At 45.2% G+C, this 115,343-nt stretch carries 94 protein-coding genes, 1 pseudogene and 1 riboswitch (1 of these 96 running past the window's edge); of the genes and pseudogenes, 69 read left to right on the forward strand and 26 right to left on the reverse strand.

Annotated features, from left to right (window positions below; all coding sequences use genetic code 11):
• Positions 1 to 45 precede the first annotated feature (45 nt).
• Complete coding sequence (locus tag GDZ68_RS08935; protein ID WP_153721946.1) at positions 46 to 615, forward strand: transposase; 570 nt, start codon at positions 46 to 48, stop codon at positions 613 to 615.
• A 95-nt stretch (positions 616 to 710) separates the two neighbouring features.
• Here the strand turns inward: GDZ68_RS08935 and GDZ68_RS08940 are convergent, their stop codons facing one another.
• Both GDZ68_RS08940 and GDZ68_RS08945 read right to left on the reverse strand, forming a co-directional pair.
• Positions 711 to 2,945 (reverse strand): DEAD/DEAH box helicase, encoded by a 2,235-nt coding sequence (locus GDZ68_RS08940; RefSeq protein WP_153721947.1) that lies wholly within the window; start codon positions 2,943 to 2,945, stop codon positions 711 to 713.
• Between the two features lie 279 nt (positions 2,946 to 3,224).
• Positions 3,225 to 4,163, reverse strand: coding sequence for a magnesium transporter CorA family protein (locus GDZ68_RS08945; protein ID WP_153721948.1), 939 nt, complete (start codon positions 4,161 to 4,163; stop codon positions 3,225 to 3,227).
• Positions 4,164 to 4,255: 92 nt separating this feature from the next.
• Here GDZ68_RS08945 and GDZ68_RS08950 point away from each other — a divergent pair, with 92 nt between their 5' ends.
• Positions 4,256 to 4,945 carry a hypothetical protein gene (locus GDZ68_RS08950; protein WP_153721949.1) on the forward strand — a complete coding sequence of 230 codons (690 nt, stop codon included), beginning with the start codon at positions 4,256 to 4,258 and terminating at the stop codon, positions 4,943 to 4,945.
• A 65-nt stretch (positions 4,946 to 5,010) separates the two neighbouring features.
• On the opposite strand, the gene GDZ68_RS08955 is transcribed toward GDZ68_RS08950, so the two are convergent.
• Positions 5,011 to 7,224, reverse strand: coding sequence for an EAL domain-containing protein (locus tag GDZ68_RS08955; protein ID WP_153721950.1), 2,214 nt, complete (start codon positions 7,222 to 7,224; stop codon positions 5,011 to 5,013).
• A gap of 332 nt (positions 7,225 to 7,556) precedes the next feature.
• A complete protein-coding gene (locus tag GDZ68_RS08960; RefSeq protein WP_153721951.1) occupies positions 7,557 to 8,066 on the reverse strand; it encodes a sigma-70 family RNA polymerase sigma factor in 510 nt (169 codons plus the stop codon).
• A 596-nt stretch (positions 8,067 to 8,662) separates the two neighbouring features.
• On the opposite strand from GDZ68_RS08960, the gene GDZ68_RS08965 reads away from it, so the two are divergent.
• The 3 genes from GDZ68_RS08965 to GDZ68_RS08975 all read left to right on the forward strand — a co-directional run bounded on the left by GDZ68_RS08965 (position 8,663) and on the right by GDZ68_RS08975 (position 11,550).
• The gene (locus GDZ68_RS08965) at positions 8,663 to 9,220 is read left to right on the forward strand and encodes a competence protein ComK (RefSeq protein ID WP_153721952.1); all 558 of its coding nucleotides are present in this window, start codon (positions 8,663 to 8,665) and stop codon (positions 9,218 to 9,220) included.
• A gap of 140 nt (positions 9,221 to 9,360) precedes the next feature.
• Positions 9,361 to 9,624: an excalibur calcium-binding domain-containing protein gene (locus GDZ68_RS08970; protein ID WP_153721953.1), complete on the forward strand. Its 264-nt coding sequence runs from the start codon at positions 9,361 to 9,363 to the stop codon at positions 9,622 to 9,624.
• A 255-nt stretch (positions 9,625 to 9,879) separates the two neighbouring features.
• Positions 9,880 to 11,550, forward strand: a complete 1,671-nt coding sequence (locus GDZ68_RS08975; RefSeq protein WP_153721954.1) for an N-acetylglucosaminidase — start codon at positions 9,880 to 9,882, stop codon at positions 11,548 to 11,550.
• A 202-nt stretch (positions 11,551 to 11,752) separates the two neighbouring features.
• Here the strand turns inward: GDZ68_RS08975 and GDZ68_RS08980 are convergent, their stop codons facing one another.
• Positions 11,753 to 11,908 (reverse strand): hypothetical protein, encoded by a 156-nt coding sequence (locus tag GDZ68_RS08980; RefSeq protein WP_153721955.1) that lies wholly within the window; start codon positions 11,906 to 11,908, stop codon positions 11,753 to 11,755.
• 127 nt (positions 11,909 to 12,035) lie between these two features.
• On the opposite strand from GDZ68_RS08980, the gene GDZ68_RS08985 reads away from it, so the two are divergent.
• The 9 genes from GDZ68_RS08985 to GDZ68_RS09025 all read left to right on the forward strand — a co-directional run bounded on the left by GDZ68_RS08985 (position 12,036) and on the right by GDZ68_RS09025 (position 22,610).
• On the forward strand, positions 12,036 to 13,826 hold the full coding sequence (locus GDZ68_RS08985; RefSeq protein WP_153721956.1) for a transglutaminase domain-containing protein: 1,791 nt from the start codon (positions 12,036 to 12,038) through the stop codon (positions 13,824 to 13,826).
• 149 nt (positions 13,827 to 13,975) lie between these two features.
• Complete coding sequence (locus GDZ68_RS08990; protein WP_153721957.1) at positions 13,976 to 15,895, forward strand: FUSC family protein; 1,920 nt, start codon at positions 13,976 to 13,978, stop codon at positions 15,893 to 15,895.
• 164 nt (positions 15,896 to 16,059) lie between these two features.
• Positions 16,060 to 17,754, forward strand: a complete 1,695-nt coding sequence (locus GDZ68_RS08995) for a methyl-accepting chemotaxis protein (RefSeq protein ID WP_153721958.1) — start codon at positions 16,060 to 16,062, stop codon at positions 17,752 to 17,754.
• Between the two features lie 154 nt (positions 17,755 to 17,908).
• Positions 17,909 to 18,334: a hypothetical protein gene (locus GDZ68_RS09000; RefSeq protein WP_153721959.1), complete on the forward strand. Its 426-nt coding sequence runs from the start codon at positions 17,909 to 17,911 to the stop codon at positions 18,332 to 18,334.
• Positions 18,335 to 18,897: 563 nt separating this feature from the next.
• Positions 18,898 to 19,890 carry an ABC transporter substrate-binding protein gene (locus GDZ68_RS09005; RefSeq protein ID WP_153721960.1) on the forward strand — a complete coding sequence of 331 codons (993 nt, stop codon included), beginning with the start codon at positions 18,898 to 18,900 and terminating at the stop codon, positions 19,888 to 19,890.
• Between the two features lie 18 nt (positions 19,891 to 19,908).
• The gene (locus GDZ68_RS09010) at positions 19,909 to 20,895 is read left to right on the forward strand and encodes a FecCD family ABC transporter permease (protein WP_309296368.1); all 987 of its coding nucleotides are present in this window, start codon (positions 19,909 to 19,911) and stop codon (positions 20,893 to 20,895) included.
• A complete protein-coding gene (locus GDZ68_RS09015; RefSeq protein WP_153721962.1) occupies positions 20,896 to 21,675 on the forward strand; it encodes an ABC transporter ATP-binding protein in 780 nt (259 codons plus the stop codon).
• Positions 21,676 to 21,693: 18 nt separating this feature from the next.
• Positions 21,694 to 22,209 carry a HugZ family pyridoxamine 5'-phosphate oxidase gene (locus GDZ68_RS09020; protein ID WP_153721963.1) on the forward strand — a complete coding sequence of 172 codons (516 nt, stop codon included), beginning with the start codon at positions 21,694 to 21,696 and terminating at the stop codon, positions 22,207 to 22,209.
• A complete protein-coding gene (locus GDZ68_RS09025; RefSeq protein WP_153721964.1) occupies positions 22,206 to 22,610 on the forward strand; it encodes a DinB family protein in 405 nt (134 codons plus the stop codon). Before GDZ68_RS09020 ends, GDZ68_RS09025 begins: the two co-directional genes overlap by 4 nt.
• 372 nt (positions 22,611 to 22,982) lie before the next feature.
• On the opposite strand, the gene GDZ68_RS09030 is transcribed toward GDZ68_RS09025, so the two are convergent.
• On the reverse strand, positions 22,983 to 23,909 hold the full coding sequence (locus GDZ68_RS09030; RefSeq protein ID WP_153721965.1) for a glycine betaine ABC transporter substrate-binding protein: 927 nt from the start codon (positions 23,907 to 23,909) through the stop codon (positions 22,983 to 22,985).
• Between the two features lie 263 nt (positions 23,910 to 24,172).
• Positions 24,173 to 25,075, reverse strand: coding sequence for an NAD(P)/FAD-dependent oxidoreductase (locus GDZ68_RS09035; RefSeq protein WP_153721966.1), 903 nt, complete (start codon positions 25,073 to 25,075; stop codon positions 24,173 to 24,175).
• 206 nt (positions 25,076 to 25,281) lie between these two features.
• On the opposite strand from GDZ68_RS09035, the gene GDZ68_RS09040 reads away from it, so the two are divergent.
• Positions 25,282 to 26,010: a DUF6612 family protein gene (locus tag GDZ68_RS09040; RefSeq protein ID WP_153721967.1), complete on the forward strand. Its 729-nt coding sequence runs from the start codon at positions 25,282 to 25,284 to the stop codon at positions 26,008 to 26,010.
• A gap of 267 nt (positions 26,011 to 26,277) precedes the next feature.
• Here the strand turns inward: GDZ68_RS09040 and GDZ68_RS09045 are convergent, their stop codons facing one another.
• A complete protein-coding gene (locus GDZ68_RS09045) occupies positions 26,278 to 26,835 on the reverse strand; it encodes a GbsR/MarR family transcriptional regulator (RefSeq protein ID WP_153721968.1) in 558 nt (185 codons plus the stop codon).
• Positions 26,836 to 27,045: 210 nt separating this feature from the next.
• On the opposite strand from GDZ68_RS09045, the gene GDZ68_RS09050 reads away from it, so the two are divergent.
• From GDZ68_RS09050 to GDZ68_RS09080, 7 genes are all read left to right on the forward strand, one after another.
• Positions 27,046 to 28,296 carry a quaternary amine ABC transporter ATP-binding protein gene (locus tag GDZ68_RS09050; RefSeq protein WP_153721969.1) on the forward strand — a complete coding sequence of 417 codons (1,251 nt, stop codon included), beginning with the start codon at positions 27,046 to 27,048 and terminating at the stop codon, positions 28,294 to 28,296.
• Positions 28,289 to 29,134 carry an ABC transporter permease gene (locus GDZ68_RS09055; protein ID WP_153721970.1) on the forward strand — a complete coding sequence of 282 codons (846 nt, stop codon included), beginning with the start codon at positions 28,289 to 28,291 and terminating at the stop codon, positions 29,132 to 29,134. Before GDZ68_RS09050 ends, GDZ68_RS09055 begins: the two co-directional genes overlap by 8 nt.
• Positions 29,135 to 29,433: 299 nt before the next feature.
• Positions 29,434 to 30,642: an acyl-CoA dehydrogenase family protein gene (locus tag GDZ68_RS09060; protein WP_153721971.1), complete on the forward strand. Its 1,209-nt coding sequence runs from the start codon at positions 29,434 to 29,436 to the stop codon at positions 30,640 to 30,642.
• Positions 30,643 to 30,797: 155 nt separating this feature from the next.
• Positions 30,798 to 31,364 carry a TetR/AcrR family transcriptional regulator gene (locus GDZ68_RS09065; RefSeq protein WP_153721972.1) on the forward strand — a complete coding sequence of 189 codons (567 nt, stop codon included), beginning with the start codon at positions 30,798 to 30,800 and terminating at the stop codon, positions 31,362 to 31,364.
• A gap of 58 nt (positions 31,365 to 31,422) precedes the next feature.
• Complete coding sequence (locus tag GDZ68_RS09070) at positions 31,423 to 32,481, forward strand: phosphotransferase family protein (RefSeq protein ID WP_153721973.1); 1,059 nt, start codon at positions 31,423 to 31,425, stop codon at positions 32,479 to 32,481.
• A 12-nt stretch (positions 32,482 to 32,493) separates the two neighbouring features.
• Positions 32,494 to 33,240 (forward strand): 2-phosphosulfolactate phosphatase, encoded by a 747-nt coding sequence (locus GDZ68_RS09075; protein WP_153721974.1) that lies wholly within the window; start codon positions 32,494 to 32,496, stop codon positions 33,238 to 33,240.
• 12 nt (positions 33,241 to 33,252) lie between these two features.
• Positions 33,253 to 34,902 carry a long-chain-fatty-acid--CoA ligase gene (locus GDZ68_RS09080; RefSeq protein WP_153721975.1) on the forward strand — a complete coding sequence of 550 codons (1,650 nt, stop codon included), beginning with the start codon at positions 33,253 to 33,255 and terminating at the stop codon, positions 34,900 to 34,902.
• 57 nt (positions 34,903 to 34,959) lie between these two features.
• Here the strand turns inward: GDZ68_RS09080 and GDZ68_RS09085 are convergent, their stop codons facing one another.
• Complete coding sequence (locus GDZ68_RS09085) at positions 34,960 to 36,645, reverse strand: methyl-accepting chemotaxis protein (RefSeq protein ID WP_153721976.1); 1,686 nt, start codon at positions 36,643 to 36,645, stop codon at positions 34,960 to 34,962.
• A gap of 290 nt (positions 36,646 to 36,935) precedes the next feature.
• Between GDZ68_RS09085 and GDZ68_RS09090 the strand changes: the two genes are divergently transcribed.
• Positions 36,936 to 37,376 carry a CoxG family protein gene (locus GDZ68_RS09090; RefSeq protein WP_153721977.1) on the forward strand — a complete coding sequence of 147 codons (441 nt, stop codon included), beginning with the start codon at positions 36,936 to 36,938 and terminating at the stop codon, positions 37,374 to 37,376.
• 342 nt (positions 37,377 to 37,718) lie between these two features.
• Positions 37,719 to 37,925, forward strand: a pseudogene (locus GDZ68_RS09095) (2Fe-2S iron-sulfur cluster-binding protein); the annotation flags it as partial.
• 88 nt (positions 37,926 to 38,013) lie between these two features.
• Here the strand turns inward: GDZ68_RS09095 and GDZ68_RS09100 are convergent.
• The 5 genes from GDZ68_RS09100 to GDZ68_RS09120 are packed head-to-tail and all read right to left on the reverse strand — an operon-like array spanning position 38,014 to position 42,977.
• Positions 38,014 to 38,769 carry a glycerophosphodiester phosphodiesterase gene (locus tag GDZ68_RS09100; protein WP_153721979.1) on the reverse strand — a complete coding sequence of 252 codons (756 nt, stop codon included), beginning with the start codon at positions 38,767 to 38,769 and terminating at the stop codon, positions 38,014 to 38,016.
• A 25-nt stretch (positions 38,770 to 38,794) separates the two neighbouring features.
• Positions 38,795 to 40,132, reverse strand: a complete 1,338-nt coding sequence (locus tag GDZ68_RS09105; RefSeq protein ID WP_153721980.1) for an ABC transporter substrate-binding protein — start codon at positions 40,130 to 40,132, stop codon at positions 38,795 to 38,797.
• 21 nt (positions 40,133 to 40,153) lie between these two features.
• The gene (locus tag GDZ68_RS09110) at positions 40,154 to 40,966 is read right to left on the reverse strand and encodes a carbohydrate ABC transporter permease (protein WP_153721981.1); all 813 of its coding nucleotides are present in this window, start codon (positions 40,964 to 40,966) and stop codon (positions 40,154 to 40,156) included.
• Entirely contained in the window at positions 40,963 to 41,880 is a 918-nt protein-coding gene (locus tag GDZ68_RS09115; RefSeq protein WP_153721982.1) for a carbohydrate ABC transporter permease, read from the reverse strand. The genes GDZ68_RS09110 and GDZ68_RS09115 overlap by 4 nt, the downstream gene beginning before the upstream one ends.
• Positions 41,877 to 42,977, reverse strand: coding sequence for an ABC transporter ATP-binding protein (locus GDZ68_RS09120; RefSeq protein WP_153721983.1), 1,101 nt, complete (start codon positions 42,975 to 42,977; stop codon positions 41,877 to 41,879). Before GDZ68_RS09120 ends, GDZ68_RS09115 begins: the two co-directional genes overlap by 4 nt.
• Before the next feature lie 299 nt (positions 42,978 to 43,276).
• Here GDZ68_RS09120 and GDZ68_RS09125 point away from each other — a divergent pair, with 299 nt between their 5' ends.
• Genes GDZ68_RS09125 through GDZ68_RS09135 form a run of 3 tightly spaced genes read left to right on the forward strand, consistent with a single transcriptional unit; the run spans position 43,277 to position 46,831 of the window.
• The gene (locus GDZ68_RS09125; RefSeq protein ID WP_228551061.1) at positions 43,277 to 43,654 is read left to right on the forward strand and encodes a MerR family transcriptional regulator; all 378 of its coding nucleotides are present in this window, start codon (positions 43,277 to 43,279) and stop codon (positions 43,652 to 43,654) included.
• A 4-nt stretch (positions 43,655 to 43,658) separates the two neighbouring features.
• Positions 43,659 to 45,164 carry a class I adenylate-forming enzyme family protein gene (locus tag GDZ68_RS09130; protein WP_153721984.1) on the forward strand — a complete coding sequence of 502 codons (1,506 nt, stop codon included), beginning with the start codon at positions 43,659 to 43,661 and terminating at the stop codon, positions 45,162 to 45,164.
• Complete coding sequence (locus GDZ68_RS09135) at positions 45,161 to 46,831, forward strand: acyl-CoA dehydrogenase family protein (RefSeq protein WP_153721985.1); 1,671 nt, start codon at positions 45,161 to 45,163, stop codon at positions 46,829 to 46,831. Before GDZ68_RS09130 ends, GDZ68_RS09135 begins: the two co-directional genes overlap by 4 nt.
• Before the next feature lie 58 nt (positions 46,832 to 46,889).
• Here the strand turns inward: GDZ68_RS09135 and GDZ68_RS09140 are convergent, their stop codons facing one another.
• The 5 genes from GDZ68_RS09140 to GDZ68_RS09160 form a co-directional block, all read right to left on the reverse strand.
• Positions 46,890 to 47,174, reverse strand: a complete 285-nt coding sequence (locus GDZ68_RS09140) for a hypothetical protein (RefSeq protein ID WP_153721986.1) — start codon at positions 47,172 to 47,174, stop codon at positions 46,890 to 46,892.
• A 545-nt stretch (positions 47,175 to 47,719) separates the two neighbouring features.
• Positions 47,720 to 48,484, reverse strand: coding sequence for a 3-oxoacyl-ACP reductase (locus GDZ68_RS09145; protein WP_153722091.1), 765 nt, complete (start codon positions 48,482 to 48,484; stop codon positions 47,720 to 47,722).
• 58 nt (positions 48,485 to 48,542) lie between these two features.
• Positions 48,543 to 48,641, reverse strand: a riboswitch (TPP riboswitch).
• A gap of 59 nt (positions 48,642 to 48,700) precedes the next feature.
• Positions 48,701 to 50,017, reverse strand: coding sequence for a CitMHS family transporter (locus GDZ68_RS09150; protein ID WP_153721987.1), 1,317 nt, complete (start codon positions 50,015 to 50,017; stop codon positions 48,701 to 48,703).
• 189 nt (positions 50,018 to 50,206) lie between these two features.
• Complete coding sequence (locus GDZ68_RS09155; RefSeq protein WP_153721988.1) at positions 50,207 to 50,908, reverse strand: response regulator; 702 nt, start codon at positions 50,906 to 50,908, stop codon at positions 50,207 to 50,209.
• A 13-nt stretch (positions 50,909 to 50,921) separates the two neighbouring features.
• The gene (locus GDZ68_RS09160; RefSeq protein ID WP_153721989.1) at positions 50,922 to 52,565 is read right to left on the reverse strand and encodes an ATP-binding protein; all 1,644 of its coding nucleotides are present in this window, start codon (positions 52,563 to 52,565) and stop codon (positions 50,922 to 50,924) included.
• A 130-nt stretch (positions 52,566 to 52,695) separates the two neighbouring features.
• Here GDZ68_RS09160 and GDZ68_RS09165 point away from each other — a divergent pair, with 130 nt between their 5' ends.
• The 17 genes from GDZ68_RS09165 to GDZ68_RS09245 all read left to right on the forward strand — a co-directional run bounded on the left by GDZ68_RS09165 (position 52,696) and on the right by GDZ68_RS09245 (position 72,388).
• On the forward strand, positions 52,696 to 53,400 hold the full coding sequence (locus GDZ68_RS09165; protein WP_153721990.1) for a CoA transferase subunit A: 705 nt from the start codon (positions 52,696 to 52,698) through the stop codon (positions 53,398 to 53,400).
• Positions 53,397 to 54,041: a 3-oxoacid CoA-transferase subunit B gene (locus tag GDZ68_RS09170; protein ID WP_153721991.1), complete on the forward strand. Its 645-nt coding sequence runs from the start codon at positions 53,397 to 53,399 to the stop codon at positions 54,039 to 54,041. The genes GDZ68_RS09165 and GDZ68_RS09170 overlap by 4 nt, the downstream gene beginning before the upstream one ends.
• A gap of 472 nt (positions 54,042 to 54,513) precedes the next feature.
• A complete protein-coding gene (locus GDZ68_RS09175) occupies positions 54,514 to 55,944 on the forward strand; it encodes a helix-turn-helix transcriptional regulator (protein ID WP_153721992.1) in 1,431 nt (476 codons plus the stop codon).
• Positions 55,945 to 56,113: 169 nt separating this feature from the next.
• A complete protein-coding gene (gene hutU, locus GDZ68_RS09180; RefSeq protein ID WP_153721993.1) occupies positions 56,114 to 57,796 on the forward strand; it encodes a urocanate hydratase in 1,683 nt (560 codons plus the stop codon).
• The gene (hutI, locus tag GDZ68_RS09185; RefSeq protein WP_153721994.1) at positions 57,797 to 59,050 is read left to right on the forward strand and encodes an imidazolonepropionase; all 1,254 of its coding nucleotides are present in this window, start codon (positions 57,797 to 57,799) and stop codon (positions 59,048 to 59,050) included.
• A gap of 91 nt (positions 59,051 to 59,141) precedes the next feature.
• Entirely contained in the window at positions 59,142 to 60,461 is a 1,320-nt protein-coding gene (locus GDZ68_RS09190) for a YjiH family protein (RefSeq protein ID WP_153721995.1), read from the forward strand.
• A gap of 310 nt (positions 60,462 to 60,771) precedes the next feature.
• The gene (locus tag GDZ68_RS09195; protein WP_153721996.1) at positions 60,772 to 62,454 is read left to right on the forward strand and encodes a hypothetical protein; all 1,683 of its coding nucleotides are present in this window, start codon (positions 60,772 to 60,774) and stop codon (positions 62,452 to 62,454) included.
• Positions 62,455 to 62,478: 24 nt separating this feature from the next.
• Positions 62,479 to 64,617 carry a hypothetical protein gene (locus tag GDZ68_RS09200; RefSeq protein WP_153721997.1) on the forward strand — a complete coding sequence of 713 codons (2,139 nt, stop codon included), beginning with the start codon at positions 62,479 to 62,481 and terminating at the stop codon, positions 64,615 to 64,617.
• Positions 64,610 to 65,230: a class D sortase gene (locus GDZ68_RS09205; RefSeq protein WP_153721998.1), complete on the forward strand. Its 621-nt coding sequence runs from the start codon at positions 64,610 to 64,612 to the stop codon at positions 65,228 to 65,230. The genes GDZ68_RS09200 and GDZ68_RS09205 overlap by 8 nt, the downstream gene beginning before the upstream one ends.
• Before the next feature lie 147 nt (positions 65,231 to 65,377).
• A complete protein-coding gene (locus GDZ68_RS09210; protein WP_194841113.1) occupies positions 65,378 to 66,079 on the forward strand; it encodes a CBS domain-containing protein in 702 nt (233 codons plus the stop codon).
• A 19-nt stretch (positions 66,080 to 66,098) separates the two neighbouring features.
• Positions 66,099 to 66,842 (forward strand): ABC transporter ATP-binding protein, encoded by a 744-nt coding sequence (locus tag GDZ68_RS09215; protein WP_153722000.1) that lies wholly within the window; start codon positions 66,099 to 66,101, stop codon positions 66,840 to 66,842.
• On the forward strand, positions 66,842 to 67,606 hold the full coding sequence (locus GDZ68_RS09220; protein WP_153722001.1) for an ABC transporter permease: 765 nt from the start codon (positions 66,842 to 66,844) through the stop codon (positions 67,604 to 67,606). The genes GDZ68_RS09215 and GDZ68_RS09220 overlap by 1 nt, the downstream gene beginning before the upstream one ends.
• 1,246 nt (positions 67,607 to 68,852) lie before the next feature.
• Positions 68,853 to 69,824 (forward strand): ABC transporter substrate-binding protein, encoded by a 972-nt coding sequence (locus GDZ68_RS09225; RefSeq protein ID WP_153722002.1) that lies wholly within the window; start codon positions 68,853 to 68,855, stop codon positions 69,822 to 69,824.
• Between the two features lies 1 nt (position 69,825).
• Complete coding sequence (locus GDZ68_RS09230; RefSeq protein ID WP_153722003.1) at positions 69,826 to 70,860, forward strand: FecCD family ABC transporter permease; 1,035 nt, start codon at positions 69,826 to 69,828, stop codon at positions 70,858 to 70,860.
• Positions 70,847 to 71,638, forward strand: a complete 792-nt coding sequence (locus GDZ68_RS09235) for an ABC transporter ATP-binding protein (RefSeq protein ID WP_153722004.1) — start codon at positions 70,847 to 70,849, stop codon at positions 71,636 to 71,638. Before GDZ68_RS09230 ends, GDZ68_RS09235 begins: the two co-directional genes overlap by 14 nt.
• Positions 71,628 to 72,047 (forward strand): ankyrin repeat domain-containing protein, encoded by a 420-nt coding sequence (locus GDZ68_RS09240; RefSeq protein WP_153722005.1) that lies wholly within the window; start codon positions 71,628 to 71,630, stop codon positions 72,045 to 72,047. Before GDZ68_RS09235 ends, GDZ68_RS09240 begins: the two co-directional genes overlap by 11 nt.
• Positions 72,047 to 72,388, forward strand: coding sequence for an antibiotic biosynthesis monooxygenase (locus tag GDZ68_RS09245; protein WP_228551062.1), 342 nt, complete (start codon positions 72,047 to 72,049; stop codon positions 72,386 to 72,388). The genes GDZ68_RS09240 and GDZ68_RS09245 overlap by 1 nt, the downstream gene beginning before the upstream one ends.
• Before the next feature lie 277 nt (positions 72,389 to 72,665).
• Here GDZ68_RS09245 and GDZ68_RS09250 read toward each other — a convergent pair whose 3' ends face one another.
• Positions 72,666 to 74,036: a YjiH family protein gene (locus tag GDZ68_RS09250; protein WP_153722007.1), complete on the reverse strand. Its 1,371-nt coding sequence runs from the start codon at positions 74,034 to 74,036 to the stop codon at positions 72,666 to 72,668.
• Between the two features lie 178 nt (positions 74,037 to 74,214).
• Here GDZ68_RS09250 and rbsK point away from each other — a divergent pair, with 178 nt between their 5' ends.
• The 5 genes from rbsK (at position 74,215) to GDZ68_RS09275 (ending at position 81,294) form a co-directional block, all read left to right on the forward strand.
• Positions 74,215 to 75,111, forward strand: a complete 897-nt coding sequence (rbsK, locus tag GDZ68_RS09255; RefSeq protein WP_153722008.1) for a ribokinase — start codon at positions 74,215 to 74,217, stop codon at positions 75,109 to 75,111.
• 287 nt (positions 75,112 to 75,398) lie between these two features.
• Positions 75,399 to 77,009: an MFS transporter gene (locus GDZ68_RS09260; protein ID WP_153722009.1), complete on the forward strand. Its 1,611-nt coding sequence runs from the start codon at positions 75,399 to 75,401 to the stop codon at positions 77,007 to 77,009.
• Positions 77,010 to 77,200: 191 nt separating this feature from the next.
• Positions 77,201 to 77,731, forward strand: coding sequence for a DinB family protein (locus GDZ68_RS09265; RefSeq protein ID WP_228551063.1), 531 nt, complete (start codon positions 77,201 to 77,203; stop codon positions 77,729 to 77,731).
• A gap of 550 nt (positions 77,732 to 78,281) precedes the next feature.
• Positions 78,282 to 80,156, forward strand: a complete 1,875-nt coding sequence (locus tag GDZ68_RS09270) for an ABC-F family ATP-binding cassette domain-containing protein (protein WP_153722011.1) — start codon at positions 78,282 to 78,284, stop codon at positions 80,154 to 80,156.
• 19 nt (positions 80,157 to 80,175) lie between these two features.
• Positions 80,176 to 81,294, forward strand: a complete 1,119-nt coding sequence (locus GDZ68_RS09275; RefSeq protein ID WP_153722012.1) for a virulence factor — start codon at positions 80,176 to 80,178, stop codon at positions 81,292 to 81,294.
• On the opposite strand, the gene GDZ68_RS09280 is transcribed toward GDZ68_RS09275, so the two are convergent.
• A complete protein-coding gene (locus GDZ68_RS09280) occupies positions 81,291 to 81,698 on the reverse strand; it encodes a hypothetical protein (RefSeq protein ID WP_153722013.1) in 408 nt (135 codons plus the stop codon). The two genes, GDZ68_RS09275 and GDZ68_RS09280, sit on opposite strands and share 4 nt — an antisense overlap.
• Positions 81,699 to 81,809: 111 nt before the next feature.
• On the opposite strand from GDZ68_RS09280, the gene GDZ68_RS09285 reads away from it, so the two are divergent.
• The 3 genes from GDZ68_RS09285 to GDZ68_RS09295 all read left to right on the forward strand — a co-directional run bounded on the left by GDZ68_RS09285 (position 81,810) and on the right by GDZ68_RS09295 (position 87,264).
• Positions 81,810 to 83,912, forward strand: a complete 2,103-nt coding sequence (locus tag GDZ68_RS09285) for a methyl-accepting chemotaxis protein (protein WP_153722014.1) — start codon at positions 81,810 to 81,812, stop codon at positions 83,910 to 83,912.
• Between the two features lie 140 nt (positions 83,913 to 84,052).
• Complete coding sequence (locus GDZ68_RS09290; RefSeq protein WP_194841115.1) at positions 84,053 to 85,360, forward strand: globin-coupled sensor protein; 1,308 nt, start codon at positions 84,053 to 84,055, stop codon at positions 85,358 to 85,360.
• A gap of 86 nt (positions 85,361 to 85,446) precedes the next feature.
• Positions 85,447 to 87,264 carry a cation:proton antiporter gene (locus GDZ68_RS09295; protein WP_153722016.1) on the forward strand — a complete coding sequence of 606 codons (1,818 nt, stop codon included), beginning with the start codon at positions 85,447 to 85,449 and terminating at the stop codon, positions 87,262 to 87,264.
• A gap of 15 nt (positions 87,265 to 87,279) precedes the next feature.
• Here the strand turns inward: GDZ68_RS09295 and GDZ68_RS09300 are convergent, their stop codons facing one another.
• Positions 87,280 to 88,203, reverse strand: a complete 924-nt coding sequence (locus GDZ68_RS09300) for a LysR family transcriptional regulator (protein WP_153722017.1) — start codon at positions 88,201 to 88,203, stop codon at positions 87,280 to 87,282.
• A 110-nt stretch (positions 88,204 to 88,313) separates the two neighbouring features.
• On the opposite strand from GDZ68_RS09300, the gene GDZ68_RS09305 reads away from it, so the two are divergent.
• Positions 88,314 to 89,351, forward strand: coding sequence for a YeiH family protein (locus GDZ68_RS09305; protein WP_228551064.1), 1,038 nt, complete (start codon positions 88,314 to 88,316; stop codon positions 89,349 to 89,351).
• 194 nt (positions 89,352 to 89,545) lie between these two features.
• Here GDZ68_RS09305 and GDZ68_RS09310 read toward each other — a convergent pair whose 3' ends face one another.
• The 3 genes from GDZ68_RS09310 to GDZ68_RS09320 all read right to left on the reverse strand — a co-directional run bounded on the left by GDZ68_RS09310 (position 89,546) and on the right by GDZ68_RS09320 (position 92,520).
• Positions 89,546 to 89,752 carry a tautomerase family protein gene (locus tag GDZ68_RS09310; protein ID WP_153722019.1) on the reverse strand — a complete coding sequence of 69 codons (207 nt, stop codon included), beginning with the start codon at positions 89,750 to 89,752 and terminating at the stop codon, positions 89,546 to 89,548.
• Between the two features lie 101 nt (positions 89,753 to 89,853).
• The gene (locus GDZ68_RS09315) at positions 89,854 to 91,197 is read right to left on the reverse strand and encodes a helix-turn-helix domain-containing protein (protein ID WP_153722020.1); all 1,344 of its coding nucleotides are present in this window, start codon (positions 91,195 to 91,197) and stop codon (positions 89,854 to 89,856) included.
• 21 nt (positions 91,198 to 91,218) lie between these two features.
• Positions 91,219 to 92,520 (reverse strand): amidohydrolase, encoded by a 1,302-nt coding sequence (locus tag GDZ68_RS09320; protein ID WP_153722021.1) that lies wholly within the window; start codon positions 92,518 to 92,520, stop codon positions 91,219 to 91,221.
• Between the two features lie 463 nt (positions 92,521 to 92,983).
• Here GDZ68_RS09320 and GDZ68_RS09325 point away from each other — a divergent pair, with 463 nt between their 5' ends.
• The 15 genes from GDZ68_RS09325 (at position 92,984) to GDZ68_RS09395 (ending at position 113,043) form a co-directional block, all read left to right on the forward strand.
• Entirely contained in the window at positions 92,984 to 94,360 is a 1,377-nt protein-coding gene (locus GDZ68_RS09325) for an aminotransferase family protein (RefSeq protein ID WP_153722022.1), read from the forward strand.
• 101 nt (positions 94,361 to 94,461) lie between these two features.
• Positions 94,462 to 95,943: an aldehyde dehydrogenase family protein gene (locus tag GDZ68_RS09330; protein WP_153722023.1), complete on the forward strand. Its 1,482-nt coding sequence runs from the start codon at positions 94,462 to 94,464 to the stop codon at positions 95,941 to 95,943.
• Between the two features lie 117 nt (positions 95,944 to 96,060).
• On the forward strand, positions 96,061 to 97,449 hold the full coding sequence (locus tag GDZ68_RS09335) for a purine-cytosine permease family protein (RefSeq protein WP_153722024.1): 1,389 nt from the start codon (positions 96,061 to 96,063) through the stop codon (positions 97,447 to 97,449).
• A 116-nt stretch (positions 97,450 to 97,565) separates the two neighbouring features.
• Complete coding sequence (gene ald / locus GDZ68_RS09340) at positions 97,566 to 98,702, forward strand: alanine dehydrogenase (protein ID WP_153722025.1); 1,137 nt, start codon at positions 97,566 to 97,568, stop codon at positions 98,700 to 98,702.
• Between the two features lie 181 nt (positions 98,703 to 98,883).
• Positions 98,884 to 100,326, forward strand: a complete 1,443-nt coding sequence (locus GDZ68_RS09345) for an APC family permease (RefSeq protein ID WP_194841116.1) — start codon at positions 98,884 to 98,886, stop codon at positions 100,324 to 100,326.
• A gap of 182 nt (positions 100,327 to 100,508) precedes the next feature.
• Positions 100,509 to 101,684: a flavin reductase gene (locus tag GDZ68_RS09350; RefSeq protein ID WP_153722027.1), complete on the forward strand. Its 1,176-nt coding sequence runs from the start codon at positions 100,509 to 100,511 to the stop codon at positions 101,682 to 101,684.
• Between the two features lie 38 nt (positions 101,685 to 101,722).
• Positions 101,723 to 103,183 carry a 4-hydroxyphenylacetate 3-hydroxylase family protein gene (locus tag GDZ68_RS09355; protein WP_153722028.1) on the forward strand — a complete coding sequence of 487 codons (1,461 nt, stop codon included), beginning with the start codon at positions 101,723 to 101,725 and terminating at the stop codon, positions 103,181 to 103,183.
• Positions 103,184 to 103,256: 73 nt separating this feature from the next.
• The gene (locus tag GDZ68_RS09360) at positions 103,257 to 103,832 is read left to right on the forward strand and encodes an adenylyltransferase/cytidyltransferase family protein (RefSeq protein ID WP_153722029.1); all 576 of its coding nucleotides are present in this window, start codon (positions 103,257 to 103,259) and stop codon (positions 103,830 to 103,832) included.
• 33 nt (positions 103,833 to 103,865) lie between these two features.
• The gene (locus GDZ68_RS09365) at positions 103,866 to 104,318 is read left to right on the forward strand and encodes a RidA family protein (RefSeq protein ID WP_228551065.1); all 453 of its coding nucleotides are present in this window, start codon (positions 103,866 to 103,868) and stop codon (positions 104,316 to 104,318) included.
• 45 nt (positions 104,319 to 104,363) lie between these two features.
• Positions 104,364 to 105,047 carry a DUF1028 domain-containing protein gene (locus GDZ68_RS09370; protein WP_153722031.1) on the forward strand — a complete coding sequence of 228 codons (684 nt, stop codon included), beginning with the start codon at positions 104,364 to 104,366 and terminating at the stop codon, positions 105,045 to 105,047.
• Between the two features lie 443 nt (positions 105,048 to 105,490).
• Positions 105,491 to 107,017 carry a sodium:solute symporter family protein gene (locus GDZ68_RS09375; protein ID WP_153722032.1) on the forward strand — a complete coding sequence of 509 codons (1,527 nt, stop codon included), beginning with the start codon at positions 105,491 to 105,493 and terminating at the stop codon, positions 107,015 to 107,017.
• Between the two features lie 17 nt (positions 107,018 to 107,034).
• Positions 107,035 to 108,279 carry a Zn-dependent hydrolase gene (locus GDZ68_RS09380; RefSeq protein ID WP_228551066.1) on the forward strand — a complete coding sequence of 415 codons (1,245 nt, stop codon included), beginning with the start codon at positions 107,035 to 107,037 and terminating at the stop codon, positions 108,277 to 108,279.
• Positions 108,280 to 108,332: 53 nt separating this feature from the next.
• The gene (locus GDZ68_RS09385) at positions 108,333 to 109,751 is read left to right on the forward strand and encodes an aspartate ammonia-lyase (protein ID WP_153722034.1); all 1,419 of its coding nucleotides are present in this window, start codon (positions 108,333 to 108,335) and stop codon (positions 109,749 to 109,751) included.
• A gap of 196 nt (positions 109,752 to 109,947) precedes the next feature.
• Positions 109,948 to 110,394 carry a MarR family winged helix-turn-helix transcriptional regulator gene (locus GDZ68_RS09390; RefSeq protein WP_153722035.1) on the forward strand — a complete coding sequence of 149 codons (447 nt, stop codon included), beginning with the start codon at positions 109,948 to 109,950 and terminating at the stop codon, positions 110,392 to 110,394.
• Positions 110,395 to 110,397: 3 nt separating this feature from the next.
• Positions 110,398 to 113,043 carry an MMPL family transporter gene (locus GDZ68_RS09395; protein ID WP_153722036.1) on the forward strand — a complete coding sequence of 882 codons (2,646 nt, stop codon included), beginning with the start codon at positions 110,398 to 110,400 and terminating at the stop codon, positions 113,041 to 113,043.
• A gap of 52 nt (positions 113,044 to 113,095) precedes the next feature.
• Here GDZ68_RS09395 and ku read toward each other — a convergent pair whose 3' ends face one another.
• Positions 113,096 to 113,917: a non-homologous end joining protein Ku gene (gene ku, locus GDZ68_RS09400; protein WP_153722037.1), complete on the reverse strand. Its 822-nt coding sequence runs from the start codon at positions 113,915 to 113,917 to the stop codon at positions 113,096 to 113,098.
• 91 nt (positions 113,918 to 114,008) lie between these two features.
• On the opposite strand from ku, the gene GDZ68_RS09405 reads away from it, so the two are divergent.
• On the forward strand, positions 114,009 to 115,343 hold the 5' portion of the coding sequence (locus GDZ68_RS09405; protein ID WP_330583162.1) for a DNA ligase D. 495 nt of this gene lie beyond the right edge of the window; 1,335 of the gene's 1,830 nt are visible here — the first part of the coding sequence; the start codon lies at positions 114,009 to 114,011; its stop codon lies beyond the right edge, outside the window.

A 115,343-nucleotide genomic window follows, 5' to 3' on the forward strand; every position in this document is an offset into this window, starting at 1 on the left:
TGTTTGGGGGGGGGAGGGGGGGGGGGGGTGAGGGGGTGAAGCTTTTTGGGTAGAAAACGAAACTGGAGGCCGAATGTGTATTATCATGTGATTATGCGGGGCAATAACCGTGAGAATATTTTTAAAACGCCGGAGGATATGTATCATATGCTGCGGATTATCAGTCATGCGCACCAGAAGTTTCGCTTTTCTATGGCTGCTTTTTGCATTATGACGAACCATCATCATCTCTTGATCAAGACGGAGGATGAGCTGTCTCGTATTATGAGTCATGTTAACCGGAGATACAGCGATTATTATTCAAGGCATTACAACCATGTTGGCAGAATTTATCAACAGCGCTATCACCCCATCCTGATTGAAAGCCCTCAGGGTGCCCTGGCCGTCAGCCGTTATATTCATCGAAATCCAATTAAAACGCAGACGCCGATGGTCAATGATCTCATAGATTATCCATTCAGCTCCTTTCCTGTCTACGCCGGCCGTCAAGTTGTGGGGTGGGACTTTCTGGACACGGAAACATTGCTGTCATATATGTACCCGCCGGCAGTAGCATCTCTGCAAGAATACACTGATTACTGCCTGGCAGAACTGGAGGAGGAAGTAGAAGTGTGAAATGACTGAATAGTGTTCAAATTGTGTGGCGCACAGGCACCGAGAAAAAGGCGGATAATGCACTCGAAAAGCACCAAATAACAACTCCCAGTGACTTAAAATAGCTTCATTTGCATAGATACTCCGCTTTGTTCGTCCTCTTTCCTTATATAACCCATCTTTTTGAAACCCTTCATTCGTTTTTTGGACATTGTTAACAAAGTGGGAACTTTTCGGTCTATATAATCGTAGACGCGTACCTCCTGTTTATTCTCGTGTTCACGGTGCAATCTGCCAACGTATTGGGTGAGACGGCTTTGCGCAGCAAATGGTGCGGCCAGGAATAATGCATCCAGTCTTGGAAAGTCAAAACCTTCTCCGATAAATTTGCTTGTTGCGATGATTAGCAGCTCTTCATGTTCCCCCAACTCCTGAATCAATTTCAAGGACTGTTGTTGTTCTTTTTTCTTCAGGGCTCCGTTCAAGGTGATGATATTCTTGGCGAAACCTTGGAACATATCCGTCATGATATTCACATGGTTTACCCGTTCGGTCATAATAAGCGGGGTCATTCCGTCTTCGAGCGCCAGCAGGACATCGTTGAAAATCAGTTGATTGCGCTTTGGATCTACTGCTAATTCATCATAAATTTGCTGAATGTTTTCATTTGCGGTCTGATAATTAGTGAATCTTTCTTTCACAATGTGATGAAACGGGCGTAGAAGTGACTGGTCTGCTGTGTCAGTTTTAAAGAGAATCGGTCCACATTGCATAGTAAGAATCGGATGGAGCCCATCTTGTCGTTGGGGTGTTGCGGTAAGTCCGTAAACATATTTTGCGCGGAGCATTTTCATTAGTTGCTCGGCAGTAAAGGCGGGCACAAGATGGCATTCGTCGACGATTACCTGGCCGTATTGTGTGATCGATGGATGGATACCATTAGCAGTCAGTGTTTGTATCATCGCTATATCGATTTTCCCCGTTGCCGTCTGCCTGCCGCCTCCTATCATTCCGATTTCCTTTTTAGGAACATCCAGAAATGTGGATAGTCGCTCCACCCATTGGCTCTGCAGCTGTTTTCGATTGACGATGATCAACGTATTAACCTTTCTTTCGGCAATTAGAGCAGCAGCCGTTACCGTTTTGCCGAAACCGGCAGAGGCAGCCAGAACTCCGCAGTCATGACTCATTAATTGATCGAGTGCATCTTGTTGCTGAGGTGTCAGTGTACCATGGAACTCTGAATTAATTACCGAACCGGTATATCTTTCATCCTGCCAATCAAGTTTTAAACCCATAGAGACCGCTAGCTCCCTGACCGCTTGTTCGCTGCCTCTTGGAAGAATCAAATGTCCGGTATTCTGATCGAAACATTCTATCCGCGCCGGGATGTGATAAGTCGCGCGGCGCTTTGCCTTTGCTTTATAATATTCGGGATTTGCGAATGAAGCCAGACCTTTCAGCTTTTCCATCAAGTGTTCAGACAGTTCGTCCAGTGCAAAATGAATACCATTCTTTTGGACTGCTGTTATGCGGTCTGAATGTGTTTCTGTATATGTATAAATGGGGGCAGATAAAAGAAACAGTGCTCTTTCCACTGTGATTCTGTCCATTTTGACTGCTGCAGACAGATATGCCCATTGATCTTTGAATGGCTGGAAATTCTCTGCAATGAATTCGCTATTTTGATTTGCACGAGCATGGGGCTGAAGTGGCAGAGCGATCAAGTTTCCCATACTATTGGCGCTGGCCAGAAAGTCTTGGCTTGGAAACAACCGGTCAAAAGACGACAGTCTGCTGGATGTCCGGATACGTGTCTGTTCGATTAAAGACTTGCCCAGTTTACGCGCCAGGGAAGCAGACAGCGCTTCGGAAAAGAATATCCATACGTGAGCGCCGTTGCCCGATCGCGAGCGTTCGATGCTGTAAGGAACAAGCGCTTTCCTGCAAGTAATCGCAAAAGAAAGAACATCCTCCTGCCAGTTCCCTTTATCAAAATCAACAGCTAAAAAGCGACAGGAATGATCTTTTAGCAAAGGATACACACCCACCGTGTATTTTCCGCTCAAATGATCATATACTGCTTGATCCGACAAAGGAAGATAGGTCTGGTTTTCGAGAGCTGGCCTGTAACCGGGAGTGCCGTCATCCGAAACAAAACGCTTTGCAAAAACATCCGGCCGACCTTGGAAAAATTCGCGGAACAGACGGACCTTTTCAAGCCTATCCGATTCATTTGTCACTAATTCAGCAGAATTTTTTATTTGGAAATCATGCTGAAGATTGATAATCGTTTGTTTTAAATAATCAATCTCAGGATGGTCATTGCACTTTTGTTGGTAAAAGTCCAAGGCGAGCCACTCCTTTAAATAAAGTGAAAAGCATTCTGTATATTGTGGTCAGTATACCTAAAATTGTCTCTCAATATCAATCAACAGCCGTTTATCACTAGAAAGCTAAAAGTGTTAAAGAGGTCAAAAAGCCCCTTCGCCATTTTTTTGGCAAGAGGATTTTTGAGTGAGTTGTCTGAATAGTGTATGAATTGTGTGGCGCACAGGCACCATCAAAAAAGGCACCAAGAAAAAACACCGCCAAAAAGGAGCGGGGGGAAAAAACATCAAAAAAGGCCTTCAAAACTTCTCATCCTTCGGGCTTTTCAACACACTGCCGATCCAGTTTTTCTTCTTCAGGTAAAAATAAAGACCCCAGGTGGAGAGGAAGATGATGAGGAGGGAGGCGATGTAGCCGTATTTCCATTTGAGTTCGGGCATGATTTTAAAGTTCATTCCCCATAAGGCTCCCCAGGCGGCGACGGGGGTGAAAAGCATGGTGATGACGGTCAGTGTTTTGACGATTTCGTTGCCGCGGTGGGAGGAGATGACGGATTCCAGGTCGATGAGTTTGCCGATTTCTTCGTCGTATTCCCGGATGGTCTGGCGGCATCGCTGCAGACGCCGGCATGTGCGCTGGTAATGGATCCCATTCTGTACGCTGCTGCCGAATGCTTCTTGTGCTGCCTCCCGGATGGCGATTACCGGGATGAGGAGATTTTTCCAGACGAGAATTTCGTGGCGGTTGTCCAGGATTTGTGCGAAGACCGGTTCGTCATTTTTCATTTTGATCCGCCAGAGCAAGTCATGCATACGGTCTTCAAATAACTCGATTCCCTGCAGGAAGGAGGCGGTGATTTCACCGAGCAGGACCATAAAACCTTCGATGGCATTTTCAGCGTTCTTCATTTGTTTCTTGAGATTTTGCTGTGAAAGACGCGGAAGGGCAGCTATGTCGATACCGCATGTCAAAAGCGTGTCCGCCGCGACAAAGTAGTGGAGGATTGTCTGCTCGTTACGGATTTCGGTGTTCTGAGAATAAATGAAGGAGCCCCACATCGACTCGCAACCGATTTCGGAAGTATCCATCTCCAAATTACTGTTTAATTGAGAATGAATTGATTTTGCCCAGCGTTCTCCTGCTGACGGCATGTCACGGCATGCGGCAATTTCCTGTGGAGAGGCCGTGTCCAGACTGATCCATTTCCAATGTGCATGTTGAAATACAGGCTCAAGCATCGGTGCGCCTCCCTTTTCTTTTTACCTTGTCTCATTTAATAGGAATTTATACGTGACGGCTTGGGAAGAATATCGGAAAAGGGGGAATGGCTGTGAAGGATTTTCTGTTCATGATTTTATATGGCGTGATTGTCTGGCTGGTCATTGAGATGGCGGTAGTGCTGTTTATGAGTACAGGGCTGAAGAAGACGATTGCGAGGTTCCAGGTGATTTCGATGCTGACAGGAACGGGCTTTACGACAGACGAATCATCGCTGATCATCGACCATCCGATTCGACGCCGGCTCAGTGCCGCAGTGATACTGTTCGGTTATTTCTCCCTTGCAGTCATTATTTCGTCGATTGCTGCACTGCTTGTAAACGATCTAAAAGTCCGGCTGCTGGCCATTGTGATCATCTTGCTGGTTTTCATGATTTTGGTATTGCGGACACGTATCGTATTCCGATTTCTCGAAAGAAAGTTCGAGCATGGAATGGACGAGCAGTTTGAACTCGAAGACTGGCCTCTGAAAAATGCGCTTGAGCTTGGAGAACAAGACGGTGTAGCGCTGTTGCTGATCGAGAAGGATTGCGAGTTCATTGGAGAACCTTGCCGCCGGCTAATAAAGAAAGAAGATGACGTGCATGCGCTATTCATCCGAAGGGGAGACAAGGTGCTCCGGAAAGGATTGTTTGAGGAAATACTGCAGACGGGAGACCAGATACTTGTTTTTGGGGACAGCGCACTGATTGAAAAAAAGTTTTCAAAGTTGCTGACGAAAGACAATGGATTTACTGAGTAAGAAGGGTCGAATAAAAACAACCCTCTATCAGTTGAGCAGAGGGTCGCGAATTTATTGTTGGTGAATCAAATAATATAAATCTTCTCTACTTCCTCTTTCGGCAATGGCTTATTGAAAAAATAGCCTTGCGAGACATCGCAATTGCGGCTTTTTAAGAAATCCAGCTGTTCCTGAGTTTCTACTCCTTCAGCAATAACTTCTTTGTTTAAATTATGTGCCAGCGTAATAATGGCATTGACAATAATAGTGCCGCTGTCATCTTTCAGAATTTCACTGACAAAGGACTTGTCAATTTTGATGTAGTCGATCGGGAAGTTTTTCAAGTAGTTCAGAGAGCTGTAGCCAGTCCCGAAATCATCGATGCTGAGCCCGACGCCGAGTGATTTCAACTGTTTTAGCACCTGGATAGAATAGTCATATTCCATTGCCATATTTTCCGTAATTTCAATCACAAGATATTCCGGGCTGAGCATGGTCCGCTCCAGCACATCTTCAACAAAAGTTACAAGATTCGGTGTAAGAAATTGCTGGGTAGACAAATTTACTGAAATCTTGACAGGCGACATACCGTTATCTTGCCATTTCTTGTTTTGTATCGTCGCTTCTTTGATTACCCATTCCCCGATTTGTGTAATCAAACCGGTCTCTTCTGCTAGTTTGATAAACCGCGCGGGAGATAGTAATCCCAATTTTGGGTGCTGCCAGCGAATCAGTGCTTCAAAACCAATCAGCAGACCCGTCTTATTGTGAATCTGCGGTTGGTAATACAGCACAAATTCTTCTCTGTCAATGGCATCCCGCAAGTCCATTTCAAGTGCGGAGTTTGAAATCATTTCATCCGATAAATCGTCCGTGTGTATGATAAATTGATTTTTCCCCTGTTTCTTTGCCCGGTACATCGCATTGTCTGCATACACTAACAGTTTCTCCATAGATACGGGGGGATCAGGGGACAGGACGACTCCGATACTGGCAGTTGTAAACAATTCCTTATTCTCGACCAGAAAGGGAGAATCAAATACGTGCAATATTTCTTGTGCTTTTCTAATGCTGTAGTCGGGATGGTCAAAATCAGTCAGCAGAAAAATAAATTCATCCCCGCCCATCCGGGCAAGCAGATCGTTTTCTCCTAGACATTTTGAAAGTTTCTCGCTGACTTTAAAAAGTAATGCGTCACCATAGGAATGACCGAAATTATCGTTGATGATTTTAAAGCGGTCTAAGTCAATGAATAAAAGAGCCATCTGCCGCTGTTTGCCGCTGTTGATTTCTTCTATTATTTTATTGATTTCATTTTTGATGAAACGTCTGTTGGGCAGCGTGGTTAATTCATCATGGAATGCCAAATAGTTGTATTCTTGCTGTAAATGATACCTGGCAGTTATATCACGCAGCTGGCCAAACGCGCCAATCATCTTCTCCTCTTCAAAAATTGGCTGTGCATCAAATAAGCAAATGAATTGATTGCCGTCTGCATCTTCAAATGAAATTTCTTCGTTGTTAATCACCATTCTTTTCTCCAGCACCTCTTTGAAATACTTGCCTAATCTTTTAGAGTGAGTAATATTTATGCCCATCAGAGACTCGCGGCTTTTATCTGAAAGCTTTTCCGCAAACTCATTAAATTCCGTGACTATACCATTTGGATTTGTAATGATAATTCCTTTGCCTGTACGATTCAGCATTATCTGATTCATGGTATCAAGTTTTCTGTTCTGCTTGCGCAGCAGCAGCTCACGTTCGATGGAATCTACTACTTGAAGCAGCATGGAAAGATAGAGTGGATTTTGAAAAGACAGAGGCATCATCAATGAAATACTTCCAAGCAAGTTATTTTCCTCTGTATTGTGAAAAGCAGTGCCGTAACATGCGATGTTATGAAAGGGATAGTGATAGTGCTGATCTCCGATGAGACTGACAGGATGGAGCTGCTGAAGCGCTAAACTTATTACGTTTGTTCCGGTGTCTTCAATTGTAAATTGTGCACCGAGTTTAATACCGAATTGGTCGCTCATGGACTTAATCGATTCATCTCCTTCTATTGAAAGAAGATAGCCATCTGCATCAGAAACAACTACGAGGATAGGGGTGCCTTTTAATGTGTTGAGCAGTTTGTTTGAGAAGTAGTTGATGACAGACAGTATTTCGCTGTAAAATTTCTGTTTGTCCGTGAGTCCTTTTTCCTCTAAAAAGTGTATGGGAGATGAAATTGTATTAGGATCCATCCCAGACTTTCTGCACAGTTCATTGGATGCGGCAATATAATGTGGGTTCTTCATATACAGATGGACCTCCTTTGCCCTTTATTAAGAAGTATATGTGCAATTCCTCACTTGATATTACTTGTCGTGTATAGTATGAAAGTTTTGTATGATTAGTTTATCATATATGTTACTAATGTATGTAGTGAAATACGCTGTTTTTTGATACGAATTTGACTTTTTTTGTTGTTGAATACATTGAATGTCTCTATTATCAATAATCTGAAATTTAAAGCCATGTGAAATCAAGGTTCTGGCAACTTGATTTCACGCGGCTTTTCATTTTATTCAGTTATTATTCACGTTTCATTTCTTTATTCGTGCAGCAAAAAAGCGTCGGGAAAGTGGAGTCATTCATCTGAAAGATTATCGTCCTGCTTTACTTCTGTCAGCCTCTCCCGCAGTTTCTTCAGCAAACGCTCCCGCCGCTTCTTGACGCCTGCTACGGAGATGCCGAAGAAATCCGCGCAGAATGTCTGCGATTTTTTCTCAGTGTAGAGCATCGATAATAACTGTTTTTCCTCTGCGTAGAGCGTCTTCAATACGCTGTCCAATTCGGGAAACCTGTCTTCTTCCATTGAATAACTCTCCATTAGTTCTAGTGTCTGATCGTCAACAGGGGCCTGCCGTTCACTATAGCGGTTTTCTTTTTTCATTTCATCCAGCATGGCGCCGTAAATCGAACGGTAAGCAAAGGGCGTGAAATTTCCTTTGTCTTTGTCGAACCGGCTCCACGCCTGCCATAATGCAATATATCCAGCCTGACGAAAATCTTCAAAATCACGATAAATATTCAGTTTTCTAATCACTGCAGAAATCATTGGCTCATACTGTGCGGATACATCGTCAAAATTCTCCATAAATGCGACCTCTTCAGGCCGTGCACGACGCGTTTGTATTCCCTGGGTGACTTCATCATAGAGAGAGCGGATAGAAAAAACGAATGTCTGTATTCTAATTTTGAGGTACGTAAAATTGTTGGGGGTACCGGCTGAATTCAGTTTTCTGTCGAAGTTAAATTTTAGAAAGAACACAATCATAGCAGTTGATTTCGCAGGTCATTTCCAGCTGTCGGAACCGGCTTGTCTGAAAGCAAGGAAGAAAACTCTATATCTAAAAAATATTTCACAAAATAGATAGACTATTTAATTTATTTAGGATATGATAGGTAAAATAGAAGGTTAAAAGTCATAGTTCAAATTATGTGTATAAATGAAATGAAAATAGTAAAGGTGGGCGGAGTTGATCATAAAGTGCTTTCATTTGTGGTCGGCTTTCTTGTTGTGGCTGTAAAGGAGGTGAGGTAATTTGTATGTAAGCGCAGAAAAAATCCCCGAGTGTTGACAGTCCTCGAAGACCCACTCGGAGAAAATCGATTGGAGTATACCAATCTTGTTTTAGTATACTCCTTTTTTATTGAATTCCAAAGCTTTTCAAACAAAAGGAGGAAATTAAAATGAAAATGTCAAAGAATTTTATTATTTCAAAGGGAACGGCTGTTATCTACCCAGAGTATACGGAGGACGGGGTATTGCAGTCAGTTGCGATGGAAGGCAATGACTTGCACCGTGTTCAGCAAAAGCCTACTGATGTCATAGATAGAAATCTCCGCTATTATGGTTCCAGCCTGCGTGGTGCGAAAGACAGCGCCAAAGTCATCCTGGGTGAAGTGTTTATGTCGCCTGCATTGATCAATGAAATACTGAACATCTATTTCTTTCCAAGCAAGTCACCGCATAAGCCGGACTGTATCTGGTTTGCGCTCTATCACATCCAAAGCTACATAGAAATCGACGCGAAACGAACTTGCGTCACCTTCATCAACGGAGCTAAATTTAAGGTAGATGTCAGTTATTATTCATTCAACAGCCGTTACCAGACTGCCTGTAAGTTCAAAAATTTAATAGATGGAAGAACCAATCAACTGATGATTAATGAGATGAATCATTCCGCTACGTATCTGATTATGAAGGACAGGTCGAATCGGAATTTTGGCGTAAAAGAAGAAGAGTAAGAAGTTTATAGCAGCGGATGTGGAATGCGTGGGTTGTCGTAAGTAAATGGTAAAGGCTATTTACTTTCATTGGATAATATTGTATATTTAAAACGATCAATATGAGTGACACATTTTAAATAAATCCGAGGAGACTATTTATGAAGAAAATTATTAAATCCATGACCATTTCCGCATTCGCTGTAACTCTTTTAGTAGCGCCTATCCAATCAACAGAAGCGGCCACGGCTAAATATAAAAATTGTACAGAGTTGAACAAAGCTTATCCGGGCGGTGTCGCGATGAATGCAAAAGTTCGGAACAAAGGCGGTAAAACGAAGTACAAGCCAACTGTATCGCCTAGTCTTTATAATCTTCATATAAAGATGGACCGCGATAAAGACGGGATTGCTTGTGAACGGTAATTCGATTAAGCAGGATTTTTTATTCAATAATTTATAAAGGCACAAATCATATCGCGGAAGGTCGTATTTCGGACTTTCTGCGATATTTTTGATTTAAGAAGATGTTTGGTTCATTGGATGCACCTCTTAGACCTGAGATTATATAGTCGAAACCCCATTCGCGAAACATTCAATACACTATGTAAATACATAACAATCAGTCTGGCATTTATAGTGAAAACCTGTATAATCGACAGCAAAAGGAGGTAATTGACTATGAAGTTTATAAAACAACTTATTCCGGCTGGTTTAGCTATCATTATAGTAATGATCGGCTTTTCACTGAATGTCAGTGCTGCGCCGGTATGGCCGCATGCAGATGATGTGAAGCCCGATAAGACATGGAAAATTTCATTTAACAAGCCTGCGGATCGATCAACTGTCAGTAAGGATTCTATTTATATTACCGATTCGAAAGGGGCATCGATTTCGAATGTAATTACCTTCATTAATTCTGATGAAACTGTACAGATTTCGCCGCCTTCGGGAAATTACCGGGCAGGAGAGACGTACACGATACATATTACGCAGGCCGTCAAAAACCGTAACGGGAAAGCATTGAAGGAAGGCATTACTAAGACATTTACGATTGAGAAGATTACATATGATTTGGTGAATGTGCAGACGGACGGGACAACAGCTGTTGTGCGGAAGTTCAATAGTTTCGAAGAGGCAGCCGGCCAAATGGCATCAAATCAGGCGGTATTAAAATCGGGGACTATCATCTATATGCCGTCGGGATTAGTGTCGACGAAGTCCGCGAATGGAAGCTCGCTGACGATTCTTTATTCGGACAAATCATTGAAAAGGGAAGTTACTTATGTGCCTGCAGATACGGAGCTGCTGTACGTGGACTCAACGGATGGGTATGTCGAGGTTGAGCTGGCGGGAATCCGTTATTATATTAAGCATGATAACAGCCGGTTGCTTCCTGGCCAAACGATCAAAAATCGTTCGCACTATTATACTGCGAACGGCTCGCTCTATCACTCGATTTATTCGCATAATGCGGGGACTTCAGGTGTCTATGAAGCCGGCTTGGCACCGCGTTTCATGCGAGACGGTGTAGATTATTACAGCACAGACGGCAGTCACTTTACAAATGCTGCGGGTCAGCAAGTCGGCATCGCGCATCAATATTTCCAATACTTGCCGATGCGCAGTGAAACGATTTACACGGCTGAGGAACTGGACGCTTATATTCTGGAGAAACTGCAGCAATTGGAGAATACTTCAGCCGCCATCTACAAAAACGCTTCTGTGAAAAGTAAGTTGATCGGGTTAGGTTCCGAATTAAAACAATATGAGAAAGAATATCATGTCAATGCGCTGCATATTTTAGCCCTCGCGCAGAATGAAAGTCAATACGGCATGAGCAACTATGCACAGAAGTATAATAATCTATTCGGATTGTATGTGAGCGATGACAATCCGGTTAAAAAGGAATTTAATACGGTCGGTGATAATATCGAAGAGTTGATCAACGCTTTTTTGAACCGAAACTATTTGCCGCCGGCCGGCAGATATGCAAACGGGACAAACTTTGGCAATAAAGCGGTTGGCATGAATGTGAAATATGCTTCCGATCCCTATTGGGGAGCTAAGAATGCCGGACATATGTATCGGATTGATCGGGCGCTGGGCGGTAGAGAGCTGGCCAATCAAGCCAAAATCGGATTAACAAAAATTGATGATATTCCATTGAAATTCCGCCGTGATCCAAGTACGAGTCAGCCATATGTCTACAGTTATCCTAAATCCGGCATGCCTGTAATTATCCTGGATGATCAATTGGCAGAAGCTCCGTGGATAAAAGTGCGTTCAGATTATGTGCCATATGATGAGCTGTTCGTACATGGGAGTTATGTCGTTCGTTTGGAATGGTGAGTGGGGTATAGAATTTATGTCGAGCGAAGATAGTAAAGTCACGACGGGGAAAGCCTTAGCCAGCCGGGCGTGAAATAGAAATGAAGTATGATTAACGGAGTTGTCAGCAGACGTCAGAAATGATGTTTACTGACAGCTCTTTTTTTATTTCAACAAGGCTGGCAGCGAAAGCGCGCGAAAGTGCCGCTGAACCGAGCGTAAGTTAGGATTGAACGAACCAAAACCCCGCAGCACCGCTCGTAACGATAGCATTCCCGCTCCAAAGCAGCCGGCGCACGAACCAAAGTAGTTGCTCACCGCTCCAATCGTTCTCGCTTGTCGGGTAAAATGTATGTATCATTTTTCTCCAAATTGACATCTATTACTCTCCCGTCATATTGACAGAAAGTAAAGATTTGGATAATATTAAGTAAGCACATGTGCCTAACGAATCATTTGAATAATGACAACTAAAGATAGATATTTATATAAGGGGGTTGGACTAAATGAGGAAGCTGCTACTGTTGGCTGTTTTATTGGGAAGTACATTATGTACGGGGAATATGGCGGTGTTTGCGGCGGATGACTGGCAGCAGGCAGGTGCGCTTGCAGTTGAGATGGATGACCGGACAGGTGCGGTTGTTGAGGGAAGTTTCATTGCAAAGTCACCTCTTGCTGCTGCAGAAGACGTCGTTCAGCTGGATCGGTTTGAGGATTTGGCAACATACGTTAAGACGCAAACAGAACAGTTCAAAGATACTGTACAAGTCAGCTATACAGTTGCCAGTCCTAGTGGCTTCGACGCCGCCTCCCATTCAGAAGAGCTGAAACAGCTTTTACATGACGTGTTTAATGATGGATCTTACATGAGCGGGACCATTGCGGGCTGGGGTACGCAATATAGATATTCTTCCGGTCAACAGACGCAGGTGAAGCTTGTGCTTACATTTACTTACCGTCACACATCAGCACAGGAGAAAGAACTTACCCGGCAAGTGATAGAAATTGCATCGGATATCAGTATAGCTGCGAAAACGGATTTTGATAAAGTGATTGCGGTAAATGATTTTATCACGCGAAATTATTCGTATTCATTCGATACGAAACTGACTCCGCACAGTGCTCATACCATGATCACTGAACAGCAGGGGGTCTGTCAGGCATATGCTTTGCTCGCGCAGCGTTTGCTGCAGGAACTGGGTGTAGAGGCTTATTATCAGACGGGTGAAATTATTGGCGGCGAGCTGCATGCCTGGAATAAAGTCAAAGTGGACGGAAAGTGGTATAACCTGGATACGACCTGGAATGATCCTCTCGCTGATCGCAAGGGCCAGACGCGGTATGAATATTTATTGGTTTCCGATAAAGTGATGAATGAATCCCGCACGGCCGATGACTTGGGACTGCCTGCCGCAACGAGTACGAAGTATGATGTGCTGCATACCGGGAGTCCTTACACGACATTTGGTGCGTATGACAAGGAACTTGTATATGTTTCGGTATGGAAATCTACTGTAGAGGGCCAAATCATAAAAGCGTACAACAAGCAGACGATGCAGCAAGTAAATAGTCCGTTTAAGATAGGACGTAATCTCGTCGCGCATAACGGTGATATTTATCACTTTGGTCCTTATAAACAGACGAATTTGTACATGTGGAACGGGAACAGGCAGCAAGTCGAGCTAGTGGATGAAGGGACGTTTGATCAGCTGTACAAGCAAGGAAATACTCTTTATTACCGTGAAGCAGAGACAAAGAACATGCGGGAGCTGCAAATGTCAGCGGAAGATGGGACGCAAACGGATCAGATCGCAGCCACAGACAGTTTAATAGGAGAGCTGAATGAATTCTCACCTGATTTTGAAAAAGCACTCGCAGCTGCTGAAAATCGATTTAACCAGCTGAGTGCGGAAGACAAATTGCTGGTGAAAAATAGCGCTTATTTGCAGCAGATGAAGAGTCTACTGGCACAAAAAGCGGCAGTGTCAGTGACTTATCAGGAGTATAAAATATGGATGGCAAATCTTACAGCAGATCAGCCATTGAAAGAATGGGTCATTACATTCAGCGGCGCACTGGGCGATACGGCAAATGCGCCTGTCAGTGTAATTGACCAATTCGGCCGGACAGTTGATGGAATTACTAACAGAACAGCCGACAATAAAATGTATGTGACGCCGAGCCGGCCTTATCATACTGGGCATACGTATTATATTGTTATTGATGAAAATCTGCACAGCGCCAATCAAGTAAAATTGAAGCAGGGTGTGCTGGCATCGTTCGTCATTACCAATTGAAACTCACTAAAGGATTCCTTTGAGAAGTTGTGAAAACAGCTTTTTAGGGGATCCTTTTTTTAATGAGGCCAATTGAATAGCAAATCTTTTACTAAAAACTATTTTAATGTTAAAGTACTATACAGAAAAAAACGGAAAGCAGTGAAAGTATGAAATTGACTAAGAAAACGATTGTGACGAACACTGTGCTATTTGTATTCATTATAGGTTTTGTTGTAGGTTTCGGTGCAGCATTCGGCAATGAAAATATTTTGATCGGTGTGTCGACGATCACCGCGATGCTGATGCTGCTGGAACGGGACTTGACGAGCCACCCTGCTGGCAACACGATGAAATTTATTGTGCTGAATCTGTTCATTGGAGTGGCGGCGTTTCTGACTGGTTTCAATGTCTGGCTGGCAATTCCTATTAACTTTGTCGCGATGTTCATCATCAGTTATTCCCTGTTATTTAATTTGAAAAATCCTATTTATTTACCATTCTCCCTGCAGTATGTATTCCTGTTAGCCATGCCGGTGGCTGCTGATCAAATGCCGCTGCGTCTGGCTTCGCTTGTATTCGGTGCACTTGCGATTATGGGGGTGCAAATGCTTGCGAATAAAAATCGCGTGACGAAGAGCGGAGATAAAAAAATTCAGGTAATCTGTACATCGTTGATTGAGAAAGTAGAATTGCTGAAAAAATCGGAGCCCCATGAAGAAGTGTCCACCCAGATAGCCAGTGAAATCAGCGGCTTGCGCAGTATGATCTATGATAAGCGTGAAGAGAATTATTATTTAACGGAAGAGGGAAGTTTGAAGCTGAATATCTCCGTTGCGCTTGAGAAAATTAATCTGCTGCTTGACGCGGCGGCTGCGGAATATGCACACCATCCCGTTTTAACAGATACGGTTCAGTGCATTCATCTGGCGCAAAACAGTTTGCAGGACAAAGAAATGATGGTGGCATTTGATGAGTTATACGATCAGGTGCTGAAAAAATATAAAGCAGAGCATACTCATGATTTATTTATCCTGGAGATGCTGAATCAGATTGGATTCCTGAGGACCAATATGCATGAATTACAGGCTCTTGGCAAAGAGCATTACTATGTCGTCAAGAAGCTTGAACAGATTCCGAAGAAATTTCAGAAATTGTCGATTACTGAAAAACCGGGCCATACGAATTCCATTAAGCTGTCATATGCGATCCGGATGGCATTGGCGATTACGATTTCAGGATTTATCATCGACTACTTCGACATGCCGGAGAGCCGCTGGATGCTGTTTACCGTTCTGTCTGTCATCATTCCGCTGTATGAACAGTCCCGCAAGAAAATGCGTGACCGAATTTTTGCGACGATCATCGGCGCGGCGGCAGTTACGGTGTCGTTCCTGATAGTTCAAAACCATACAGCCCGCTCTGTTTTACTGATGACAGCCGGTTATTTGATGACTTATGTGAAAGTATATCGCTACAATACGATTCTTGTGACATATTCCGCCATCGGTTCCGTGGCGCTCGTAACGGGAGCGGTGCAGGTGCTGACGGTCGAACGTGTGCTGTTTGTAGCTGCGGGAGTGGTGCTCGCCTTGCTGATCAACAAGTTCGTGCTTCCTTATAAACTGGAAGATGCGAATGAAGACCTGTGGGCAATGTATGAAGACACCGTGCAGGAGATGGCGGTTGAAGTGCAAGACAAAGCAGCGGGCGGGGGAAATGCCCATGCCATCAAAAACCTGCTGCTCATTTCCAATATGATCGAGGAACGCCTGAAGATGAATAATCAGGCAGCGCCGGAACGTGCCGGAGTTGCCTGGCTTCAGCATCAACGCCGGATAGCTGTTACGCTTTATGAATTATACGGCTGGATTGACCGCCACGATCTGCAGGATTCAAGTATTCCTGTAGTTACTTCGAGTCTGGAAGTTTTATTGAATAAAAATGCAGGGGAAGAAAGCTCGTCGGCGGCAATTAATAAGCTTCATGCTGCAATCCAGGCAACACCGCGAATGGAAGAACGCATGATGCTGACGATGATTTTAGAAGCGATGGAGGAAATGAAGAGTTTGAGAGTGCTTTTGCAGTGATTTTCTTCATTCAACCTGTATTCAAACCATTCGGAATTAACTTACTTAGTACTAAAGGTCCTCTTAATTAGTGACTTTATCTCCTGTTTTAGGTATACTCCTTTATGATTATAAAGTTCGATTAAGCATAAAAAACAGTACTTAGGTAAGAGAGAAGGATAAGAATGAAGCGGAAATATCAATTTAAAAGTGTGAAAGGCAGATTGCTGACAGCATTTGCAATTATTATCTGGTTAGTAGTAGGGCTGGGTGTTTATATTGGAATATCCATTAACACTGTCAACAACAAAACCGAGGATGCTATTGAGCGGGACTCACGTTTGATGGCGATTGACATGAAACTTTCCAATACGATGACGGCTCGGGTTTCAGAGATCAGGGCTTATTTATTGTTCGGGGATGAAATGCATAAAGACAACTTTTACAAGCTCACTGATTTGGGCATTCAACTACAGGGACAGGCAGAGGAAATTGGATCATCAAAGGAATTTAACGAGTTAATCACTCGGACAGTAGCATGGAGAAATGAGCTGCAGAAAGTAGTGATAGATGTATATGAAGCAGGCGATCAGGAGCTTGCTGTTAAAAACCTGAAAGTCCTGTCGACAGAAAGTATGGAATTGATTCGACTCTATGATGAAATTGCGGCAGACCGAGAGAAGAAAATGGAAGAAGGCGGAGCTGATGTCATCGCTACCGGACAGAAAACACTTCTCTGGAGTCTGATTGTGACAATTGCTGTAGCAGTCGTCGGTGTGATGGCATCCATGATCACAAGTTCAATTATTACAAAACCAATTAAAATTGTCACGAATCGAATGAAGCAAATTGCAGCTGGCGATATTAGTCAGGAGCCTTTGGATATGAATGGACGAGATGAAATTGGACAGTTAGGAACAGCGATAAATGATATGAATGAAAATGTCCGGCAAATGTTAAGTGAAATTGACAATGTCTCCAGTTCTGTTTCAAGTCACAGTGAAGAGCTTACTCAATCTTCATCCGAAGTAAATACGGCATCTGCGCAAATCGCTGCAACGATGCAGGAACTGACTGTGGGCATCGAAAGCGAAGCGAATACTGCAGGAGAGCTTGCTATGCAGATGGAGCAGTTTACCGCCAAGATTGAAGAAGCGAACCGTAAAGGCGAAGCGATTCAGCAGTCATCTGAAACGGTACTGACACAGACCATGACGGGTGCTGAATTAATGAAAACTTCTTCCGAACAAATGGGCATGATCGATGCGATTGTCCAGGAGGCCGTTGTGAAAATTAAAGGACTGGACACGCAGACCCAGGAAATATCCAAGCTGGTTGTGGTCATTAAAAATATCGCCGATCAGACCAATTTATTGGCGCTGAATGCGGCAATTGAAGCGGCACGGGCAGGCGAGCATGGCAAAGGATTCGCGGTTGTCGCCGATGAAGTCCGAAGTTTGGCTGAGCAGGTGGCAGTGTCTGTCAAAGATATTACCGATATTGTAGGGAATATTCAGCTGGAATCAAGCAGTGTGGCGACATCGCTTGAAAAGGGATATGAGGAAGTGGAAAAAGGAACGGCTCAGCTGCAGACGACGAGTCAGACTTTTGCTGAAATCAGCGATTCGGTGAATGAAGTCGGCGAAAATATTACCGTTATGTCAGCAAATCTCGCGGAAATTGCTTCCAGCAGTGAGAAAATGAGCGAGGCGATTGAAGAAATCGCAGCGATTGCGGAAGAATCTGCAGCCGGCGTGGAACAGACATCCGCTGCTTCCCAACAGACAAGCAGCTCGATGGAGGAAGTCGCGGGAAGTTCTGCTCATCTGGCAAAGCTTGCAGAAGATTTAAGCGGACTGGTCCGTCAATTTAAGTTGTAACATAAATGATTTACAAGCCTTGTTAACGTGCATAGTTAACGGGCTTTTTTTGCCTTCTCTTTCCTTCCGTACCAGTTATAACATGCGCCAATAAGTAACCATATTTTGTAGTAAACGTCTATAATAAATGAAGGAAAGGAGGCCTCTTGTTATTTTGAAAATTATTAAAATTCTACTCACCACAATTGTCATACTTGCAGCGGTCGGTTACGGTATTTTTTATTTCGGCAGCAAACTGGCGGCGGATGAAGTGATGGGGCAAGTGGAGGCAGAGCTGGAGAGCAATGGCCAGCTGGATGCAATCAGGCAAGAAGTGAAAAATGATCCTGAACTGCAGGCGTTTATTGCAGAGGGAAGCACCATAGATGACCGGGATCTGCCTTTTAAAACAAAGGACCAGGCAGTTCGGGTATTGATTAAGAAATTCAGCGTCAGCGAACTGGCTGAGCTGCAAAGTAAGATGAAAAGCGGGATGTCTTCGGATGAGAAGCAGGCGCTGCTTGCGAAGTATGAAAGCAGATTGTCGGAAGATGAGCTGCTGGCGTTGAAAGTGCTCGCTTATAAAGAGTTTGGCAATTAATGAATTCCTTGACGTTCTGACGCGTCGAGGATTTTTTTGTTTGCGGCTGTGGTGAATGAGCGCGCGGTGTGGAGGGATGATCACGAGGCTGGGATAAATGAGCGCTTGGCGAGTGGGTATGATCACACGGCTGGGTGAAATGATCACGAAGCGTGACTGAATGAGCGCGTGCCAGGGGTCAATGATCACGCAGCTGTTTTTGCGTAGGCCAGATTGGTTCGGTCGAAGCCGCGTTTGGCGCGCGGGAGGGGTGGTTTGGCTCGTTCGGCAGCGGGTTACGCGCGGCGTGGTCGGTGTTTGGTGCGGTGACGGGGGCATTTTGGTTCGCCTGCCGGGCGTTTTCTCGTGTTCGCAGCTTTCTATGCGAATAAAAAAGCTATACCGCGAATTAAATGGGCTTCGGGTGCAACTTCATCGTTCATTTCGATGAGTGTGAAACAATGTAATTGAAAATTTAAGTTGACAATTGAGAATGAGAATGGTTATCATTATTAACGAGATTGAAAATCATTCTCAATAAATATATTATAAGAGCGATAATACGTATTCAGGGGGAAATAGAATTGAAGAAAGTTTGGGTAGGAATATTAGTAGGGGTGCTGTCTGTCATGACGGCCTGTTCGTCAGATACGGAAGAGAGTGCGCCTGATAAAGCAGCGAAAGAAACAGCGGCAGAGGCAGAGGTGAAAGGGGAGGAGCAGCTGACTGCTGAAGAAGGTGACGGAGTGGATGAGAAAGAACTGGAAGAACTGATCGCACAGTTTCCTGAAACCGTTCCTGAACGTCTGATTACCACCTCTGTGCCGCTGGCAGAAATGCTGCAGCTGCTCGATGTGACGCCCGTTGGAGTTCCGACTTCCACAAATCCGCTGCCTGCAGAGTTTGATTCGGTGGAGCGGATTGGTTCGCCGATGCAACCGGATCTGGAAGTGGTGACGAATCTTAGGCCCGACGTAATTTTGGGTGCCGAATCGCTTCGTACGACGCTGGATAAAGCGATTGAAGGCATGGATTTGCCGGCTGCCTATCTGCCGACGGATTCATTTGAAGATTTAAAGTTGAGTTTTAAAGCATTGGGCACGTACTTTGGCAAAGAAGATAAAATGCATACAGTACTTGATCAGCTGACGGCGAAAGAGCATGAGCTGGTAAAGCAGGGAGAAGGCAAGGAACTTCCGAGTGTCATGCTGATGATCGGCACGTCGGATTCATTCATGGTGATGAATGATAAATCTTATGTAGGCAGTCTGATTGAACGGCTGGGTGCGGAAAACATTGCAACTACGGTGTTAAAGGCGAAGGAAACGTATTCACCGATCAATATGGAAGAAGTTGTCGTGGCAGATCCGGATATTATTTTAGTATTGGCGTCCGGGGATCACGGAGCGTCTGAAGACATGTTCAAAAAAGAAGTAGAGAAGAATGAGACGTGGAAACAGCTGTCTGCCTATAAGAATGACAACGTCCATATTTTAGATTATGAAGTATTCGGTGTAACGTCGATCAAAAATGCGGAGAAGGCATTAACGGAGATTTCTACTTACTTTTATGAGTAACAGAAGGGAGTAATGGCGATGACAAACTCCCGGAGCGGATTTACGGTAGGCGTTACGTTTACGCTGGCTGTGATTGCAGGAATTGTGGCAATCGGCTTAGGCAGTGTGACAGTGGCAGTTCCTGAAATTTTACAGACACTATTTAAAACTGCAGAGAGTGCGGTAAACGATACGATCATCTGGAATATCCGCCTGCCGCGTGTGCTGCTGGCGATGGTGATCGGTGCGAATATTGCGGTGTCAGGCGCGATATTGCAGGCAGTAATGGGTAATCCGCTCGCAGATCCCGGATTGACGGGTGTGACGAGCGGTGCGGCAGTCTGTGTGCTGGCGATTATGCTCGCGATGCCGGAGTTCACGCAGTTCATACCGCTTGCAGCTTTCATTGGCGGCATGCTTGCGGCGACGGCGGTTTATGCCCTGGCATGGCGGCGCAGCGGAATGTCGCCGATTACGATAATTCTGGCGGGTGTGGCAGTGAATGCGCTGTGCGGCGGAGTGGTCGGCTATCTGTCGATTATGTACAGTGACCGCCTTCCATCTGCTGTGCAGTGGATGAACGGCAGTCTGGCGGCGAAAGGGAATTCTGCTTTGGCGATGGTGCTGCCATATTCGATTGTCGGCTGGATTTTATCATTCTTTGCTATACGGAAAGCGAACGTCATCCGGATGGGTGATCAGGTCGCAATGAATTTAGGCGAGAATGTCAACCGGATTCGCATCCTGCTGTCGATTCTGGCGGTTTTCCTGGCGGCTGTGTCTGTTGCGGCAATCGGAATGATCGGTTTTGTCGGTCTGATTGTGCCCCATATGGCGCGTTTCCTAGTCGGTTCGAATTATAAGTTTCTGCTGCCGATGAGTATGGCGCTCGGCGCACTGGTGCTATTGCTTGCCGACACAGGAGGACGGACACTGTTTGCACCGATGGATATTCCGGCGGGTATTTTGATGGCGGTCATCGGCGGCCCGTACTTTCTGTATTTAATGAGAAGGAGCGTGTTTTAAATGTTTACAGTCGATTCGATATCCATTCGCTACGATCAGAAAATTATTATCCGCGACTTTTCATTTCAGGTGAAGGAAGGGGAAATCCTGTCGATTATCGGCCCGAACGGTTCCGGTAAATCTACCTTATTGAAAGCGGTAGCACGCCAGCTTCCTTATTTTGCGGGGAAGGTGGAGCTCGACGGCGTGAATTTGAAGTCGATGAGTGCGAAGCAGATTGCGTGTAAAATGTGCATGCTCAGCCAGAAGAATCAGGCGCCTGCCGATATGACGGTGTTTGATCTCGTATCGTACGGCCGTTATCCGCATAAGAAATGGTTTGAGAAGCTTCGGGCGGACGACCATGAAATTATCGAGTGGGCGATTGAGAAGACACATTTGATGGAATATAAGGAGCGGACAGTCGCTTCATTATCGGGCGGTGAGTCGCAGCGCGCGTGGATTGCAATGGCGCTTGCCCAGCGTCCAAAAATTTTATTGCTTGATGAACCGACGACTTATCTTGATATTTCGCATCAGCATGAAGTTTTGGAACTGGTGCGCGAATTGAACAGCGAGATGGGCATGACAGTGATGATGGTGCTGCATGATTTGAATCAGGCGTCTTATTACAGCGACCGGGTTGTTGTGGTGCAGGATGGAGAAAAGGCGATGTACGGAACGCCCGGCCAAGTAATGACATCGGATATGATTCGGCAGGTGTACCGGATGAATTCAGAAGTACAGTTTAGTGCGGCGGAACAAAAGCCGCGGATTCATTTGCTTCATACGGCAAAATAAATTAGAGGAGGAATAGATATGACAAAAGAAATCGATTTGCAGAAACATAAAGAAGGCTATTTGAAGTTTGTGGAAGAGCACAAGAACATGGTGCTGAATATGGTCAATGAAGAGGGACGGCCCTTTGCAAGCTGTGCGCCGTTCGTCAAGAAAGACGGTAAGTTTTATATTTATATCAGCCAGGTTGCCGAGCATTATCGTCACCTTGAAAACAGCGAGTGGATTGATGCGATGATCATTGCGGATGAATCTGCCACACCGAATCCGTTTGGAACAGAGCGTGCACGCTGGGGCTGCCAGCCAAAAAATATTGGCAATGACGGACATGACGAAATATTTGAACTGTTTAACGCACGTTTTAATCCGAAACTATTGGAAGTTTTGCGCGGCCTGGACTTTTCATTATTCGAATTAACGCCAGTGCAGGGGCGTTATGTGGTAGGATTCGGACTGGCGTTTGATGTGGATATCAATGGAAATGTGTTTGAGCATGTCGTGGTGGATAAAAAGAACAAGCCCGGTGTAACGGCATGACTTATGAAACAGTAGTGCCGATGTGGAATGCGCTGCGCGGGCGGTTTACGAAGATGGCATCCGGTTTACAGGAGCAGGAATTGAAGCTGAGCATCGGGGAATCTTCTATTGAATCGCTGCTGTATCATACGGCGGAAGTGGAGTATATGTTTGCGGACTGGTATCTTGGAAAGCCGATGATTATTGAACTGCCGAAAGCTTCTTCATTAGTGGAGATTCTGGAGATCCTTGAGGCATCGGATGCGAATTTGAAGGCGGCGATGAAAGAGCTGACCGAAGAACAGTGGCATACGCCGGTTGAATCGAAAATGGGCGCATCGACTCCTTTGGAAGCGGTCGGCAGATTGATGTACCACGCGGGGATTCACGCAGGGCAGATTGCGTTGATTCGGAAGCAGTAATGAAGATGGTGAAGTGTGAGCTGTTCGGCTGATTGTTTGCCGGATGGTTTTTTTTGTGGCGTATTGGCGGAGATGACTTGGCTAATGAGCATGCGGGAGGTGGGAATGAGCGCGTGGCGCGTGGGTATGATCACACGGCTGCTTTTGCTTCAGGCCAGATTGGTTCGCTCGGAGCCGTGTTTGGCGCGCGGGAAGGCTGGTTTGGCTCGTTCGGCAGCGGGTTACGCGCGGCAAGTACAGCGTTTGGCGCGGTGAAGGTGCGTTTTGGTTCGACTGCCGGGTGTTTTCGCGCGTGAACGGCTTTCTATGCGAATAAAAAAGCTGTACCGGAAGTCAAATTGACTTTCGGTACAGCTTCAGATTTCATTCGAATTACTCTTTCAAGTCTTCAATTGAATCAATATCCATATAAGTTGGTACGACCAGACCGATTTTCACGTCTTCCATACTAACGCCGATATCGTCCAGTTTGTCGCCGAATTTCTCCATGTATGTTGCGTGCGTGATCGGCAACCAGCCTGCAAGCAATACGTCTGCACTGCCGTCTGCAACTGCTGTGTACATAGGTCCTGCTTCAACCTGTGACATTTCTACTTTATAGCCCAGGTCTTCCAGTACGTTCGCGATCATGTTTGTGCTGGCAACTGTAGAGTCCCAAGCTACATAAACGAATTTGATTTTGTCTCCGTCGACTTTTTCTACTCCGTCTGTCCACTCAGAAACTTTATCTTCATTCGCATCGATCCAGTTTTGTGCTGCTACTTTTGGATCTTCACCGTCGATGATTTCGACCATGATTTCAGCCATATCTTCTTCTGTCCAGTGGAAGTTGCTCAGAACTTGGTAAGCCTCTGGAAGATCTTCTTCTAATCCAAGACGTCCGATTGTGTGGATTTCTTCCGCACCGCCGTATGAACCTTCTGGATCGTCAAGATATTTCAGGTCATATTTCGCGAATTTCCAGTGTGGAGACCAGCCAGTTACGATAATCGGCTCTTCTTTGTCATACGCTTTTTTCAGTGCTGCTGTCATCGCTGCGCCTGAACCTGTTGTGACGTCCCACTTTTCAAGATTGTAGTCCTCAAGTGCGCGGTCTGTTGCTTCCATGATGCCTGCACCTGGGTCAATCCCTGTGATTTTGTAGTCTACTGCTTTACCGATGGATTCCGTTGATGCTGCTTTGTCTCCATCTCCGTCAGTTTTTGAAGTATCTTCGTCTTTGTCGCCGCCGCAAGCTGCAAGACCTACTGCTAATAAAGCGACTGAGCTGAATCCTAGAAATTTCTTCTTAAATGACACGATTTGTTTCCCCCTAATTTTTTGGCTGCATAAAATGAACGATTTTGCGTTCATCATGTTACATACGTACAACCGGTTAAATTTGTCGCTGTCGAAGCGAACCTTTATTAGTATAACTGTAATATGATTGTAATACAACCGTTTTCTCCATATTCATTGTTCGTACAGTTTTTTCTGTACAAATTATAGTAGACGGACTATTGAAAATGATCGTAGAAAAACAGTCTGCCGTTTTGTCGCAGACTGCATGATTTTCTATCCAATTATTCGAAAAATTCGTTGGTCAGATCGCCGTTAATGCCGATGGCCGCGGCGCTTCCTGTGCCGGCTGCTATGATGAGCTGGGAAGGGACGATGTGGGCTGCATCACCTGCTGCGTAGACATTCCAGACTGTTGTGCGTCCATATTCATCAGTGAGGATGCCGCCGTATTGATTCGGTTCACAGCCGAGGTCTTCGGCAAAATGATTCGGATGACTCCAAAGGGGCGAAGCGAATGCACCGGTCCGGTCGACGAGTGTGCCGTCTTCCAGTTGTATGCTTTTGAGCTGGCCATTTTCTCCTTCGAGACCCGCAATGATATCGTCGACAATTCGGATGTCTTTGGCATTCAATTTTCTGCGCTCTTCGTCAGTCAGCTGGCCTTCGCCGTTTGTGAAGACGATCAGATCGCGGCTCCATGTATACACTTCGGCTGCCAGTCTGAAGACGTTTTTATCTGCAATGACAGCGAGAGGCTGATCCCGTAATTCCCAGCCATCGCAGTAGGGACAGCTGAATATGGATGTGCCGTAAAAACGTTCTATGCCCGGAATGTTCGGCTGCTCGTCCTGCAAGCCCGCTGCCAATAAAATTTTAATAGTGCGGATGATTTTTCCGCTGGCTGTCATTAATTCATAATGTGACGGACCTGCACTTTCAATAGAGACAATGCATTCATTGCGGAACTCTACAGAAGGATACTTTGCGATTTCTTCACGTCCTAATCGTCTTAATTCATCAGGCCGGATGCCGTCTCTGGTCAAAAATCCATGAGCTTCCCGAGTGACTCGATTTCGTGCATGGTCGTTGTCGAACACTGCTATTCTGCGCCTTGCCCGTCCAAGCACCAGTGCTGCGCTCAATCCGGCTGGTCCGCCGCCGATGATTACACATTCGTAGAGCATATTGCTACTCATTCCTTTATATTGTCATTTTAGTTTTATAACTTCCCGATTTTGAATTCTGCAAACAACTCAGAAGGTTATTTTCTGCTAAAAGACTTCAATTTAAACGTTTATCGGGATATTATATTTCAAGTAAGGTAGAGTAAAAAAGAGAGAAGTGGAATAATACTCGAATGGCAGAGAAAGCAAATTTAGGAGGAGATCGGATGAAAAAGTACAGTAAGGGATTGCTGTTACTGCTTTCTGTCGTGCTGCTTGCCGCATGCTCAGAGTCTGCGGATCAGCTGACGATGGACGAAGTTGAAAACAGAATGGATCAATCTGTCGAAGAAATGGATAACTATGAAATTGATTTGGCGTTGAAAGTACTGGCGAAAGATATAGAAAAGGGAGAACAGAAACAGGTCAACCGGGGCAAGATTCAGTATATCGACAAGGAATCACCCGAATTTCATGCGTCATACGTGACAACAACTGATGGACAGTCGAATGATTTTACATCGGAAGTCTATAGGAAAGGCAACATTGTGCTGACCAATGAAAACGGGGGCGACTGGCAGGACGTGTCGGGTAAGTATTCAGAAGAGGAATTGATGAATGCGCAGTATGATAAATTGGTCGCTAGTCTTAGGGAAGTTTCAGATGAATTGTCCATGAAGGAGAAGGATGAAGAGTATATTTTGACGTATGCCGGCAATGATCAAGAATTGTATAAAGTATTTCAGAAACAATTTAATATTTCATTCAGCGGTGTCGATTCATCCAATATTCATTCAACGCTGGAAGCGAAAATAACGAAAGACCATATGCGTCTGAAGGAGTTTCAGTATGAGGCGGAGGGCAAGAATCCCATGCAGTCTGTGACCATTACAGTGAATTTGGAATATGGAAAAGTCGGGGAAGTTGAGGAGATTGTGCTGCCGAATTACCAGTAATTATCGGATGAATTTTCATTAAGACTGATTGTGACGCCTCAAAGCAGCTAGATGCTCTGAGGTTTTTTTGCAGAGTTGCAAGCAGTGTACCGCCAAACGCGCCAAAGTATCCTTTCTCCGAGCGAAAAACCGCCCAAAACGAACCAAAACAGGATCTTTCCGCACCATGCGCGGACGGCCGCGCACAAAAAGCCCCTGCCAGCGAACCAAAACAGCTGCCATTCGCACATTACCCTTCCATATAAAAAACCGCAAAAGCCAGGGCTCTTACGGTCGTCTCTCTTCCTGCCTATTTTCTTTTCGAGGAACTAAATCGAAAATGTCGTGATCTTCGAATGCATCGACGAGTCGGTCGAGCCATTCATAATAGTCCTGCATATAGCGGAGCTTTTCAATGTCGGATTCAACGAGCTGCTTTAATTCCTCTGTGATGGAGGGGTCTTGCAGCAATTTATTCAAGTCATTCAACGATTTGCGGATTGATGTCGTATAGAGGGTCACAGATTGGCGCCACTTAATCGAAAATAAATCGATAAAGCTTTGATACCAGTCGTCTTTCACTTTATATAAATCTTTGCGGACGCCCCGTTTCCAGGCGCGCTCCACTAATTTTAAGTCGGATAGTGAGCGGACAGACGTACTCATGCTCGTTTTGCTCATGCCGAGTTCTTCTGTCATTTCATCAAGTGTCAGCGGTTCGTCATGAAAAAACATCGTGCCGAATTGTCTGCCTGCTGAAGGTGTCAGCCCATATAAATGTATATTTTGCGCGATGATTTCAATGATTCGTTCGCGCGTTTTTTCAAGTTGCTCTTTACCTTCCATAGAGGGTACCTCCGTCATCATAATGGGGATAAACTCCGCCCCGATTGCTTATATAGCGTATTATATTTGATGAAAAAAAGCAATTACTAAGTGAAAGTTTATACAGTTTTTACTGTACAAACAATTAATTTCGATTAAACTGTTGTGTTACAAAAATGTTACGTCTATAATAATAACGTTGAACTTTTACGAAACTAGGGAGTTGTACATATGAATGATGGAGAGATGATAAAGAAAATCGAAGTCCACGGCACAACGAAGATTTTCGGAAAGAACAGTAAACGTGCTGCTCAATTATTGAATGAAGGCAAGTCGAAAAAAGAAATATTGCAGGCTACGGGCGCTACAGTCGGTGTGAAGAACGCTTCATTCGACGTATATGATGGAGAGATTTTCGTCATCATGGGCTTATCAGGCAGCGGAAAGTCAACGCTGGTCCGTATGCTAAACCGACTGATTGACCCGACGATTGGGCAGATCCTGATTGACGGGAAAGATATTGTCCAAATGAATAAAGAGCAATTACGTGAAGTGCGCCGGAAGAAAATCGGTATGGTGTTCCAGAACTTCGCATTGTTCCCGCATAAGACGATCCAGGAAAATACGGAATACGGCTTGGAAATCCAAGGCATCGAGAAAACGACTCGCCAGGAAAAAGCAAAAGAGTCATTGCGGTTAGTCGGGCTTGCCGGTTACGAAGAGCAATATCCGAACCAGCTGAGCGGCGGCATGCAGCAGCGTGTGGGACTGGCCCGTGCGCTTGCGAATGACCCGGACGTGCTGCTGATGGACGAAGCATTCAGTGCGCTCGATCCGTTAATTCGGAAAGATATGCAGGACGAATTGCTGCAGCTGCATCACGATATGGGCAAGACGATTATTTTCATTACACATGATCTCGACGAAGCATTGCGTATCGGAGATCGGATTGCGCTGATGAAAGACGGCGATATCGTACAGATCGGAACGCCGGAAGAAATCTTGATGAGTCCTTCCAATGAATACGTCGAGCGTTTTGTTGAAGATGTGGATTTGTCGAAGGTACTGACGGCAGGACATATAATGAAGCAAGCCGATTCGGTTCAGATTGACCGCGGTGCGCGTGTGGCCCTGCGTCTAATGAAAAAATTGAGCATTTCATCGATTTACGTAGTAGATAAAGGGAACCGTCTGCTTGGGGCAGTGACAGCACAAGATGCGGTCGCGGCAACAGAAGAAGGAAAGACACTTGAAGATGTACTCATTCGGGATATTACGAAAGTGTCTCATGATACGGTGCTGACCGACCTGTTTGACGCGGTTTCAACTGCTGCTGTTCCAGTGGCGGTTGTGGATGAACGCGATCATCTGCAGGGAATCATCATTCGCGGTGCGTTAATTGGCGCGCTTGCAGGAGATGGACAGTTTATCAATAATGATCCTGTCCCGGCAGAAACAGAAGAGGTGATCACATATGAGTAAATTGCCAAGATTACCATTCGCAGACTGGATTGATGAGGGAGTAGACTGGCTCGTTGTGACATTTGGTACACTGTTTGACGGCATTTCCGCTTTCTTAAAAGGAATTGTCGAAGGACTGGTTACCGGGATGGACTTCGTTCCGTCAATTTTGCTCGCGATTATTTTCGCTGTTATTGCTTATGTATTATCCACAAGAGGAATCGCGTTGTTTACATTGATTGGTTTATTGTTTATTGATTATCTGGGCTATTGGTATCCCATGCTGCAGATGCTTGCACTCGTTCTGGCATCCGTCGCGATTGCATTGATCATCGGGATTCCTTTGGGGATTTTAGGTTCACAGTCACCGACATCGAAGAAAATCATTAATCCGGTACTCGATTTGATGCAGACAATGCCGGCGTTTGTCTACTTGCTGCCGGCGATTTTCTTCTTCAATATCGGTGTCGTACCGGGAGTTGTCGCGTCCGTTATCTTCTCGATGCCGCCGACAATCCGTTTGACGATGCTCGGCATTGAGCAGGTGCCGAAAGATTTAATTGAAGCTACAGAAGCATTCGGTTCAAAGACTTCTCAGCGCTTGCTGAAAGTGCAGATTCCTTTAGCAAAATCAACGATCATGGCGGGTGTCAACCAAAGTATCATGCTGTCGCTTTCGATGGTGGTTATCGCCTCAATGGTCGGTGCGCCGGGACTGGGTGAAGAAGTATACCGTTCCGTTACCCAGCTGAAAACGGGTAAAGGTTTCGAAACTGGGTTATCAATCGTAATCGTAGCGATTATCCTGGACCGTATTACACAATATGCGGGTAAACGTAAGAGAAAAACAGCGAAGTGAAATGAAGACTGCCCGGGAAATCGAATTTTTTGATTTCCCGGGCAGTTCTTTTTTATAGGTATGATCGTAAAACCTGTGCAGGCGCTCATACCGCATGGCCAAGCGATCATATGGTATCTTCAGGCGCTCATGCGTGCCTGCCGGGTGATCATAGTGAACTCACGCGTGATCATAGAGTCCGGCTGTGTGCTCATACAGAAAATAAATCATACTTGCCAGCCATCTATTTATCTAGTATAGTAAGTCTAATATTCTGAACATACCAACTGGTTAGTATAGCAGAAAGGGAGTCGGGGATTATGAATTTTTCATATTCAGAGAAAGTAGAGAAATTGCAGCAACAAGTGACAGAGTTTATGGAGGAATATATTTATCCGAATGAAAGTGTCTTCCGCAAACAGCAGGATGAGCAGGGAGACCGCTGGAATAAAATCCCGCCCATCGTAGAGGAACTGAAAAAGAAAGCGAAAGAGAAAGGGCTCTGGAATTTATTCCTTCCTGACGACAGCGGCGGCGCCGGGCTGACAAATCTGGAATATGCGCCGCTCTGTGAAATTATGGGCCGGTCGTTTATGGCGCCGGAAATCTTTAATTGTAACGCGCCGGATACGGGCAACATGGAAGTGCTGGCAAGGTACGGTACGGATGAGCAGAAAAAGCAGTGGCTGGAGCCTTTATTGGCAGGAGAAATTCGTTCAGCATTTGCGATGACAGAAAAGGATGTCGCTTCGAGTGACGCGACGAATATTGAATCCAGTATTCGGCGTGATGGTGATGAGTATATTCTGAACGGCCGCAAATGGTGGACGTCAGGCGCCGGGGATCCGCGCTGTAAAATTATGATTTTCATGGGGAAGAGTGATCCCAATGCGGCGAAGCATGAACAGCAGTCGATGATTCTGGTGCCGATGGATGCAGAAGGCGTTCATGTCGAGCGGATGCTGCCGGTGTTCGGCTATGATGATGCGCCGCATGGCCACGCGGAAATTTTATTTGAAAACGTACGTGTGCCTGCAGAAAATATGCTGTGGGGCGAAGGAAAAGGGTTTGCAATTGCACAGGGAAGACTCGGGCCCGGCCGCATTCACCATTGTATGCGTTTGATAGGAGCGGCTGAACGGTCACTGGAATTGATGTGCAGACGAGTGCAGGAACGCGAAGCATTCGGCAAGAAAGTTTCTGAACAGGGAGTCGTGCAGCAGTGGATCGCGGAATCACGCATGGATATTGAACAGGCGCGTCTACTGACATTAAAAGCAGCGTATATGATGGACACTGCCGGCAATAAAGCAGCAAAAACAGAGATCGCGATGATCAAAGTGGTTGCGCCGAATATGGCATTGCGAGTAATCGACCGTGCCATTCAGGCATTCGGCGGAGCGGGTGTCAGCGATGATTTCCCGATCGCCTATATGTATGCAGGCGCACGCACTTTACGGATTGCAGACGGTCCGGATGAAGTGCATTCACGGCAGATTGCCAGGCTGGAATTAAAAAAATACAGATAAATGGTGATGTGCCGCTTGAAGCAGGAAATAAAGTAAGAGGAGCAATGCTGGTTTGCTAGTCGTTCATTCAGAATTTTTCGAGAAGCAGGATTCGATCCGCTAAAAATGTGATATAGTATGGGATAAATAACACGAAGAGGATCGGGGACTTTAACATGAAAGATAAAATTACCAAAGCCAGTATTTTATTGTTTGAAGAAAAAGGATTCAGCGAAACTTCCATCCAAGACATAGTCGAGGCGCTCGGTGTCACGAAGGGAACGTACTATTACTACTTCACCAGCAAAGAGCAGTTATTGATGGAAATTCATCTGGATTATATTTCAGACCTGCTGAAACGGCAGCAGACTATTTTGGAATCAGCCAATCTCTCCTGCCGTAAAAAGCTGGAAGAAATCATTGCGCTTCTCATCCATGACATTCAGGAAAAAGGTCCGAGCGGGCGTGTGTTTTTTAGGGAAATGCGTCATCTCATTGAAGAGAATGTGAAATCGATTGAAAAGCAGCGCGACCTGTTTCGTCTGAATATCGAACAGCTGATTACAGACGGGATAGATGCCGGTGAATTCCGCAAAGATCTGCGTGCGGACATCGCGGCGTTCGGTGTATTAGGCATTGCGAATTACAGTTATAACTGGTTTAATCCAATGGGCGAAATGTCCGCTGATAAATTAAGTGAGCTGTTTTCCGGCATGTTACTCGAAGGAATCGTTCCGCGGTAAGCTGAGTATTCAGCTTATCGGTAACATACCTACCAGTTAGTATAAAGGAGGACTCCACATGAAAGATGTGACTACAATTGAAGTAAGAACCGGGGAAGAGCTCAATAAAGAGAAGCTTCAGCAGTTTATTCGCGAGCAGATTTCTGAGGTGCCAGACGGAGAATTGCGAATCCGGCAGTTCAGTGCGGGGCATTCCAATTTGACTTATTTACTGCAAATCGGGAAATGGGAAGCAGTTTTGCGCAGACCGCCTCTCGGGCCGGTCGCACCGAAAGCGCACGATATGGAGAGGGAGTACACTATTTTATCGAGTCTTCATTCCTATTTTAATCCGGCTCCTAAACCGTATGTATTTTCCGATGATGAAGACATTGTCGGAAGTCCGTTTTTTATTATGGAGCGGAGAAACGGGATGGTACTTGATACGGAGTTTCCGGACGGGGTGACCTATACGCCGGAGCTCGGACGCAAGATTTCCGAGCTGATGGTTGAACAGCTTGTGTGCCTGCATCAAGTAGATTATAAGAAAACGAAGCTTGCCTGCATGGTGAAACCGGAAGGCTTTATGGAGAGGCAGGTTGCCGGCTGGATCGGGCGCTATGAACGGTCGAAAACAGATGACGTAAAAGGCGTTGAGGAACTGACCGGTTACTTGAAGAATCATGTGCCGGTGTCCGTTGAACCGACGATTATTCATTATGATTATAAGCTGAACAACGCGATGTTTTCAGAAGACTTTTCTGAAATGACCGGGCTGTTTGATTGGGAAATGACTACCGTTGGAGATCCATTAGCAGACGTAGGGGCTGCGATGAGTTACTGGATTCAAGCAGATGATCCGGAAATTCTGAAGAAAGGTCTCGGCAAACCGCCTGTGACAGTGATGGACGGATTTTTTACAAGAGATGAATTTATCCAGCTGTATGCAGAGAAAAGCGGACGTGATGTCAGCTCAATCGATTATTATGTGACATTTGCTTATTTTAAATTGGCGGTCATTTGCCAGCAAATTTATTATCGCTATAAAAAGGGACAGACACAGGATAAACGCTTTGCCCATTTCAATATTTTTGTAGAGAATCTAGTTCAATACGCATTAATCAGTGCCAGGAAGTAGGGGGGTGCCAGGATGAAAATTCACTTGCTTTTCAAGAAAGAAGAGCTGGATGAGACGAAGCTCGATTATTCCAAAACCGTCGTGATCTTTGATATTTTATTGGCCACTTCCACGATTTCCACCTGTCTCTCTTTCGGAGCGCGTGCAGTGATTCCAACGGCGGATGAGGACGAAGCACGCGAGACAGCGAAGAGCTGGCCAGCAGAAGAAATTTGTGTGGCAGGTGAATGGAACGGTCTGCCAATTGAAGATTTTTCCTATCCGCTTCCTCTTTCACTTAAACAGGAAGTTGCGAATAAAACACTGATACTCTCGACGACAAACGGCACCGTGGCGATTCGTAAAGCCGCGGCAGCCCGTAAAGTTTGGATTGCTTCATTACTGAACGGTCCCGCAGTTGCCCGGAAAGTGCATGCAGAATATGAAGATGAGACGATTTTGCTCGTCTGTGCCGGGTCGGCGAATCAATTCTGCCTGGAAGATTTCTATGGCGCCGGCTATTTCCTTTCCGAGCTGACTCAGCAGGCGGGGAAGGTTCAATTAACGGACAGTGCGCTCAGCGCCAAGCTGTTTTACGAGAGTCAGGCAGACCGCAGCGAAATTTTATTGGCGGGCACTAGAGTGGGCGGTTCTCTGCTGGAGTTTGACCTTGGTGAAGATCTTTATTTCGTCAGTCAGAAAAATCAGCTGGAAACCGCCCCGTATCTGTCGGGAAATCAAATCATCTGCGATAGAAGTGTAAGCGTATACAACGCGTGAGGAGTGAATCGAATGAAACATACGGCACATTTTGAATTTTGGCCGCCGCGGATTGCAAAAACACTGACGGTTCCTGAAACGACAATCTATGATAATTTAGCGATTACTGCGAAGAAATATCCGAATAAAACGGCGTATGAATTTTACGGCGGATCGGCGACTTACACTGAATTGCTGAATGAAATTGAAAAGATGGCGGGCTATCTCGAGCAGGAATGCCGGGTGGAAAAAGGGGACCGCATATTGCTGCTCATGCAGAACTCCCCGCAATTTCTCGTCAGTTTATTTGCCATCTTACGGGTCCGTGGGGTTGCAGTTGCGATTAATCCAATGAGCACAACGGATGATCTGCAATTTTTCCTGGAAGACGGCGATATTAAAATGGCATTTACCGGGCAGGAATTGTATCCGAAACTGGAGCCGCTGATCGGCACGACGACTTTGGATACAGTCATTGCCGCAGCCTATTCCGACTGCATTGATGAAGGTAAAGCGCTGGGTGCGATACCTGAAGAAGTGAAGGCTCCGGCGCAAGTACTGCCGAAGACGGTTTCCTGGTCAAAAGCATTGAATGCGAATAAAACTCCATCCGTCTACACTGGGGAAAGTGATGATATGGCAATGATTCCCTATACGTCCGGGACAACCGGGGCGCCGAAAGGATGCATTCATACAAACCGGACCATTCAGGCAAATACGACAGGCTCATACCACTGGATGTCAATGAGCCCGGATACTGTGGCGCTGACAAGTCTGCCGTTATTTCATGTGACAGGACTGACGCACAGCGCGTTGAATCCGGTTTTGGCCGGCAGTACGATGATTATCCTGACGAGATGGGACCGCGACTACGCAATTAAAGCGATCGAGCATTTTAGAGTCAGTCACTGGATCAATATTAGCACGATGCTGATTGATTTTCTGGCCAATCCGAAGCTCGCGGATTACGACATTTCTTCTCTTGTAGTCGTCGGCGGCGGAGGAGCTACACTTCCTGTTGCTGTCGGTGAGAAGCTGCGTCAGTGGACAGGACTTGATTATGTGGAAGGATACGGCTTATCTGAGACGATGTCACATACCCACTTTAATCCGCCGAACCGTCCGAAACTGCAGTGTCTGGGCATTCCCGCGTTTAACGTCGATGCACGCATCATTGATCCGGCGACCGGCGAGGAACTCGGTGCCGGGGAAGAAGGAGAGCTGGTCGTCGACGCGCCGCAGATGTTCAAAGGGTATTATCATCAGGAAGAAGAGACGAAAGCGAGCAAGATCAGGGTTGACGGCAAGGAGTTTTTCCGCACAGGCGATATCGTACGTATGGATAATGAAGGCTACTTCTTTATCGTGGACCGCGTGAAGCGGATGATCAATGCCGCGGGCTATAAAGTGTGGCCGACAGAAGTGGAGTCGATCCTCTATAAGCATCCGGCGATTCAGCAGGCGTGTGTTGTCCGGCATCCTGATGAAGTGCGTGGGGAAACGGTGAAGGCGCTCATTATTCTGAATGACGACTATAAAGGAAAAGTAACCGGCGATGAGATTATTGAGTGGTCGAAGGATCAAATGGCGAGTTATAAGTATCCGAGGATTGTAGAGTTTCGCGACAGTTTCCCTGTCACGAGCAGCGGCAAGATTTTGTGGCGGCAGCTGCAGGATGGCTAAATATTTGAGAAATAAAAAAAGAGGATGCAGGCAATATCCCGAATCCTCTTTTTGCTGTTATATCTTAAATTCCTGAATAACTTGCTGCAGCTCAATTGCCTGATCGCTTAGATTACGAGCGACTGTATCGATTTCTTCGATCGTGGCCATTTGTTCTTGCACAGCACCGGAGTTCTGCTCGGTTTGGGCAGAGGCCTCGTCCGCTTGGGAAGCAATCTCCTGAACGGAAGCAGACACTTCTTCTGCACTTGCGGAAATTTGCTCCGTAGCGGCAGAAATATCTTCAATCTGACCGCCCATTGCCTGTATAGCTGTAACAATTGCCGAGAACGCTTTGCCGGCGTCATCAATGACATGCACACCCTGCTCGGCATTTTTCAAGCTGTCTGCTACAGAAGCTTCGACGTTCTTAGTATCTGACTGAATATCCGCAGTCAATTTGACGATCTGGCTGGCGGAGTTTTTGGATTGCTCTGCTAGATTTCGCACTTCATTTGCAACAACAGCGAAGCCTTTACCTTGCTCGCCGGCTCTTGCTGCTTCGATGGCAGCGTTGAGTGCGAGGAGATTCGTCTGCTCGGTAATATCTGTGATAACTTTTGTGATGTTCTCAATTTCGATAGTTTGCTTGCTGAGACGCTGTATCAATTCGCTTGTCAGATGAGAGGAATCGTAAATGATGCCCATCTGATCTTTTGCAAGCTGTACGGACTGTTCGCTGTCGCTGGCCAGTTTTGCTGTTTCTTCTGCGCTTGTGTTCAGACGCAATGAAGATTCTGCGATACGCTGCACACCGATTGCTGTTTCTTCCATCGCCAATGAACTTTCTTTTGCAGAAGCTGCAGATGTTTGAGCGCCGGATGAAATCAGATCCATATTGCGGCTCACTTCCTGCGATGCTTTCGTTACTTCCTGCGTACTTGCAGATAATTCTTCTGCGGAGGCAGTGACGTGCAATGCGTTGTCGTTGATTGTGCTAATAACATTCCGCAGATTATGCTTCATCGTATTGAAGGAATTCGCCAGGTCGCGAAGTTCATCTTTCGCTTTCACGTGGACATCTTCCTGTGATAAATCACCGCTTGCCAGAACTGCGGAAGCAGCAGACAGACGCTTGATAGGTCTTGAGATTGTCCGATGAATGAAAAAGGCAATTAAGATTGCGAGAATTGTATCGGAAATCGTAGAAGTCGTAAGGGCACGTTTTGATTTAGCGGCGCCCGCCTGTGCTTCGGAACGTTTTTTGTCGAGTTCTTCGTTCTGATAAGCAGCGATTTCTTCAGCAGCGGCTTCAATACCAATGCTTGCCTGGCTGCCTTCTTCCACCATGATCTTTTCAGCTAAATCATAATTTTTTGCTTGGACGGCAGCAACGATTTTATCGGCGCTTGCATCGAAAATTGCGATGTTATCGTTTGCCTGCTGAACAAGTCCTTTCATTTGTTCTGACTGTACGACATCAGCTAAGTGGCTGACTTCATCTTTCAGTGTCTGCTGGTGTTCCCGCAGCAGCTCCAGCGCAATATCCGAACGCTCGCTCATATAAGCGCGGATATAAAGGCCTTGCATGGCCATTTCTTTCAAAATATTATTTGCTGTATCTGCACGGTCAACTTGTGTGTCCAGCATGCCTTCATAGTCCTCTGTAACCTTCGCCAGCTGTGAAATACTGAAGAAAGCAAACATCAGCAAGACAGCGAGCATGACGCCAAACCCTCCAAAAATCTTTTTTCCAATGGTCATAAGATAACCCCTTTCGTGACTAAAAACCTATTTAAAATTCTCTTTACTGAAACTTGATAATAATTTTCTCGAAACTTATCAAAAAAATCTTTTGCTCATACTAAAGTATGACACAATATACCTGTATATCGGTAGTATTTTTGAAAAATTAATAAATTAGTCACATAAAATAATATGCGCATTTTAAATTAAATAGGCCGGCAGTGTTTTATTCAGAATAGTTTGTTCGTGTTCTGTTTCTATGGTACTATAATGAATAGATTACTGATAATAGAAACGGAGGAATTATGATGCCGAACGGTACGCAGGAAATACATATTTCAAAGCGGAAAGAAGAGGTCTGGAAATTTTTGCAGGATATTAATAACTGGGCGCCTCTCATCACGGGATACATTGAACATGAAGTCATCAGCGAAGAGCAGTTTACTTGGAAGTTTCGTGCTGATTTAGGAATGCTGCAGAAGAATATCGTATTGCAGGTAGATATAACAGAGAGAACAGAACCTTCCAAGATTACGTTTAATTTAGAAGGACTGAATGAAAGTTTAGACGGCAATGGATTTTTTGAAATGCATGAGGCAGCTGATCAGACAACCGATCTGACGGGCTATCTCGATATTAAAGGGAAGGGCATGATGGGTTCCATGATCAACACGATGATGAAAAACTATGTGCCGCAGACAGTTGAGGAATTGACGAAGAAAGTTGGAGAGCAATCTGAATATTACTAGAGATTGTTTGAGTAACTGATTAATAATTTGTAGGTAAAATTATTAATCAGTTTATTAAATCGTGTAATTGGGCCCGTATTTACTATAAAGTCGTAGATTGGCGCTTCAAATTGAGGAGCTTTCTGCGGGCGGTCTCAGCTGTTTCCCTCGCTTCGTTCGGTTCAGGTTTTTCGGCTCATGCTGTTCTCGCAGGAGAAGGTCTTATTCCGCTCCAATTCTACCGATAACCCTTAGTAAATTAATGATTCTTTTAATCAGCGTCATCGGGATGGTCAAAAAGAACAAAACCCGTTATTTCGTAGATCATTTTGGGATGGATATAGTTTCTAGTGCGGGTACTGTCTTCCAGGCATGCTGTTTTCATCAATCGATTTAATAGAGAATAACGCAGAACCGAATGAACATGAAATTCGTCAAGCGCTTAACGGGAATCTATGCAGATGTACGGGATATCAGAAAACGGTCAAAGCAGTGGCAGCCGTCGCAAAAGAAATGTCTGGCGCACCTGTAGAGAAACTACTCAATAAAGAATTGGTTAAAGAGAGCTGACTGTGTAACAGTGGCAAAAGAAAAGCCTATGAGTCGAGTAGTACAAAAAGCCTTCTGACCCGAGTCAGAAGGCTTCTCTACTTATACATCACCGAATCAGAGACCGAGCACCTGTATTATAGGAATAACTAAAACTCCCCGGCTCATCCGTCATAACAGTATCAATTCCGACTTCCATCAAGCCTTCCAGTTCTTCCATACGATTGACGGTATAGACACGCAGCGGGAAACCTGCTTTTTTTGCTTCATCCGCATAGGAGGACAGTGCGTATACCGGTTGGCAGTGAATAGCGTTGGCGCCTATTTCATTTGCGATCCATACAGCATTATCAGGTTTGCCCGCTATTAAGTAACCTGTTTCAATTGTCGGATGCAGCATGCGTACACGCTGCAGACTGAGGGCATTGAAAGAGGAAAGGATGATCCGTTCTTCTAAATGGTAAGCTTCTATAAGAGCCAGCACTTTTTCTTCCAGTCCTTTGTAATGGATTACGTTATTTTTCAATTCGATGTTGACCTGAAGGCTGTTGCCGTCTTTCTTCATCCATTGAAACACTTCTTCCAAAGTAGGAATCGATTCATGTTGAAAGGAAGGGGAGAACCAGCTCCCTGCATCCAGTTTCTTGATTTGCTGTAAAGTGAGATCTTGGACATAACCTGTTCCGTCGGTAGTGCGCTGCAGTGTTTCATCATGGATGATGACCACTTGGCCGTCTTTTGTCAATTGGACATCCAATTCAATGCCTGCCGCTCCGACTTTCCGCGCTTCCTCGAATGCAGGCAGTGTATTTTCAGGGAATTGCCCGCTGGCTCCCCGATGTGCAAAGATCATTGGCTGTTTCATTTCTTTTACTTCCTTTCCTGAACGGCTATTTTTTCCGATTGGCCATTTTAAGTGCCTCATTCGTTTCTTCAGCAGCTTGGTTCAATGCTTCGATTGGATCGGTCCCCTGGTACAGGCTTTCCATCGCGTTGACCACTTTTTGACGTGCTTCCGGGAATACCGAAATCAATGCTCCTTGCGTGGCAAGAGAAGTTTTCGTGTCACCTAACTGATCGACCGTGACTTTTAATTGAGGGTATTTTTCCCACTCGGATTGTACGATCTGTTGCTCATAAGCCTCAGTATTAATTGCAAAATAGCCGGTATTTACATGCCATTTCGCCTGTATTTCGGGTGAAGTCAAATACTTCATGAACTCCCATGCCGCCTGCTGCTGTGACTCTTCGATCCCGTTCGCCATCCACAAAGATGCGCCGCCGATGATTACGCCTTCCCGATCGGCAGCTTCCGGCACCGGCAAGTAGCCCGCACCCACTTCAAATGAAGATTGCTCCACGATATCCCGGACTCCTGCGGATGAATCTAAATACATGGCGATTTTCCCTGACTGAAATGCGGCCCGGATATCATCCCAATTTTGTCCCGTATTATAGAACGTCCCGTCTTCGTACATGTCGCTGATTAATTGGAAGACTTTTTGTCCTTCTTCACCGTTGAATACTGCTTCAGTTGCATCGCCTTTACGCCCGTTGTCTTCATTGACGAATAAACCACCTTGTGCAGCGATCAACTCTTCTATGAACCAGCCATAGTTTAATATGGAAAATCCATACTGTTCTCCGGTTGTCAGTGCTTTTGCCGCTTCTTCCAGCTCTTCATACGTAGTTGGCGGATTTTCGGGATCTAGTCCCGCTTCCTTGAAAGCATCTTTGTTATACATGAGGATTGGGGTGGAAGAGTTGAAAGGCATCGAATACTGTTCGCCGTCCACCGCATAATAATTCGTGATATTTTGCTCCCATTTACTCGTATCGTAGTTTTCTGCATCAATGAATTTCTGGACCGGCTCTATTTTTCCTGAATCCATCATATATTTCGTACCGACTTCAAACACCTGCATGATGGTCGGGGCATCTTTCGTTCCGGCTACTGTATTGAATTTGGTGATGGATTCTTCATAGGTACCCTGAAATACAGCCTTCACATTAATATCATCCTGCTGTTCATTGAAATCAGCGACAAGCTGGTCGACGACTTCTTCCAGCTTACCGCTCATCGCATGCCAGAATACGACTTCTGTTTTCTCTTTTGGTTGATCCGCCTGCACGGCACCTCCGTTAGTTGGCTCTTCTTCTCCAGTGCAGGCAGCCAATAATAAAGCCATCAATGTCAGCAGCGTAACAAGAATATTGGATTTTTTCATTTGTCAATTCCCCCGGTTCGATTATTTAATAGCGCCTCGTGTAAGGCCTTCCTGCAATCGTTTCTGTCCCAGAAATAATAGGATGAGTGTTGGTAAAATAACGAGCACAGCTCCAGCCATCACAACGCCCCATTCTGTGGAAACTTCCTGGGACTGCATTTGCTTCAGGCCGATTTGTACAGTACGCATCTGTTCATCATTCGTTACCAGCAATGGCCATAAATACATATTCCAAGCAGTAAGAAAACTGTAAATTGCCAGTGTCACTAATGTCGTCTTGGAAACAGGCAAGACCACTTTCCATAAAAACTGAAATCTGCTGACGCCTGCCACTTGGGTTGCTTCGTACATTTCATGCGGTATCGTCTTGAATTGCTGACGAAGCAAAAATGTTCCGAATGCCATGGCGAAGAACGGAACGGACAGGCCGAAATACGTATCGGTCAGGCCGAGGGAACGTATCGTCTGAAAGTTCGGCACCATGGTGGCTTCCCAGGGGATCATCATGGTGGAAATGAAAATCAGGAAGAGTATATTACGTCCTTTGAAAGGAATGAACGTAAACGAAAAGGCGGCGAGACAGCAAAATATGACTTGTCCGGCCATGATCAGTGATGCGACGACGAAACTATTGAATAAATACCGCAGCAGCGGCACTTTTTGCATAGCCGCACTGTAGTTGGTGAAGGAAAAATCACTCGGTATAATGCGGCCCTTCAGCACTTCTCCACCTTGCATGAAGCTGATCAAAAAAGCATACAGAATAGGGAAGAACATCAGAAACGCTGAAACGGTCAACAGTGTATACAAAATGACTTTCTTTTTCATCGTCATTGGTAATGCACCTTCTTTTCGCCCCATTTGAATTGTAAAATCGTGACGGCTAAAATAAAGGTGAATAAAATCACTGCCTGCGCACTGGCCGAGCCGATATTGAAATTGACGAATGCGTCTTTAAAAATGGAATAGACAATGACGTTCGTTGATTCCATCGGTCCGCCTTTTGTTAAAATATCAATTTGTCCGAATGTCTGGAAAGAATTGATCAATGAGACGGTAACGATGAATAATAACGTCGGCGACAACAATGGCAGGGTGATCTTACGCAAGGAATAAAAATCACCGACACCTGCAATCTTTCCGCTTTCATACAAACTAGAATCGATATTGTGCAAGCCGCCAAGCAAAATCAGGAAGCTGAATCCCGTATTCATCCATATAGTCGGAAGTGCCACAGACAAGAGGGCGGTATCCGGGTTGAGCAGCCATTGCATTTCTGTCATTCCAAATGTTTTGATGATCGTATTGGCGATTCCTATCGTCGGGTTATAGATGAATAACCAGATAACGGAGGAAGCGGCGACGCTCATTCCCATCGTGGAAGAAAAAATGGTGCGGAAAAATCCGATGCCCTTCAACTTTTGATTCGCCAGCAATGCCAGGCCGAGTGCCAATAACACACCAGCGGGCACAGTATATAGGACGAATAAAACAGTCGCTTTCAAACTGGATAGAAAAGAAGTCGACTGAAATAATTGAATGTAATGCTCCAGACCGACAAAAGTTTGGGTATTGCCCTGTGCATCTGTCAAAAATAAGCTTAAATAAATCGTTTTGAACATCGGATAAAACAAGAACACTGCGAAAAGTAAAATGGACGGCAGCAAATAGAGCAGCCCTTCTAATAAGGTGGAAAAACGTCTTTTACTTTTTGGTCTGACGCGGATCTGGTCTTTCACCGCAATCATAATGCGGCCTCCATATACATTTCGTCCGCCGGCAGCACTCTTTTGTCGATACGACGGCCGGTGCCGGGTTGGAAGAAATGAATATGCTCTTCGTCTACTTTCAGTGGAATCTCCTCGCCTTCCTGAAAATCCCATTGTCCCGGCCACTTTGCGATCCACAGCTCTCCGTTCATCCGGAACATCAGCAATGTTTCTGTCCCAAGGATTTCAATATGCTCGACGGCAGCAGTGAATGTAGGCGGCTCCTCTGCTGCATATGTAAGATGTTCCGGGCGTACACCTGCGCATACATCACCTTCTTCCCAGCCCGAAGCAGCCACTTGCCACCCGTCGGTCAGTTGTATATGCTGGCCGTTCAGTGTGGCCTTCGTCATATTCATAGGAGGCGAGCCAATGAATGTCGCGACGAATTGATTTTGTGGATAGTTGTACACATCGAGCGGCCGGCCGATTTGCTGGATGCTTCCTTCGTTCAGCACCATGATCCGATCCGCCATCGTCATCGCTTCCACCTGATCATGTGTCACGTAAATCATCGACATCCCCAGCCGCCGCTGAATTTGACGAACTTCTGCGCGCATTTTCGACCGAAGTTTCGCATCTAAGTTGGATAGAGGTTCATCCATCAGACAAATCGGAGCTTCAGAAGCAATTGCACGTCCCAATGCAACACGCTGCCTTTGACCGCCGGACAGCTCACGCGGTTTGCGATCCAGCAACTGTTCTAAACCTAATAATCGAGCCGCTTCCAAACAGCGCTGTTTCTGCTGTTGTTTTGAAATCTTCTTGACATGCAGACCGAACACGATATTTTCGGCGACGGTCATATGAGGAAAGAGTGCATAGTTTTGAAAGACCATTGAAATTTGCCGTTCATTCGGCCGGCTATTGACCATATCCTCGCCGTTCATGTAAAGTGTGCCGGCTGATACATTTTCTAAACCGGCAATGATCCGCAGAAGAGTACTTTTGCCGCACCCTGACGGACCAACGATGGCGAAAAACTCACCCTCCTGTACTTCAAAACTAACGTCTTCAAGTACCATGGCTTCTCCATGATAGGCTTTGTTTATGTTCCTGACGTCGATTGCCTTCATTTATATCAACCTCCTATGGATATGATATTGATCATACTAGGTTCATATTGAGAGGCTATAAATTGGCTGTGAGGATATTGTAAAGAAACGGTAAATATAAAAAAATATACTGACCAAGAATGTTACTCGTTTGTCTTGGACAGGAGATTATCAATACAGTAGTTGTTTGAATTTACATAGTTTGAAGTTTAAGAGGAATTTTTCAAACTGGCAGCAGAAAGGAAATCTAAATTACCGGCTTGACCTTTACGTTAACGTCAATGCTATCATTATGGAAAGAGAAGAAAGGAGAATGCGAGGTGAAAACGATTCGGGAGACTGCGGAATTGTTCGAAGTGTCAACTAGGACAATCCGCTATTATGAGGAAATTGGTTTGTTATCACCTGTCCGTACAGAAGGCAATCAAAGACTTTACACTTCATCTGAATTGGCCAAATTAAAACTGATTGTACGCGGCAAGAAATATGGGTTTTCATTGGATGAGATTAAAGAAATGATTCTGCTGTTCGATAAGGATCGCACGGGGCGAAAACAGCTTGAGCGAACGATTGAATACGGCGAACGGCGGATTGAAGAAATCGATCTGAAAATTAGTGAGCTGCAGCAAATGAAGTCTGAAATGCGGCAGCTGCAAAGGATGTTCCAGCAAAAGCTTGAGAATTCGAAGGGGGAATGAATAGATGAACAGTTCAAAGTTATTGTCTCGTAATGCCAGGAAGTATCCAAACACTGAAGCAGTGATCAGTATGGGAAAACGGACTACGTATAAAGAGCTGGATCAGCAGGTGAATCAATTTGGCAATGCGCTTCGAAGCCAAGGTGTCAAAGCGGGAGCAAAAGTCGCGTTATTCTTACCGAATGTTGACGAGTTTGTCATCTCCTATTTTGCTGCGCAGCGAATTGGTGCGATTGTTGTACCGATCAATGTGAAGCTGACTGCAAAAGAGCTGGAATTTATTTTGGAGCATGCGGACGCTGAGGTGCTGATCGCGCATGAATTGGTGTTCGAAGCGGCTCAAAAAATGAAAGCGCCTTCATTGAAAATTAAGACGGGGCAAGTGGCTGACGGCTGGCTGGATTTCCATGAATTATTGAAGCAGGGCGACAAGACGCCGATAGTTTGTGAGTTGAAAGAAGATGATGAATCTACTATTTTATATACGTCCGGGACGACAGGGAGCCCTAAAGGAGTGCTCTTCAGCTATCGTAATATCCTGACAGTCGCTTCCATGATTTCTGTGGAAATGGAGATGAAGCCGGAAAGCCGCATTTTGCTGATGATGCCGCTCAGCCATTCGGCGCCGCTTCATTTGTTTCTGATGGCGGGGGTGTATGTGGGCGCGACGCTGGTGCTGACACCAACTTTTACGCCGGATTTGTTCATCGATACAGTCGAGAAGGAGAAGACGACACATTTCTTCGGCGCGCCGGTTGCCTATCTGCTGTCTGCAGGAAATCCGAGACTGCAGGAAGCAGATCTATCCTCGATGAAATGGTGGGTTTATGGTGGAGCGCCGTTGTCTGCTGATGAGGTGAAGAAGGTGAAAGCTGCGTTCCGTACGGATCATTTGGTTTGTGTGTATGGACTAACGGAAGCAGGTCCGAGCGGTTCGCTGTTGATGGCAGATGAGCATGAGACGAAAGCGGGAAGTATCGGAAGGCGTGCACCTCTGCACACGGAACTTCGTATTGTTGATGAAACGGGACAAGACGCTGCAGCGGGAGAAGTTGGGGAGATCGTGTTGCTGGGTGAAGGAAATATGCTAGGCTACTATAAAAATGAAGAAGCGACGAAAGAAGCTTATTACGGCGGCTGGCTGCGTACCGGCGATCTGGCACTGGAAGATGAAGACGGGTTTTATTGGATTGTCGGCCGCAAGAAAGATGTGATTGTATCCGGAGGCGTCAATATTTATCCACAGGAAATCGAAGAGTTGATTGTGCAGTTCCCGGGCGTGACGGAAGTTGCCGTCGTCGGTGTGCCGCATACCGAATGGGGAGAGACGGTGAAGGCGGTCTTTGCGGCTTCGGGTGAAATCGATGCAGGTAATCTGCAGGCTTATCTGAAGGAGAATTTGGCTTCATTCAAAATACCGCGCATTTATGAGCAAGTGGAAGCACTGCCGCGAAATGCCTCGGGGAAAATTCTCAAACAGCCATTGCGGGAAGGAGAATTTGCACGATGAAAGTGTTACAGAATACTGATCATTATGAAACGGGAAACTTTTTCAGGGGCGACGAAACGCTGGAATTGATTTTGCGGGAGCGGCTGCAAGGGCCGTTTCTTGATTATGCATTACGGGAACTTGACGAGTTTGGAAGGGCTTGCGCCAATGAAATTGACGAGCGTGCAGCGTATACCGACCGGGAAGGTGAGCCGCGTTTGCTTCGCTATAATAAATTCGGTGAAGAGGTTTCTGAAGTATGGGTCAATGAAGGCTATAAGAAAACAGTACAGGAAACGTACGGTACGGGAATTGTCGGCTATGTTCATAAAGAGATTCCCGGGCTCGGCCATAAGGGGAATTACACATACAGCTTTGCGCAGGGGTATCTCCTCTCGCATGCGGAACCGGGTTTTTACTGTCCTGTCACGCTGACGATGGCAACAGCGTATTTGCTTGATCATTTTGCTGACGATGAAGTGAAAGAACGCTACCTGCCGCATGTCTGCGCGACGGGTGATATGCCTTTATTCGAAGGAGCGACGTTTTTGACAGAGCGCCAGGGCGGATCAGATGTCGGCGCAAATGTTGTGCGCGTGGTGATGGAAGACGGCGGATATCGTCTGTACGGAGAAAAATATTTCGCCTCAAATGCCGGGATGGCGGGCGTGGCAATGGTGTTAGCGAGGATGGAAGGTGCCCCGGAAGGATCGAGGGGCCTGACGTTGTTTGCGGTTCCATGGCGCAATGAAGACGGGGAGCTGAACCATCTTCGCGTACGCCGTCTGAAAGATAAGCTTGGCGTGCGCGCAGTGCCTTCCGGCGAGGTGGAGTTTGAGGGAGCTGTCGCGTACGTCGTAGGAGATCCGGCAAGAGGGCTTGCTTATATGCTCGAAGCACTGAATCTGTCGCGTATTTGCAATGCCGTCGCTTCACTGGGCATCATGCGCAGAGCTTTACTTGAGTCCAATGCATATGCCAGCCGCAGAAACGCATTCGGACGGCGATTGACGGATTATCCGATGGTGCGCGATTCGCTTGGCAGGCTCCGTGCGAAACTGCATGCAGAAACGGTAACGGTATTTGATTTTATTAAGCTGTATGAGAATGTCACGGATGGCAAGGCGAGTGAGCGCGAACAGGTGCTGAACCGGCTTTTCATTGCGCTGATTAAGAAAGAAACGGCTGAGCAGGCGATTCATTTTTCGCATGAAGCGATTGAGATGCATGGAGGCAATGGTTATATCGAAGACTTTGTGACACCGCGTCTGTTGCGGGATGCACAGGTATTGACGGTATGGGAAGGCACGGCGAATATTCTGGCGCTGGAGCTGATTCGTTTAGTTTCGAAATATAACGTGCATGAATTATTTATTGAAGAAATGAAATCCCGTATTACGACGCTTGCCGACAATGAATGGAAGCAGGTGCTGGCGGCAGAGCTCGCTGATCAGCAAGAAGGACTCACGGCATTTGCAGGTTATGATCAGGCACTGCAGACGTTCGAAGCGAAAAATTGGATGAAACGGATGTCTGATCTGTATGAAAGTGTTGTGACGCTGGAGTGGGCGGATAAATACGGCGGGAAGTATGAAAAGCTGGCGGAAATATTTATGGAAAATACATGGAACTTGCGGAAGTCTGGCGGACCGATGAAAACGGTGGAGTATTTTGATGAAATGATGTGAAAAAAGACAGCAGGGCAGTCTGATGCTCTGCTGTCTTTTCCTGTATTCATCACGAGGGTCAGGTCCGATATTTCATCGTACAAATTTCGGACAACGGGATTTCATTAACAGTGGTATCTCCGGCGGGCTGGAAATGAACGGTTCGTGTGCTGCGGTTGAAATCTAAATAATAGCCGGTTCGTTTCGTATCTTTTGAATCAATCAGTGTGAGTATTACAGGCGTGCCCATCAGGAAATCGGTGATGATATGGACCAAATGCCGTTCTTCGTAACATTTCTTTTCTGGCCGGGAAACAGAGGGAGAGTCACAGCCGCTGCAAGGTCTGAATTTTCTGGATGCCATAAAAGTATGCACCTCCTTCATTTCTAGCTTATGTTGATATTTGAAGGAGAGCTGTGCCGTTTTGGCAGGGAAATTGCGTGCTATGAGCATTTGCGGAGGCTTCATGATCACTTGGCAGGGGAATATGATCACGTGCGGGGGCGCTATGAGCGCTTGGCGCATTGCTATGATCACGCGGCCGGATCCATGAGCGTTTGAAGGGTGTCCATGAGCATCGCTGAACTATTCGGGTTAAAATGACGGCCGTTTTATTTACGCATCGTGTGTGCTGAGGAAATTAGATATTTGCCTTGCACGCAGCATAACCAACCGCACCAAAAAAGCCGTTTGCCGCACCAAAACGCTCCTGAAGCGCGCCAAAAACAGTGACTGCCGCACATTTACGGCTTTGCGCCGCTCCAAACCGCCGTCCGAACGCGCCAAACAGGCCGACCACCGCACCATTGCCAAAAAGTCACTCCAAAAATTCCGCCAATGAAAAAGGCTGTCCTGGAAGAGCCAGACGATCATGACTCTTCCGGAACAGCCGGGTAATACTTTTACTTTTAATCCATCACCAATCCTCCATCGACCACAAGGTTCTGTCCTGTGATCGCACGGCTTGCGGGGGAAGCGAAGAATACTACGACATCCGCCACTTCTTCGGGAGTCACAACACGGTCGATCGGTGTGCTGGCTTTAATGATGTCGAAAACCGCATCCGGCGTAGCGGCGCTTGCGTCTGTTTTCAATAATAACCCGCCGGATACCATGTTGACCGTGATGCCGTCCGGTCCGAGTTCTTTTGCCATACTGCGTGTCATGCCGAGGAGTGCTGCTTTGCTTGTGTTGTAATCGTGATACGGCACTACGGGATTTTGTACGAGATTTGTTCCGATGTTGATGATGCGTCCGAATTTCTGCTCATTCATTCCTTCCCTGACCGCCTGCAGCGTATGTAATGTTGCGCCGACAGAGCCTTCGAGCTGCTTCAAGTAATCCTGCCAGTCGATTGTATCGAGCTTTTCACGGTCATCTCCGTTGAATGAAAAGTCGATGAGCGCATTGTTGACAACAGTTGTAATAGGCTTGCCGAAATGCGCTTTTGCCTCTTCAGCGAGCGACTGCAGTTCCTCTGGATTCCGTACATCTGCTTTCATAGCGATCGCGCGGTCTGCACCGATTTCATTGACAACTTTCTGAGCTTTCTCTTCACTTTGGAAGTAGTTCACTACAACTTTGGCTCCCGCTGCGCCGAAAGCTTTCGCGGTGGCCGCGCCCAAACCTCTGCTTGCTCCTGTTACTAATACGACCTGATCTTTTAATTCCAATGAATACAGCTCCCTTTTACATAACTTCATAGAAAAAGACCCCTGGGAGTCAGAGGCCGTTTAGAAAACGCCACTTCCCTCCGCCGGTGTTAACCGAATCAGGTTCAAAGGGTCGGAATAAATTCCTCTCAGCCAATCGGCACCCCTAGTGATCTTTATATATATGTGTCTAGTAAGTATAGCATAATGGTAATATTCTGTGTTTAGCTGACTCTCTTAAAATGTAATTACGCCAAGAGCCATCGTGATGAGGAACAAAACAATGCTGAATCCCCACATAATCAGGAATGAGTAACGAATATGTTTCCCCATCTCAAGACCCGCCAGGCCAAGTGCCAGCCAAAGGGCAGGTGAGAACGGGCTGACGAATGTTCCGATGATGTTTCCGACGATCAGCGCATAAGCGGCGGAAATCGATGGGACACCAAATCCGGAAACAACTTGTTCCACGATTGGCAATAAAGCGAAATAATAAGCATCGGTACTCAACAATAAATCGAATGGCACGCCGAAGAATCCGATGATGATGTGTAAATAGGGCACGATGAATGCCGGTAGAATTTTTACCAGATCTGTAGCGATGGAATCCAGCATGTTGGCGCCGTTCAAGATACCTAAGAATGATCCGGCAGCCAAGATGATTGCAGCCATCAGCAAGGCATTCGGCGCATGTGCTTTGATCCGCTCCATCTGCTCAGTTACAGACCGGTAGTTCAAAGGCAGCGCAATACTGAAACCTATCATGAAGATAAAGCCGGCGGGAACTTTCCCCCAGACGAGCAGTCCGATGACTGTTACGGCAATAATGACGTTCAGCCCCAGCATTTTCGGACGCTGTAGAGAATTAACAGTTTGTAGGGATTCCTCCTCGACATCGTCTTCTGTGAAATCCTCTTCTGCTCCATTGGCGAGGCGTTTCGCGATTCGGCGGTTTTCGCGCATACCTAGAACAAAAGCAACCGCGACTAACAGCAATAGACCGATGACCTGAATTTTGATCAGCGGGCGCCAGAGCTCCGTTACATCGACACCCAGTACAGCTGCCGCACGGCCAAGCGGACCGCCCCATGGCACCATATTGACAATACTTGCGGATGTACCCACGAGCAGCAGAAGTAAATAGGGACTCATTTTCAAACGTTTATAAAGTGGGAGCAATGCCGGAATCGTAATCAAGAACGTTGAGGCGCCTGAACCGTCCAGCTGCGCGATTGCTGCGATCACAACAGTTGCCATTGAAACTGCAATAACATTTCCTCGCGAAATAAAGATCATTGTATTGATTAGCGGATCGAAAACGCCGGCATCCTGCATGATTCCAAAAAACAGAATAGCGAAGATGAACATAATGACGACACTAGTGACCGAGTCGATTCCGCTTCCGAAGAACTCTCCAATTTCTTTAAAGTTATATCCGGCAAAGAAAGCACCGAAGATCGGCACGATGACCAGTCCGACAATCGGTGTGATCCGGCCGCTGATTAGCAAAGCGACAATAATAAAGATGGTTAATAATCCAATAATACTTAACATAGCGTTTCCTCCTTATAAGAACAAGTTTGTAAAAGAAGTATGTAAGCGGATACATTAAGCGTATCCGCTTACATACTTCTTAAGTTGTTCATACTGTAACACGGAGGAAAGGGGCTAAAAAGATTATGATTATAAGACCAATAGAGTTTATTCTATGCATTTTGTTCATTATGCTCACGGCTGGAGCAGTCAGATTTTCAAATAGGTGCGCTCAGGTCTTCCGACGTCGCCGTAATGAAGCTGCGCTTTTGCCTTTTCGGCAGAAACCAGAAATTCTAAATAGCGTCTGGCGGTGGAACGGCTGACCCCGGCTGCCTGTCCGACGTCAATCGCATTCATGCCGTCTGCTGAACTGCTCGTCAGAACATCTTCAATTCGTTCCAAAGTTAACTGATCAATCCCTTTAGGCAAACCATCAGGTGCGGCGGCTGATGAAGGACTGACATCGATTCCGTATAACAGGCGGTCCAGATCTTCCTGATTGACCTCCTCTTTTGAAGCCAATAAAATTTTGCGTGCCCGGTAGCGTGTAAATGTTTTATGAAATCGGTCAAAGTCGACAGGTTTCAGTAAATAATCGACCACGCCGCCATGCAGGGCTTCTTCCACAGTTGCTGTCTCTTTTGCCGCAGTCACAAATACGATATCAATAGCAGGGAAGTCGCTGCGCAGACGCCGAAATAATTCAAGCCCCGGACTGTCCGGAATATAAACATCCAATAAAATCAGATCAGGCAACTGCTCTGTCTGCTGTAAAAAAGTGAGGCTTTCTTCTGCAGTTTTCATTTCCGCCAGTACTTGAAAACCGGTGATCTGTTCAATAAGCTGCCGATTAATTTGCGCCACCCGAAAATCATCCTCAACAATCAGTACTCGAATTGTCTTTATCATATCAAACCATCCTTTATTCAGTAATTTTTGGAATAGTCACGACAAAACAAGTACCTCCAAGTTCGCTCGGTTCAATAGACAGCTGACCGTTTACTGCATCGACAGCCTGTTTTGTCAGTGCGAGGCCGAAACCTCTGCCAGAGCCAGTTTTTGTTGAAGTTCCTTTTTTGAAAACATCATCCAGCAACGAACTTGCAATACCGGGTCCGGCATCGTCTATTTCGAACAGTATATCCTGTCCAATATCCGTAAAAAAGACAGATATTTCCCGGGAAATTGCTTTTTCATCATATACCGCGTCAAACGCATTATCCAGTAAATTTCCGACAGCAGTCAGCAAGGCCTGCCGGGTGCGGTCGGATAAAGGGGAATGCAAGCGGCTGCCAGGCTGTATCGTTACGTGAATTTGTATTTCGCTTGCCTGGTTTAATTTCCCGACAAGCAAACCGCTGACATAGGGGTCTTCCACTTCATTCAGCAAAGCATCCATCCATTCCTGCTGAATATTCATTTCCTCCTGAATGAAATCCAAGACTTCTTCTTTCTTGCCTAAGCGCGTCAGTCCCATGATCGTATAGAGCTTGTTGGAGAACTCGTGAGTCTGTGAACGAAGCGCATCCGCATACTGCTGGATATGCGTCAGTTTCTTTGTCAGATTTTCGATTTCAGTTTTATTCCGGAAAGTGGCAACCGCACCCCAAACGTTGTTTTCATAGAAAATTGGCACACTGTTGACGTAGACGCTGTGTGTACCCAGGATTTTTTCCTGATCAAAAATAGCCTGTTCGGTTTCGAGAACATAAGGCAAATCTGAAGTGGGAAAACTATCTTGAATCGACTTGCCAATCCACTTTTCTGTCCGAAGTTCATCGTTTGTCAGCAGCTTTAAAGCGGCAGAGTTGATCATAGTAATCCGTCCTTCTTTATTGATCGCGACGATTCCTTCGTGAATGGAATGAAGGATCGTTTCTTTCTGGAATAATAAATGAGAGATTTCCTCAGGTTCGAGGCCGAATAAAGATTTCTTAATATAGTTTGCGATAAATACTGCGCCTATAATGGCAGCGATACTGATCGCGAGCAGAACAAACCATATTTCTATACTGTAATCCCAAATTACTGTATTAATGGCCTCTGCCAAAAAGCCGACCGATACGACACCGACAATTTCCCCTTCTGCATAAATTGGAACTTTCGCGCGCAGGGAACTGCCGAGAGTTCCTGTTGATTTGGAGATATATGATTCTCCCGAGATAAGTGCGCGCTCATTGTCTTCTCCGACCATCTTTTCCCCAATGCGTTCAGGGTCTGGATGGGCATAACGAACTTCATTGCGATTGCCGACAACAATAAACTCTGCATCTGTGCGGTCCTGTATATTCTGTACAATCGGCTGGATAATAGAGGAAGGATCGTCCGAATTGAATGCGCCGGAAACTTCCGGAATCAAAGAAACGCTCGTTGCCACGCTGAGCGCCCGTTCCCCAATCTGTGTCTCCAGCGTATCCGTTACAAAAAAACTCATGAATCCACCGATTAATAAAGTAATTGTCACGACAAGTGCTCCAATCAAACCGACCATTTTCATATGCAGGTTGAGGAAGGGTTTTGCTTTTATATAATGGACTGGCAAATCTTGTTTTTTAATACGAATCATGAGATGACATCTCCTTCACTAGCGCTGTGTTCAGCATACCATGTGCATGGAAAGAAAACTTTTTTGCATACATTGATAGGGAAGGTTATGATTATTGTAAGTATTCAAAATAGACGAGGAGGAGATACGTATGAAAACGATCTACTCAACAGGTGCAGAAGCAATCGCCGATATTCAAGACGGAGCCACATTGATGGTCGGCGGCTTCGGTCTGGTCGGCATACCCGAGCAGCTGATTATAGCGCTTGCTGAAAAAGGTGTGAAAGAGTTGACGGTTATTTCGAATAACTGCGGAGTGGATGACTGGGGACTCGGGCTATTATTGAAGGAAAAACAAATCAAAAAGATGATCGGTTCGTATGTCGGGGAGAATAAAGAGTTTGAACGGCAGGTATTGTCGGGTGAATTGGAAGTCGAACTGACGCCTCAAGGTACACTGGCTGAAAAGATCCGTGCCGGAGGGGCAGGGATTCCGGCTTTTTATACACCTGCAGGAGTAGGAACACAGATTGCGGAAGGCAAAGAAACACGTATTTTTGACGGCAAAGAATATTTATTGGAGCATGCTCTGCGTGCGGACTTTGCGCTGATCAGAGCATACAAAGCAGATCAGTTTGGAAATGTAATTTATAATAAAACGGCGCAAAACTTTAATCCGATGATGGCGGCGGCCGCTTCTGTGACAATTGCGGAAGCAGAAGAAATCGTCGAAGCTGGCATGTTGGACCCTGCGATAATTCATACACCAAGTATTTATGTCCAAGGGCTGCTGCAGGCAAAGCAGGAAAAACGAATTGAGCGCCTGACTGTGCGTGCGAAGGAGGATGCTCAATGAAACCGAACCAATACAGAGAACAGATAGCTAAACGGGCTGAGTGGGAAATTCGGGACGGCGATTACGTCAATTTGGGAATCGGCATGCCGACACTGGTGGCGAATTATATTTCACCGGACAAAACAGTGATTCTGCAGTCGGAGAATGGTTTATTGGGAATTGGTCCTTATCCTTTGGAAGAGGAAGTTGATCCCGACCTGATTAATGCGGGGAAAGAAACCGTAACGACCATTCCGGGATCGTCGTTTTTCTCAAGTGCGGAGTCATTCGCCATGATCCGCGGAGGACATATTGACGTGGCCATTCTCGGTGCGATGGAAGTGTCGGAAACAGGTGACTTGGCGAACTGGATGATTCCTGGAAAGGTCATTAAGGGCATGGGCGGGGCGATGGATTTGGTTCACGGCGCGAAGAAGGTCATTGTCATTATGGACCATATTTCAAAAAACGGAGAGCCGAAAATTAAAAAACAATGCACGCTGCCGCTGACGGGCATGGGTGTAGTGGATAAAATTATTACAGAACGTGCATTGATTGAAGTCACACCGCAGGGTCTGGTGCTGATGGAAGTGTTTGACGGTTTTACAGCAGAAGATGTGATCGGGGCAACGGAAGCGGAATTGATTCGCAGGGATAATTGAAATTGAATGACTTAGCACCCGGAGGCCTATATGATCATCAAACTTTACAAACAGCCAATCAATAAAACAGTCCGGAATGTCATGCTAATTGGACTTCCGGGCATTTTTTATTGGCTTAGTGTGTGGGATATAACCAGTCATTGAGATTTTATAGGAATGAAAGTTGCGTTATGATCACAGGTGGGGCAGATATGATCAGGTTTTCGAATAATATGATCACCCGCGGAGGCTGAATGAGCGACTGACCGGATGGTATGAGCACGCGGACAGAGTTTATGATCACGAATCAGCGTTGAATGATCATCTGACAGCAAATTGCACGGGACTCTCGTCTGCAGCCGCGCGAAAAAGTGTCAGTCCCACACCAACCTGCCTCATCGCCATGACATCAACTATTTTCCTGACGAGCAGTATCAAGTTATCAGGTCAAGTGCTACAATACAGTACAACTACAGCGCGAGGTGAATGAACCGTGAATATACTGCTCCTTATCAAAGACCCGCTCGAAGCGCAAGGTTTAAAATGGCTGCTGACTTCCCAGTGGAACGACATCACAGTCGAAGTCAGGGACCGTCCCGAAACGCTTCGGACCATTCAAGATGCCTATCTGTACATTGTCGATATGGATTTCATTATGAAGGAAGAAGTGGAGCTTCCTTCGCACGCAGTCTGGCTGGGTGTTTCTTCTGAACGGACGTTTCAGACAGTTTACAAAGCGCTTTCTCTTAAAGCGGAGGACGTATTGTTCCGGCCTTTTCCACCAGAGCGTCTGCTGAAACAAGTACAGCAGATCCGTTTTCATTGGCGCAACGAGAACCCGGCCTTGGCTGAACCTTCCTCGCAGCAAAAAAATCCGATTTCTTATGAGGATCTGCTCATTCGGGAGACAATACCAGAGCGGCCTGTGGTCATGAGTCTTCTGGCGATTTCTGATCTGGAAGTGCTGGATGTTCTTGTGGAAAAACTGAAAAGTTACGATTTTCCGGGAGTGTTTCAGGTGTTCCCGTTTTCTGATCATGTGCTCGTCATTCATCAGCTAGAAGATATGCAGCTGCTGAACGAAGCCTATCGTATGTTTTTTTCGCAGTGGAAGCTGCATTATGAGACGCTGCTGACGATTTATCTTTATGCGGCGGAAGAACAATTGAGCTTCCGCGAGTTCTATAAAAAAATGAGATTGTTCCATGAACGGATTTTTTATGATGGGTATGATATTCTCACGCAAGTTGAAGAAGACTTTCAATGGAAGGAACTTGATCCGTTTCTGTCGCCAATCGATCAGCAAAAGTGGATTGAAATGCTCGAGAAACAGCAGTTGGTCAAGATTCGTGAATGGCTGGAGTACGACTTCTTGACGCTTGAGCCGCCATTTCCGAATCCCGAGATGGTGCGTGTCAGACTGACGAGTATACTGGCGCAGATTCGGCGTTATATGACGGCGAACTCATTGCAGTCAAATAAACTGGAGCAGGCCTACCATGCGCTGTTCTATAAAACAGTCCGGGAACCTGTGGTCTATGACATTGTTCAGTCATTTATTGCATTCAGCGGTGAATTAATCCGTACTTCGAAAGATTTATCCACTTCTCAGTACTTTGCAGAAAAAGTGAAGGAACGCATGCTGATGAATTATTGGGACTCTGCCTGGAATCTGGCGGACTGTGCAGATGAAATGAAGCTACATAAGAGTACACTGAGCCGTAAGTATGCAAAAGAAGCAGGAGAACCTTTCAGTGAGACATTGCTTGGAATCCGCATTGAACAGGCCAAACGTTTATTGAAGGAAACCGATTTATCCATAGCGGAAGTGGCTGAGACATCTGGATTCTCGCATCCTGCCTATTTCAGCAAACGTTTTAAAGAAACAACTGAGCGGACACCATATGAATATAGGCAATCGTAAGAATAGACATATTTGATTGATAATACACATAAATCGGTGGCAACATAGTATAATTGAAAACGTTTTCCTTTAATTAATGTAAATATAATATAAAATGAACAATAAAATATAAAGATGCAAGCGGTTTCTTCATAGTATACTAAGAGTAACTTATGAGGAGGTTTTTCACATGACAAATACATCGACTAATATTGCAGCAGAAAAAGTAATCCACTATACAGGTACAGAGCTTCATACAAAAGGCTGGCAGCAGGAAGCAGCACTTCGTATGCTCATGAATAACTTACACCCTGACGTTGCAGAGCATCCGGATAAATTGGTTGTATACGGAGGAATCGGTAAAGCAGCTCGTAACTGGGAAAGCTTTGATGCGATTGTCCGTTCATTGAAAGAATTAGAAAATGACGAGACATTGCTTGTACAGTCAGGGAAACCTGTTGTTGTATTCAAAACTCATGAAAATGCACCTCGCGTATTGATCGCTAACTCAAATATCGTGCCGGCGTATGCAAACTGGGATACGTTCCACGAGCTGGATAAAAAAGGTTTGATGATGTACGGTCAGATGACAGCAGGAAGCTGGATCTACATCGGTTCTCAAGGGATCGTGCAAGGAACTTATGAAACATTTGCAGAGCTTGCAAACCAGCACTTCGGCGGCTCATTAAAAGGAACTATCACAGTAACAGCAGGCCTCGGCGGAATGGGCGGCGCTCAGCCACTATCCGTAACAATGGCTGGCGGTGTTTGTATCGGAATCGACGTAGATGAGACACGTATCGACCGTCGTATAGAAACTCGCTATACAGACGTTAAGACTAATTCATTGGACGAAGCAATTCGTATTGCAGAAGAAGCAAAAGCAGAAGGCAAAGCGTTGTCTATCGGTCTAGTAGGAAATGCGGCTGATATTCTTCCTGAAATGATCGAAAAAGGATTTATCCCGGATGTATTGACTGACCAGACATCTGCCCACGATCCATTAAACGGCTACCTACCGTCTAAGATGACAATGGAAGAAGGAGCGAAACTTCGCGAATCAAATCCTGAAGAATATGTTGCTCTGGCTAAGAAATCTATGGCGCAGCACGTATCGGCAATGGTGGAAATGATGGATAAAGGCGCAATTACATTCGACTACGGAAACAATATTCGTCAAGTTGCATTGGATGAAGGCGTAAAGCGTGCATTTGATTTCCCTGGATTTGTTCCTGCATATATCCGTCCTCAGTTCTGTGAAGGTAAAGGACCTTTCCGCTGGGTAGCTCTTTCAGGAGATCCGGAAGATATCCGCAAAACTGATGAAGTGATCCTTCGTGAATTCAGCTATAACACACATCTTTGCAACTGGATCAAAATGGCGCAAGAAAAAATTCAATTCCAAGGCCTGCCTGCCCGTATTTGCTGGTTAGGTTACGGCGAGCGTGCACGTTTCGGTAAAATCATCAATGATATGGTAGCAAGCGGCGAATTGAGCGCACCGATTGTCATCGGACGCGACCACTTGGATTCAGGATCTGTTTCTTCACCAAACCGTGAAACAGAATCCATGAAAGACGGTTCAGACGTAGTATCTGACTGGCCGATCCTGAACGCAATGATCAACGCAGTCGGCGGAGCAACTTGGGTTTCTCTTCACCACGGCGGCGGCGTAGGCATGGGGTATTCCCAGCACGCAGGTATGGTTATTGTCGCAGACGGAACGAAAGAAGCAGAAGCACGCCTGGAGCGCGTATTGACAACAGATCCGGGTATGGGTGTTGTCCGTCACGCGGATGCAGGCTATGATATTGCAATTCAAACAGCAAAGGAAAAAGGAATTAAAATGCCGATGTTGGAAGGTGGAAAATAATTGAAACCTGTATGGATTAAACACGCAAAAGAACTGGCAACGATTGCCGGAGTAAATGGACCGCGTAAAGGCAAAGACATGTCCGACTTGGCAATTATTGAGGACGGCAGTGTCTGGATCGAAGACGGTAAAATTGCTGCGGTAGGCACTACGGCAGAATTGGAAGCGCAATATGCCGACCGTGCAAATGAAGCAGATGTAGTGGACGCGACAGGACGCCTGGTAACACCGGGCCTTGTCGATCCTCACACGCATATTGTCTACGGGGGCAGCCGCGAGCGCGAGTTTGAAATGCGCCTCGAAGGTTCCACGTATATGGACATCATGAATGCGGGCGGCGGAATTCACGCAACGTCCCGCATGACACGTGAAGCAACGGAAGACGAATTGGTGGAGCAGGCCGGACGCCGTTTGGATTCATTTGCAAAACACGGTGTCACGACAGTAGAAGGCAAGAGTGGCTACGGTCTTGATTTGGAGACGGAGCTGAAGCAATTGCGTGCTGCAAAGCGTTTGAATGAACAGCATGCCGTTGAAATTGTTCCGACATTCATGGGTGCTCACGCGGTACCGACGGATTATAAAGGTAAAGAAGATGAGTTCGTTGACCTGGTTGTCAATGAAATGCTGCCGGTCGTAGCAGAAGAAAAACTGGCCATCTTCAATGATGTGTTCTGTGAACTGGATGTATTCACACCTGAACAGTCCGAACGCATATTGGAAGCAGGGAAAAAGCTTGGCTTGATTCCGAAGATCCACGCGGATGAAATTGCTTCATACGGCGGCGCGGAACTGGCTGCTAAAGTGGGCGCCATTTCAGCAGAACACTTATTGAAAGCATCTGAACAAGGCATTAAAGATATGGCGGAAGCCGGCGTAATTGCCTGCCTGCTGCCTGCGACCGCACTGTATTTACGTGAAGAAGCAGCGCAGGGCCGTCATATGATTGATTCCGGAATGGCAGTGGCAATTTCCACTGACTGCAACCCGGGTTCTTCTCCGACAACTTCCATGCCGCTTGTAATGAATTTGGCTTGCATTTCGATGCGCATGACGCCTGCAGAAGCGTTAGTTGCCGCAACGATCAACGCAGCCAGTGCGATTAAAGTAGAAGACCGCGCAGGTTCATTGGAAGTAGGAAAGCAGGGAGATGTCGTGATGTGGGACATCGGCAGCTATCAGGAATTGCAGTATCTGTTCGGTGTCAATCATGTAGATAAGGTTTGGAAAGAAGGCCGCAAGATTGTAGGCTGATTCATAAAATACTGTGGAGACATGCCGTGTCATGTCTTCACAGTATTTTTCCCAATTAGTTAATAGTTAATAGATCAGAGGGGGAATAGATATGCAACAGGTGAAAGAGAAGACAACGAGTAAGACGACCCCGGGCATGTGGAAGTTTTTCTTATACAGCGCAATTGGCGGATTTATGTTTTTTGTTCCGGTGACTATCGGAGGGAAGAATTCAATTATGCTGGATCATATAGTCAGCTTTATTCAAGAGAATGTAAGCGCTGTCCTGCCGTACTATGCGTTAGTGCTTTTATTGGCGGGGGCAGTTTATCCATTTGTTTCAGGAACATGGAAAAAATCTTCGGTGGATATAATCTTCTCGTTCTTTAAAGTAATTGGACTGGGTGTCGGTATACTTCTCATTTTCAACATCGGACCCGCGTGGCTGTTCGATCCCGATATGGGACCGTTTTTGCTCAATAAGTTAGTAATTCCAGTCGGCCTTCTGGTTCCGATCGGTGCGATATTCTTGGCGCTGCTCGTCAGCTACGGTTTATTGGAATTCATCGGTGTGCTGATGCAGCCCGTTATGCGTCCGTTGTGGAAGACTCCGGGACGTTCAGCGGTTGATGCCGTTGCTTCATTTGTCGGCTCCTATTCTTTAGGACTCCTGATCACAAATCGCGTCTATAAAGAAGGGAAATATACAGCGAAAGAAGCAGCGATCATTGCAACAGGCTTCTCCACTGTGTCTGCAACATTCATGGTAGTCGTTGCAAAAACATTGGATATCATGAGCATGTGGAATCTGTACTTCTGGATTACATTGGTGGTTACGTTCATTGTAACGGGTATTACAGTACGCATCTGGCCGCTGGCTTCTATGAAAGATGAGTATTATGAAGGGTCTACACCCCAGCCAGAAATGAAACCGGAGGGCAGCCGTTTTGCTGCTGCATGGAGTGAAGCGATGGAAACGGTTTCAGGAGCTCCGGGGATTGCGAAAAATATTTGGATTAACCTGAAAGACGGATTGTTGATGACGATGGCTATTTTGCCGTCGATTCTGTCTATTGGCTTACTTGGACTGGTGCTGGCAGAATTTACGCCGGTATTTGATTGGATTGGTTATATCTTCTATCCGTTCACGTATTTAATGCAGGTGCCTGAACCGATGCTGGTAGCGAAAGCAAGTGCACTCGGCATCGCTGAAATGTTCTTGCCTGCTTTGCTTGTTGCTAAATCTGCATTGATTTCGAAGTTCATCGTTGCAGTGGTTTCAGTATCGGGTATCATTTTCTTCTCTGCGCTCGTTCCTTGTATCGTCGCGACAGAGATTCCGGTTTCTATCCCTAAGTTAATCGTCATTTGGGTCCAACGTGTGATTTTGACAATTATTATTGTGACACCGATTGCGTTTTTGGTGCTGTAAAATAGATAAGTTCTTGCGAAAGCTCATTAAACTTTCGCAAGGGCTTTTTTTGTCTGTAATTCAATATACCTATCGTTTGCTGTCTACTATACTGTTATTAAATAAATAGCAAGCAGTATTTTACTGCATTTCAAAAGACGAATGAAGTTTCCTGTATGAATACCGAAAATTTCTTTTACTCTATTAATACTATTGCTGCAAAGTTGTTGGATATACAGGTTAAATTACGTGTTTACTATTTTGTCTAATGGGTAGTTCGAAGTTAAGGGGCATAATTCCCTTCTATTTTACGTAGGAAGGAGGTGTAGGTTTGAGGAATGGAAAAATAATCTTTTGGACTATACTATTTGTCTGTGCTTTACCTGCTGTTATGCATGGTCAGGAGACAGAGGAAGTAGAGCAGAAGGCAGATCAAAGACATACCGGGATCATCTCAGGACTTGTCAACACGGTAACAAAAACGGTTGACAATACTGGAGAAGTAGTCAAACAAACAGTAGAAGCGACAAGCAAGACACTTCAGCAGACTGCAGACTTTGCAGGGGAAACTGTTAAAACGATTGCCGGGCCGCCTTCGGAGAAGCCAGTAACCGAGGCGGTTGGGCGAACAGCAGACTTTGTCCGGGAAACCGTTGAAGCGGTTCAGCCGGCTGTCAACAAGACCACTGAAACTGTTCAGCAGACTGTGAAAGACACAGCAGGAGTTACAAAAGAACTGCCTGAAATTCCAGTTGTCACGCCTGTGGTAGAAGAAACGGTACAAGCCGTAAGTGAAACGGTGGGGAATACTGCTGATTATGTGGATCAAACAACAGATGCAGTGAAGTCACTTGATGAAAAACCGGTACAGCAAGTGCTGAAAAATACAGGCGGGCTGGTGAGTGACACGGTGGAGACTGCGGTTCCTGTAGTTGAAACGACTACAAATACTGTAGAGTCTGTATCAAATGCAGTGACAGAAGCGGTCAATGAAGTTCCTGTCGTTTCAAATACTGCGCCAGTCATCGAAGAAACTGTTTCGTTTACAGTAGACACGCTGAACCGCACAGCTGCGACGGTCCATAAAGTGGTGCAGAATGTGACAACACCGACTGAAAAGCCGATACGGCAGACTTTGAAGGATACGGCAGCTTTAATTAATGAAACCCTAAGCGGTACGGTGCCTGTAGTCGAGAAAACGACAGATCTGGTGAAAGATACGCTGCAGGAAGTTACACAGACAACAGAAAAGTTACCGGAAATCCCTGTAGTCACTCCTGTTGTCGGCCAAGTGACTGAACACCTAAACGGCCAGGACGATCAAGTGAAAGATGTCACGGATCAAACGGTTACGGAGACAGTTGGGCAAACGAATGAAATCATTCAGCCGGCAGTCGGCAATCCGCAATATAAACCATCAGAAAAACCGTCATCAGCAACTCAGCCCGTTAAGCCTGCAGATCAGGTGAAGCCAGCTGAAAAAGCTGAACAGATACCAATGGTCCCTGTACAACAATCAACTGTTCATTCGCAACAGGATACCGAGAAACTTGTAAATGAATCATCTGAAAAACTGGTGAAGGAAGAAATTGAAAAGAAAGCGGCCGGTAAAAATGTTTTGCAGCGGCTGGAAGCATTCGAGCTGTTCACAGAACAACAGGAACGCGCGCCTGTGTTATCTGACTCTTCATTTAGAGTGGAACTGTCTGAAATGAATGCTGAGGATCGTCAAAATCAAGTAACCGGTCAGCTGATTCCACCAGTGAAAGAAAACCAAGCTTCAGCAGCTGAAACACCGGCAATTGTTGTCACGTCAAGTTCATCGACCGCAGTATCTGCAGCAAACGGTTCACATATCGATGTGAGTGCGGGATTGTGGAGTGAACAATTGCAGGCGGTTCGGACAATCAGTACACGATGGTATGCAGAACACATACTGGGCAAGCTCCAGTGGACTCATCCGCCTCCTGGACAGCCGCCCCAGGCAACTCCTTTTTTATACGTTAGTATCTAACTAATAAAAAAGGAGAGAACAAACATGAAAATAAACTGGATGAAAAAAGTCGGAATCACATTTGCTGCAGGAGTCTCGATTTATGCGCTCCCGGCAATCGCTCAAGCCAATGAGGAAGCTGAAACCATTTCAGATGTCAATGAAGTTCAGGAAGCAAAGCCAATTGTCGATATACAGTTGAAAGATCTTCCTGTAGTAGGTGATGTCAATGTTCAAGTGCCTTCCCCTGAGAGAAAGAATCAGGAGACCGGCAAGAAGGAAAAGTCTGCAGTCAAGGTGCAAGTGAGCGAGGGTATCATTGACAACTTGGAAGTGGATGTGGCACCTGTTGAAAAGACTGAACAGCAGGAAAAGAAAGCAATTGCGAATGTAAAACTGTCTTCACAGATTACGAATGATGTCGAAGTGAACGCAGTGGCGAAGGAGACGAAACAGCATGGAACTACAGCTGAAACATCTTCAAGCCTGGCGAAAGTGAATGCAGATGATTTGCCTGTTGTCGGTCAGACGGAAGCAGGTGTCGCAGAGCAGAAGCAGACAACTTCTGAAGACGGCGCTTCATATGACGGCGGTGTGGTGGAAGTGGATATCGAGAAAGTGCCGGTTGCGGAAGAAACGCATGTCGGCGTACTCGACAAGCATGTGAAGAAGACCAATGATTCCTATACAACAAAAGGAGGAGCAGTGCAAGCAGATCTGGAAGCTCCGGGTCTGCTGGATGAAATGCATATCGGAGTCTTGGATTCCACTGTCAAAGAAGATGAAACAGGTTCTTCATATGACGGCGGTGTAGTAGAGGCAACGATTGAAAAAGCGCCGATATTGGATGAGACGCATGTCGGTATTCTTGACCGACATGTGAGCGAGACAGAGGACAGCTATACGAGCAACGGCGGTGTTGTGCAAGCAGATGCAGCAGCTCCCGGTTTGCTTGACGATACACATGTCGGAGTCTTGGATTCCACTGTCAAAGAAGACGAAACAGGTTCTTCATATGACGGAGGTGTAGTAGAGGCAACGATTGAAAAAGCACCGATATTGGATGAGACGCATGTCGGTGTTCTTGACCGGCATGTAAGCGAGACAGAGGACAGCTATACGAGCAACAGCGGTGTTGTGCAAGCAGATGCAGCAGCTCCCGGTTTGCTTGACGATACGCATGTCGGAGTGCTGGATTCTCACGAAAAAAAAGATGGAAATTCACTAATGCTTGATGAAGGTGTTGTGAATTCAATGATCAAAAATTTACCGGTCATCGGCGACTTATCACTCGGCGTGCTGGACCGCCATGAAAGAGAAAACGGAAACGATTCATCTCTTTCAACCGGTGTCGCTCAAATTCTTTCAAACGGAACACTTCTTGAAGACGTTACAATAAACATTTTACGGAAAACTGAACAAACGACTGATGAAGGAACTCACATCAAGCAAGGCGTTGCGATTGTGGATTTGACGCTGCCTGTCATTGGCGATATAAAGGCAGATATTCTGACCAATGAAACATTCAAGCCGACAGCAGCTTTTCCACCGGTAACACCGCCGGTAACGCCACCGGTAATTGAGCCTGGCGGGCCGTCTGTTCCTGACACAGATGTTGAAGAAGAACCCGGCAATAATGGGAACAATCCCAATGTGCCGGATGCAAATGATGGAACTACGGAAATTCCCGGAATTGAAATCAATCCCATTCCAACAGTTCCAAATGAGGAAGACAGCGGCACACCCTCTGAAGACGGAGATGACAACACTTCAAATCCAAATGATCAGTCTGAGGGAAATGAAGATTCCGGAGATGCAAATGCAGTTCCAGGCGTACCGGAAGAAAACGAAAATTCCGATGCGGATGTGGGAACTGTGGACCCCGGGCAAGAGGGAACCGATGGATTACCCGGCGCATCAGATGATAACTCGACAGACAGTCAGCGAGAGCAAGGCACTTCAAATGAATGGCTTGCACAGTTACTGGGTCAATCAGGCAATAACTCTGCAATGAAAAACAGTTTGTCTGACCGTTCGACAGGGCAGCCGTTCGCCGCGGATTCGGCAGATAGATTACCGACTACTGGAGGATTTCTGGATCCGATGCTGATGTCGATCCTTGCTGCATTGTTCTTACTCGGCGGAATTACTGCACGAAAATGGGCGCTGAGTAAATATGCTTAAAAAACACATAGTCGGCAAATGGATCGGCAATGTCTTGATGGCGACAGGAGCAGCAGTACTGTTGCTTCTCGCCTTTGGATTTAATTCGAATCAGTCAAAGCAGTCTGAGCATGTGGATGCGTTTGCTGCCATGAAGGCGGATGCAGCAGATCAGGATAAAGAATCAGTAAAAGCGACGCAAAATCCCGAGAAAACAGGAAAGAATTCTTCATTTGATCAAATAGAAGGGGTACTCGATATTCCTGAAATCGATCTCCATTCACCCGTGCTGCTCGGAGCAGATGACCAAACGCTTGCAGCAGGCCTCGGAGCAATTGAAAATATGGATTCACCGGGCGAAACAGGTGGCAGTTACGCCATTGCCGGTCACCAGTCTTATGCATTCGGCCACTATTTTAACCGTCTGCATGAAGTGGAGACAGGACAGGAATTTACGTTTGAAACTGTGGACGGTATTCAGCAGTATGAAGTGTTTGATATTCAAATTGTGAAACCGGAGCAAGTGGAAGTTCTGAAACGTCAGGATGGACTTGCCTTACTGTCATTAATCACCTGTTATCCCGAACGTTCAAATGAGTTCCGGCTGGTTGTGCAGGCCAAACGGATAAATTGATTTAGAAAGAGGCTGTCATTGAAAGTTGAATTTGACTTTCAGGACAGTCTCTTTTTTATGAAATTATATAGATAACAGGCTGTCGATAGACTTAGAATACTGCTGAATTATGATATACTCTGCCTATATAAGAAGGGTGGAATGAAAATGGCACCGAAGAATTCAGATCGTTTTATTGTGGCTTATAACCGGATTGATAAAATACTGGCAAAGATGACGGATTTGCCGCCTCACTTTTCATTCTCGAGGCGAGTAGATAAAGCAAAAGATAAAAATGCGCTGATCAGTCATTATGAAGAGGAACTGCGGGAATTCGGCAGTTTGCGGAATGCGATTGTACATAATAAAACGGGATTGGATTATGCCATTGCAGAACCCCATGATATCATCGTTGAAATGATTGAATCGATCGAGGAGAAATTATCGAATCCTCAAACAGTAAAAGATCTCTTTCAAGGAAAAGTGCATACATTGCAGGCGAATGAATCATTGGCAGCAGGTTTGAAATTGATCAGGGAAAGGAAATTTAATCAGCTGCCGATTTATCATAAGAAGAGATTCATAGGATTAATCACGGCAAACGGTATTATGAACTGGCTGGCGGATCAGAATAAAGACGACATTTCCCGGGAAATACCGACATTATTTGACGTTTATAATCATGAGAAACGTAAAAATACCTACCGTTTTATCAAAAGCACATTATCTGTTTATGAAGCAGAAGAATATTACAAGAGGTCCATTCTGAAGGGGAACCGACTGGAAGCTTTGCTCATAACAGAGCAGGGAGGGAAGGACGAAAAACTGATTGGCATCGTAACACCACTGGATTTATTGAAAATTGATTGAGAAAGAAAAGGTGAACAGAATGAATGGGGAGCTACATACGTCAATATATGAACCGGCAATTCATCTGCAGCGGGTTTCATTTGAAACAGCAAATATGAAAATCATTGATGAAGTGACGGGTTCGTTTCCGAAACAGCAGATTACCGTTTTGGTCGGTCCTTCGGGGGCGGGAAAAACGACATTGCTGAAGATGTGCAATGGCTTGCTGAATCCGACGGGAGGAGAGATATATTTGGACGGCAAACCGATTAAGGAGATGGTGCCTACCGAATTGCGCCGGCGGGCAGGGATGGTTTTGCAGCAGACACCAATGATTGAGGGAACTGTCTATGACAACTTAGCCCTTACTCTGCGTCTGCAGGGGAAAGAACTCCATCAGGAAAAAGCGTGTGAAATTCTGGATCAAGTAGGGCTTGAACATCACTATCTGCAGCACGACAGCGACAGTCTTTCGGGAGGCCAGCGTCAAAAGGTGTCGATTGCACGGACACTGCTGAATAAATCCGATATTTTATTGCTGGATGAAATCACTTCAGCTCTCGATCCTTCTTCATTGCATGAAGTGGAAGAATTAATTCGGAGTTTGCATGAAATCCATGGGATCACTGTTGTTTGGATTACACATAATCTGGAACAGGCGAAGCGGATGGGGCATTATGTCTGGATTATGATGAATGGAAAAGTGAAGGAGACGGGAGAAATCTCCGTCCTGGATCATTCTGAAAACCCCGAAGTCCAAAGCTTTTTGAGAGGGGATTTCTGATGACGGCCACTGCTTTGCTTTTGACGCTTGTTTTTGTCTTTATCCCGATTATGCTGTCGAAAACGCTGGGGCTGCAGCTTGAAAAGGATACCATCGTAGCAGCCGTCCGTTCCACTGTCCAGCTTCTGCTCGTAGGCTTCGTACTCAAATTTGTCTTTGATTCGGAAAGTTATCTGTTCATCTTTCTGATGGTCGCTCTGATGATTGCGGCCGCTGTTCAGAATGCCCGAAAAAAAGGTCAGCAGATCAGAGGAATCACATGGAAGCTGGCTGTGACCTTCATTTTCCTGGAAGTGTTGACGCAGGGTATTTTACTCGGCTTTGCTATTGTTCCCGCAACTGCGCAGTACATCATTTCATTGACAGGTATGGTGATTGGGAACTCCATGGTATTGGCCATTCTGTTTCTCAACCGTTTTATTGCCGAAGTGGAAACACACCGTCCTGAAAGTGAGCTGATTCTGTCTTTAGGAGGCACACCGAAACAAGCTATTCACCGTCAGCTGATCCGGTCCATACAGGCAAGCATGATTCCGACGATAGAAAGTCAAAAAACGATTGGTCTTGTCCAGCTGCCCGGAATGATGAGTGGACAGATTATTGCAGGCGCAGATCCCTTGGAAGCCGTGCAGTTTCAGCTGCTGGTGGTATTTCTTTTATTGACTACCGCCGCTTTAACGAGTGTTTGTTTAGGTCTGCTATCTTATCCTGCTTTGTTCAATGAACGCATGCAGATGATTCAAAAAGAACGTCTCAGTGATTGAAGAACTGCTGACTATAGTCTTTAAGGAAATGTAGTGATCCAATTCAATAAACAGAAATCACTCGTCTAGAGCACTCCGAGAATCGCGGTGTGCTTTTTTGTGTGCAAGCGAAAAAGCAAAAGGCTGAGGTGAAAAGAGAGTGGATGAAATATAACATAAAAAATTTGGGTCTTCACCAAAACATGTGCTTGACAACCCGTCACGTGCATGTTGGCAGTGTGTGGATTTGATATGTACGGGTTTCGTTTCTCGACTTTGAAGGGATTTTAATTGAAGTGTGAGTTTGCAGTTTAAACCCGCTTCGGCGCTGGGGGATTGCCTTACGCTATGAGCCTACTGGCGAAGAACGTGCCAGCAGTCTCACAGCCACGGCCTACCCCGCAGTTGCGCCTTCGCTAGTGTGGGGAGTGTATGTCATTCTGCTTTTTTGCAGAGTGTGAGTCTAGTTAATGTATTTTCGTTTTTCCACTTTGCAAATGCAGAGATCATGATCTCTGCATTTATAGAATGCTAAGTATTGCATGAAACACCGCACCTATCGTAATTATCAAATGGCTTGCTCATACCGCCACTCACATAAAAAGTATTAAAACACCAGACAGTGTACCTTCGTTCCAGGCAGCCTAAGTTCGCCGCAAGTGCCTTAATTTCTGCAAAGACCACAGAAATACGGCAAAGCGAACCCTTCGCTGTTCGCTTGGCAACGGCTGCATGACTCACTTCGTGTGAGCCCGCGGCAAAACCACTCGGGGAGGATCAGCCCGATAGGATGAGACAACTAAAGGGAGCGAAGCGAAATTAGCGTGCAGAAGAAACTCTGTATTGCCTTAATTTCCGCAAAGAGCGCAGAAATACGGCAAAGCGAACCCTACGCTGTTCGCTTGGCTCACCGAGGGCCCTCCCGAAAGCATCCGCCTGGAACGCAGGGAAACGGTATCCTTCCACTCTTATCCTATATTGCGCAATCACAGTCCAATCTCAAACTGCTCATGAAATAGCCTGTCAAGCACACATTTTGGTGCAGAGCCAAAAATTTTATAAGCAATTTTCTGCAAACGCAATGCATGAACGGTATCCAGTGCGTATTTTTCATCTATTTTTCATAATAAAAAGCCAACTGAAGTTAATTTTCAGACTAGTCTAAAGGAATCATAATGCAAATACTAGTTGACAATGATTCTCATTATCACTTATGATGATTTTTAATGAGAAGCGTTCTCATTAAAACAAGGGGGTACGGTGAAAAATGAAAAAGTTTATAAGTGTATTCAGTATACTCATGCTGCTGTTCGTTTTAAGCGCATGCGGTACAGAGAATGAAAAAGCGGAGGATAAAGCAGCCGTTGCTGCAGTAAAAGCAGAAGAACCTGTTGCAAATGAAACGGCAGTAGAAGTAACAGATATGACCGGTCAGACTTTGGCATTTGAGGAATCGCCTTCTTCTGTTGCTGCTTTGAGCTCAGGTGACCTTGATATGCTCCTCGCGCTCGGCATAGAAGTTGCCGGACGTCCAACAGTGCAAGGTCCGCCCATTAAAGAACTGGAAGGAATTCCGGAGATTGGCAATCCGCATCAGCCGAATTTCGAGAAAATTGCAGAGATTAATCCGCAAGTATTAATTGCAGCGCCCAGTTTTAAACAGCATGAAGAGAACATGAAGCGTCAAGGTACAGAAGTTGTCTACACAGCAGCCAATTCGGTTGCAGATATTCAACAAACGATTGAGTTATTCGGGCAGATTTTTGATAAAGAAAAAGAAGCAAAAGCTATTAAAGATAATATTACAAACGAAATAGAGAAAAATACAGAACAAAAAGCGGAAGCTGTGAAAACACTGCTTGTGTACGGAGCGCCGGGAACTTATCTGGCTGCGCTGCCGAACTCGCTGTCAGGTAATTTATTAGAATTGGCAGGAGGAGAAAATATCGCAAGTGATTTCCCGAATGAAGAAAAGTATCCACAGTATGCAAGCTTAAGTGTCGAGAAAATCATTGAGCGCAATCCCGAGATGGTGATGTTGATTACACATGGTGAACCGGAAGCAGTGAAAGCGGCTTTTGAAGAGGAAATGCTGAAAAACCCAGTGTGGAAAAACCTGGATGCAGTAAAGGCGGGCAATGTCGTCGTTCTGCCATCTCATTTATTCGGCACAAACCCAGGCACAAAAGTAACGGAAGCACTTACTGTCATGAAGGAAAGTTTAGGACAGGTTAAATAAGATGATTGCTGTTCCTGAAAAAACGCAGACAGAACGCCATCCTCTTGCCAGGAAACGCATGATTGTACTTGTGGCATGCAGCAGTTTGCTGGTGATCGCAGCGGCAGTCAGTTTAATGGTCGGTCCTGTGTCGTTCACCATGCAGGAAATCTGGAATGGTATTTTTCAGGCGAACGACACGATGGAGCGGCGGATTGTCTGGGAGCTGCGCTTTCCGCGTGTATTGGTCGGTATGATCGTCGGAATCAGCCTGGCAGTGTCGGGCGCCATTCTTCAGGGAATTATGCGAAATCCGCTGGCTGATCCGGGAATCATCGGTGTCTCGTCCGGTGCGGGGCTTTCGGCTACTGTCATCATGATCATGTTTCCGGCATACATCATGTTCCTGCCGCTCGCTGCGTTTTTAGGTGCGCTGATCACGGCGCTGGTCGTTTACGCTCTGTCATGGAAAGGCGGCGCTTCACCTTTGCGGATTATTCTTGTAGGGGTCGCTATCAATGCCGTCATCGGTGCATTCATGAGTGCGCTGATGCTGCTGTACAGCGACCGGGTGCAGTCCGTTCTGCCGTGGCTCGCTGGGGGGATAGCCGGCGTCGGCTGGGTGCAATTTGAAATGATCATTTATTATGCCATTGCGGCATTTGTATTTGCGGTCTTTTCGGTCCGGCATATCCGGATTTTACGGCTCGGCGATGAAGTGGCCAAGCTGCTCGGGCATAATGTGGAACGCAGCCGGTTCTTTCTGATTGTGCTGAGTACGCTGCTTGCAGGCATGGCGGTCAGTGTCTCGGGTCTGATCGGCTTTGTAGGACTTGTTGTTCCGCATATTATGCGGTCGATCGTCGGAGGAGATTACCGATTTCTTCTGCCTGCCTCTGCGCTCAGCGGAGGATTGCTCGTCGTTGTGGCGGACACCATTGCCCGTACAGCTTTCAATCCGATTGAACTGCCTGTCGGTATCCTGCTGTCTTTCCTCGGCGGACCGTTCTTCTTATATTTAATTCAAAGACGGAGGGATTCATTTGCTGATAACTAAGGAACTTTCCTATCGACATTCCACTTCGTTTGAATTGTCGTCGATTGATCTTCATATCAGGCAGGGAGAAATCGTCAGTTTGCTGGGTCCGAATGGTTCAGGAAAGTCCACATTCCTACGGCTGATTTCCAGACTAATTACACCAGGAAGCGGCGACGTCCTGCTGAACGGCGGACAATTGAAGCGAATGAAATCTCAGGAAGTGGCCAGGAATTTAGCGATGCTTCCACAGATGCAGGATCATCAGCTGGATGTTACGGTAGGCGAGCTTGTGGAATTCGGCAGACATCCGCATCGTTCAGGATACGGCAGAATCAGTCAGGAAGATCAGGATATTATCGACTGGGCGATCGATGTAACGAAACTGGGTGACTATAAGAACCGTATGCTGCAGTCGCTGTCAGGCGGCGAGCGTCAGCGGGCATGGATTGCGATGGCGATTGCCCAGCGTCCGAAAATTTTATTGCTGGATGAACCGACAACGTATCTGGATATTTCGCATCAGCTGGAAGTGATGGAGCTGGTGACGGAGCTGAATGAAACGCACGGCATGACGGTTGTGATGGTGCTGCATGATATCAATCAGGCAGCGAGCTACAGCAATCGGCTGATTGTGCTGAAAGACGGAAGTGTCCGCTTTGACGGAATACCGCAATGCGTGCTGTGCAAGGAAATGTTTCATTCGATATTTGAAATTGATGCGGAGATTTTCATGAAGAACGGCAAATGCTTTTTTACACCGAGTAGACTGCGAAAGGGAGAATGTTATGAGAACTGAGGGAGAAAAGAAACAGCCGATTGATCAAACGCTTGTCAGACAATACTTGATGGCAGCACACGGCAATTTTGAGGAAGTGCAAAAGTTGGTCGAACAGGAACCGGACTTGATACATGCGGTGATGAATTGGGGCGGCGATGACTGGGAGAGCGGTCTGGGGGCAGCTGCACATACAGGAAACCGGGATATTGCGGAATTTTTATTGGCACGGGGGGCGCGTATGGATATTTTTGCGGCAGCGATGCTCGGTGAAGCGGAAATCGTCCGGTCGATGCTGAAGTGGTATCCGGACTGGAATGAATTAAAAGGACCGCACGGCATTCCGCTAATGCGTCATGCTGCAGCAGGCGGCGAGCAGGCAGAACCTGTTCTGGAATTATTACAAACATGGAAAATGGAGGTTGTATGATGCAGAAGATGACAGCGATTAATACGATTTTTGTGGAAAAAGGCAAGGGAGAAGAAATAACATCCCGTTTCTTAAAAGCGAAGGCTGTGCATACATTTGAGGGCTTCATCCGCATGGAAGTGCTGTTAGGTGAAGAAGTGGAAGACCGTGACGAAGTAAAAGTCTGCACGACATGGGAAGACAGAAAGTATTTCGACAGCTGGCTGCACAGCCGAGAGAATGCCAAATCGCATGACGCGAAAGCACCTTCAGCGGAGAAGAGTCCAATTCTGGGCAATGAATTGACGATATTCGATGTGAAAGTGCAGCATCTTCCGGCAGAAACAGAAAGAGCGAAGTAAGTGTTTCTGCAGCAGGTCCGTCATGTGCGGATCTGCTGTCTTATAAGTTTCCGAATGTGATCTATGCATCTTAGTGGATGTATAGATGGCTTTCGGAATTTGAAGGCATCCCGGTATATCGTGTAACAGTTGAAAGTTTAGAAATCTGCTCATCGCAACCCTCCCAAACTTGCGGACGTTCTTTAGATTTCAAAACTTTCACGCTGTTCTTTTGGCTGCTTTTCTTTATTAGAAAAGCAGTTTTTCTACGTAAAAAAACTGCAGCAACCAGAAAAGGTTACGGCAGTCCGACGATTTTGAACAATAAATGTGCAGCACCTGCAACGATCGGCAGGGCAATAATTGTACGTAATAGGAAGATAATGAGCAAATGGAAAATATTCAATGGAATCTTGGTTCCGAGAATTAATCCGCCGACTTCCGACATGTAGATCAACTGGATCACGGAAATCGCTGCAATTGTAAACAATGTCACCGGTGAAGTGATGACGCCTTCTGCCAGGATGACCGGCAGGAACATATCAGCGAAACCGACAACCATCGTTTGAGCCGCATCCGCAGCTTCGGGAATCTGCAGGATATTCAGAACGTATTCAAACGGCTTGCCGAGTATACGGAAGATGCTGGTGAATTCTGCAAGCATCAGCGCAACGGTACCGAATGCCATAACAACTGGGGTCACGCCCACCCACATATCGAGTACATTCTGCATCCCTGAGCGGAATGTCTTGCCGACTGATTTCTGCTTGGAAGCGGTATTCAGCGCATTGGACAGGCCGAATGCAAACACATTCGTTCCGGCGGGAAGCTTTTCATCATCAGCTGAATACTCTCTGTCGTCAATATAGGTATTTTTAATTGAGCGTAAAGGAAAAATTCTCGGCATGATCAAAGCCAGGATCAGTCCTGTCACTATGACGGTAGCGTAAAATGGCAGGAAGTAATCCCCGAGTCCAACGTAGTCAATGATGACCAATGAAAACGTGATGGACACCACAGAGAATGTCGTAGCAATAATGGCTGCTTCACGCTGGGTATAATGTCCTTCTTCATACTGCTTGCTGGTCAATAAAACTCCAATCGTTCCGTCGCCGATCCAGGAAGCGAGCGCATCGATGGAAGAACGGCCCGGCAGATTGAACAGCGGACGCATGATTTTGACCATCAGCGAACCGAAAAATTCAAGCAGCCCGAAGTTTAATAATAAAGGAAGCAGAAGTCCTGCGAATAAGAAAATACTGAATAAGAATGAAACGAGTCCGTCACTTGCAAGAAGCAGGCCGCCGGTGTCTTCGCTCCAAATTGCTTCAGGTCCCAGTTTATAGATGACCATGATGGCAAATACCGCACCGACGATACGAGTAACTGTCCAAAACGGCGTCACTTTAAATAAACTGACGAGGAAAGACGGACGATTTGGGTCTTTTTTTACAAACAGAAATAAAATCGAACCGAGTGCAGAAAGTGTAATCAGCACCATCATCAGCTGAGGAATGATCGGTTCAAGTGAGCCGGCCAGGATATCAGCGAGTTTGGCAATCGGCACTTTCCAGCCGCCTGCGAACGGCAGGGGAATCATGAATAGAATAATCCCGAGCAATGATGGGATCAGAAATATGGACCATGTACTAGCAGTATGTTTTTTCAAGGTGTGTCTCTCCCTGTTAATAATCATTTAGTTGTATATTTATACATTATACTGTGTATTCGCCAATTGTAAATACCTAAATTCAAAGTGCAACTTTTCAGTCAGGGAATAGTCTATACTTCTATATAAATAATACAGAAGCAGCAGTCAAAATGAATGAAGGATAGGGAGGAAGCTGATGATAACAGTAATCGGAAGCGCCAATATCGATGTGATCGCAGAAGCTGAAAACTTTCCGGTTCAAGGGGAAACAGTCAGAGGCAGAAACTTTCAGACAGCGCCGGGCGGAAAAGGTGCCAATCAGGCGGTGGCCTGTGCGCGGCTGGGCGAAGAAGTACAGCTGATCGGTTCAGTCGGTTCGGATGAATACGGCAGTCTGATTATGCAGAATCTGCATAATCAAAACGTCGGCATAAAGTATGTACAGCAAATTGACGGTCCATCCGGCGTGGCAGTTATTTTGCTGACTGACGGAGATAACCGGATTATTTCCATTCCGGGAGCCAATCATGCGCTGATACCGGAACGGATCGGCCTATTACGCGATGTGATACGCGACAGCGATCTCATCATGATGCAGCTGGAAATCCCAATCGCAGTCGTCTGGCGTGTATTGATATTATGCAAAGAGCTTCAAGTTCCTGTCATGATGGATCCTGCGCCGTCCAGCAGTTTTCATTTGAAGTTCATGCCGTACTTGACTTATGTGACGCCGAATGAAACGGAATGCTTTGCGCTGTTTGGCACTTCTATAGAAGAAGCTGCAGCTAGGTATCCAAACCAATTGCTGGTCACGCTCGGCAGCAGGGGCGTTTGTTATCATGACGGCAAACAGCTGATTCATGTGGACGCCATTCCTGCAAAGATTGTTGATACGACTGGAGCAGGAGATACATTCAACGGGGCGCTTGCCAGCCAGCTTGCTTGCGGACATGATTTACAGCAGGCCATCCAGTTTGCCAATGCGGCCGCCTCGTTATCTATTGAAAAGTTCGGAGCGCAGGGCGGGATGCCGGATCGGCCGGAAGTATTCGCGAGGCTTGGCGGAAAGGCCGAGGAAGATAGAAAAGCGTAAAAAACTGCATGTATGCTGATTGTCTGAGCTAAGAAAAAAAGAAATGGTGCGGTAAATAGCCGGTTTGGTGCGTGCGGTCGGTAGTTTCGCGCGGCTTGGCCTGATAAATGTTCGGTTCAAGCAGTTTTTGGTTCGTTTCGAGAGGCTTTTGGTGCGGTCAGCTGATTTTTTGGTGCGCGGAGTCTGGCTGTTCAGGCAAAATTATATTTCCTCGGCCCGTTATTCAGTTCACATTAAGTTCATCTGCCTATATTATAATTGTATGAAATTCCCATGGAGGTGCTCAGATGACAGAAAGTAAAAAGCGTTCAGGAGGCAAAAATATAGGCTTTGCGATACTGCTGATCGGCGTATTCATGGCAGCGCTCGATAACGGAATTATCAGTGCTGCTTTAACTACAATTAACTCTTCATTCGATGTGTCAGCTACCTCAGGATCATGGGGGATTACGCTGTATACGCTAGGGCTCGCAGTCGCTACGCCGATTGTCGGAAAACTGGCAGACCGCTACGGGCGGAAAAAGCTTTTTCTTATTGAAGTAGCCATTTTTACAATCGGTTCACTCGGTGTTGCGCTGAGTCCGAACTTTGAACTCTTTCTGGCTGCCCGTTTATTTCAATCATTTGGCGGCGGCGGTATTTTCATTATCGCGAGTTCCCATATTTTAAGTACATTCTCGAAAGAAACTCAAGGAAGCAAGCTGGGACTGCTCGGCGGAATGAATGGGATTGCATCGGTGATCGGGCCGAATATCGGGAGTTTCCTGATTGATGTGACGGGAAACTGGCATTGGCTGTTCCTGATTAATTTGCCGATCGGCGTACTGCTCGTTGTTTTCGGATGGATTACACTGCAGGAAACCAAAACAGAAGTCCTTTCCAAAATCGACTTCTTGGGGATTTCTTTGCTGTCATTCTCGATACTCAGTGTCATGTTTGCGGTTAATAATATGGGGGAAGGAAATTTGCTCGACAGTCTGCTCGGCTGGAGTACGCTCGGTCTGTTATTGCTCGGTGTCGTGATATTCGCAGTGCTGATTTTTGTAGAGAAACGACATGAGAAATCGCAGACGACGGATCCGATCTTACCATATCATCTTTTGCGGAAGCCCACGTATGCGGTGACGATGGTCATGGGTCTGCTGTCAGGTATTTTCATTGGCTCCATCATCTTTATCCCGTCGTATGTCGAACAGATTCTGGGGATTTCTGCGGCGAAGTCCGGATATTGGATGACGCCTCTTGCCATTGCTTCAGGAATCGGGGCGGCTGGCGGAGGATTCTTCGTTGATAAGCAGGGGCCGGTTAAAACGCTGATTTATTCGGGGATCATTTCGATCATCGGCTTCGGCGGGCTGGGGATGTTCGTAGATTCCAAAACGACTTTCATCATATTTTCTGTCATTGCGGGAATTGGTTTCGGTTTTGTACTCGGTGCGCCGTTAACCGTCTTAACTTCCAATGCGGCGGGTGAGCAGAAAGGTTCTGCTATCGGAACTTTATCGGTCGCGCGGCAGGTCGGCTTGACTATTTCACCGACTATATTCGCAGCTTTCATTCAGCAGGGTTTTGGCAAGCTCAGCATGTTGATCCCGCAAAAGATACAGGAGCATGGAATTGATCCGAGTCAGATGCCAGGGGGTGCGATGGAGCAAATTAGCGGAAGCGGCTATGCAAATATCCAGGAGTCGATTGCGAAAATTCCAGATCCCGAAGTGCAAAGCGCTTTGCATGAAGCATTCCAAAGTGCTGTTCGTTCGGCATATGAGCCAATCTATCTTACCACAGCAGGCGCAGCTGTTCTGCTGATCATTCTTGTCAGCGTCTTCAGTAAAAAGTTTGCGGAAGATGCCAGAGAAGATAAAGATGCAGGTCAGACAGCTGACAATAAAGAGTAGAAGGAGCGGCCCGGATATGAAGTTTATTTCCGGGCCGCTTGTTGATTTGGTTTCATTTAGTCAGAGGAAATCTTCTTCGATTCCCATTTAATAATAAGAATATATGAAATTCAAACTTACCCCTTTAAATTTCAAATGAAAGAGCGTATGCTATTCCAATAGTAAAGACTATGAGGAAGAAATGGAGGAGGATGTTGGTGGTTTTTGGAGAAAACATCAAAGTCCGTAAACGCATCTTACAGTTGATTGAAGGCCTGACAGATGAGGAATTTAACGGAACACCATCATGCGGCGGCTGGTCTCCTAAGCAGATTGTAGAGCACTTAGCGCTAATGGAATGCCGGATTGCCACAAACATCGCCAAAGAATTGAAAAACCCCGACAGTCCGCGGGTTTTCAAAAAGCCGATCAGTGTGTCGGCGAGTCCTCTGCTCAAAGCATATTTTCTGGAATTTACCATGCCGACCGATACGTATCTGTCGATTTCAGAAACGAAAGAACGTCTGCACCAGTCCAGAAACTATCTATTGGATATTTACGAATCTGCCACGGTAGAAGAACTGCGGGCAAAATCGTTTAAACACCCGGTGTTCGGCAATGTGCCGCTGATCCAATGGTTCCGTTTTGTCGGATTTCACGAAAAACGTCATCTAAAGCAGCTGAAAAGAGCCGTAGAGTTAATCAAAACCGACTCAGGCACGGTTTATCAGTCATCTAAATAATATAGAAAACTCGGCCGCTACATGACGGCCGAAGTCCTTTTTATGTTGTGTAAATAAATTGCAGCAGTTGAAAAGAGTATGTATTTTACTGTACCTCCCCGACGCGCCGTCCGCTGCACCTTAGATTCTTGTGATCGATGCATTTCCAAACTCGAGATGCGGAGCAAGACATGCTAATTCATACTCTGCAAAAAAATCAGTACATTGTACTTTCTCCAACACCAGCGTAGGCGCAACTGCTGGCACGTCCTTCGCCAGTAGGCTCATAGCGTAAGGCAATCCCCCAGCGCCGAAGCGGGTTTAAACTACAAACTCACACTTCAATTAGAACCCCTACAAAGTCGAGAAACGAATCCAGCATATTGCCAACATGCACATGACATGTTGTCCAGCACATGTTTTTGTGAAGAGCCTAAAAATAAGTAATGGATCTATTTTATAATTCCAATTCACTGCTGCAGGGGACATACTTCCTTTTCTTCATCATTTTCAACTTTTCAAGTTTTCAGCTATACTAAGGACAGCAGTTAGAAGATAGGATGTGCGATAAATGAGTCATTTGGCAATTGAGAAATTAACGAAGACAGTGGGCGATAAAACACTGTTCAAAGATATAGAGTTTACGATTACAAGCGGAGAAAAGACAGGTTTAATTGGAATTAACGGTACGGGCAAATCTACGTTGCTGTCGATTATTTCAGGAAAGGAAGAAGCCGATTTCATTTCAGTTGATCATCCGAATAAATTCAGAATTGCGTTTCTGCCTCAGGAGCCTGAAGTAAACCCGGAATTAACCGTGATGGAGACAGTCTTCGAGAGTGATGCGCCGATCATCCGGCTGAATCTGGAGTATGAACATGCGTTGCAGGAACTTTCGTCCAATTCTGCAGATCCGGACTATCAGGAGCGTTTTACACGTCTGCAGAATGAAATGGATTCGACAGGGGGATGGGATCTGAATGCGCAGGCCCGGACGATCCTGATGAAACTTGGAATTGATATGTTTGATAAAAAAATGGGGGAGCTGTCGGGCGGTCAGAAAAAGCGGGTGGCACTGGCAAAAGTACTTATTGAACCTGCCGACCTGTTATTGCTGGACGAGCCGACGAACCATTTAGACGTCGAATCTATTCAATGGCTGCAGGATTTCCTGCAAAATGTAACAGGCGCCGTTCTGTTCATTACACATGACCGGTATTTTTTAGATCAAGTGGCGACGCATATTTATGAATTGGCAAATCAGACATTGTATTCGCATACCGGGAACTATGGCGATTATCTGGAATCCAAGGCACTGCGCGAAGAAATGGCTGCGGCTTCTGAGCAGAAAGACCGCAATCGCTACCGCAATGAATTAAAATGGATACGTCGCGGTGCAAAAGCACGCTCTACGAAACAAAAGGCGCGAATTGGCCGTTTTGAAGATCTGGAAGAAAAGGTCAAGCAGACAGACGGTTCGTTGGATCTGGAAATGGACCTGCAGACATCGCGTCTCGGCAAGAAAGTGCTGGAGATCAATGGCATTACGAAAAGTTTTGGCGATCAGGTCATTTTGCACCCGTTTTTTGCTATCTTGCAGGCGAAGGACCGGATTGCGATTGTTGGACCGAACGGCGTAGGGAAGACAACGCTTCTGCAAATGCTTGACGGCTCGATGACTCCGGATTCAGGAGAAATTGATCGGGGAGCAACAGTGAAAATCGCACACTTTCATCAGCATTTACCTGCCATGCCTGAAAATCAGCGCATTATCGAATACATCAGGGAGACGTCAAATGATGTGGAAGACGGCTCGGGTGCCCGGCTTTCTGCAACGCAAATGCTGGAACGTTTTTTATTTCCGGCATCTGCACATGGGACACCGATCGGCAAACTGTCGGGCGGCGAGCGAAAACGTCTTTATCTGTTGAAGTTATTGATGGAGCAGCCGAATGTACTGCTGCTTGATGAGCCGACTAATGATCTGGACCTCGAGACTCTTTCTGTATTGGAATCTTTCATTGATACATTCACCGGAGTGGTCGTGACGATTTCTCACGACCGTTTCTTCCTCGACCGCACATCGCGCAAATTGTGGGTGCTGGACGGATCGGGTGATGTAAACGTCTGGCTCGGATTATATTCCGACTTTTTGGAAGAAGTGCCGGCGAAAGAAGGGAAAGCAGCACCGAAAGCGGAAACCGAGCCGCAAGAACAGCCGAAGCAGAAGAAAAAAATGACGTATGCTGAGAAAAAACAATGGGAAACCATTGAGCAGGACATAGAAGTACTGGAACAGAAAATTACAGAGACGGAAGCCGAAATGGCGGGAACGGGCTCTGATTACGACCAGCTGCGGCTGCTTGACGGAAAGCTGTCAGAGCTGAATGAGCAGTACGAAGAGCTGATCGAGCGCTGGTCTTATTTACAGGAATTAGCCGACTAATCAAATGGAGGAGATTTTCTTGAAAATAAAAACGATAGAACCGACACCGAGTCCGAACTCGATGAAAATTGTAATGGACACGCCGCTGCCTGAAGGGACAAGTCATAATTATAAAAAGAAGGATGAAGCACAGGCGCCTGAGCCGATTCGTTCATTGCTTGGTATTCAAGGGGTAAAAGGGATTTATCACGTGCTGGATTTCATGGCGGTCGAACGAATCGGCAATGTACCGTGGGAAACAATTCTGGCTGAAGTGCGTGCGATACTAAATGAAGAAGGCGACACAGCAGCGCAGTCGGAGGAAGTGGAAATCGATGAGCATTACGGCGAAGTATATGTTCATGTCCAGACCTATAAAGAGATTCCGCTGCAGGTGAAAGTCTTCAATAGTGATGAAGAAGCCCGCTTCGGTTTAAGTGAGCGTTTCATCAACGCAATGGAAACCGTGCATCACTCCGAAGTGGATAATTATATTTTATTGCGCAAATGGGCTGATTACGGAATTCGTTACGGCGAATTGCAGGAAGTCGGAGAGCAGGTTGTTCTTGAACTGGATGCGGCCTATCCCGATTCGCGTCTGCGGGATTTAGTGGCGAAAGCTGAACAGACAGACAATGAAACGAAAGTACGCGGCCAGAAAGTGACGCTTGCAGAGTTTACGGTGCCTGAATGGGAGAAGCGTTTTCAGCTGCTTGATCAAATGCCGGATCCTGATGCATCAGACTATCCCGTCCTGACAATTGCTCTGGAAGATGAGAAAATGTCAATTCGAAGACTGGCTACTGTTTATTTAGGGATGATTGAAGATGAGTCGGTCATTCCATTTATCGAGAAAGCATTAGAGGATAAGAGCTGGGCAGTCCGACGCACAGCAGCAGACTGCATGAGTGACCTCGGCTATGTAGGATTTGAATCAGCTGCCATCCGTTTGCTGCAGGATAAAAACAAGCTGGTCCGCTGGCGCGCTGCGATGTATCTCTATGAAACGGGGACGGAACATGCACTGCCGGCTCTGCACGAAGCGGAGAATGATCCCGAATTCGAAGTGAAGCTGCAGGTCCGTATGGCGATTGCCCGTATTGAAGAAGGCGAAGAAGCTAAAGGTTCGATCTGGCGTCAAATGACGGAGAGGGCTTAATAATAGGTAATCGGAAAGCTGTTCGTGAAATCATCTGATGTGATTTCATGGACGGCTTTTTTTGCCGGATGAAATTTTGCTGGATGATCATACGGAGGCCCCGGGTGATCATGGAACTCTGTGATCCGCTCATATCGGACCGCCTGCCGCTCAATCGGGCCTGTCAGGTGATCATTGCTGCCGACATTATGCTCATACAGCCACTTCAGATGATCATAGGCAGTGCATGGACTGCTGAATTCCAGCTGCCGGCGTCCGGCTAACGCACCAAAAACTGCCTTCAGACCGCGCCAAACTGCGAATGAAGCGAACCAATAAGATCCGCGAACGCGCCAAACTAAAGCCCAGCCGCACCAAAACATGCGTTGAACAAGCCAAACCAGCCTCTCACCGCACCTTGCCATCAGTTTGAAACCTACGTGAAAAAACATTTCGAAATTAAACACTTTCTTTTAAACAGGTCTAAAGGTATACTGGGATATTAAGTCTATTATACCTTAGGAGGTCCTATCAACTTGAAAAAGTCCAGAAGTATTGCGATGCGTTTATCCGGTTTAATCATCGCTTTATTTTTACTATTGTTTCTTGTTTATTCCATTGTCACGAGTGTCATGTTACATAAGCAAAGTATTGCCGACGCAGAAGAGTTCGCTCTTGAAAGCGCGAATAAAAGTTCATTGCAGCTCAGTACTAAACTAAACGAAACGAACGAAATGCTTATGACTACCCGCCACGTATTGGAAACGATGCAGGCTGAGGGGAAATTGGATTCGGTGGAAATCATTCGGATCATTAAAAATAATCTCTCTCACAATGAAGAGGCGACCGGGATGGCGGCTGTCATAAACCAGTCCTCTTTTGCGGAAGATGCAAAATTCCCTCAAGGCATGCTGGATAAAGATAAGCAATTTATCCCCTATGTTTTCAAAGACGAGGGAACGGTCGGGGTTGAGCCGTTAAGCGGAATGGATGACCCGAGTGCCAACTCCTGGTACACAATTCCGAAATCAGAGGCCCGTTCTGTTCTAACTGAGCCTTATGACTATGAAACGAATGGCCAGACGATTTTAATGACGACAATTTCTGTGCCTCTGCTGGATTCGTCCGGTGCCTATTTCGGACTATTGACGACAGACTTGTCTATTGATTTCCTGACAGATCTAGTGAATGACATCAGTCCGGAAGGCGGCTATGCATCGATTATTACCGATGCTGGTTTCATTACTGCCAATAGCCTGAAGCCTGAGCTTAATGAAACGAAAATGGCAGATGCGATTGATTGGCAGGATGTCAAAGAGACGTTGAATAAAGGGCAGCTTTCGAACTTGTATGTTGATTCGAAAGGGCTGGGTGAACAAGCGTTTAATGCGTTTGCTCCTATTAATCTGAAAAGTATTGATGAGAAGTGGACAGTGCAGACTGTTACACCGAAGTCTAAGATTCTCGAAACTTTCAATTCAATTCTATGGATTACCATTATATCAGCTGTTGTCATTGTACTTCTCATGGCAGTTGCATCGATAATCTTCATCTACCGTCAACTGAGACCGCTGCAGTCACTGCGGCATTCAATGGAAACGGCGGCTTCCGGAGATTTAACGATGCTGGTTGATGAAAATTCTATCCGCCGTGATGAAATCGGTGTGGTTTCATTGGCGTATAACGACATGCTCCAGCGTACAAATGCTGCGCTGCATACAGTCCGGGAATCATCCACACTGCTCAGCGATTCATCTTCTCAAGTCACGCATGCGTTTGAAGAGCTGGTGGCGGCGAATCAGGAAGTGTCTGTCGCAACGGATGAAATCGCGCAGGGAGCATCAAAACAGTCTGAAGATACAGAGGAGACGAGTCAGCGTATTTCCGATTTGGCTGATCGTATGGATCATCTGAACAGGATGTTTATCACAATGAATAATTTATCTGCGGAGTCTGCAAGTTCCGCAAAAGACGGAATGGACGAAGTCGAGAAACTGCGGAATCATAATACATCTGCCAATGAGATGAACCGCAGAGTGCAGATGCAGATCGAAACGCTGTCAAATAAAATTTCATCCATCAACCAGGTCATCGAAACGTTGCATGGAATTACAGCGAGCACGAATTTATTGGCGCTGAATGCAAGCATTGAAGCTGCAAGAGCCGGGGAAAGCGGAAAAGGATTTGCCGTTGTGGCAGATGAAGTCCGCAAGTTGGCAGAGCAGTCACGTGTCGAAACAGAAGTTATTCAGGGAACGGTACAAGAAATTTTATTGGAATCTGAACAGACGGTAGAAGTCATTGACCAGAACATGAAACAGATGGAAGGCCAGAATCAATCGGTATCCGACACGGAAGAATCATTCGTGCGAAATGCGAAAATTACCGATCAGATCCGCGAGTCGATTGCACAGCTGTCGGAAGAGCTGGCAGAAATGATGGAGCACAAGGACCAGGCGATTCTGTCGATCCAGAATGTCTCCGCCATTTCGGAACAGACAGCCGCATCTTCAGAGGAAGTAAGCGCCTCTTCGGCTGCACAGCAAAATGAATTGGTGCAGGTGGCCGATTCAACGAACCAAATGAATAAGATTGCTGAAGAACTCCAGGATGTCGTAGGACGTTTCAAGCTATCATGAATGGGCAGGGACGGGTGATATAACCGTCCCTGTTTTTATATGAATAAATGGTAGCCTCTGAATTTGATATATGATACGATTAAGCACTTAATAGTCAATTGTGCACAGAGATGTATATTGATACAGGAGAGAGAAAAGACATGTTCAGTTTTCGGAAGAATGATATGAATAAGACGGAAGTATCAAACGATTTACTTGGTGTTGAAAAAATGAAAGGCAGCATTCAGCTGGAACGTCATCCGTCTGTAAAAAAGCAATTGGCGATGATTCATCTGACGGAAGAAGATCTGGGATATCTCATGCAAATTCAACATTCTATCAAATCGACAATTCCCGTCATGGTGGATGCGTTTTATAAAGCTATGGAAGCGGAGCCTGATTTAGGACGTATTATAAATGAACACAGCAGTATGGAACGGTTAAAAGTATCGCTGACTAAGCATCTGCAGTCCATGTTCGATGGGGTAATAGATGATCGATATTTGGAACAGCGAAAAACAATTGCGAAGATCCATGTCTATATAGGATTGGAATCGAAATGGTATCTGGCTGCATTTGAAACGATACAGGATGAATTTTTACAATTCATTGAGCAGTCAAGTATAGAAAAGGATTTGCAGTTCAGGATGCTGCGGGCCTTTCTCCGTGTGCTGAATCTGGAACAGCAATTGGTATTGGAAGCCTATGAAGATGTAAGCGAAGGCAAGCGGCTGGAAGTAGAACAGGCAAAAGTAGCCGTCAGGGAAAAGATCGGCTCTACGGCACAAGAGCTTGCGGCGATCAGTGAACAGACGAGTGCTTCCACAGAAGAACTTTCGGCTAAGTCATCCGTTCTGGAACAAATGACGGCTGATAATCTATCTTTCATTACCGAGACAGAACGCAATTCATTCCACAATAAAGAGTTAGTGGTCCGTCAGGCGAAACAGTTTGCGGAGATGGTCAATCATATGAAAGAACTGATGAAGCGCATGGATGAATTGTATTCTTCTTCTGATCAAATACGTGAAGTCGTGACACTGATCACATCGATTGCAGATCAGACGAATTTACTGTCGCTGAACGCGGCAATTGAAGCAGCGAGAGCCGGACAGCACGGGAAGGGATTTGCTGTAGTGGCAACAGAAGTCCGTAATTTGTCAGTCGAAACAAAAAAAGCGATCAGCCATGTCAGCAGCATGACGGAAAAAACGAATGCGACGATACGCGATATGGCAAACTTCGTAAAGCTGATGGAACAGCTGATTCAGGCAAGCGCGAACGGAAATGAGCAAGTAACGAGTTCCTATAATGAAATTGTCCAAGCTGTTTCCGGTATGAAAGAACAAAGTGAACATTCGAAGACTTCGATTGAAAATACGGTGAAGATCTTGCAGGAAATTAACCAGGCGGTAGAATCCATCGCTCATTCATCAGACGGTTTGATGCAGCTTTCTGAGGATTTGTAGAATTGCCGCATTCTGTTAGTCAACCTATCTGCGATTTGTTACACTGAACAAATAACTAAATCCGTTAATGAAGGGCAGGTGTGGGAATGCAGGAAATAGCATTAATCAGCGTGGTTTCGATATTGGCGCTTGGAATATTTTCGCAATGGCTTGCGTGGAAGGTTCAGTGGCCTTCTATTTTTATCATGTCCATTGCAGGTCTATTGATCGGTCCGCTGCTTGGCCTTGTCAATCCCGAAGCAGCACTGGGCGAGCTGTACAGTCCGCTGATTTCACTCGCCGTAGCTATTATTTTATTTGAAGGCAGTTCGAACCTGGATGTCCGCGAAATTAAAGATATTTCAAAATCGGTCTTCCGGGTGGTAACACTGGGTGCATTCCTAGCGTGGATTTTTGGCTCGCTCACGGCGCATTTCATCGCAGGTCTGACATGGGAAGTGTCATTTATTATCGGAGGTCTCTTCGTTGTTACAGGGCCGACCGTCATTATCCCGCTGCTGCGGAATGCGAAATTAAAACCTCGGACCGCTGCCGTGCTGAAGTGGGAAGGCATCATTGTGGATCCGGCGGGCCCGCTGCTTGCGCTGTTTGCCTATGAAGTCATCAAAGTTTTGACGAATGAGCATTTATCCATGAATTACTTGCTGAACTTCTTCGGCGGCGCGGCACTTGCTGTCCTGCTCGGTGCGGCAATGGGAATGATGATCAGTATCATGGCCAATAAAGGCCAATTTCCCGAGTATCTCAAATCACCTGTAATTTTGGCATTTGTGCTGCTGTGCTTTACGATGGCAGAGGTCATTATGCACGAGACAGGAATGCTTGCTGTGACCGTCATGGGACTTGTTCTGGGACGCACCAAGCGCTATGTGTCATCAATTGGAAATGTCGGTCACTTTGTCGAAAACGTGTCAGTTATGCTGACTTCAACAGTCTTTATCTTATTGACGGCTTCACTCGCGAGAGAGACGATTGCACAGATTTTCACCCTGCCGATTATCGGTTTCGTACTCGTCATGCTGTTTGCTGTCAGACCTTTATCCATCTGGCTGTCCACAATAGGAACAGAACTGGTGTGGCGGGAGAAATTGCTGATCGGATGGATCGCTCCGCGCGGAATCGTCGCTTTGACCGTTGCCGGTTACTTTGCGGCGACACTTGCGGAAGACGGCTATGAAGAGGCTTCGCTGCTTACTGCGCTGACTTTTGCGCTCGTGTTCATCACCGTCTGTGCACATGGTTTCACGCTCGGTCCGCTTGCGAAGAAATTACATTTAGCGAGCAATGAACCACCGGGTGTGCTGATAGTAGGGGCCAGCAGTTTTTCCATCGCTCTGGCCAGGCAGTTACAGGAAATGAAAATTCCCGTGCTGATTGTCGATCCTTCAAAAGGCCGTCTGCGTCCCGCGTTGGAACAGGGTATCGATACATTTGAAGGACAGATTTTGTCTGAACGCTCCCGTTTCTCAATTGATCTGGCGCCGTATGATACGATTCTGTCGATGACAGGAGATGCTTCCTACAATGCGCTGATCACACAGTCGTTTGCTCCAGAGTTCGGTTACAACAATACCTTCTCGTTGACAGCGGCGCCGAGTCATCAGATGGGTAAATCGGAACTCCCGGTTTCTCTGAAGGCGCACTTGCTGTTTCAGGGGGATGCGACTTTCCCGGAATTAAACCGTAAAATTAACACCGATTATGAAATCGGACGGTTCAGCTGGGAAGGTGCGGATACGGATCTGGTGTTTAAAGAGATTCTGCCGGAAACCGCAACCCCTTTATTCGTTAAGAAAAAGAATGAAACGCTTGTCTTTGCCACACTGCAAAAGAAAATTTCATTGGATCCCGGTGATGAGCTGGTTATTCTGAAGTTGAAGCCGGACGTTCCTGCGAATATATGATCAAATAACACCGCCTCACAGCTTGCTGGCGGTGTTTTTTTGCGTTAAATCTGTCAGCTCGTCACTGTTCTTCAGCAATTCAATGAAAACTTGCAGTGCTTTTGTCTGAAACGGGGAATTGGTGACGATGGAAAAATGTCGTTTGAAAGGGGTGCCTTTGACTGGCAGAGTCTGCAGTTCCCGGTGCTGCAGTTCTTTTTGGATCGCCCACTGCGACAGCAGACTGATGCCGAGTCCTGCTTCGACGGACTCTTTAATTGGCTGCGTACTGCTGAACTGCATGATGCGTGAAGGCCTGAATCCTGACTGGGCAAAGAACTTTTCCGCCGCTTCCCGTGTGCCGGAGCCTTCCTCCCGCAACAGCCACAGTTCATTTGCCAGTTCGTCAATGGAAATTCGTTTATCCTGGCCGACGAGCGGATGGCTTGGCGGCGCGACAACATACATCAGGTCTTCTGCAAAGCTTTCATTTTGCAATGGAACGGCTTCTTTAAAATGTCCCTCGATTAATCCGACATCCAGCTGATGACTGATGACCAGTTCAGCAATTTCTGCAGTATTGCCGATCGTCACCTCAGGCTCAATCGACGGATAATCTGCAGCCAGTTTGGACAGGATATGGGGAAGAACGTATTCACCGAAAGTATAGCTCGCACCGATGGTCAATGGTCCGCTGGCTTTATTCGCCAGGTCATCGACGAGATTCTGCATCTTCGAATAAAGGCCGGTAATTTCTTTTGCATGGTGGTAGACGATTTCTCCCGCCTGATTCAGACGTACATATTTATTAGTGCGTTCAAGCAGTCTGACCCCGATGGATTCCTCGAATGAACGGATGTACTGGCTGACTGCGGGCTGTGTCATGTGCAGTTCTTCGGCAGCCCTCGAGAAATTTTTACGTTCGGCTACGGCAATAAAAACTTGTAATTGCTGATCGATAAAAATTCACTTCCTTTATGTATATTGATTTACTTATCATCCCTATTATATATAGTTATTTTTCTTATAGCGAGGAGTTTCGTATACTAAAAACAGGAGGTGTTGTCATCATGACTTCTACAAACGTGACTCCACAACAGCAAACACCGGGGCAGCCGTCTAAAACTGCTGCTTTTATAGGCGGAATCGCTTTTACATTTTTCATTGCACTTTTAGGATTTTTATTAGCAAAGGTTCCTGGTTTTGACCATATCGGACAACTGGCATGCGCGATTATTATTGCTGTGGCGTACCGGCAGTTTTTCGGCTATCCGGAAGTGATTCGTTCAGGGATCGCGTTTTCATCCAAACGACTGCTCCGCGCGGCCATCATTTTATACGGTTTAAAATTGAACATTGATACGGTATTAAGCGATGGACTGGGTTTATTGGCAAGAGACGTCGGCGTCATTATTTTCGCGATTTTCATGACGATCTGGCTGGCGAAAGTTTTCAAGGCGGATAAAAACATTTCCCTGCTGCTCGGCGTCGGGACAGGCATTTGCGGTGCCGCTGCAATCGCTGCAGTTGCGCCGATTGTCAAAGCAAAAGACGAAGACACAGCGATCGGTGTCGGCATCATCGCCCTGATGGGAACCATTTTTGCGATCGGCTATACGATTTTACGTCCGATCCTGCCGCTTGATTCGATTCAGTATGGCATGTGGGCGGGCATCAGTCTCCATGAAGTCGCGCATGTCGCGCTGGCAGGTGCTCCGGCTGGAGAAGACGGACTGGCAATCGCCCTGCTTGCAAAACTAGGTCGTGTATTTCTGTTAGTGCCGGTATGTTTCATCTTTATTTATCTGATGAAACGTAAGAATAAGGGGACGGATGAATCAGAGGCGAAGATTGAGTTTCCGTGGTTCTTGGTCGGTTTCATTATTCTTAGTGTTCTTGGCAGTTATGTCTTTGGTCATTCCATACCGGTTTCAGACGGCGTGATGGAAGGTGTCTTCACGTTAACAACCTGGCTACTGACTGCAGCGATGGTAGGTTTAGGCCTGAACGTCAGCCTGCGCGATTTGCGTGACCGCGCGATGCGTCCGCTGGCTGCGATGACCGTCACTTCTATTCTGCTGTCTGTGATTGTGTATTTTATTGTGTAAGGAATAGTCACACTATTAATTATGTGTGGCGTAGGCAATGTATGTAGTAAGTTGTCAGGGTTTTGACCGTTGAAACGTTCCGAAAATATAAAAACGAGCAAAGAGTAGATTCTTTGCTCATTTTTATCAATCTAAAGAGATAAAAGGATAGTTTCTTAAAATAGACCTAAAAAAACAAAATTATACGAAAGTGATCAGGTCATGCTTTTTGCAGAGCGCAGTTTAACAGATTCACCTGCAATTCCCCAATCCTCAGGCCGCATTTCCTCAATTTGGATTCTGACTGTTTCTATATCCTGCTCTAAAATACCGGCGATCAAATCAGTTACCTCTTTAATCATTATTTCTTTTTTTTCGGGAGTACAACGTTCTTCAATCATTTTAATATGGACAAATGGCATTCTTAACAACTCCTTTTTTTTGTGAAAACTTCTGAATGTTTTTTGTATAACAATAATTAAAATACACAAAATGTTGGAACTTGTCAAATTATTATTTATTCCTATTTCCTGTTTCTTTGTATTTCTGTTTCTTGTGTAATTGGAAAATAATCTAATCCCACCTGGTAAATGTTACGGGGGCGCCCTCTAGTAGCAGGTGCTTCCTGTCCAATTATTTTTGCAATACCTGCATTCGTAAGGTTGTTAAGAAGTCGACGTGCATTACGCTCAGTCATCTTTAACCATTCAGCAATATCAGATGCGGTAATCGCATGTTTTCCAAGGCTTCTTTGAACGGAAATGATTTTATTGAGAGAGGTTATCGAAACACCGCATTCTTTTAACCTTTTTCCGATATCTTCATCTTCATTCCGGAATTCGAAAGAGATACTTTTAGCTCTATTAAGGGGCCCATTTACCATCCCGGTATTTTCGACTAAGAAGGCACTATTGGAATTATAATTTTGTGCATGTAATAGGGCCAGTCTTGCATTTTCTTCTGCCGCCAGGGCGGAATCACCATACCCTATCCCGATATTAGCCGGGAAATCTGTTATTAAAGATAGATTGTCCAATAGACGGACACTTTGATCTCCAACATTTAGTAAGGATCCCCTGGTTGAAAAAATGATAAAGTTTCCGGTTCCAATGGATAAAAATGAGCCGGATACAGATTCTGTGAATGTCAGAATCGCTGATTGTAATTCTAAATTCAAACGATGTAAGTCATAGGAAAATGAGTGTGGTTTCTCAATCTTGTTTATATTGTCAATTGATATGAGCATTACTGTTAACTGGGACTGTTTAAAATTGAGTGCTTCCCATTGTTGTAATGCCGTACTAAAAGTTGTTCGGATGTTTGCCAAAGTAGGTGTGACTCTGTATACAGGAATCCCTACAGATGTTAATGCTTCATAAACATCACTTAAACAGGTGACACAAACGGATACTTTGCCTTCATTGTAGAGAGTCGTGTGAAAGGCGATAATTTGTTTGATAGGCGTAACTCCTACATATTCATATAAATGACAGTTTTTATATGAGATATTTAAAGCACGGTATGTTTCCGCAATATCCTTTTCCTCCAGCATATCAAAACTAACTGAAATTAAATCATTTTTACTTTTGTATACGATATTTAATAGTGTTTTGGTTAAACTCGAACCATTTAGTTTTAAATAGAAAAAGAGCTGGTTTGATGAACTTCTTTTTGCGAGGGAGTAAGGAGTGCGTCCCGAGAAAATCCATATATCAACAATATGCTGGTTTTTTTCAACGATTTCTGTAGTCTCAGTAGAGTTTTTATATTCAAAGCAAACTGGGATTATATCCTCGTATTCCTTAGCAATTTCACTCATTATATCTACACTATCTTTTGGTCCAACGATTCCCAATCTGATTTTCATAATCATTCTCCTTCTTAAGTACTAAGAGTTAGCCAATTGTGTAATGCAAGAGACTAATGTTTTTACTGCTAGTGGTATCACTTCTTCATCAATATCAAATTGTTCATTATGATGGCCTGCACTTAGAGTCGTTCCAAAAACAACGTAGGCAGCCTGACCGCCTTTTTCTATAACACGTGACATCATATATGTGGCATCTTCAGAACCGCCGGATGTAAATGTATTGGTAACTTTTTCGATATCATCTATTATACTGGCTTTCTCTCTTAAAAATTTTAATATATCTTCACTCGGTGAACAAGTTGGGGCAGAGCCCACCTGCTCTATATCTGTATCCACTTCATACATATCCCCTGCGGAATTAATAATTCTTTTAGCGCGTTCAAACATATATCCGTTTATTTCTGTTGTCGTACCGCGGGTTTCTACTTGAAGTTTTGCACGATTTGGAATGATATTGCGCCCGGTGCCTGCCTGTAGAACACCAACATTTATACGCGATTCCCCATAACTATGGGGCGGAATGGCATGCAAATTTAAGATCGCCGTCGCTGCTGCCAATAATGCATTTTTTCCTTTTTCGGGATTTGCCCCTGCATGAGCAGCTTTACCAAGGTACGTAACATTAAATTTTGTCGTTGCCAGGAATCCCAGGTCGCTACAGACAAATTCGCCCAGACTTGCCCCAAGACCGATATGTTGAGAAATGAAAATATCCACATCGTCAACGACACCGGCTTCTACCATCGATTTTGCCCCTCGGACTCCTTCTTCCGCAGGTTGAAAAATAAGTTTAAACTTGCCGCTCAACTTGTCTTTTAATTCGGCTAAAAGAGTAGCTGTGCCTAGACCGATTGCCATATGTGCATCATGCCCGCAAGCGTGCATCATTTGATCATTTATCGAGGAAAACTCTTTTTTCACGGGCACATGGCTTTCATCAGTCGATTCTTTTATATCCAAGGCATCCATGTCAAAACGTAAGCCAATTGTCGCGCCAGGTCTTCCTGTATCTAAAACTCCGACAACTCCGGTAAAGCCAAAGCGTAACTGGGAGATCCATTCCATATCAGCCCCTTGCTGGATCGCACGATGATATTGTTCCTCCAAATAGCCAAGGTCTGGCACACCCATTCGAGTTTCGGCATCTATTACATCACGGCCAGCAAGTACTTTATAACCCCAATCTGAAAGTCTGGAAGCAATTAGGGAAGCTGTTCGAAATTCCACCCAGCCCGCTTCGGCATACCTATGGAAATCTCGACGCCAATTAATCATTATATCCTTTTTATTCTCAACTATTTTTGAAATATGGTCAATCATATAACCTCTCCCTCTACCATAATTTTGAAAAATCTGTGGCGACATTTTTTTGTGCCGGATTGTCGGACGTAACATTATTGACTGGAATACTCTTGAAATTTTATAGAAACGAAATGAAATTGATCATTCTTACCGGCATAAAAAGGTTCAGGAAATCAACTTAAGATAAATTGTAAAGTAAAAAAAGGAAATACACCATATTAATAAACTCTTTTAAATTTTTAGAAAAGTCGTTGACAATTTGAAATAGTGTTGTATATTAATTACAAGAGATTTAAATGAATGAGATTCATTCATAACGACGAATTTCATTAGGTCTCTTATTTTACTGTTATATAAGGACCATTTAAGGACAATTGCTTTAAAAGGAGGATAGCAGATTAAAATCTAGAGGGGTAACCGATTTTATCCGTTCCGGGTAAGTGTTTACAATATGATTTTAATAAAACTGGAGGTAGTGGAAATGGTAAAGGTTTCTAACGCGAGTAAGGTTCAAGAATTGAGTCAACTGGATAAGAACTACTTTTTACATCCTACAACTGTACCGAAAACATTTATTGAGGATGGACCTAAAATTATCTTTTCTGAGGGCAGCGGAATCCGAGTTATGGATGTAAAGGGTGATAGTTATATTGATGGTGTTTCTATGCTTTGGAATGTAAATCTTGGATATGGACAAAAAGAACTTGCAGATGCGGCCTATCAACAGCTAACAACTCTTCCATACAGCTCATCTTTTTATGGCTATTCAAATGAACCGGCAATCCGGCTTGCAGAAAAGATCGTTTCACTTGCACCGGGAGATGCAGGCGCAGTATTTTACACGTCGGGTGGTTCGGAGGCGAATGAAACCGCTTTCAAATTGGCCCGCCATTATTGGAATATGAAAGGGCAAGAACAGAAAAAAATTATTATTTCTATTAAACGCGGCTATCATGGTGCAACGATTGCTACCGGCAGTGCGACTGGAATCGATGGTTTCCATAACTTCTCGGGTTCAAAGGGGAGCGACATGATTCATGCGAAAGGTCATTTGACAAATTGTGAGCAGGGTGACAAAACAGATCCGGAATACGAAGGCTGTATCCGCGACACGATTGAAAAGCAAGGTGCACACCGCATAGCAGCCGTTATTTTGGAACCAATTCAAGGGGCGGGCGGAGTACACGTCTCTCCAGACGGATACTTACAAGCTGTGAAAAAGCTCTGTGAAGAAAATGATATTCTTTTCATTGCAGATGAAGTAATCAGCGGCTTCGGACGTACAGGAAAAATGTTTGGCGTCAATCACTGGGAAGTAGAGCCGGATATGATTTGTGTCGCAAAAGGTATCACGAGCGGCTATTCACAATTGGGCGCAGTCATCTTAAGTCAGGAATTACGCGCAACGCTAGTGGAATCAGACCAAATTTTAGGTCACGGCTTTACGTACAGCGGCCACCCGACGGCTTGTGCGGTTGGACTGAAAACAATTGAAATTATCGAGCGCGATAATATTGTCGGGAACGCTGAGAAAATGGGCCAGGTATTAAAAGAAGGGCTTGCTTATCTAAGTGAAAAACACCCGCATGTTGCAAAAACAAGATCAGTCGGTTTACTTGCCGGTTTCGATATACAGGCAGACCGTGATAATGATATTCCGTTTGAACAGTCGATTCGTGCAGCGCAAATCGTCGTGAACGAATGCTTTAAAAATAAATTGATTTTACGTACTGCAGACTTTGAGGTTGGAAAGAATATCGTGGCGATTGCTCCTCCGTTAATCATCAATAAGCAAGAAGTAGAGGAAATCATCGGTATCGTGGATAATGCGTTAACTGTATTTGAAAAAACTCTATAAAAATCAACGCTGTACAGGAAACAGCAAGGTGATAGGATGGGAATCTGACACCTTGCCTATCTCTTATACTAGTGAAAACAAAAGGACAAGGGGGATTTTGATTGGGCACAAAAACAGTGGAATTAAATAAAAATGTAACGGAGTTTCTAAAAGGAACAAAGAAATTATTTATTAATGGGGAGTTCGTAGAGGCAGAGTCCGGCAAAACATTCGAAACATACAACCCTTCCACAGGAGAAGTGCTGGCTGTTGTCTCTGAAGCCTCTGAAAAAGATATTGATAGAGCTGTGCAGGCGGCGAAGAGAGCGTTTGAAGAAGGTCCATGGCCAAAAATGACGGCAGCTGAAAGAAGTCATTTGATGTATAAACTGTCAGATCTAATTGAAAAGCACCAAGAAGAATTGGCAATTATCGAAACGCTTGATAATGGAAAGCCGATTAATGAGGCAAGAGTTATTGATCTTCCAAATTCAATCGAGACCTACCGTTATTATTCAGGCTGGGCTACAAAGAATATGGGACAGACGATTCCCATTTCAAATGATCTTTTAAATTATACGAAGCATGAACCGGTAGGTGTTGTCGGCGCAATCGTACCCTGGAATTTCCCGCTGATGATTGCAGGCTGGAAAGTGGCGCCTGCTCTGGCGACAGGCTGTACAGTGGTTTTGAAACCGGCTGAACAGACCCCGTTATCCGTTCTGTATTTAGGTAAATTAATTAAAGAAGCGGGCTTTCCGGACGGTGTTGTCAACATCGTGCCAGGTTTTGGCGAATCGGCCGGTGCTGCACTTGTTGAACATCCCGACGTTAATAAAATTGCATTTACCGGATCGACCGCAGTGGGTCAAAATATTATGCGTGAAGCTGCAAATACAATGAAACGTGTTTCATTGGAATTGGGCGGAAAGTCTCCCAATATTATATTGCCGGATGCCGATCTGTCGAAAGCAGTGCCAGGAGTTTTCACCGGTATTATGACAAATCAGGGAGAAGTGTGCAGTGCAGGATCTCGTATCTTTGTTCATAAAGACAAGTATGAACAAGTGATTATCGAATTGACAGCTCTCATTGACAAGGTGAAGCTAGGTGCCGGCATAGAGGAAGAGACTCAAATGGGTCCAGTTGTTTCTAAAGAACAGCAAGAGCGAATACTGAATTACATTAAAATCGGTAAACAAGAAGGAGCGCGTGTAATATCAGGGGGGTCTTGTCCTGAAAGCGGTTACTTTATACCGCCAACAATTTTCGCGGATGTTAAAAATGAAATGAAAATTGCGCAGGAAGAAATTTTCGGGCCAACGGTTGTTGTTATTCCTTTTGAAGATATTGATGAGGTAATTGCGCAGGCAAATGACTCTGAATACGGACTGGCAGCGGGTGTTTGGACAGAAAATATAAGGAATGCACATTATGTTGCAGATCGTCTAAAGGCAGGAACAGTCTGGATCAATACGTATTTATTGGTAAATCCGGCAGCTCCGTTCGGCGGTTTTAAAAAGTCCGGTTTCGGCCGTGACATGGGATCGTATGCATTAGATAACTACACTGAAGTAAAAAGTGTTTGGCTTAGTCTGGAGTAATTCACATTATGGCTAGAGCGACGGTAATACAATATTGCAGCTCTTTACGATTTAACCAGGCATCTATAGAGAAACACTGACGATAAGACTTTGGCAGGCGAAAAGGGGAAAAAGACGATGAGCGAGATTCAAGCCAATTCAATTGAACAAAGAAGTTACGAATATGTACCGGTGGAGGAAAGAAGAGGAAACCCGAAGCAGTTGTTTTTTACTTGGTTTGCAGCGAATACCGTTTCAACGACATTAATCACCGGTGCGTTAGCCATTATTATTGGTTTGAATTTTTGGTGGGCAAGTCTGGCCATCATTGCAGGGCATGCACTTGGTGCAATAGTTATGGCCCTGCACTCAGCTCAAGGCCCAAAACTTGGGATACCTCAGGTCATGCAAAGCAGAGCGCAGTTCGGTTATTTTGGCGTAATCTTGCCAATGCTGATCATCTTTACGATGTATCTCGGTTATGGAGCGAGCAATACAGTGCTGGTGGGTCAGGGAATCTATGAATCACTGGGAATCAATGTCACGCTAACTATACTGATAAGCCTAATACCAATGGTGCTGCTGGCAATTTATGGTCAAGGATTAATCCAGAAATCAATGAAGCTTTATACGATTGTCTATGTAGTGATCTTTGCAGTATTAACCGTGCTTGTCATCAGTCAAATATCCATGGTGGCGCTTAACACAGGGAGCTTTTCATTCACTCAATTTGTTCTGGCTATGTCGATTTGTATTACATGGCAGATTACTTATGGTCCGTATGTGTCTGACCATTCACGTTATATGCCTCCGAATACAGGACGAAAAACATTTATCTATTCTTATTTGGGAAGTTTCTTGAGTTCTGCATGGTTAATGCTGTTGGGTGCAGCGCTTGCGAGTATGGTGGTAAATGGAAATGTAATGGCGCAAATTAAGGAATTAGGCGGTGGCACAGGTGTAATCATTGTCATCTTACTGTCGCTTGGGTTAATTGTAATTAATTCACTAAATATTTACGGTGCGGGGATTATCCTACTTTCCATTGCCAGCAATTTTGTTGATTTTAAAACAACGATCAAAATCCGGGTGTTTGCCTCCGTCGCAGTAGGGGTCATTTTGGCACTGGCGGCTACAGTCGGTGCCGGTAACTTTATGTCATATTTTCAACTGTACCTAGGGTTTATTCTCTTCTTTATCATTCCTTGGAGTACGATCAATTTGACAGATTTCTATCTTTTAAAACGTCAGAATTTTCAGCCTGAGGAATTTATGAATAAAAATGGGCGATTCGGCAAACTTCGTAAGGGATCGTTAGCAATTTACCTGTTCGCGGTAACTTGCCAAATACCATTTACGAATAATGGGATTTACCAAGGTCCGATTTCCAAGGCAATGGACGGATTGGACATTGCATGGATTGTAGGACTGCTGGTTGCTTTCAGCCTGTTTTATGTTTATGAAAAAAGTAAGGACAGCAAAGCAGCAAAAGTTCAGTCGAGTACGGATAATCTGGATGCGATCTAAAAAAATGTGTAATTTTCATCTGCCGGCTATCACGCAACACAATAATTTCATGGCAGATTGGGGGCTTTCCTAAAAGAAAGCCTCGTCTAGTAACCATGACAACTGGAGGGGTAATTATGAGAATTGGGATACCAAAGGAAATTAAGAATAATGAAAACCGGGTTTCAATGACGCCGGGCGGAGTAAAGACGCTTTGTTTGGCAGGGCATGAAGTGGTATTGGAAACAAATGCAGGATTACAATCTGGATTTACAAATGAAGAATATGTCCAAGAAGGTGCTATTATCGTTGCCACTGCACGAGAGGCATGGGCTGCAGATATGGTCATGAAGGTAAAAGAACCTTTGCCGGAAGAATATAGGTATTTCCATGAGGGACTTATCCTATTCACTTATCTGCACTTGGCAGCTGAACCAGAATTGGCGAAAGCATTAGTGGATAATAAAGTGACGGCCATTGCTTATGAAACAGTAGAATTACCGAACCGTACATTGCCGTTATTAACACCCATGAGTGAAATTGCAGGCAGAATGGCATCTCAAATCGGTGCTCAGTTTTTAGAGAAAACAAAAGGCGGAAAAGGGATTCTGCTGGCGGGTGTGCCTGGCGTACGACGCGGTATCGTGACAATTGTCGGCGGAGGCATTGCAGGTACAAATGCAGCCAAAATTGCAATCGGATTAGGAGCACACGTCCGAATTATAGATATCAGTGCAGATCGCCTGCGTCAGCTGGATGATATTTTTGGAAATAATATTACGACGCTTATTTCCAATCCTTTTAATATTACGGAAGCTGTAAAGGATGCGGATCTTGTGATAGGGGCAGTTCTGATTCCGGGTGCCAAAGCGCCAAAACTTGTAACTGAAGATATGGTGAAATCTATGAAGCCGGGGTCTGTATTGGTGGATATTGCAATTGATCAGGGAGGTATTTTTGAAACCAGTGACCGAATCACCTCACACGACGATCCAACTTATGAAAAATACGGCGTGGTACATTATGCCGTAGCGAATATGCCCGGAGCGGTGCCGCAGACAGCAACCCAAGCATTGACGAACGCAACGATCCCTTTTGCAGTTCAGATTGCAAGTAAAGGGTATAAGAAAGCCTGCCTCGATAATGAAGTCCTTCTAAAAGGGATGAATGTCTACGACGGACATGTGACGTACCAGGCAGTCGCAGGCGCTTTGGGATACGACTATGTCTGCCCTAAAGAGATGTTGCAGCGTGAAAGTGCTGTCTCGAGCTAAAACCGCAATTTCAGATAATCCAACTACTCCATGTTACGCCTTTGGAATATGTAATGTCGCTTGATGCCCACGTATTATGAATGCTGGATAAATCATCGGTTACTTACATCAATTGAGCTGACATCTTTGGAATTATACCGAAGTTTTTACATCCATCTAAGAAATGGAGAGGCTCGAATATATGACAAAACCATTGAAAAGAACGTTAGGATTATGGGCGGCTATTGCGATGGCTGTCGGTATCGTTGTAAGTTCAAGTGCTTTAGTTTCTCTAGGCGAAGGATTTGGTATAGGAGGACGCGGATTTCTCCTGGCTATGCTGGCTGCCGTATTCCTGAATCTATGTATTGCATTTTCTTTCTCAGAGCTGTCAGGCATGATTCCGAAAGCAGGCGGAATCAACCATTACACTTTGCCGGCAATGGGACCGTTTATGGGAATGATTTCGGTTATCAGTGGATATTTACTGGTAACAATATTTGCCGGAAGTGCGGAAGCAAGCATTGCGGGAGTTGTCTTTACGGAAGTGTTTGCGCCGAATATTAATCCTATTGTCATTTCATTAGGAATTACAATTCTATTGGCCGTTGTAAATACGGTGGGTGTAAAAGTCTTCAGCTGGACGCAAATTATCCTGACCACATTACTAATTGGCTCTACATTAACATTAGGGTTCATTGGCTTAACAGGTTTTGGAGCTTCGGGTGAAGCGATTGAAATGACCTCTGATTTTAATCCGACCGGGTGGGGTGTATTCAGTCTGACAGCTTTGGCTATTTGGTTGTTTATCGGGATTGAGTTTGTAACACCGATGGCGGAGGAAATAAAGAAACCGAGCAAATACATTCCAATCGCAATGATTTCTGCACTCGTAATCATTCTGTTCGTGGACATTATTTTCGGATTCGCAACAGTAAAGTACGTGCCATTAGAAACGCTTCAGGGATCGGCTTCCCCGCACGTGGATGCTGCCAATGCAATTTTAGGGAAGACTGGGCTTGCCTGGATGGGAATTGTAACCATTTTAGCGACCACCAGTACATTAAATACAATGATTTGTTCCATTTCCAGAATGCTTTACGGAATGAGTCTTGAAGGGCAGCTGCCTAAAGTCTTTTCGAAGACAAACCGCTGGGGGACTCCCTGGTTTGCTATTGTATTCTTAAGCGGGTTGTTTGTGGTCTTCCTGTTGAATGGACTAACATCAAGCAACTCCCTGGTAACTTTTATTTTAGCCGGATGTTTCTGTTGGTTAGTCACGTATTTCATTGCACACTTGAACGTAGTCATCCTGCGTTTTAAATATCCTGAACTTAAGCGTACTTTCAGATCTCCGCTTGGTTTAACATTCCAGTTTATCGGAATGGCGGGAATCTTATACGTAATGTTCAATATGTCACCGGATGCAGCGATGAAAAAGTCCATTTACACCTATTCGTTCATTTTCCTGGGACTTACTGTCATATACGCATCTCTGTGGGTTAAGTTTGTCATGAAGCGTAAACTGTTTGAAGCCATGACAATGAATGAAGTATTGGAACTTACAACAACGCCATCAGAACCTTTGGAATCTGCGCCGTTAGTCACTGCAAATACTCAACTGGCTGCTGATGAAGAATTATGATATTTTATTGTTGACACTATTTAAATTAATCTGTATATTCGTAGTTAGGCAGTGAAGAACATTTTAACATTACTGCCGGATCCTTCCTAGATTCGCAGAAAGGAAAAAGAAGGAATCTATTTTTTTAAACAATTAAGGACTAATTGAGGAATATGTCCGAATAAAAGATGGGAGGAATTTTCATGACAACAGAATTAAGCCGCTTAGAAAAATTGGCGGCAGTGAACAATTTGATTTTTCGGGAAGTAATAGGCCATTTTACAAGCGGCGTCACTGTCATTACGACAAAGCATGAAGGTGTCAATTACGGTGTCACTGCAAGTGCAGTTTCCTCATTATCGGTTGATCCGCCGATGTTGTTAGTTTGCATCAATCAGGCAACTGGTACATGCAATGCGATTTCTAAGGCGAAAGTATTTGGAGTGAATATTCTTCATGAAGATCAGGGAGAAATAGCCATGCAGTTTGCCAGACCTTCAAAAGATAAATTCCAGGGGATTGAAACAATAGAAGGGAAACTTGGCGAGCCGATTCTTAAGGAAACACTTGCTCATCTGGAATGCAGAGTGGTGCAGGAAGTAACTGGCGGCACACATTCGGTTTTCCTTGCAGAAGTGGTTCATGCGAGTGCAGAAGAACGAAATCCGCTTACATATTACCGCGGGAAATTCGGGCGCTTCTTATCTCATAATGACGAAATGGTTTATCTCGAACTTCGCAGCAAAGTACTGAAACGGGATTTTCAGCTGATGGAGCCATTCAATGTCGGCAGTTTAACGGAAATGATAAAAGTTCCCAGACAAGTCATTTACCATGCACTTACCAAGCTGGAAGCAGAAGGATTAATCTCACGGAGTGAAACAGGAGATTATTCTGTGACCCCGCTAAGTATCGAGATGCTAACAGAAGCTTTGGAAACACGCTGTGCATTGGAAGTGGCAGCTGTTGAAAAAACAGTTGGCAATCTGTCAAAAGAGGAACTGGCCGTACTGAGAAAACGCGTGGAAGATACGCTGCCGAATAAAGAAAATGGAATCACTGATATTGATAAGTATATAGAAGCAAACATTTCGCTCCATGATTACACGATTGCTTTAACGAATAATGCCACTTTACTTGATTCCTATCGTCGCCTGACAGCAGAAGCAGTCATGAGCAGCGCACTGCGAGTAGCTTTTGAAGCAAATAACAGTACCGCAAAAGAGGAACTTAATAAACTGGCTGATGATCACGAATCGTTGCTGCTGGCATATGAAAACGGAGATAAAGAAGCAGCGAAAGAAATTATACAGCAGCATACAGATGAAGCGAAAAAACTGGGTAAATACATTATTAGCCATGCTGGCGGCAGCATTTGATTTTATTATAAAAAACTAAAACTTTAGGAGGAATTTATATGGCTTTATTAACGGGAGACGATTATCGCAGATCACTGAATGACGGCAGAGAAGTATATATTGATGGAGAAAGAGTGCACGACATTGTAAATCATCCGGCATTTAAACCTATTATAGACGTGAAAGCACGCATGTATGACATGAACCATGAAGAACGGTACAAAGATAAATTGACTACGAAGCTGGCGGATGGCGACGAAATTTGCCGTGCATTTAAATTGCCGAAAACAAAGGAAGACCTAAAAGGTATCCGTACGTATGTAGAAACGGTGTTAGATGATCTGGGCGGAGTCGTTTACCGTGTTGGAGATGAAACAATCGGTGAAATGTGGTCACTCTATGATGCACAAGAACGCTTAAATGAAATCGATCCAACATATGCAGAGAATATTAAACATCACGTAGAGCGTGTGGCGAAAAAAGACTTATTCCACGTTTCTGCAAACACGGATCCTAAAGGAGACCGCAGTAAGCTGATCAACGGTGAAGATGGCGGGACACTTCTTCACATCGTTGCTGAAAATGATAAAGGAATCGTGGTGCGGGGTGCGAAGTTTGAAACTGCTGCTGCTTATGCACACCAGGCTTTCGTAAAACCAACAATTTCGAACTGGTCAAACTCAAGCGTTAATATGGAAAACTACGCAGTTGGTTTCATTTGCGATATGGGGTCTCCAGGCCTGAAACATATTTGCCGCTCTCCTGTCGGCGCAGGGAAAGATCCGGTTAACTACCCGCTTTCCAGTAAGTTTGAAGAAATTGATACCTTATTGATCTTTGATGATGTTTTGATTCCTTGGGAGAATGTATTATTCCACCGCAACTTGGAGTCTGCAAAATATATCAGGGAAACAGTTCACCGTTACTCTTCATACAACTATGTCCTGCGTCTCTTAAGAAGAGCGGACTATCTAATTGGTGCAGCATTATTGAATGTTGAACAAACAGGTTTGACGAAGATCCCTGCAGTACAGCAGAAGCTTTCTGAGCTGATCAACTACCGTGAAACAATTAACGCTCATTTGACGGCTGCCGTTTCGGAAGCACAGCCGACATCAGGCGGATTGATGATGCCGAACCAGTCTCTTCTTTACACAGGGCGTGTGCATGCATTGAAGCATTTCCCTGAAATGGCTCACTTAGCACGGGAATTGGTAGGCGGACAATTGGCAGTCACTCCTGATATGGAAACAATGAAAGATCCACAAATCAAAGAGTACATCGATAGATTTTATTCTGTTGGTGAGTGGAGTGCAGAAGAGCGCGCGAAGTTGTTGTACTTTGCCCGTGATATGCTCAACTCTTCTTATGCAGGTCACCAAATTACGTTTGAATTGTTCGCACAAAGCCCACCGTTCGCACAGCATGCAGCTGTCTTCAACAACTATGACTTAACACCGAACCGTGAGTTGGTTATGAAAGCTGCAAATCTGTCGCCTGGTTTAGCATTACAGTCATGATCGGTTTAGCTTCCCCGCTTTGCGGGACAGCGCTTTCAAATAAGTGAATGCTTAAAAAGGAGAGGTGTCATACATGCAAGTACATAAATCCAAGACATTGAAGCTTCCGGAATGTGTCCTGACAGTCGGCGCGCTAGATGGATTACACATTGGCCATCAGACATTATTGAAACATGCCCGTAAGCAAGCCGACAAATTGGGTGTGCCGCTTGTCGTGTATACATTCGATCCTCCGCCGAAGGTGTTCTTTCAGCATGTAAAGTTATTAACCCCCTTGCCGGAGAAATTAGCAATGCTTGACGGGTTGGATGTAGATCATGTCGTGATCGCACAATTTAGTGCAGAGTATATTTCACAAGGTGTAGAGCAGTTTTTGCAAGAATTAACCTACTTAAACCCGTTGGAAATTTGTGAAGGCCATGATTTTCGTTTTGGAAGAGGCCGGGAAGGCAATGTCCATACATTGCGTAAGTATTATAATGTATTCATTCTGGAACCGGTTGTCTGCAGCGAAGGAAAAACGATTTCGTCTACACGGATCAGAGCATTATTCCAAATGGGTGAATTTGAAGAAGCCAACCGGTTATTGGGCTGGAATCGAATGAAGCGGACCAACCAAGTGAAGGAAAAGTATACAGTTGAATTTTAATTTACCTAATAGACCAATGGAGGAATGATGAAGATGACAATTTTTGAAGATACAAAGAAAGTAGAAATTCAGCGTTTCAGAAAATTCAAGACAGACGAGTATTATCCTTCAGATCTAGGCAAGCCCGAGCATCATATCGCGAATGAATTAAGTATGGCTGTTCGTGCGGGAAATCGTATATTTCTCCGCGGTCAGACAGGCTTTGATTTGGAAGGGAACTTTCATGGAATCGGTGATGTGGCTGCGCAGACGGATATGGCATGCCGCTGTGTGAAACAGTTGCTGGAAGAGGCTGGCGGATCGGTGAAAGATATTTGTAAGATGACGGTTTATATTTTAAATCGTGAAGATCGCAGTAAAGTCTACCCGGTCATCGGAGAGCATTTCAAAGATGTGTATCCATGCAGTACGGGTTTGATTGTAAGCGGATTTGCCATGCCGGAAATGTTGATGGAAATCGATATTGAAGCAGTGATTAGCGAGTAAGTTAGAACAACTCGAATAGTAACCAAGTTGCAATGGAGGGTAATTATGAAATTTACGAATACTTTTTCAGTAGCAGGAAGATGTGAAGAAACAGGCGCATTAGGAGTTATTGTCACATCCAGCAGTCCTTCTGTAGGCGCAAGATGCCCGTGGGCAAAACAGGGTGTCGGTGCGATTCTAACGCAAAATGTAACGGACCCGAGGTTAGCCAATATCGGTTTGAATGTCTTAGAAAATGGCTTTGACGCTGAATCGACAATTAATGCAATGAAGGAAACAACCCCCTTTAGTGAATATCGACAATTAGCTGTTGTGGATGCAAACGGGAACTCTGCCGTCTTTACTGGTAATAAAGCGCTTGGTGTTCATGGGGAATTCTCGGCTGAAAATGTTGCAAGTATCGGTAATTTGTTAAGTGATCCTAACATTCCGGAACAGATGGGCAAAACCTTTCTGAATGCAAAAGGCTCGTTGGCAGATCGGTTGATTGCGGCTATTTCTAAAGGATTTGAAATGGGTGGAGAAATGGATCAAGAACATTCCATCGGCCTATTAGTTTACCAAGAAGATGCATTCCCATTTGTAGATTTACGGGTGGATTACAGTGATCAGCCACTGGAAGATTTGAAAAGAGCATGGGAAATTTATGGGCCGCAAGCTGAAGACTATCGTATCAGAGCTATAACTCCCGAAGTAGCTCCGTCATATGGAGTTAAAGGAGACGAATAATTTCGGTTCATGCAAATGCAATATGCAGCCTTAGACATAACAATCTGTGGCTGCATATTTTTAATAGTAACCAATAAAATCCACGACTGCTAAAGGCAGAAAAGAATATGAAGTGCCTGCCGGATCAGTTATGGTTCAGACTCTGGCTGATTGTGTTTATTCAAACAGCCAGAAACAATTATGCGTGCATAGCCGATATTCCAATATATTACAAGGAGTGGGTTACATGGGCATTCGAAGATTTCGAACGATCTACATCATTATCAGCATTTTGTTGTTTTCGACGGTTTTATTTCCGATGTTTACAATTGGCAATAAGGCGTATCCAATAATAGTTGGGATTCCCTATAGCTTCTTCTGGGTAATACTGTGGATTTTAATTACTTTCTTTACAGTTCTAATTCTATATTTTTTAGACCCGGACAAAGAGGAGGCATAAATATATGGAACACTGGCAAATATCGATGTTTATTATGGTGTTATATTTAGCGATCGCACTTATTGTTGGGGTGTTGGCGGGCAGAGGGACAAACAAGGCTTCACTGGAGGAATTTACTACTGCGGGCAGAGGGTTAGGTTTGTTTTTGACTTGGTTTCTAATGGGGGGAGCTATTTTTAGCGCCTTTTCATTCTTAGGTGCACCGGGATGGGCATTTACACGCGGGGCTCCTGCGTTTTACATATTGGCGTATTTGGCCTTCTCACTGCTGCCTTGGTATATTCTCGGTCCAAAAATCGGAAGGATTGGCCGAAAATTTAATCTTTATTCGTTAGTCGGTTTTATTCAGACACGCTTTCAAAGTAAACCACTGGGGATCCTGGTCGGGTTTATTGCCTTTTTTGCCTGTATTCAGTATTTAGCTACTCAATTACGGGGTATGGCCATTATTTTTAATATTATGACGGATGGTCGGATTGCTTTCTGGTTTGGCGCTTTAATTGCCTACGCTATTGTTGTTACGTATGTTGCGACAGGCGGTTTGCGGGCAGCAGCTTGGTCAGATGTGTTCCAGGGGGCATTAATGATTATTGTATCTTGGGTCATAGGCATCACGATAGTGAAGAAAATGCATGGGACGACAAGCGAAATGTTCTCAAAAATTGCTGCATCAAATCCGGACTTTTTGAGAATTGGAGCGGAAGGTTCCACTATGTCGGCTACCGCCTTTACTTCGGTCATATTGGTCTCTGTCATAGGCTTTCTGATGTGGCCGCATATGTTCGCCAGATCCTATTCTTCCAATGCGCTGACGATTAAAAAGACTGTTCTTGCCTATCCGTTATTTGCATTGTTGATCATTCCTTTATTGTTAGCAGGTTTTGCTGCGGTTGGAATTGTCGAGGTGAGTGCAGTTGGTGAATCGGATCAAATCTTGCCATACTTAATTACCACTTTTTTATCCTTGCCGGGCTGGCTGTATGGACTTGTAGGGGCGGCAGCACTGGCCGCAGCGATGTCAAGTGCGGATGTTATTACACATAGCGCATCCATGGAGTTTACAGATGGTGTCATTAAGAATATATTCCCGAATTTGTCAGATAAACAGACGCTGTTGATTATGCGGAGCGCTGTAGTGGTGATTGGAGCATTAGCTTATTGCATAGCAGTATTTGGAGGACAAGGTGTTGTAGCTTTATTATTGGGGGCCTATGGATCGATCATTCAGTTTACACCGGGCGTACTCAGCGCACTGTACTGGAGACGGGTAACATCCAAGGGCGTATTTACTGGTATAGTAGTGGGCTTTGCAGTCAACTTTTATTACCAAATGTTTGCAACTTCCACACCATTTGAAATACATCCAGGTCTAATTGGTTTACTAGCCAATACGGTTGTCATGATCGGCGTCAGCTATGTGACCAAACCAAATACGAATTCTGTAATAGAAAGTTATGTAGATGATCGGAAGGTGATCACGCTAACTGATGAAAAAAATACGAAACCTGATATTTCGGTTGATACGTATTAATCTTAGGAGGATAAATAATGGTGCAAATTCAGTTGCCGCGTTTAGTGGAAGATCTTCAAAACTATGCAGCATATGGCCGTGATGAACGCGGAGGGATTACACGACCAAGTTTTTCACCGGAAGATTTGGAAGTCCGAATACGTTTTATTGAAGAATTACAAGAACTAGGATTAGACATAACGATTGATGGCATTGCAAATATCTGGGGGAAACTAAAGGGGAACGGAAAGAAAAAAGGCAGTATAGTTATCGGTTCTCACTTAGACACAGTACCAAACGGCGGGAAATATGATGGGGCGCTTGGTACGCTTGTTGCAAAAGAAATAATTCGCACCATTATCGAAAAAAATATCATATTAGATCACGATCTGGAAATCGTTTCATTTACTGCTGAAGAATCGAATGATTTTGGTTTATCCACGCTGGGGAGCCGTGCTTTCGTTGGGAAGTTGTCAGAAGAAGAACTTAGAATAGCTGCTGACTCCAAGGGATTTTTGCTAAGTGAGGCTCTGCAGACAGTAGATGGAGATATCGATAGGATCCATGAAATGGCAGCTATGAGAGAAGAGAAAAAGGTATTTGTTGAGATGCATATCGAACAAGGGAAACGCTTGGAATCAAATGGTAAGTCAGTAGCGATTATCAATGGACTGGTAGGAGTGTACCGAAGTAAAGTGACTGTGATTGGGGAAGCAAATCATTCAGGCACGACCATGATGCCACATCGCAGTGATGCACTGACAGCTGTCGCTGAAATGATTCTTGCAGTGGAACAGATTTGTGGGGAAGATAAGACGGACCTGGTTGGCACTGTCGGGAAATTGGATGTAGAACCGAATGCTGTCAATATTATACCGGGAAAGGTAGATTTTGTGCTGGAAGTTAGGGGTGAATGCCAAGACCGAATGGACCGGGTTGTAGATGAAATTAACTCAAAATGGAATGAAATTGCTAAACGTCGCGGTGTGCAAATTAGCCAATTACTATTGCAACAGCAGCAGCCCACAAAGTTGGATGAAGAAATTGTTTCTATTTTACAAAAATCAGCAGATCAAGTGTCCGTTCCTTATATGACGTTACCGAGCATGGCAGTACATGACGCCGCCCATATGTCGCTTATTTCAAAATCTGCGATGATTTTTGTAAAGAGTATTGCTGGGAAGAGTCATTGTCCTGAAGAACACAGTACTTCAGAGGATATTAAATTAGCGAGTACTGTCATGTTGAATGGAATTCTTGCAATCGATCAGCAGATAGATTAAATAATCTGACTGCCCTATATATTTGATATGAATCTAGAAAGGGATGGATAGATGTGAAGTATCGAATAGAAAGTGATTCACTGGGAGAGAAACAAATACCTGCGAATGCTTATTATGGTATTCAAACTGCCCGTGCTTTGGAGAATTTTCCGATTACCGGTGAAAAGCCTCATCCTGAATTGATCCGTTCTATCGCGTTAATTAAAAAAGTTGCCGCCAAAGCCAATGCGGATATTGGTTTGTTGGATAAATCTATCGCAGCTGCGATCAGAAAGTCTGCCGAAGAAATGGAATTGGGATTATGGAATAATCAAATTGTTGTAGATACAATTCAAGGAGGCGCAGGCACATCATTAAATATGAATGTGAATGAAGTGCTTGCCAACCGTTCAATCGAGATATTGAAAGGCTCAGATCACTCTGTCAGTTCAAATTCTCACGTGAATATGTCGCAATCAACAAACGATGTGATCCCAACTGCAGTCCATCTAACTTTAATTAAATTGGCAAAGACCTTATGCGAAAGTCTACACTCCTTGCAAGAACAGATGGTCATAAAAGAAAAAGAATTTGACAGTGTTATTAAAATGGGACGCACTCATTTGCAAGATGCCATCCCCATACGGCTTGGTCAAGAATTTGGTGCTTTTGCCTGCGTCATTAAACGGGATATCGTTCGTATTGAACAATCTGTACAGCAGCTTAATAAAATCAGTATCGGGGCAACTGCCATCGGAACGGGTCTGAATGCCAGGGTTGATTATCGTGAGAAAATGATTGAATACTTAATAGAAGAAACAAACTATCCATTGAAAACAGCGGAGAATTTAGTGGATATCACACAAAATACAGATCGATACACGGAGATTTCCTCTGCCTTGAAAATATTAGCTATTAATCTTTCAAAGATTGCAAATGATTTACGATTGCTGTCATCAGGTCCGCTGACAGGATTCAATGAAATTAATCTACCGGCCAGACAGCCGGGATCATCTATTATGCCAGGTAAAGTAAACCCTGTTATTCCAGAAGTGATTAATCAAATATCGTTCCAAGTGATCGGGAATGATCATACTATTTCACTTGCTTCAGAGGCAGGGCAATTAGAACTTAATGTAATGGGACCGGTAATTATGTCGAATTTATTAAAATCATTAACCATACTTACGAATGGTGTAGAAGTATTATCAGAGTTTGCAATTAAAGGAATTACAGCAAATGCCGAGCGCTGTAGAGAGTTAGTAGAATCTAGTGTTGGCATTGTCACTGCTATAAATCCTCATGTCAGTTATGAGATTGCTGCCCAAGTTGCAAAGGAAGCACTTATCACAGGAAAGTCCGTGCGTTCGATCTGTATACACAATGGGTACCTGACAGAAGAAGAACTTGATATCATTTTAGATGCGAAGGAAATGACTGAACCTGGTATTGCCGGTTCCACGCTGTTGAAAAAAGTTGTGGGAATTTCATAATACGTAAAAACACACATCGCAAAACGACTTTAGAATTGTTGATGGATGGTCCAATGGAAATTGCATATGGAATTCGCAAGTTGATTGTAAAATCGGCTTGCGATTTTTTGAGAAGTACTTTAAATACAAGTTTTATAGTTGACTTTATTTAGTTCACCCCCTAAACTAATACTATTAGTTTAGGGGGTGGACTATTTTGAAAGAGCAGCTACAAGAGGCAGTGGATTTATTTGAGGAAGTGATCATTTACGGCACAGAACATGTGGTCAAGAACCTCAATGTACCGATATGGAAAGAATATTCACCGGAACAAATACAAGTTCTGAAAATTCTCTCAGCCTATGGCAATCTATCAAGCGGCAAGCTGGCGGAAATACAGGGCGTGCATAAAAGTGCCATTTCCACACGGCTGAAAAAACTGGCGGACAAAGAGCTGGTGCAATCGGAAAAAGATCCGAATGACCAGCGCAGCAATCGGATTTCATTGACGGCAAAGGGGCGTGAAATTCTCGCAACCTCTAACGAAGCCATCTATGAAAATATTGAAAGCATATTCAAAGACCGTATTGATGAGCAGGAGCTGGAACAATTTATCGAGACATTCCGCAAGCTCAAAACGATTTTATTAATGAAGGAGATGTAACGTTTGAAAACCGTCTTGAAATTAAAGTGGCCGATCGCAATCGGTCTGATCGTATTAACGGCTGTGCTATTTTTGCTCGCACCTGATCTGGCAAAGCAGGCCGAGGATGCAGGCTCATTCCAGCTGCTGGACTCAGCGGATTCCCAAAAAGCAGCAAAAATGCTGGAAGAAGCAGGGGAAGCTGAAGAAACTATTTCCCTAGTCTATCCGCTGGAAAAAGCGGCGGACGAGGCAAAGCAGAAAGAAATTTCCGCAACGGCAAAAGAAATAAAAGAGCTCAGCGGAATTGTCACGGATGTTCTCGATCCGTTTGAGAGTGAAGAAATGCAAAACCAGCTGGTCTCTGAGGATAAAAAAACAGTGCTGCTGCCGATTACAGTTGACGGCACGCAGGATGAGATTATAGCACTGGCAAAACAAATTAAAAAAGAAGTGCTGCCTCAGGATGAAACCATTTACATGACTGGTGAAGCAATCATCAATGATGACGTCAACGAAAGTGCGCAAGAAGGACTGAAAAAGACCGAAGTCATTACAGTCGTATTGATTTTTGCTTTATTGCTGATTGTCTTCCGTTCGATTGTCACGCCTTTCGTTCCGTTGCTCGCAGTCGGAATCACGTATTTGCTCAGTCAGTCACTTGTGGCATTTTTCATTGACTGGTTCGGATTCCCGGTATCGAATTACACCCAGATTTTCCTTGTGGCGATTTTATTCGGATTAGGAACGGATTACTGTATTTTGCTGTTAAGCCGTTATAAAGAAGAATTGCTTGCAGGGCATGAAGTGGAAGAAGCGATCATTAACACATACAAAACTGCCGGACGCACGCTGTTCATCAGTGCGCTTGCCGTCTTTATCGGTTTTGCCGCAATCGGATTTGCGGATTTCCCGATCTTTAAATCTGCGGTAGCAGTTGCTGTGGGGATTGCGGTCCTGATGCTGATTCTCTACACAATCGTTCCGCTGTTAATGGCACTGCTGAAAGATAAATTGTTCTGGCCGTCTAAAGGGGCCGCATCGCATAAAGACAGCAAGCTGTGGATTTCATTCAGTAAAGTTTCGGTCATGCGTCCGCTCGTTTCGATGCTGATCGTTGCGGTGATTACCATTCCGCTGTTATTGACATATGACAATGATCTGTCGTTCAATACGGTGGATGAAATTGACAGCAGCAAGGAATCGGTGAAAGGATTGAACCTCATTTCCGATGCATTCGGCGAAGGGGATTCATTGCCGGTTCAAGTATTGCTGAAGAAAGATTCACCAATCGTCAAAGAAGGCGATGTCACGTATCTGGAAGCCATCGCACGTGACCTGGAAAAAGTGGAAGGCGTCAAAAGTGTCCGCACAGTCACACGTCCGACCGGCGAATTGCTTGAAGATCTCTATGTGGATCATCAAATCGCACTAATGGCAGACGGTCTTGATGAAGCGACTGACGGACTGGGTGAAATCGGCAAAGGTCTGGGCAGTGTGGAAAATGGTTTGAATCAAATCACCGGACAGCTGCCAGCCGGCTCTGCGGGCGGGGACGGACTGCGCCAGGCGTCAAACGGCATTAAGCAGATTAACGGCCAGCTTGCGCAAATTGCAGGAGGACTGCAGCAAGGCATGCCGGCAGCACAGGCAGCCGGTGGACTGAACGCACTCAGCGCCGAACTCGGCAAAGTGGGCAATGGCATTGCAGGCGCTGCTTCGCAGATCGACCAGAGCGGTTCGCAGCTCGGAGCGCTCAGCGGCGGTCTGAAGGAACTGGCGGGCGGCGTCAAAGCAGCCAATGAAGGATTGACTGAAGTCGGCGACGGCTTAAACGAATTATCTGTGATGCTGAATGATATGGGCGATACGAAAAGTGTCCGCGACACAGGATTATTTATTCCTGCAGGCACGCTTGAAAATGAAGAGTTCAAGCCGGTGATCGACCGTTATACATTCGACGGTGAAAAAGGTATTTTGATGGAAGTTATCCTGAAGGAAAATCCGTATTCACGTGAAGCGATTTCCACGGTGCATGCTATTAAAGAACAAGTTAAACGTTCTGTCATTGACACGCCGTTTGAGGATGCGGAACTTGCATTCAGCGGGATCTCCAGCATGAACTCCGACTTGAATGATATTTCATCTGCGGATTTTACGCGCACGGTTACGATTATGCTGGTCGGTTTGTTCATCGTGCTGTTTGTTTTATTCCGTTCAGCGATCATGCCGCTGTATATGATCGGATCACTGCTGCTGACATATTATACAGCTGTTTCGATCACCGAGCTGATTTTCGTCAATGGCCTTGGCTATGACGGCATCAGCTGGGCCGTTCCGTTCTTCGGATTCATCATGCTCATCGCGCTCGGCGTCGATTATTCGATCTTCCTGCTCGACCGATTCCGTGAAGAGAGCATCGGCGGCTTGAAAGTCAAAGAGGCTTTGATTCATTCGATGGCGAAAATGGGTACGGTCATTATTACAGCTGCTGTAATTCTGGCGGGTACATTCGGGGCTATGATGCCTTCAGGCGTACTCAGTCTGGTTCAGATTGCAACCATTGTTATTTCTGGATTATTGCTGTACGGATTGATTATCCTGCCGTTGCTAATCCCTGCCATAACAGTTTCATTTGGCCGGGGTGTCTGGTGGCCGTTCAGAGGATAATATAATAAAGAATAAATCAGGCCGTCCGGAAAAATACCGGGCGGCCTGTTTGTTATGCTCTTTTCTTCGCGGGAGTTCGTTTCCGGGGAGCCGGTTTTTTCTGTGTTCTATCCAATGAAGCCTGTAAAGCCGCCATCAAATCTGTGACGTTTGAAGGCGCCGCCGGTTTTTCGCTAGCAGAAACGGTATCTTTCCCCGACTTCTTTGCTTCAATGAGTTCCATTAAGGCTGTCCGGTAATCATCTGTATATTTAGCAGGTTCAAATGTCGTTGTCAGCTGGTCCACCAGCAATAAAGCCGTATCCAGTTCTTTTTTTACGACCAGATCCTCACCGGGAATATTAGGTACATCCCCGATACTCCGGACCTCATCGGGAAAATGAATCGTTTCCATCAGCAGTGAATCCTGATAGACACGTACGACTGCCAATTGTTCTTTGGATCGGATGATGATTTTAGCGACGCCGATCTTTCCGGATTCTTTCAAAGCTTTTCTAAGCAGGGCATAGGCTTTTCCACCATTGGCATCGGGTGCCATGAAATAGCTCTTTTCAAAATAAATGGGATCGATTTCTTCCAGCTTGACGAAGTCTACGATTTCCACCGCTTTATCTTCATTTTCCTTCTTTAGTTTTTCCAGCTCTTCTTCATCCAAGACAACAAATTTATTCTTTGAGTATTCATACGCCTTGACCAGTTCCTCCCCTTTAACTTCTTTTCCACAGATGGGGCATACTTTTTTATAGTTAATGGGAGAGTGGCATTCTTTATGCAGCTGGCGTAGTTTGATGTCGTTATTTTCGGTGGCGGCATGCAATTTAATCGGGATATTGACCAAACCGAAGCTGATGCTGCCTTTCCAAATGGTGTGCATGACGATAACCTCCTTCAAATGAAATCTTTCCGGGTAGTATGCGAAATTCAGTTCATCCTATACATGAATGGAGTGAGTGGATTTGAAGCCTATGCTGATGACAGAAACTGCAGAATTACCCGAAGACGGCGATTGGTCGTTTGAAGTGAAATATGACGGATTTCGCTGTCTTCTTTATTGGACGGAGACAGAAGTCTTTTTATACAGTCGAAATGAACGGCTGCTGAATGACTGCTTTCCCGAGATCATAGAGTTTTGTGAAGCGAAACTTGAACACGTCTCCGTTCATTTGCCGCTGCTCCTCGATGGAGAGATTGTTCATTTGCTGAATGATTACAGAAGTGAATTTCACGCAGTGCAAACGAGAGGAAGAATGCGCAGCGAGAAAGTGATCCAGCAGCATGTCCAAACATTTCCTTGTGAGTATATTGCATTCGATTTACTGAAACATGCAGGAAAAGAGATAACGGGGAAAACATATGAACAGCGTAAAGAGAAGCTGAAAAAGCTTTTTACGCAGCTGGAACTCCCGGTGAAAGTGAAATACAGGCATCCTGCAAAGGTGCAGGCGGCTGAGGTGTTTGAAGAGGCGGCACCATGTTGGGACCGGGTTCTTTTGGCAAATGGAGAAGGTGTAATTGCGAAAAAAAGAAGCAGTGAATGGCTGGAAGGAAAACGTACGGAAAACTGGCTGAAGTATAAAAATTGGCGGAAAGTTCATGTGGTGCTTACATCATTTGATAAGGAAAACGGTTTTTTTACCGGCGCAGTTTATCGTGAGGATCAGCTAGCCGAAGTGGTCACGTTCCGCCACGGTTTATCGGGGGACGAAGAGGGCATTCTCCAAACCTTTTTTTATGAGAATGGAAAAAGATTGAGCGGAAGTTCCCGGTGGATAGTGAAGCCTTCTGTCTGTGCAGTCATCCATTGCATCGATTTTGACGGAAAACATCTGCGAGAGCCCCGTTTTGATTCCTTCGCTTTGGATGTGCATGCGGAACAGTGTACATGGCAGCGAATGTACCGTGAGCTCTATCCGCTGCCGCCTAATATCGAGGTAACGCATCCTGAAAAGTGTCTATGGAAGAAACCGGGGATAAAAAAAGAAGATTACTTATTGTATCTTCAGCTGGCTGCGCCGTATCTTCTGCCGTTTTTACAAGACCGGCTGCTGACTGTCATTCGATATCCGCATGGAACGGTTTCGGAAGAGCGTTTCTTTCAGAAGAATGCTCCGGATTACACGCCGGCATTTGTCCGTACAGTTCAGAATGAAGGGATTGATTACATTGTATGCGACACGATCGAGACATTGCTGTGGCTCGGCAATCAGCTGGCTTTGGAATTTCATATCCCGTTCCAGACCGTCCGGACGGCGAATCCGACAGAAATCGTTTTTGATTTAGACCCGCCTTCGGTTGAATAC

The organism is Sporosarcina cascadiensis (assembly GCF_009650995.1).
GTDB classification, from domain to species: Bacteria; Bacillota; Bacilli; order Bacillales_A; family Planococcaceae; genus Sporosarcina; species Sporosarcina cascadiensis.

Excerpts from the sequence above, each read along its gene's own strand:
- GDZ68_RS08945 (WP_153721948.1), bottom strand. The coding sequence starts at position 4,163 with ATGCTTGAGCCTGTATTTCAACATGCACATTGGAAATGGATCAGTCTG.
- GDZ68_RS08955 (WP_153721950.1), bottom strand. The coding sequence starts at position 7,224 with ATGAAGAACCCACATTATATTGCCGCATCCAATGAACTGTGCAGAAAG.
- GDZ68_RS08960 (WP_153721951.1), bottom strand. The coding sequence starts at position 8,066 with ATGGAGAATTTTGACGATGTATCCGCACAGTATGAGCCAATGATTTCT.
- GDZ68_RS08965 (WP_153721952.1), top strand. The coding sequence starts at position 8,663 with ATGAAAATGTCAAAGAATTTTATTATTTCAAAGGGAACGGCTGTTATC.
- GDZ68_RS08970 (WP_153721953.1), top strand. The coding sequence starts at position 9,361 with ATGAAGAAAATTATTAAATCCATGACCATTTCCGCATTCGCTGTAACT.
- GDZ68_RS08975 (WP_153721954.1), top strand. The coding sequence starts at position 9,880 with ATGAAGTTTATAAAACAACTTATTCCGGCTGGTTTAGCTATCATTATA.
- GDZ68_RS08980 (WP_153721955.1), bottom strand. The coding sequence starts at position 11,908 with ATGTCAATTTGGAGAAAAATGATACATACATTTTACCCGACAAGCGAG.
- GDZ68_RS08985 (WP_153721956.1), top strand. The coding sequence starts at position 12,036 with ATGAGGAAGCTGCTACTGTTGGCTGTTTTATTGGGAAGTACATTATGT.
- GDZ68_RS08990 (WP_153721957.1), top strand. The coding sequence starts at position 13,976 with ATGAAATTGACTAAGAAAACGATTGTGACGAACACTGTGCTATTTGTA.
- GDZ68_RS08995 (WP_153721958.1), top strand. The coding sequence starts at position 16,060 with ATGAAGCGGAAATATCAATTTAAAAGTGTGAAAGGCAGATTGCTGACA.
- GDZ68_RS09010 (WP_309296368.1), top strand. The coding sequence starts at position 19,909 with ATGACAAACTCCCGGAGCGGATTTACGGTAGGCGTTACGTTTACGCTG.
- GDZ68_RS09015 (WP_153721962.1), top strand. The coding sequence starts at position 20,896 with ATGTTTACAGTCGATTCGATATCCATTCGCTACGATCAGAAAATTATT.
- GDZ68_RS09020 (WP_153721963.1), top strand. The coding sequence starts at position 21,694 with ATGACAAAAGAAATCGATTTGCAGAAACATAAAGAAGGCTATTTGAAG.
- GDZ68_RS09025 (WP_153721964.1), top strand. The coding sequence starts at position 22,206 with ATGACTTATGAAACAGTAGTGCCGATGTGGAATGCGCTGCGCGGGCGG.
- GDZ68_RS09035 (WP_153721966.1), bottom strand. The coding sequence starts at position 25,075 with ATGCTCTACGAATGTGTAATCATCGGCGGCGGACCAGCCGGATTGAGC.
- GDZ68_RS09040 (WP_153721967.1), top strand. The coding sequence starts at position 25,282 with ATGAAAAAGTACAGTAAGGGATTGCTGTTACTGCTTTCTGTCGTGCTG.
- GDZ68_RS09045 (WP_153721968.1), bottom strand. The coding sequence starts at position 26,835 with ATGGAAGGTAAAGAGCAACTTGAAAAAACGCGCGAACGAATCATTGAA.
- GDZ68_RS09050 (WP_153721969.1), top strand. The coding sequence starts at position 27,046 with ATGAATGATGGAGAGATGATAAAGAAAATCGAAGTCCACGGCACAACG.
- GDZ68_RS09055 (WP_153721970.1), top strand. The coding sequence starts at position 28,289 with ATGAGTAAATTGCCAAGATTACCATTCGCAGACTGGATTGATGAGGGA.
- GDZ68_RS09060 (WP_153721971.1), top strand. The coding sequence starts at position 29,434 with ATGAATTTTTCATATTCAGAGAAAGTAGAGAAATTGCAGCAACAAGTG.
- GDZ68_RS09065 (WP_153721972.1), top strand. The coding sequence starts at position 30,798 with ATGAAAGATAAAATTACCAAAGCCAGTATTTTATTGTTTGAAGAAAAA.
- GDZ68_RS09070 (WP_153721973.1), top strand. The coding sequence starts at position 31,423 with ATGAAAGATGTGACTACAATTGAAGTAAGAACCGGGGAAGAGCTCAAT.
- GDZ68_RS09075 (WP_153721974.1), top strand. The coding sequence starts at position 32,494 with ATGAAAATTCACTTGCTTTTCAAGAAAGAAGAGCTGGATGAGACGAAG.
- GDZ68_RS09080 (WP_153721975.1), top strand. The coding sequence starts at position 33,253 with ATGAAACATACGGCACATTTTGAATTTTGGCCGCCGCGGATTGCAAAA.
- GDZ68_RS09085 (WP_153721976.1), bottom strand. The coding sequence starts at position 36,645 with ATGACCATTGGAAAAAAGATTTTTGGAGGGTTTGGCGTCATGCTCGCT.
- GDZ68_RS09090 (WP_153721977.1), top strand. The coding sequence starts at position 36,936 with ATGCCGAACGGTACGCAGGAAATACATATTTCAAAGCGGAAAGAAGAG.
- GDZ68_RS09100 (WP_153721979.1), bottom strand. The coding sequence starts at position 38,769 with ATGAAACAGCCAATGATCTTTGCACATCGGGGAGCCAGCGGGCAATTC.
- GDZ68_RS09105 (WP_153721980.1), bottom strand. The coding sequence starts at position 40,132 with ATGAAAAAATCCAATATTCTTGTTACGCTGCTGACATTGATGGCTTTA.
- GDZ68_RS09110 (WP_153721981.1), bottom strand. The coding sequence starts at position 40,966 with ATGACGATGAAAAAGAAAGTCATTTTGTATACACTGTTGACCGTTTCA.
- GDZ68_RS09115 (WP_153721982.1), bottom strand. The coding sequence starts at position 41,880 with ATGATTGCGGTGAAAGACCAGATCCGCGTCAGACCAAAAAGTAAAAGA.
- GDZ68_RS09120 (WP_153721983.1), bottom strand. The coding sequence starts at position 42,977 with ATGAAGGCAATCGACGTCAGGAACATAAACAAAGCCTATCATGGAGAA.
- GDZ68_RS09130 (WP_153721984.1), top strand. The coding sequence starts at position 43,659 with ATGAACAGTTCAAAGTTATTGTCTCGTAATGCCAGGAAGTATCCAAAC.
- GDZ68_RS09135 (WP_153721985.1), top strand. The coding sequence starts at position 45,161 with ATGAAAGTGTTACAGAATACTGATCATTATGAAACGGGAAACTTTTTC.
- GDZ68_RS09140 (WP_153721986.1), bottom strand. The coding sequence starts at position 47,174 with ATGGCATCCAGAAAATTCAGACCTTGCAGCGGCTGTGACTCTCCCTCT.
- GDZ68_RS09150 (WP_153721987.1), bottom strand. The coding sequence starts at position 50,017 with ATGTTAAGTATTATTGGATTATTAACCATCTTTATTATTGTCGCTTTG.
- GDZ68_RS09155 (WP_153721988.1), bottom strand. The coding sequence starts at position 50,908 with ATGATAAAGACAATTCGAGTACTGATTGTTGAGGATGATTTTCGGGTG.
- GDZ68_RS09160 (WP_153721989.1), bottom strand. The coding sequence starts at position 52,565 with ATGATTCGTATTAAAAAACAAGATTTGCCAGTCCATTATATAAAAGCA.
- GDZ68_RS09165 (WP_153721990.1), top strand. The coding sequence starts at position 52,696 with ATGAAAACGATCTACTCAACAGGTGCAGAAGCAATCGCCGATATTCAA.
- GDZ68_RS09170 (WP_153721991.1), top strand. The coding sequence starts at position 53,397 with ATGAAACCGAACCAATACAGAGAACAGATAGCTAAACGGGCTGAGTGG.
- hutU (WP_153721993.1), top strand. The coding sequence starts at position 56,114 with ATGACAAATACATCGACTAATATTGCAGCAGAAAAAGTAATCCACTAT.
- GDZ68_RS09190 (WP_153721995.1), top strand. The coding sequence starts at position 59,142 with ATGCAACAGGTGAAAGAGAAGACAACGAGTAAGACGACCCCGGGCATG.
- GDZ68_RS09200 (WP_153721997.1), top strand. The coding sequence starts at position 62,479 with ATGAAAATAAACTGGATGAAAAAAGTCGGAATCACATTTGCTGCAGGA.
- GDZ68_RS09205 (WP_153721998.1), top strand. The coding sequence starts at position 64,610 with ATGCTTAAAAAACACATAGTCGGCAAATGGATCGGCAATGTCTTGATG.
- GDZ68_RS09210 (WP_194841113.1), top strand. The coding sequence starts at position 65,378 with ATGGCACCGAAGAATTCAGATCGTTTTATTGTGGCTTATAACCGGATT.
- GDZ68_RS09215 (WP_153722000.1), top strand. The coding sequence starts at position 66,099 with ATGAATGGGGAGCTACATACGTCAATATATGAACCGGCAATTCATCTG.
- GDZ68_RS09220 (WP_153722001.1), top strand. The coding sequence starts at position 66,842 with ATGACGGCCACTGCTTTGCTTTTGACGCTTGTTTTTGTCTTTATCCCG.
- GDZ68_RS09225 (WP_153722002.1), top strand. The coding sequence starts at position 68,853 with ATGAAAAAGTTTATAAGTGTATTCAGTATACTCATGCTGCTGTTCGTT.
- GDZ68_RS09230 (WP_153722003.1), top strand. The coding sequence starts at position 69,826 with ATGATTGCTGTTCCTGAAAAAACGCAGACAGAACGCCATCCTCTTGCC.
- GDZ68_RS09240 (WP_153722005.1), top strand. The coding sequence starts at position 71,628 with ATGAGAACTGAGGGAGAAAAGAAACAGCCGATTGATCAAACGCTTGTC.
- GDZ68_RS09245 (WP_228551062.1), top strand. The coding sequence starts at position 72,047 with ATGCAGAAGATGACAGCGATTAATACGATTTTTGTGGAAAAAGGCAAG.
- rbsK (WP_153722008.1), top strand. The coding sequence starts at position 74,215 with ATGATAACAGTAATCGGAAGCGCCAATATCGATGTGATCGCAGAAGCT.
- GDZ68_RS09260 (WP_153722009.1), top strand. The coding sequence starts at position 75,399 with ATGACAGAAAGTAAAAAGCGTTCAGGAGGCAAAAATATAGGCTTTGCG.
- GDZ68_RS09265 (WP_228551063.1), top strand. The coding sequence starts at position 77,201 with ATGTTGGTGGTTTTTGGAGAAAACATCAAAGTCCGTAAACGCATCTTA.
- GDZ68_RS09270 (WP_153722011.1), top strand. The coding sequence starts at position 78,282 with ATGAGTCATTTGGCAATTGAGAAATTAACGAAGACAGTGGGCGATAAA.
- GDZ68_RS09280 (WP_153722013.1), bottom strand. The coding sequence starts at position 81,698 with ATGGCAAGGTGCGGTGAGAGGCTGGTTTGGCTTGTTCAACGCATGTTT.
- GDZ68_RS09290 (WP_194841115.1), top strand. The coding sequence starts at position 84,053 with ATGTTCAGTTTTCGGAAGAATGATATGAATAAGACGGAAGTATCAAAC.
- GDZ68_RS09295 (WP_153722016.1), top strand. The coding sequence starts at position 85,447 with ATGCAGGAAATAGCATTAATCAGCGTGGTTTCGATATTGGCGCTTGGA.
- GDZ68_RS09305 (WP_228551064.1), top strand. The coding sequence starts at position 88,314 with ATGACTTCTACAAACGTGACTCCACAACAGCAAACACCGGGGCAGCCG.
- GDZ68_RS09310 (WP_153722019.1), bottom strand. The coding sequence starts at position 89,752 with ATGCCATTTGTCCATATTAAAATGATTGAAGAACGTTGTACTCCCGAA.
- GDZ68_RS09315 (WP_153722020.1), bottom strand. The coding sequence starts at position 91,197 with ATGAAAATCAGATTGGGAATCGTTGGACCAAAAGATAGTGTAGATATA.
- GDZ68_RS09320 (WP_153722021.1), bottom strand. The coding sequence starts at position 92,520 with ATGATTGACCATATTTCAAAAATAGTTGAGAATAAAAAGGATATAATG.
- GDZ68_RS09325 (WP_153722022.1), top strand. The coding sequence starts at position 92,984 with ATGGTAAAGGTTTCTAACGCGAGTAAGGTTCAAGAATTGAGTCAACTG.
- GDZ68_RS09335 (WP_153722024.1), top strand. The coding sequence starts at position 96,061 with ATGAGCGAGATTCAAGCCAATTCAATTGAACAAAGAAGTTACGAATAT.
- ald (WP_153722025.1), top strand. The coding sequence starts at position 97,566 with ATGAGAATTGGGATACCAAAGGAAATTAAGAATAATGAAAACCGGGTT.
- GDZ68_RS09345 (WP_194841116.1), top strand. The coding sequence starts at position 98,884 with ATGACAAAACCATTGAAAAGAACGTTAGGATTATGGGCGGCTATTGCG.
- GDZ68_RS09350 (WP_153722027.1), top strand. The coding sequence starts at position 100,509 with ATGACAACAGAATTAAGCCGCTTAGAAAAATTGGCGGCAGTGAACAAT.
- GDZ68_RS09355 (WP_153722028.1), top strand. The coding sequence starts at position 101,723 with ATGGCTTTATTAACGGGAGACGATTATCGCAGATCACTGAATGACGGC.
- GDZ68_RS09360 (WP_153722029.1), top strand. The coding sequence starts at position 103,257 with ATGCAAGTACATAAATCCAAGACATTGAAGCTTCCGGAATGTGTCCTG.
- GDZ68_RS09365 (WP_228551065.1), top strand. The coding sequence starts at position 103,866 with ATGACAATTTTTGAAGATACAAAGAAAGTAGAAATTCAGCGTTTCAGA.
- GDZ68_RS09370 (WP_153722031.1), top strand. The coding sequence starts at position 104,364 with ATGAAATTTACGAATACTTTTTCAGTAGCAGGAAGATGTGAAGAAACA.
- GDZ68_RS09375 (WP_153722032.1), top strand. The coding sequence starts at position 105,491 with ATGGAACACTGGCAAATATCGATGTTTATTATGGTGTTATATTTAGCG.
- GDZ68_RS09380 (WP_228551066.1), top strand. The coding sequence starts at position 107,035 with ATGGTGCAAATTCAGTTGCCGCGTTTAGTGGAAGATCTTCAAAACTAT.
- ku (WP_153722037.1), bottom strand. The coding sequence starts at position 113,917 with ATGCACACCATTTGGAAAGGCAGCATCAGCTTCGGTTTGGTCAATATC.